Below are 115063 nucleotides of genomic sequence, written 5' to 3'. Positions count from 1 at the left end.
TAGCGGACACCGAGTAGCGGACACGCGGATATTCGGTTGGCGTCCCGCGGCCTCGTGGCGAAGATCGAGGCATGGACGAATCACGCCAACGCCAGCCCGCCGATCGGGGGTCGGGAAGCGCCGACCTGCAGATCATCCAGTGCTACAGCCACGGTCGCGTGGTGCAGATGCCGTCGTTGCGCGGCCGCAGCCAGGACCTCCGCGACCGGCTGCTCAAGCACATCGCCTCCCGGGCCTTCGAGCCGGGGCGTGCTTACAACGAGCAGGAGGTCAACGCGGCGCTGATGCCGGTCTTCGACGACTACGTCGCGCTGCGCCGGTACCTGGTCGAGAGCCGGCACCTCATACGGGATCAGGCTGGACGGGAGTATCGGCTTCCGGTCCCTGCGTAGCCGGCGTCGCGCCGTCCGGATCCCGGTCCTGCGCCGGCAGCACGACCTGCCGCACGATCACCAACAGCCCGGCGGTCAGCGGGATGAACAGCAGCGCGCCGGAGACGCCCAGGATGGTGTAGCCGGCCAGGGCCGCTATCACCGCGACCGCCGGCGGCAGGTCGACGGTGCGGGACATCACGCGCGGGTAGATCAGGTAGTTCTCGAGCTGCTGGTAGAGGACGAAGAAGATCAGGGCCGCGAGCGCCTTGAACGGGGAGTCCAGCAGCAGGATGACGGCGCAGGCCAGGAACGCGCCGAAGGTGGCCCCGATGATCGGGATCAGGTCGGTGAGGCCGACCAGCAGGGCCAGCGGCAGCGCGAAGCGCACGCCCATCACGGACATGGCGAGCCAGCTGGCCAGGGTGGCGCAGGTGGAGACCACCAGGGCGCCGGAGACGTAGCCGCCGACCCGGTTCAGCACCCGGTCGGTGAGGTCCGCGGCGCGCTCCCGGCGGGAGCGCGGGACGAGCTTGAGGCCGCCGGAGGTCATGGCCGGCAGTGAGCCGAGGAAGTACAGCGTCAGCATCAGGATCGTGAAAGCCTTGAAGACGCTGGTGAGCACCGCTTTGCCGAAGCCGAAGGCGCCGCCGGCCAGGGTCTTGGTGGTGTCGGCGGTGGTGAACCAGTTCTGTAGCTTCGTGATGATGTGGTACTTCTTGTCCAGCCGCTGGATCGTCGAGTTCTCCTGGAGCTTCTTCAGCCCGTCGGGGACGCCGTTGTGCACCAGCGACGAGGTCTGGTCCGCCAGCGGCTTGGCGATGACGACGATGAAGCCGGCGAACAGGGCCAGCGCGGCGAGGGCGACCATCGTCACGGCCCAGCGCCGGTGGAAGCCCCGGGACGTGAGCATCTCCACGAACGGGTTGAGGCCGGCGGCCAGGACCAGGGCCATGGTGATCATGACGATGATGTCGATCACGTTGGTCAGGGTCTTGCCCAGGTAGTAGGCACCCAGCACGCCGAACCCGCCGACCAGGCCGATCGCGAAGGGCGGGGTCCGCGTCAACGCGGGCCTGAACGACGATGCGCCTTGTGTCCCCTGTGTCCCCGACGCGCCCTGCGCCCCTGACGAGCCCTGTGCGCCCTGTGCGCCCGGCGTGCCTGGCGCACTGCTGGCGGACTCGGCGGGACCCTCATCGGCGGCGGTCATGGAGCGAGTTTAGAGGAGCCGCGCGCCGGGGGGCCGACGGCGGAGCGGGGGCGGCGTGCTGGGGGCTGATGTTCGGCGGGGGTTGGGGCGGTGTTGGGATTGCGCGGCCGCGGCGCGATTTTCTCCGGCGCCGGGCAACTCTTCCGGACGGGTCCCGGGTCTGCATGGTCGGAAGGAGGTGCCGATGAGGGTCGAGGACGAAGCAGAGTTCCGCGAGTACGTGGCCGGTCGCTGGACCTGGCTGGTGCAGGCCGCGGTGCTGCTCACGGGGGACGCCGGGCACGCCGAGGACCTGGCGCAGACGGCTTTGGTGCGGGTGTTCGCTTCGTGGTCGCGGGTGCGCGGCGCGGAGAACATGGACGCGTACACCATGAGGATCCTGATCAACCAGAACAAGAACCGCTTCCGGAGGCGGCGGGTTGTGGAGGATCTGACGGCCGCGCCGCCCGAGCGCGGGGGCGGCGACGCGACCTCGCGGGTCGACCAGCGGGCCGGGTTGCTGGCCGCGCTGGCGTCGCTCCCCAAGCGGCAGCGGGAAGTCGTGGTGCTGCGGTACTGGGAGGACTACAGCGAAGCGCAGACGGCGCAGATCCTCGGCTGTTCGGTCGGCACCGTGAAGAGCCAGGCCTCGAAGGCGCTGGCGAAGCTGCGGAACCACGCCTCGGTGCTGGCGTCGCGCTGACTCACACCGACCACACCCACCGAACACCGACACGGAAGACGGGACACCATGCACGAAGAATTCGACGGCTCCGCCCTGCGCGAGCTGCTCACCCCCGCGGTCGCCGACCGCGGCCGCACCTCGGCGCCGACCGACGCCATCGTCAGCGCCGGACGCCGCCGCGTCGTGGGGCGCCGCGGCGCCGTCGCCGGCGGGGCGCTGGTGATCGTCGCGGCGGTGCCGCTGGCCGCCACGGCGATCGCCGCGGGGCCCGACAAGGCGGCCGTGACGAGCGCGGCCGCGGGCTCGGGCGTCAACGGGGCCCACCCCGGCGTCGCCGCGCCGCACACCGACGCACAAACGAAGGCGGAGGCACAGACGAAGGCGGACGCACAGACGAAGGCGGAGGCACAGAACAAGGCCGCCGAAAGCGCCCCTCCGGCCAAGACGAACCCGGCCAGCTCCCTGCCGACCCACCCGACGCTCCTCGCCTCCGGCACCGTCGAGGGCGTGCCGTGGAAGGTCACGGCGGTGACCACGGCCGGCAACAACGCCCTGACCGCGGGGCAGCAGTGCCTGGGTCTGCGCATCACGGTGAACGGCCACGGCGGGCAGGTCAACACCGACCCGGCCGTCGTCTACTGCCTGCCGGTCAAGAACCCCGACCAGTACCTGTGGTCGTACCAGGACGCCCTTCAGTACGACTACCAGGGCGGCAAGGGCACCCTGCAGATGGGCCTGGTCTCCTCGGACGTGACGAAGGTCGTCGCGCACGTGGACGGCCTGGCCCCGGTCACCGAGAACACGATCCCCGCCCCGGCCTTCGACACGCAGGCGTTCTACTTCCTCCCGATCCCGAAGGACGGCCAGGGATTCCACGTCGTCATCGACGAGTACAACGCGCAGGGCGTGAAGGTCGGCACCTACGACAACTCGGAGCCGAACCCCACGCAGCACTGACCGGGCACTGACTGGGCACTGACCAAGTGCTGACCTGACACCGGCACGACAAAGCGCCCCCGGACCCACCCAGAGGGTCCGGGGGCGCGCTCGCGACGACCGGCAGGCAGGCCCCGACCGCGAACCAGCCCCGCCGATCGCTCGGCGGGGCTGCCGGTCGTGCCTCAGCGCTAGCGCTGCGCCGGGATGGACGCCTCGTCGGCGGCCTCCAGCTCGTCCTCGGCCTCGCCGAGGGCGGCCAGCGCGTTGACGTTCACCGCGCCACCGGTGAGGGTGGCCAGCATCTCGCGCACGTTGTGCAGCTGCGCGTTGATGCTGTCGCGGCGGTGGGTCAGCGCCGCCAGCTCGCGCTCGGCCTCGCTGCGGATGCGGTCGGTCTTGCTGCGGGCGTCGGCGATGATGTCGTCGGCCTGGCGCTGCGCGGTCTCGATCGTGGAGCGCGCGCGGCGCTCGGCGTCGGTGCGCATCTTCTCCGCCTCCAGGCGGAGCTGCTCGGCGCGGTTCTCGATCTCGGCGAGGCGCTTCTCGGCCTTGGCCTGGCGGGCCGCCAGGTCGCGCTCGGACTGCTCGCGGCGCTTGGCCAGCTTGGTCTCGAAGTCGGTGGCGGCCGCCGCGGCCTTGGCACGGGTCTCCTCGAAGAGCGCCTCGGCCTCCTCGCGCTTGGTCGCCGCGTCCTTGGCGGCGGTGGCGCGGACCTGGTTGGCGTCGTCCTTGGCCTTCTCGACGATCCGCACGGCCTCCTCGTCCGCCTTGGCCTTGCGGTCCTTGGCGTACTGCTCGGCGTCGGTGCGGACCTTCATCGCGGCCTGGTCGGCCAGCTCGCGGTGCGCGTCGGCGGCGCGGCGGGCCTCCTCGCGCAGGTCCTTCGCCTCTTCCTCGGCCAGGCGCAGGATCTTCTCCACGCGCGCGCCGAGACCGGCGTAGCTGGGCTCGCTGTCGGCGAGCTGCGCCTGCACCGTCTGGTTCTCCAGGTGGAGTTCCTCGATGCGCTTCTCCATGGAGGAAGAACGCGAATGCGCCGCGTCCCGCTCGGCGATCAGCTTGGTGATTCGGTCGTTGACCTGGACCGGGTCGTACCCGCGGCGCACTTGCTCGAAGCCGTGCGGCGAATGCATGTCGCTCATGAGATCCCTGTCGCGATTCACTGGCCCGCGTCGGGCCGGGGGTGAGTGAACAATCTACAAGTGGCGGTGAAGGTGTATGTACCGAAGGAGGTGGTGTAGGGGAATCCTGGCACGAAACGCGCTTCGCTTCGACCGAGTGGCGCGTAATCGAACAAACGGACCCGCCGAACCCCGCCCTATCGAGTGTCTTCACTGATCATGGTTCACGGGCCGTGGGCGAGAACCTGCGGCGAGTCATGATGCAGCGGCGGCGTCGGAACGCACACGATGTGTCTCAGTCCTCCGACGGCGGCCCGACGGGAACGGAGACCGATGTCGCCAGCGCGTCCAGCACGCCGTGCACCCGCGACATCTCGGCCTTGATCTCCTGCTTGCGCACTTCGATCTCCTCGACCTCGCGCTTGGCGTCCGCCCGCAACTGCTCGGTCTCGTCCTTGGCCTTGGCCACCAGCTGCTCGGCCAGCTCCCGCGCCTCGGCGACGGTCTCAGCGGCCTGCTTCCGGGCCGTCGCGAGCGCGGTCTCGGCCTCGGAGTTCGCCTGTTCCCGGGTCTCCAGCGCCTTCTTGTCGGCGGCTTCCAGCACGCCGTCGGCGGTCCGCCTTATGCGCTCGACGTCCGCCTTGGCCCCCGAGGTGACGCGCTCGGCGTCGTTCTCGGCGGTCGTGGTGACGCGCGCGGCCTCTTCGCGGGCGGCCGCCAGCATCCGGTCCACCTCGTTCTCGCTGTCGGCGCGCACCTTGACGGCCTCCGAGCGCGCCATCGAGACCAGCTTGTCCGCGTCCCGGCCGGAGGCCTCCAGCTTGCGGCCGGCCTCCTCGCGCGCGTCGCTGCGGATCTTGTCGGCGTCGGCCCGCGCCGCCTCGGCGCTCGCCGCCGACTCGTGGTGGATGCGCTCGGACTCCGACTTCGCGGCCTTCACCATGGTGTCCGACTTGGTGCGGGCCTCGGTCAGCGCGGCCTCGGCCTCGGCGCGCATCGCGGCGGCGTCCCGGCGTGCCTCGGCCCGGACCTGCACCGCCTCCTCGGCGGCCTCCACCCCGAGCACCGCGGCGGCCGCCTCGGCCTCGCCGTGGATCCGCTCGGCGTCGGCGATCTGCCGGTCCGCGGCGGCCTGCGCCTCTTCCACTATCCCGGCGACCTCGGCGCGCACGGCCGCGGCGTAGCGCGTGCCCTCCTCGCCGATCTTGCGCGCCTCGGCCTGCGCGGCCTCCATGGCCTCGTTCCCGGCGGCCTCGGCGGCCTGCCGGGTCTGCGCGGCGTAGGAGTCGGCCTCGGCACGCGTGACCTCCGCGGCCCGGTCGGAGTCGGCCTTGGTCTTGGCCGCGTACGCCTCGGTCTCGGCCCGCAGCGCGTTGGCGTAGTCGTCGGCGGCGACGCGGACGACCTCGCCGGCCCGCTCCGCGTCGGCCTTCGTCTTCGCCGAGTACACGTCGGCCGTCGCACGCGTGGTGTGCGAGTACTTCTCGGCCTCGGACCGCACCTCGTCGGCCGCCCGGTCGGAGTCGGCCTTGGTCTGCGCCGCGTAGGCGTCGGCTTCGCCACGCACTCCGGCCGAGTAGTTCTCGGTCTCGATCCGCAGGTTCTCCGCGACCTGCTCCGCGTCGGCCTTCGTCTTCGCGGCGTAGGCGTCGGCCTCGCCGCGCACTCCGGCCGAGTAGTTCTCGGTCTCGACGCGCAGGTTCTCCGCGGCCTGCTCGGAGTCCGCCTTCGTCTTCGCGGCGTAGGCGTCGGCCTCGGACCGCACGCCCACGGAGTAGTTCTCGGTCTCGATCCGCAGGTTCTCGGCGACCTGCTCGGAGTCCGCCTTCGTCTTCGACGCGTAGGCGTCCGCCTCGGCCCGCACGCCGACCGAGTAGTTCTCGGTCTCGACCCGCAGCCGGTCGGCCGCGTGCTCGGCGTCGGCCTTGGTCTTGGCCGCGTAGCCGTCCGCCTCGGCCCGGACCCCGGTCGCGTAGTTGTCGGTGTCGGCCTGGAGCTTCTCCGAGGCGAGCTCGGAGTCCGCCTTCGTCTTGGCCGCGTACGCGTCGGCCTCGCCCCGCATGCCCTCGGAGTACGCGTCGGCGTCGTTCCGGGTCTGCAGCGAGTACTGGTCGGCGGCCTGCTGCATCTGCTGCGCGTAGCCGTCGGCGTCCGCGCGGACCTTGCCCGCCTCGGCGTCGGTCGTCGCCCGGATCTGCGCGGCGTAGGTATCAGCGTCCTGCCGCGTGGTCCGCGAGTAGTCCTCGCTGTCCGAGCGCAGCTTGTCGGTCTCGGCGTTGACCGCGTTGCGGGTGTTGTCGGCGTAGCGGTCCGCCTCGGTCCGGGTGGTGGTCGCGTAGGTGTCCGCCTCGCCGCGGGTGTTCTGCGAGTACCGGTCCGCGCCGTCGCGCGCCTTGGCCGTCTCGGCCTCGGTCCGGGCCTGCAGCTCGTCGATGCGCGCCTGGGTCTTCTCGCGCAGCCGCTGCATCTCCTCGCGGGCCGCGTTCTGCATGGCCTCGACACCGGCCTCGGTGTCCACGCGCAGCTGCTCGGCGGCCGTGTGCGCGTCCTCGTGCGCCTGCTGCGCCGCCGAGTGCAGCTCGCTGGCCTGCGCGTGCAGCGCCTCGATCTGGCCGCGCAGCGGGGCCACGTCCTCCTCGGCGGCCACGCGCGTGGCGTCGGCGTCGCTCTGGCCCTTGGCGATCAGTTCCTCGACGGTCCTGGCGACCTGGTCCAGCCGCGTCGCCGCCTGCTCCTCGGCCTCGGCCAGGATCCGCCCGGCGTTCCCGGTGACCTGGTCGGCCTCCGAGCGGGCCTCGGCGCGCATCCGCGCGGCGTCGTTCGCCGCCTCCTGGCGGGCCTGCTGCGCGGCCGCCTCGGACTCGGCCCGCAGGTGCTGCGCCGCCGCCTCAGCCTCGCCGCGCACCCGCAGCGCCTCGGCGTTGGACTCCGCGCGCATCCGCTCGGCCTGCCCGCCGGCCTCCATCAGCATCCGCGAGGCCTCGGCGCGCGCGGCGTTCACCGACGCGTCGGCCTCGGACTTGGCGGTGGCCCGGATCTGCTGGGCGTGCTCCTGGGCCTGCGCGGCCTGGCTGCCGGCCGCGTTCAGCACCCGCTCGGCCTCGGCCTGGGCCCCCTCGCGGGTCTTCTCGGCCTCGGCGCGCGCCGCGGTCCGCATGTTCTCGGTCTCCATGCGGACGTGCTCGATGGCCTGCGCGGTCTCCATCGCTATCCGGTCGCGGCCGGCCTCGACCTCGCCGCGGGCCGCCTCGATGATCCGGCCGCGGTGCGCCTCGGTGTCCGAGCGGACCTTCTCGGCCCACGCGGCCATCTCGTTGACCTGAGCCTCGGCCTGCTGCCGCTTCTCGGTCAGCTCGCGGTCCAGCGACTGCCGCCGGTTGCCGACCTCGGTGTGCCACTCGGCTTCCAGCTCCGCGGAGCGGTGCGCGGCCTCCTCCAGCAGGCGTGCGGTCTTCGCGCGGGACTCGCGCAGCTCGCGCTCGGCGGCCGCGCGGACCTGGTCGGCCTGGATCTGGGCGTTGCGGAGCATCTGCTCCACCTGCCCGGAGATGTTGTCGAAGCGCGGCTGGGCGGCCAGGCGGCGCTGCTCGTGCAGCTTGGAGCGCAGGACCTCGATCTGGTAGCGCAGGTCCTCGGTGTCGGTGACGGCCTCGTCGCGGGCCGTGCGGAGCTTGTCGAGCTCCTTCTCCATCTCCGAGAACGTGGCCTCGACGTCGTGCTTGTCGTAGCCGCCGGGTTCGTCCTCGTAGGACTCGTACGACTCGCCGTAGGGCGCGCGTGATCGCGGCGGGTAACCGCCGGATTGCGCGGAGTTCGCGCCGCGGCGCGCGTGGGATCCGCGATCGCCGGCACGATCGCCGTAGCGATCGGTGCTGCGTTCGTCGAGCCGCCCTGGTCCCATGACAGTGAATCGTGTCAGATTTCCGGCCGGATGACACCTAGTCGGGCCGGGGAATGAATAGAGGCTTCGGATGTTACCAGGCCGAACTCGCAGGCCATCTCAAGTCGGACATCGCCCAGAGAATCAGTGCCTTGTGGAAGGCCCGCAGGCCGCAGCGGTGGGGTTGCCCTGTGTCGCGGGTTCCTCACGGTCGGTGGCGGCGAAATTCGAAAAACCGAGCGAAGGCGGGCAATGCCGCCTCCGCTCGGATGTCGGGACACGCCGTCTCGCGCCAGGGGTGGGCCGGGGCGCGGATCAGACGTTGCGGAACCGGTTGATCGCGGGCAGTAGCCGCTCGCGCTTGGCCGCGTCACGCACGCCGAGCCCTTCCTCGGGTGCCAGACAGAGCACGCCGACCTTGCCCTGGTGCAGGTTCTGGTGGACGTCGTACGCGGCCTGGCCGGTCTCCTCCAGCGCGTAGGTCTTCGACAGCGTGGGGTGGATCATCCCCTTGTCGATGAGGCGGTTCGCCTCCCAGGCCTCGCGGTAGTTGGCGAAGTGCGAGCCGATGATGCTCTTGAGGTTCATCCACAGGTAGCGGTTGTCGTAGCTGTGGTTGAAGCCGGAGGTGGACGCGCAGGTGACGATCTTGCCGCCGCGCTTGGCGACGTAGACGCTGGCGCCGAAGGTCTCCCGGCCCGGGTGCTCGAAGACGATGTCCGGGTCCTCGCCGCCGGTCAGTTCCCTGATCTTCGCGCCGAACCGCTGCCACTCCTTGGGGTCCTGGTCGGTCTCGCTCTTCCAGAACCGGTAGCCCTCGGCCTTGCGGTCGATGATGAGGTCGGCCCCCATCGCCCGGCAGATCTCCGCCTTGTCCGGCGAGGAGACCACGCACACCGGGATCGCGCCGCCGTTCAGCGCCATCTGCGTCGCGTAGCTGCCCAGGCCGCCGGAGGCGCCCCAGATCAGCACCACGTCGCCCTGCTTCATCGCCGCGCCGTTCTTGGAGACCAGCTGGCGGTAGGCGGTGGAGTTGACCAGCCCCGGGGAGGCGGCCTCCTCCCAGGTCAGGTGGTCCGGCTTGGGCATCAGCTGGTTGGCCTTGACCAGCGCCAGGTGCGCCAGGCCGCCGAAGTTGGTCTCGAAGCCCCAGATCCGCTGCTGCGGGTCGAGCATGGTGTCGTCGTGGCCCTCGGCGTCCTCCAGCTCGACGCTCAGGCAGTGCGCGACCACCTCGTCGCCCGGCTTCCACTTGTTGACGCCGGGCCCGGTGCGCAGCACGACGCCGGCCAGGTCCGAGCCGATCACGTGGTAGGGCAGGTCGTGCCGGCGGGTGAGTTCGGACACCTTGCCGTAGCGCTTGAGGAAACTGAAGGTGGAGACCGGCTCGAAGATCGAGGTCCACACCGAGTTGTAGTTGATGGCGCTGGCCATCACCGCGACGATGGCCTCGCCCGGACCCAGCTCCGGCGTCGCCACGTCCTCCACGTGGAGCGACCGCCGCGGGTCCTTGTCCCGGCTCTCCATCCCCGCGAACATCTCGGCCTCGTCGGCGTGGACGGTGACCGCGCGGTAGGTGTCGGGAAGCTTCAGGTGCGCGAAGTCCTCGGCCGGGGTGTTCCCGGTTTGGATCGCGGCGAGAATCTCTGCAATCTCATGCTGCATCGTCGGCCTCCAGGGGTCGGCGGCGTCGCGGGCCGGTGCTTGCCGTCTGTGAGGGCAGTACGGCAGTCGGCCCTGGGGGTGAGGGCGGGAGCTACTCACTGGTAACTATGGCGCTCCGCCCGCACCCTGGCTAGGTGGGCCTTGTCACAGATTCCGCCGGGTACCTATCACCCTGCAACATCTTGACGTCACAGGCGACGGCAGTGATAACGGTGCGCGGTCGTGTAACCGAGGGACGCATAGAGCGCAAGCGCGGGAGCGTTCCCCTCCTCGACTTCCAAGTAGGTGTTCTCCGCACCGTTCTCGGCAGCGAAGGCCAGAAGGTCCCGCAATACGATGCGCGCCAGTCCGCGCCGCCGTGCGGCTTCCGCCGTCGCGAGCGCGGCGATCCCCGCATAGCCGCTTCCGGTGTCAATGGCGACGCGGCCGACAGAGAGGGGCTCTCCATTGTCGTCGCGGACCACGGCGAAGGCGGTCAGCGCGGCACCGGAGGTCAGGATGTCCTTGAACTCGGGGATGCCGAGGCCGCGACGGTAGACCGTGAAGTAGTCCTCGGGGAGTTCTGGGGTGACCTTCGCTGTGCGTTGGAAGTCCGCGGAACCGCTAAGCGTTTCCAACGCAGGGGCCAATGGCGCGGTCTGGCGAAGCGCGGGGCGAAGGGTCTCGGTGAAGCCGAGAGCCGCGATGTCGTCATCCAGCGGACTGCCGTCGATGGTCTGGACAAGGCCGGGCAGAGCGCGCTCTGCGAACCATTCCCGGACCGCGTCCAGAGTCCGGGGGAGCGGCATTCCGGAATCCCCTAGAGGGATCGCAGTGTTGGCGCGCGAGGTGTGTCCGCCCGCGGCACGTACTTCCCAGTCGCCTATAGAGGCGCGCTCAGAGAAACCCCATCCTGTTGCGGCGATGGCTTGAAGATCCATGCGCGGAGGCTAATGCGGACGTGTTGCGTCACGCAGCCAGGTATCGCAATACGGCCAGCACGCGACGGTGCCCCAGGTCGTCGGGCTGGAGGTCCAGCTTCATGAAGATGTTGTTGATGTGCTTGCCCACGGCGCTCTCGCTGACCGCCAGCACCTCCGCTATAGCGGCGTTCGCGCGGCCCTCGGCCATCAGCGCCAGTACGTCTCGCTCGCGCGGAGTGAGACGGTCCAGGGGGTCTGTGGGGCGGCGAACCAGCAGCTGCGCCACGACTTCCGGGTCCAGCGCAGTGCCGCCGGCCGCGACGCGCTCCAGGGCCTCGATGAAGGAGTCGATGTCGGCGACCCGGTCCTTGAGCAGATAGCCGACCCGCGTCGTGTCGCGGGCCAGCAGGTCGGTCGCGTAGCGCTCCTCGACGAACTGGGACAGGACCAGGACGGCCGTGGCCGGGAACCGTTCGCGGATCTGCACCGCCGCGACGATGCCCTCGTCCTTGAACGTCGGGGGCATGCGGACGTCGGCCACCACCGCGTCCGGCCGGTGCTCCTCCACGGCGGCCAGCAGCGTGATCCCGTCGCCGGTCTCGGCGACCACCTCGTGGCCGGAGAGCTCCAGGACCCGGACCACCCCGGCGCGGATGAGGACGGAGTCGTCCGCGATCACCACGCGCATGGTTCCCCCTGGAATTCACACCCCGCAGGGCAGCTCGGCGGTCAGGACGGTCGGACCGCCGCTCGGTGATGTTAGCCGCAGCCGGCCGTCCACCGAAGCGACCCGTTGCGCCAGCCCGGTCAGGCCGGTGCCGCCCTGCGCGTCCGCGCCGCCGACACCGTCGTCGCTGACCCGGATCAGGAGGTGGTCCTGCTGCCGGGAGACGTCGACCGCGGCCTGCTTCGCGCGGGAGTGCTTGACCACGTTCGCCAGCGCCTCGGAGACCACGAAGTAGGCGACCGTCTCCACCGACGCGCTGAGCGGACCGGTGGCGCCGACGGTCAGCCGCACCGGGACGGCCGAGCGCGCCGCGACGCCGGACAGCGCGGCGTCCAGGCCGCGGTCGTCCAGGACCGCCGGATGCAGGCCGCGCACCAGGTTCCGGATCTCCGCCATCGCGTCCTTGACCTGCCCGTGCGCGTCGATGATGACACTCATCGCGTCGGGGGGGCACGTCGCCCCGTTCTTTGAGCGTCTTGCGGGCGATGCCCAGGTGCACGGCCAGCGACATCAGACGCTGCTGCGCGCCGTCGTGCAGATCGCGCTCGATGCGGCGGCGCTCGGCGTCGGCCGCCTCGACCGCGGCGGCGCGGCTGTCGGACAGCGTCTGCACCCGGTTCGCCAGCACGATGGTCTCGCTCGGGCCGAGCAGGCGCCGGGCGGCGGCGAGGTCGGCGTTGGCGAGCAGGCGGATCAGGCGCGGTCCGAAGTAGGTGGCGGTGCCGGCCAGCAGGATGTAAGCACACTGACCCCAGAACTTGCTGCTGACGCCGTGCCGGGGGTCGATCAGGACCAGCGCGTGCGCGGGGAGCTTGACCGCCACCACGATCGCCAGCAGGTCCATGAAGGCCAGGCCCACCACGGCCAGCCCGATCAGCGGGCCGGCTATCAGGTGGTAGAGCGTCTGGCGCCACAGCGCCTCCGAGCGCAGGGCCTGACGGAACTCGCCCCGGAACAGCCGCGGCGTCTCGACCCGGTGGATCTCCACGTTCCGGAACGTGCGGAAACGGTTGCGTTCCCAGCGCGTCAGGAAGGGCGCCGCCGTGAGCACCCCGGCCAGGACCACCACCACGGAGAGCCCGAAGCGCAGGATGCCGGGGTCGGCCGCCTTCACGAGCAGGAACACCGGCTGGCTCCAGACCAGCAGCACCACCATCGACCCGGCCCACAGCGGCAGCCCGCTCACCAGGAACAGGGCGTCCCACCCGGCCTGGCCCCAGCGGATTCGCAGGTTCTCTCGCGTCGTCGGCACGCGTTCACGGTATTCGCGCAGGTCGAGCCGGGTCCATCAGGTCTGCCTCACCCCGGGGGTGGTGCTGGCCCCACCCCCGAACCGCCAGGTCGCACTACTGATCCGGCGGCCCGCCGTGACCAGCATGGGATGAGTCCGAAACACCTTCTCCGAATGTTCTCCGGAAGGACTCACATGTCCCGCGTGGTCATCTTCTCCGCCTCGGTCGGCGCCGGTCACGACAGCGCCGCCCAGGCCCTCGCCGACCGGCTGACCGCGCGCGGCTTCGCGGTCGACCGGCACGACTTCCTGGCCCTGATGCCCGCCGGCCGCGCGGTGTGCGGCTCCTACCGGCGCATCATCACGCACGCCCCGGCGCTGTACCAGTGCATTTACTCGCGCACCGAGCGCGCGGCGCGCCCCGGCCTGGTGCAGCGGCACCTGCTGCGCGGCGCGGAGCAGGCGGTGCTGGACGCGATACCGCCGGACGCGGTCGCGGCGGTGGCGACGTACCCGCTGGCGGCGCAGGTGCTGGGCCGGCTGCGGGCCTCGGGGCGCCTGGCGGTGCCGGTGGTGGTGACGTTCACGGACTTCTCGGTGCACCCGCTGTGGATCGCGCCGGGCGTGGACCTGTACCTGGCGCCGCACGCGGTGACCGCGGCCCAGGCGGTGGCGCACGGCGTGGCGCCGTCCCGGGTCGCGGTGGCCCGGCCGCTGGTGTCGGCCCGGTTCACCGCGCGCACGGCGGCCCGGCGCCAGGCGGCGCGGGCGCGCTTCGGCCTGGACACGGCGGACAAGCCGCTGGCCCTGCTGCTCGGCGGCTCCTGGGGCGTCGGCGACATCGAGCGCACCGCACGCGACCTGGCGGCCTCGGGCGTGGTGACGCCGGTGGTGGTGTGCGGACGCAACGAGGTGCTGCGGGGGCGGCTCCGCGCGGCGGGGTTCCCGCACGTGTTCGGCTGGGTCGGGGACATGCCGACGCTGATGGCGGCCGCCGACGTGATGGTGCAGAACGCGGGGGCCTCCTCCACGCTGGAGGCCTTCGCCACCGGCCTGCCGGTCGCGACCTACCGGAGCCTGGTCGGGCACGGCCGGACGAACGCGGCGGTGCTGGACGAGGCCGGGCTCGCGGTGTGGGTGCGGTCGGAGGGGGAACTGGCGGGGGCGCTGCGGGAGCTGGCCTCGGGGGTGCGGGGGCGGCGGCAGCACAATGCCGGGCTGGCGATGGTCGGGGACGGGGCGGAGGCGGATGCGGTGATCATGGAGCTGCTGGGTGGTGGGGGTCGGGTGGCTGGTGCTGGTGCCAGTGCCGGTGTTGGCTCGGTTGGTCCGGCGGGCCTGGCTGGCTCGGTTGGTCCGGCGGGCCTGGCTGGCTCAGTTGGCTCGGCTGGTCCGGCGGGCCTGGCTGGCTCGGTTGGTCCGGCGGGCCTGGCTGGCTCAGTTGGCTCGGCTGGTCCGGCGGGCCTGGCTGGCTCAGTTGGCTCGGCTGGTCCGGCGGGCCTGGCTGGCTCGGCGGTCGGCTCGGCAGCGGCGGCGGCGGTCTGATGCGCACCTTGGCTGCTGCCGCGACTGTGCTCCTGCATCCCTTTCCGGCGACTACGACCTTTGGTCCGGTCCGCAACCGAGTGCTGCCCGGGTTGGCGGCGCGCGGTGCTGTTGATCATGTCGCCTTGACCTTCGACGATGGTCCGGACCCGAACTCGACACCGCGCTTCCTGGAACTGCTGGCGGCGCGGGGCGTGCACGCGACCTTCTTCCTGCTCGGCGCGATGGCCGAGCGCGCACCGGGCCTGGTCCGCGAGATCCAGGCGGCCGGGCACGAGATCGGCGTGCACGGCTGGCACCACCAGAGCCTGTTGTTCCGCAGCCCCCGGGCGACTGACCAGGACCTGACTCGGGCCCGCGACTTCCTCGCCGACCTCACCGGCGAGCAGCCGACACTGTTCCGGCCGCCTTATGGAGTCATGACCGCCTCGGCGCACCGCAGCGCTCGGCATCTGGGGCTGCGGCCCACGCTCTGGACCAGCTGGGGCGAGGACTGGACGGCGCGTGCCACCCCGAGCGGCGTCCACCGCCAGGTCACCAAGGACCTCACCGGCGGCGGCACGATCCTGCTCCACGACACCGACTGCACCGCCAAGCCCGGCTCCTGGCACGCCACGCTCGGCGCCGTGCCGCTGCTCCTCGACCACTGCGACGAGCGCGGGTGGGCGGTCGGCCCGCTTCGTGAACACGGCCGCGTGGGAGTGTGATGGTCGCCCGGATACGCCATCCGGGCGACTCCATCCGAGTGAGGGCCCGGTCTGCTTGTCGGTCTTATCGGTGCTCGTCCTTGTCAGTGCTCGTCGCTCTCGGCGGCCTGCACCAGCTCCACCAGCACCCCGTGCGCGTCCTTCGGGTGCAGGAAGTTGATCGAGGAGCCCATGCTCCCGCGCCGCGCCTCCGGGTACAGCGAGCGCACGCCCTTGCCGACGATGTCGGTGGTCGTGGCCGCGACGTCGGCGGTGCCGAAGGCGACGTGGTGCACGCCCTCGCCGTTCTTCGCCATCCACTTCGCGATGGCCGAGTCCTCGCGGATCGGCTCCAGCAGCTGCAGGTAGCTGGCGCCGCCGTCGCCGGTGTCGTTGATCTTCAGCATCGCCTCGCGGACGCCCTGCTCCTCGTTGACCTCGGAGTGGAAGACCTCGAAGCCGTAGGTCGCGCGGTAGAACTCGACGGTCTCGTCGAGGTCGCGGCACGCGATGCCGATGTGGTCGATGCGGGTCAGTGGTGAAGACATGGGGACATCCTCCCGGGATGGTCTTGGGCGCGCGCGGGGTTGTGTCGAAGACGACACCCTAAGCTACTGACGAGTAATTTACTGCTGACTAGGCTGGTGGCCAGCACCAAGCTCTACTTTCCCCTCACTTTCGGCAGACACTGGAGAGCATCGTCGTGAGCGCTACCAAGTCGGTGATCGTCGCAGGCGCGCGGACCCCCATGGGTCGCCTGCTCGGCTCCCTGAAGAACTTCTCCGGCGCCGACCTCGGCGGGGTCGCGATCAAGGCGGCCCTGGAGCGGGCCGGGGTCGCCCCCGAGCAGGTCGAGTACGTGATCATGGGCCAGGTGCTGCAGGCCGGCGCCGGGCAGATCCCGGCCCGCCAGGCGGCTGTTTCGGCCGGCATCCCGCTGACCGTGCCGGCGATCACCATCAACAAGGTCTGCCTGTCCGGGCTGGACGCGATCGCGCTGGCCGACCAGCTGATCCGGGCCGGCGAGTTCGACATCGTGGTGGCCGGCGGCCAGGAGTCCATGACCAACGCCCCGCACCTGCTCCCCAAGTCGCGCGAGGGCTTCAAGTACGGCGCCGTCGAGATGCTCGACGCCATGGCCTACGACGGCCTGACCGACCCCTGGGAGAACATCCCGATGGGCCAGACCACCGAGAACTACAACACCAAGCTGGGCATCGAGCGCGCGCCGCAGGACGAGTTCGCGGCCCGCTCGCACCAGCGCGCCGCCGCCGCGCAGAAGAACGGCGTCTTCGAGGCCGAGATCACCCCGGTGTCGATCCCGCAGCGCAAGGGCGACCCGATCCTGTTCGCCACCGACGAGGGCATCCGGCCCGACACCACGGTGGAGAGCCTGGCCGGCCTGCGTCCGGCGTTCACCAAGGACGGCACCATCACCGCCGGCACCTCCTCCCAGATCTCCGACGGCGCCGCCGCGGTGGTCGTGATGTCCAAGGCCAAGGCCGAGGAGCTGGGCCTGGAGTGGATCGCCGAGATCGGCGCGCACGGCAACGTCGCCGGTCCCGACACCTCGCTGCAGTCGCAGCCCTCGAACGCCATCAAGCACGCCCTGGGCAAGCAGGGCCTGACCGTGGCCGACCTGGACCTGATCGAGATCAACGAGGCCTTCGCGGCGGTCGGCGTGCAGTCCGTGAAGGACCTCGGCGTCGACGAGGAGATCGTCAACGTCAACGGCGGCGCCATCGCGCTGGGCCACCCGATCGGCATGTCCGGCGCGCGCCTGGTGCTCAGCCTGGCCCTGGAGCTCCAGCGGCGCGGCGGCGGCACCGGCGCGGCGGCGCTGTGCGGCGGCGGCGGGCAGGGCGACGCGCTGATCATCACCGTGCCGAAGCGCGGCTGACCCCGGCGCGGATAGGATCACCGGCCGTGGCTGGCAATGACGTGACGGACCTCGTCGAACGCGCCCGCAAGGGCGACCCGCGCGCGGTGGCGCGGCTGATCTCCCACGTGGAGGACGGCTCCCCGCTGCTGCGCGCGGTGATGGCCGCGCTGACGCCGTACGCCGGCAACGCGTACGTCGTCGGCCTCACCGGCTCACCCGGCGTCGGCAAGTCCACCTCCACGTCCGCGCTGGTCACGGCCTTTCGCGCGCAGGGCAAGCGGGTCGGCGTGCTGGCCGTCGACCCCTCCTCCCCGTTCTCCGGCGGCGCGCTGCTCGGCGACCGGGTCCGGATGCAGGAGCATGCCACCGACCGGGACGTCTACATCCGCTCCATGGCCTCGCGCGGGCACCTCGGCGGCCTGTCGGCGGCCACGCCGCAGGCGGTGCGGGTGCTGGACGCCGCGGGCTGCGACGTGGTGCTGATCGAGACGGTCGGCGTCGGGCAGTCCGAGGTGGAGATCGCGGCGACCGCCGACACCTCGGTGGTGCTGCTGGCCCCGGGCATGGGCGACGGCATCCAGGCGGCCAAGGCCGGGATCCTGGAGATCGGCGACCTGTTCGTGGTGAACAAGGCCGACCGCGACGGCGCCGACGCCACCGCCCGGGAACTCGGCCACATGCTGGCGCTGGGGGAGTCCCGCTCGCCCGGCGACTGGCGGCCGCCGATCGTGAAGACGGTCGCCTCCGCCGGCCAGGGCATCGAGGAGTTCGTCGAGGCGCTGGACAAGCACCGCGGCTGGCTGGAGGAGAACGGGAAGCTCGCCGAGCGGCGCCGGTACCGCGCCTCGGTCGAGATCGAGGGCATCGCGCTGGCCGCGCTGCGGGCGCGCATCGGCGACCTGCGCGGCGACCGGCGGCTGTCGGTGCTCGCCGAGCGGGTCGTGGGGCGGGAGCTGGACCCGTATTCGGCTGCTGACGAGCTGGTGGCCGGGGTCGGGGCCTGAGCGCGGTCGGAGCTTGAGGGGGAGTCGAGGTCTCATGAAGGTCGGAGTCTGATGAAGATCAAGGACATCATCATCGACTGCCGGGACCCGGAGGTGCTGGCCGCGTTCTGGGCCGAGGTGCTCGACCGGCCGGTCGCGGCCCGGATCGGGCCGTTCATCTGGCTGGTCCGCGGTGAGGGGCCGGGGCTCGGGTTCCAGCGGGTCGACGCGCCGAAGGCCGGAAAGAACCGCGTGCACTTCGACGTCGGTGCGGCGGATCCGGCGGCCGAGCGGGAACGCCTGGAGGCGCTGGGTGCGCGCTACCTGCCGGAGTACGCCGGCGGAGGCTTCCTGGTGATGGCCGATCCGGAGGGGAACGAGTTCTGCGTCATCCCCGAGGGACCGTTCGAGCTCGACGACGAAGGGCGCGCGGACTACCTCCCGTGCGCCCTGTGAGCAGTCGGCGGCCTTACTTCTTCAGCGACTTGTGCAGCCAGAACGGCCCGGTCGGGATGACCGAGGCGATCAGCACCACGAGGAAGCGCCTGGCGTCCCAGTCGTGCGCCTGCTTCACGTCGTAGGCCAGCGCCAGGTACGCCAGGAACAGCAGGCCGTGGATCATGCCGAAGACCATGGTCGGGGCCGGCATGTGCGCGGCGTACTTCAGCGGCATCGCGACGCACAGCAGGATGAGGAACGAGACACCCTCCGCCAGCGACACCACGCGGAAGCGCGCGAGCTTGGTGTCCTCGGCGGTCGTCACATCGGCAGTGGTCACGGGATTCCTCGCAGTTCAGGGTTATCACCGACAACGTGTCGGTATATCCCGGGTGAGAATACCCGACCTGGTACCACGGCTCTGCGGCTCCCCCTACTCTGGCACCATGCGTGACTGGAACAGGCGCCATTGTGCGCGTCGGGGGCATGAGACCTACGCACCGGTCGGATCCGGGGTAGAGGCGGAACTGGCCGCGAGACTTCAGGTGGGGACCGTTCACGGGCAGGCGTGGCGGTGTCTGCGGTGTGGGGACTTCGTCATCGGGGACCCCAAGGGCAGCGGGCCGGCGGATCGGGCGCCGATCGTGCCGCGGGGCAAGGCGCTGCGGGACTTGTTCATCCTGCGGCTGCTGGCGGTCGAGCGGATCGTCCGCGGCGTGGTGATCATGCTGATCGCCTGGGCGGTGTGGAAGTTCGGCAGCAGCCAGAACGCGGTGCAGCGGCTCTTCGAGTCGGACCTGTCGGCGTTCAAGCCGTTCGCGAACCACTTCGGGTGGGACGTGGAGCACGCGAGCATCGTCGAGCGGATCCGGAAGACGTTCAACTACAGCCCGAAGTCGATCCACACGGTGGCGCTGCTGCTCGGCGGCTACGCGCTGCTGGAGACGGTCGAGGGCGTCGGGCTGTGGCTGGCCAAGCGGTGGGGCGAGTACCTGACCGCGGTCGGCACGTCGATCTTCCTGCCGCTGGAGATCTGGGACGGCTACAACAAGGTGCACGAGCACAAGTCCTACATCTTCGCGATCTGCACGTTCACGATCAACGTCGCGGCCGTGGTGTACCTGCTGGTCTCCAAGCGGCTGTTCGGGATCCGGGGCGGCGGCAAGGCTTTCGAGGCGCAGAAGCACGCCGAGTCGCTGATGACGGTGGAGTTGGCCGCTTGCGGTGCGGCGGCCGGTGCGCCGGGCGGTCCGGCGGCGGCTGCGGCGGGTGCCGCGGGTGCGTTCGGCGCGCCGGGCGCGGTCGGGCCGGCGGGTGGGTTCGGCACAGCGGGTGGGTTCGGCACGGCGGGGCCGGCGGCCGGTGCGCTGCCGGGCCAGCACGCGCTGGACGAGACGGTGACGTTGAGCGGGATGCCCGCGCAGGCGTCGCCGCCCATGCCGCCCATGCCGCCCCCGCAGCCCGCGCCTCCGGTGCGGCAGACGGCCGAGACCGTGGTCCTGACCACGCTGCCGACCACCCTGCCCACCCAGCCCCCGTCCGATCCGAACAACGGCGGCGCGCAGTAACCGGCGACGCCCCCATACCGCATTCCCGCTCAGCCCGCCGCCCTCTTCACCAGGTCGGCGGGCTGAGCCCGTTTCACGTTCAACAACTGCCGTAGGCTGGAAGCATGACCGCCGAGGGCACCGCCGAACCAGCCTGGCTCGACCCGACCGAGCAGGCCGTCTGGCGTCAGTACATCTCGGTGATGCGCCTGCTCCCGGACCGCCTGAACGCCAGCCTGTCCCGAGGCCACGGCCTGACCCTGATCGACTACGAGGTCCTGGCCCGCCTCTCCGAAGCCCCGCTCCGCCGCATCCGGATGACCGAGCTCGCCGAAGGCGCCCTGCTCTCGAAGAGCCGCCTGTCCCACCAGATCAGCCGCATGGAGAAGGAAGGCCTGGTCCGCCGCGAACCCTGCGAGACCGACGGCCGCGGCTTCTTCGCCGTCCTCACCGACCAGGGCTGGGAGAAGCTGCTGGCGTCGGTGCCCACGCACGTCGCGGACGTCCGCGAGGCGTTCATCACGCCGCTGAGCCGGGAGCAGCTGCTCACGCTGGGGGAGATCCTGGACGTGATCGGCAAGGGTCTGGAGCCGGGGCGGGGCTAGGGCTCGGTCAGCGGGGGTCGTCGGAGCGGCCGACTATCAAGATTTGAATGGGGCTTGATCGGTGTCGGCGACTTCGTAGTCGAGGCTCAGCGCTTAGGGATGATCCATTAACGGCGCATTTGGCCGACTGATTGCTGCCAGCTCCTACCCGACCTCATAGCTCAGGCGGGACGCCCGTCGGGTTGGAGCCCGAATCGTGCCGCAACCTTGGCGTGAGAGATGGAAGGCCTGCCTTCGGCCTTGGCCCGGTTTGCCTCGGCGATGTCGTATTCGTTTTCAAGCTGACGGTAGTAAGCGAGCAGCTTGGGACTAATCAAGAAGGCGGCGGGCTTGCCGTGCTGCGTGATCTCGACGACTTTGCCGCCATGACGAACCTTGTTCATGACTTCGCCGAGGTGCGCGCGGGCCTCGGTTACGGTGTAGGTATCGGTCATACGCAAATGCTCCACTTTGAAGGTTTTGTCTTACACCGAAGACCAACCTTGTTCACTCTGATGAGCGACTCTCACCTCACAACCCCTCGACTTGCAGCCCACCCCGACCACTGTCACCGTGACGACTGTGACCTCCGCCACGGAAGACCCCGAACCGGACCCCGGTGCGGCGGCGGTCGCCGTCGATCCCGACGAGCTCCCCGAGGCGCATTCCAGCATTCCCGGGATCGCGGGTCTTTCCGAGCGCCACAAGTACCGGGCGCTGGCCGTCTGCCTGCTTGTCGGGTTCATGACGTTGCTCGACGTCTCCATCGTCAACGTGGCCCTGCCCTCTATGCAGAAGGGTCTGCACGCCACGCCCGCGGACCTGTCGTGGGTGGTCTCCGGGTACGCCCTGACCTTCGGCCTCATCCTTGTGCCGTCCGGGGTCTTCGGGGACATGGTCGGGCGGCGGACGGCGTTCCTGGTTGGGCTCGCTGCGTTCACTGTCGCGTCCGGGTTGTGCGGGATCGCGCCCGGGGCCGCCTTTCTTGTCGTGGCGCGGTTGGCGCAGGGGTTCGCTTCGGGCATTCTCGGGCCGCAGATCTCCGGGTTGATCCAGGAGATGTTCTCCGGGGCGGCGCGGGCTCGGGCGTTCGGGTACTTCGGGGCGACGGTGGGGTTGGCGACGGCGGTGGGGCCGCTGGTCGGCGGGCTGCTGATCGCGGCCGGGGGTGAGGATCACGGCTGGCGGTGGGTGTTCTTCGTCAACCTGCCGATCGGGGTCGTCGCGTTCGTCCTCGCGCTGCGGCTGATTCCGGGGTGCGTCGGGTGCGGGCGGATCGGGGCGAAGGGGCGCATCGACTGGGTCGGGGTGGCGCTGTTGGGCGCCTCCGTGGTCGCGATCATGCTGCCGCTGGTGCAGGAGCAGCAGTGGAAGGGCCGTGGCAAGTGGTGGCTGGTGGTGCTCGGCGTGCTGCTGGCCATCGGCTTCGCGCAGTGGGAGCGCCGGGTCGCGGCCTCCGGGCACACGCCGCTGGTCCCGCCGACGCTGGTCCGCATCCGCTCCTACACCCGCGGCAGCGTGCTCGGCCTGCTCTACTTCGCCGGGTTCACCACGATCTTCTTCATCTTCACGCTCTTCGTGCAGAACGGCCTGCAGTACAGCGCGCTGGAAGCGGGCCTGGCCACCACGCCCTTCGCGCTCGGCTCGGCGGTGAGCGCCACCCTCGGCGGACGCCTGGTCGGCAAGCACGGCCGCCCGCTGGTCATCCTCGGCATCGTCCTGGTGGCGGTGGGCACGGGAGCGGCGATCCTGGTCGTGCACTGGGTCCACGGCCGCGGCGCGGGCGTCGCGACCGCCGGCCCGCTGCTCGTCGCCGGCGTCGGCTCCGGCCTGGTCATCGCCCCCAACCTCGCGCTGTCGCTGTCCGAGGTCCCGGTGGCGCGCGCGGGCACGGCCGGCGGCGTCATGCAGACCGCACAGCGCCTGGGTTCCGCGCTCGGCATCGCCTGTGTCGGCGCCGTCTTCTTCTCCCGCGTCGGCCACGGCAAGGGCTTCGCCAACGCCTTCCAAGCCGGCGCCGTCGTCGCGATCTGCTTCGAGGTCGGCGCGTTGGTGGTCGCGGTCGCCGACTGGCGCAGCCGCCGGGCCGGCACGAGCGGTACGACCAGCGGAACCGCCGACACGAGCGGGGGCGGCGGAACGAGCGGCACGCCGGCCGACGACCCCGCCTGACAAGCTGGAGCGATGAACGAGGACGCCCTCACCCGCATCGCCGAGCTGGTCTCCGAACGCCCCGGACGCGCCCAACTGCACGTCCTGCACCACGGAGCACCGATCCTCGACGTCTGCGTGAGATGCGACCCCGACACTCAGTTCCTCCTGTGGTCCACCGGAAAACCGTTCACCGCGATGGCCGTCCACCTCCTCGCCGAACGCGGCGCCCTCGACCTCGACGCCCCGATCGCCGACCACTGGCCCGAATACGGCCGCTCCGGCAAGCACGCCGTGACGCCCCGCCACGCGCTCACCCACTCCACCGGCGCGCCCCTGTCCACGTGGCACGTCGTCGGCGACGCCCTGATCATGCACGACTGGGACCGCTCGACCCGCGCGGCCGCCGCGGCGAAGCCGAAGACGGAGCCGGGCCGCTCCTCCGCGTACCACATCCTCAGCCACGGCTTCATCCTCGGCGAACTCCTCCAACGCGTCACCGGAACGCCGCTCGCCGAGTATCTGAGGACTGAGTTATTCGCTCCGGCCGGACTGGACGACACCACCCTCGGACTCCCGCCGTCCGCATGGAACGAGCGAACCGTCCTGGAACTGTCCAAGGCCCCGAGAACCTCGTTCCCGGACCGCCTGAAAGTGGCCCGCTTCGACAAGAAGTTCGTCCGCACCGCCCCGATCCCGGCCGCGACCGTCCACTCCACAGCCCGCGACGTCGCACGGTTCCACCACCTGCTCCTGAACGGCGGCAGCCACGACGGCGTCACCCTCTTCAAGCCGGAAACCGTGCAGGAGGCGCTGAAACCCGCCTTCACCGACGCCGAGGCCATGCGCGTCGACCCGGTCATCGGCCACGCCGTCCGCTGGTCCCCGGGCTTCCAACTCGGCTGGGGCACCATGCCGATCGAGACCGTCAAGCCCTTCGGCCGCACCGCGGGCAAGGAGGTCTTCGGCCACAACGGCAGCAACTACTGCAACGCCTGGGCCGACCCCGAGCACGACCTCGTGGTCGCCTACCTGTCGAACCACATGACCCCGCGCGGCCCGGCGCTCGCCTGGCAGACCGAGCTCAGCGATCTGATTCGCGCCGCGGTCAGCCGGCCGAGCTGATCACGGCAGCCGCTTCGACCGCGTCCGCCCCTGCGTTCTGGCCTTCCTCGCCGCAGCCCGCTGTCCGGGCACATAAGGCTGCGCCGCCAACGGCGTCGCCACCCACGGCACGAACGGCCACGCCGCCGACAGCGCCAGCACCGCGACCGCGGCCACCCCGAAGCCGGCCGCCGCATAAGACGCCCGCAGCAGCGCGGCGACCGCCGTCGCCAGCACCAGCCCGACTAGCGTCCAGTCCGGGATCCGGTTGCGGTGCAGGTTGATCGCGATCCGGTTCCGCAGCAGCCGGCGGATCCGCGGCCGGCCGAACGCCGCCGCCACGGTCAGCCACACTGCGAGTTCCACCAGGTCGCCGGCCACGATGTGGTGCGGGTTCGCGTCGGAGTCGTGGGTGCGGCCGGCGAACGTGAACCGGGTGATCTGGTCGCGCCAGACCAGCACGGGCATGGTGTCGCCCTGGTTCACCGAGCCGGACAGGTCACTCGAGGAGCTCAGGTCGACCCAGTCGTCCTGGCCGCCGATCTGCGGGGCCAGGAGCGCCGAGGTGGTGTAGCCGTGGGCGTTCTTGCCGGTGTTCTTCGTGACGTCGACCAAGGCCACGCTGGCATTGGTGCGCAGCACGCAGCTCTCGGTCGCGTTCGTCACGCCCTGGCAGTACGGCGCGTGGTCGTAGGCGTTCTGGTCGCCCTGGTGCGCCGCCAGCGTCAGCGCCGCGTCCACGGTGAACACCGTGGCGAGCACCGCGACGATCCCGGCCAGCACCGTGCCGATCCACCGCACTATCCGGGTTCTGCGCTGGACCTTCACCATCCGCCCCGCCGGGTCCATCATGTCCCGAGTCCGCCCCGTTTTCGCCACGGCGGGAATCTTACGCGCAGGTCACGGGGACCGGACCTGGGGTTCTCGCGCGGCGTCCACTTCCCGGACGCGGCTGGAAGGGTAGAGTCCACAGTGCGAGAATGAACGTCTCAAGCTGAGCCCCGCGAGTCGATGGACCGCGAAAGGCTCGATGGACAGATACAGATCGGAGCCGCGCATGCCAGCCCTGCGGTCGCGTACCAGCACCCACGGACGCAACATGGCGGGGGCGCGCGCGCTTTGGCGGGCCACCGGCATGGGGGACGACGACTTCGGCAAACCGATCGTCGCCATCGCGAACTCCTTCACCCAGTTCGTCCCGGGCCACGTGCACCTGCGCAACGTCGGCGAGATCGTCGCCGACTCGGTGAAGGAAGCCGGCGGCGTCGCCAAGGAGTTCAACACCATCGCCGTCGACGACGGCATCGCGATGGGCCACGCCGGCATGCTCTACTCGCTGCCCAGCCGCGAGCTGATCGCCGACGCCGTGGAGTACATGGTGAACGCGCACTGCGCCGACGCGCTGGTGTGCATCTCCAACTGCGACAAGATCACGCCCGGCATGCTGATGGCCGCGCTGCGCCTGAACGTCCCGACCGTGTTCGTCTCCGGCGGGCCGATGGAGGCCGGCAAGACCACGGCCATCGAGGGCGTGGTGCACTCCAGGATCGACCTGATCGACGCGATGATCGCCTCGGCCAACGACACGGTCACCGACGAGCAGCTCGGCGACATCGAGCGCTCCGCCTGTCCGACCTGCGGCTCCTGTTCCGGCATGTTCACCGCGAACTCGATGAACTGCCTGGTCGAGGCCCTCGGCCTGGGCCTGCCCGGCAACGGCTCGGTGCTGGCCACCCACGAGGCCCGGCGGCAGCTGTTCGAGCGCGCCGGCAGCACCGTCGTGGAGCTGGCGCGCCGCTACTACGACGGCGACGACGAGGCGGTCCTGCCGCGCGCGATCGCCACCCCGGCCGCGTTCGGCAACGCGATGGCCCTGGACGTGGCCATGGGCGGCTCCACCAACACCGTGCTGCACCTGCTGGCCGCGGCGCAGGAGGCCGGCGTCGGCTTCGGGCTCAAGGACATCGACCACGTCTCGCGGCGGGTGCCGTGCATCGCGAAGGTCGCGCCGAGCAGCCAGTTCCACATGGAGGACGTGCACCGCGCCGGCGGCATCCCGGCGATCCTCGGCGAGCTGCACCGCGGCGGGCTGCTGGACCCGGAGGTGCACTCGGTGCACGCGCCGACCCTGCAGACCTGGCTGGACGAGTGGGACGTGCGCGGCGGCAAGGCCTCCGAGGCCGCGACCGAGCTGTACCACGCGGCGCCCGGCGGCGTGCGCACCGTCGAGCCGTTCTCCACCGCGAACCGCTGGGCCAGCCTGGACACGGACGCCGAGAACGGCTGCATCCGCGACCTGGCGCACGCCTACACCAAGGACGGCGGCCTGGCCGTCCTGTGGGGCAACCTGGCGACCGACGGCGCGATCGTGAAGACCGCCGGCGTGGACGAGAAGATCTGGGAGTTCTCCGGGCCCGCGCGGGTCTTCGAGTCCCAGGACGACGCGGTCGAGGCGATCCTGGCCAAGAAGATCGTGCCCGGCGACGTCATCGTGATCCGCTACGAGGGCCCCAAGGGCGGCCCCGGCATGCAGGAGATGCTTTACCCGACGTCCTTCCTCAAGGGTACGGGCCTGGGCGCCAAGTGCGCTTTGGTCACCGACGGCCGCTTCTCCGGCGGCTCCTCGGGGCTGTCTATCGGCCACATCTCCCCGGAGGCGGCGTCCGGCGGCGTCATCGCGCTGGTGGAGGAGGGCGACACCGTGAAGATCGACATCGCCACCCGCACCCTGCACCTGGACGTGGACCCGGAGATCGTGGAGGAGCGCCGCGCGAAGCTGCTCGCCGATCTCGGCGGCTACCGGCCGCGCGACCGCGACCGCCAGGTCTCGGTGGCGCTGCGCGCCTACGCCGCCCTGGCCTCCAGCGCCTCCACCGGCGGTGTGCGCGACCTCGGCCAAATCGGCGCCTGAGGCGTGGCAGCGGCCCAGCACCCCCTGCGGATCGGCGCGAAGCTGGTCCCGCAGGGCACCACCATCGCGGCGCTGCGCGCCTTCTGGCGCCTCGCCGACGAATCAGGGTTCGACCACCTGTGGGTCTACGACCACCTGGCCGGTGCCGGCAACCTGGCCACCGTGACCGAGCCGGACCCGGCGATCGAGCTGTACGACGGCTGGTCGCTGCTGGCCGCCATGGCCTCCGAGACCCGCCGGGCGCGCATCGGCGCCATGGTCACGGCGAACACCTTCCGCCACCCCGGAGTGCTGGCCAAGATCGCCACCACCGTCGACCACCTGTCCGACGGCCGCCTGGAGTTCGGCATCGGCGCCGGCTGGTCCGAGTACGAGCACCGGATGTTCGGCCTCGAGCTCGGTGGCGCGCGTCAGCGTATTGAGAAGCTGGACGAGGCGCTGCGGATCATCAAGGCCCTGTGGTCTCCGGAGCCCTTCACCGACTTCGCCGGCGAGCACTACACCCTCGACAAGGCGGTCCACGCGCCCAAGCCGGTGCAGACCCCGCATCCGCCGATCTGGCTCGGCGGCACCGGCGAGAAGCGGATGCTGAAGCTGGTGGCCGAGCAGGCGGACGTCTGGAACACCGTCAACCACGACGGGGTCGAGGAGGCCGCGCGGCTCTCCGGCGTCCTGGACCGCTGGTGCGCCGAGGTCGGCCGGGACCCGGGGGAGATCCGGCGCTCGGTGCAGCTGCGGCCGGACCCGCGCCGGGTGGTGGACGACGTCGCGCCGTGGCTGGACGCCGGTTTCACCGAGATCGTGCTGTTCTTCGCACCGGAACAGCCGCTCGCCGACCTGGAGAAGGTCGCCGAGCGGCTGCCCGCACTACGTGCTCTGATCTAGTTGTTCTGATCTGTATCTGATCTAAAACCTAGCCCCTGTTCAAGGACCGGGTCGTCAGTTCACGTTCAGACCGGTGTCGTCGATGACGAAGGAGGTCTGCAGCGAGGCGTCCTCGGTGCCGGTGAACTTCAGGGTGATGGTCTGGCCGATGTAGCTGGCCAGGCTGAAGGAGTGCTGGGTGTAGCCGCTGTTGTGGTTGAGGTTGCTGTAGGTGGCCAGGGTGCCGAGCACGGTGCCGGAGGCGTTGAGGACCTGCACCGACAGCTTGTCGTAGGCGGTGGTGGTCGTGGTCTCCGCGGTGTCGATGTGCAGCCAGAAGGAGAAGTTCGCCGTCTTGCAGGTGGAGGCGATGCTGACCTTCTGCGACAGGGTGTCGGTGTGGGTGGTGCCGTAGCCGTCGAGCCAGGCGTCGTAGCTGCCGGAGTGGGCGGGCTCGGAGGTGGTGTCGCTGTTGATGACGCCGGAGGTGGCGGACCAGGGGGTGGCGCTGCCGGTCTCGAAGCCGGGGTTGCCGAGCAGCTGGGCCGCGGTGCAGCCGCCGCCACCGGAGGAGGCGACGGTCCAGGTGAAGGAGGTCGAGCCCGAGGCGGTGCCCGAGGACGCCGTCACGGTCACGTTCGAGGTGCCGGCCGCGCTCGGGGTGCCGGTGATGGCGCCCGAGGAGCTGATCGACAGGCCGGCCGGGAGACCGGTGGCCGAGTAGGTCAGCGACTTGCCGGCGGAGTCGGTCGCCGAGATCTGCAGGGTGCTGATGGCAGTGCCCTGCGTCGAGCTCTGGTTACCGGGGTTGGTCACGGAGACCGTCTCGGTGCCGCCCTGGGCGTTGACCGTCCACGAGAAGGAGGTCGTGCCGGTCGCGGTGCCCGAGGAGGCGGTGACGGTCACGGACGAGGTGCCGGTGCCGGTCGGGGTGCCGGTGATGGCGCCCGAGGAGCTGATCGACAGGCCGGCCGGCAGCCCGGTGGCCGAGTAGGTCAGCGACTTGCCCGCGGAGTCAGAGCCGGAGATCTGCAGGGTGCCGATGGCGGTGCCCTGCGTCGAGGTCTGGTTGCCCGGGTTGGTCACGGAGACCGTCTCGGTCGTCCCGTGGTTGATGATCGGGTGCGACAGGGCACAGGCGTTGGTGTCGTTCGACCACGACGCCTGCTCGGGGTACGTGCCGAAGGAACCGAAGGAGACGTTGCCGCCGCCACCGGTGGTGCCGGGGGCCAGCCACGCGCACTCGTCGGAGTTCTCCTGGCCGTTGTAGGACGACCCGGTGTTGTTGGTCCAGCCGCCGGCCGGGTTCTGGTCGGACATCATCTCGTGCCACTCGTGGCCGAGGGTGATGGTGTAGCCGTCCAGGGTGCCGGGGGAGTTGACGAAGCCCACGCCGCAGCCGGCGCCGGAGTCCATGTTGTACGGCTGGTTGGAGAAGGCGATGTCGCCGTAGGGCGAGGTCACGGCGCCGCCGGTGAGGGTGGAGTCACCGTTGTAGTCGTGCCAGGCGCAGTACTGGCCCTGGTAGTTGTCCGGGTTGGTGCCGGTCGGGGACAGGATCACGTAGTACGCGTTACGGTTCGCGGCCGCGGTGGTGTTGCTGAAGTGTGCGGCGGCGTTCACCGCCTCCTGGCCCAGCTGGTGGCCGGACGCGGCGCTCGGGGAGGCGCCGGAGTTGTCGTACCAGACACCGGCGAGCACGCCGCCGGACTGGTAGTTGATGTACTGCGAAGCCGGCAGGTTGGTCGGGCAGGAGACCGCACCGGTCGCGACGCCCGCACCGTCACACCACTGCGTCAGGTCCGCCGACCACAGCTCGTTGTTGGTGCCGATGCCCTTGAACATCTGCTGCGCGACCGAGGCGCCGCCGTCCGGGTCGCCGGTGAACTTGGCGTTGCCGTTGGAGTCGGTGCTCTCAGTGCCCCACTGGCTGCCGTAGAAAACCAGGTAGACCTTGCTCTTGCCGCCGTCGTTGACGCCTATGCCGTCGATGCCGCCGCCGTAGGACAGCGTCTCCGGACCGGTGGCCGCGTTGGTGGCGTTGGTGCTGGGGTGCGCGGCGTTCCAGGCCTTCTCCTTCTGGTTCTGCTGGATCGTGGGGACGGCCCCGTGCCGGTAGGGGTGGCCGTACGTGGGGTCATACGGGTTCTGCGTGGTGGTGCCGGAGCTGCCGGCGTCGGCGCCGGAGGGCGCTGTCATCGCCGCTCCGTTCGCGGCGGAGGCGAACAGCGTGATCGCCGCTGCGGCAAGGCCTGCCGCCGCTCTCAGTGGGACCCGGTGCACGTGGTGTTCCTCTCCGAACCGGTTCACGGTCCAGTCTTGGAGGGTGGGGTGTAAGGACACGTACCGACCGGGAAATTAGGGGGCTTTCGGTTCGCCGTCAACGCACATCGCCGGTAAATATTCTGTAAACCCGGGGAAGCGCCGTCAGAATTAGCGTGCGGAGGGTCTGCCGCAAGGGGTGGGTAAGGGCGTCGCAAGAGGCTTCTGTGACGGTTAATGCCGAGGTCAACACCTGGAGACAGCATCAAGGCCCGCTGATCCCGGGGATCAGCGGGCCTTGATATTCAGAGCAAATTCAGAGGTTCGGGAGAAGGTGTCTAAAGGTCTTGTCCCGCGAGCCTCGCGAAGAGATCGAGCGGGAAAAGATCAAGCAGATCAAGCCTGTCCTTCGTCGTCCACCCGGACCGTGCCGATCCCGGCCTCGGTGAGCCCGGGAAGGATCTTCTCGGCGTCGCCCTCGATCACCACCACCGCGTGCTCGGGGAACAGCCGCTTGGCCGCGGCGGCGTCCACCTCGTCCTTGGACAGCTGCGTGTACTCGGTGTACTTGCGGGTGTAGTAGTCGTCCGGCAGCCCGAACTCCACGATCTGCGCCAGCGCGCCGCCGACCGAGCCGGGGGTCTGCAGCGCGATCGGCAGCGAGCCGGTCCGGTAGGCCTTGGTCGAGGCCAGCTCGTCGTCGGTCACGCCGCCGGTCTTGATGCGCTCGATCTCGGCCAGGGCGTCCACCGCGGCGTCGGCGGTCACCTCGGTGTGCACCGACGCGGTCGCAGAGAACACGCCGCTGTCGCGGCTCAGGTCGAAGCCGCCGCGCGCGCCGTAGGTGTAGCCCTTCACCTCGCGCAGCTGGTGGTTCAGCCGCGAGTTGAAGGTGCCGCCGAGGATCGTGGCCATGGCCTCGATCGCCGTGTAGTCCGGGGTGTCGCGGCGCGGCGCGTGGTGCGCGATCGCCAGCACGGACTGCACCGCGCCGGGCCGGTCCACCACCAGGATCTCGCGGTCCACCAGGTCGCGGGCGCCGGTCGGGGCCGGCGGCGCGACCTCCGGGGCGGCCTGGCCGAGCAGGACCTCGCCGAGCGCGGCGACGTCCACCCCCGACAGGTCGCCGGCCAGCAGCAGGGTGCCGCCGAGGGCCAGGTGCGCGCCGTGGAACGCGCGGACGTCGTCCAGTGTCAGGGCACTGACGGAGGCGACGGTCCCGGTGTCCTGCTTGCTGTAGCGGCTCTCCGGCAGGTACAGCCCGCGGTTCAGGGCCTCGTTGGCGCGGGTGCCGGGCATCGCCCAGGCGGTGGTCAGCTTGGCCACGCGGTCGCCGCGGACCCGGTCGAAGTCGTTCTCGGCCAGCCGGGGCCGGCGCAGCGCCTCGGCGAGCAGCGCCAGCGCGGCGCCGAGCCGGTCCACCGGCGCCTGGACGCCGACCCGGAGCACGTCGGCGTCGACCGAGCCGGACCAGGAGGCGCCCAGGGATTCCAGGGCCAGGGCGAAGTCGTCGCCGCTCTTGAGCTCCGTGCCCTCGCGCAGCAGGTCCGCCGTGATCTTGCCGACGCCCTCCTTGCCCGCCGGCTCCCGGACGAATCCGGCCTCCAGCAGCACCCCGGCGTAGGCCATGCGCTGGCCCGGCAGGTGCGCGGCGACGATCTGGCCGCCGGGCAGCGTGGTGCGGGTGACGGCCGGGAACTCGTACGGGCGCGGAGGACCGCCGGCCGGACGCTCGGTGACCAGGGTGTTGGTGCTCATGCGTCGGCCTCCTGGGCGTCGTCGGCGCCGGCGTCCCCGTCGGTCTCGGCCTCCGGCGTCGCGTTCGTCACGTACTCGATGACGACGCGGTTGTCGTCGGGAAGGATCAGGGCGGCGGTGCGCTGCATGTCCTCGGCGGTGACCGCCTCCAGACGCGCCAGGTACTCGCGCACGATCTTCGGGTCGCGCTCCAGGGTCGCGTACTGGCCGAGCAGGTCGGCCCGCCCCCCGAGCTCGCTGACGGCCCGCAGCCAGTCGCTGGTGAGCAGCGCCTTGGCCCGGCCGAGTTCGGCCTCCGACACCGGCTCGGTGCCGTCGGCCAGGCCGTCGAGCACGGCGGTGAACTCCCGCTCCACCTCGGGCGCCTCGACGCCGTCGCGCGGGCTGAACAGCGCGAAGAAAACCGAGGCGCCGTAAGCCAGATTCCATACCGAGGTGTAGGACTCCTCGCGCTGCGCGAGGTTCTTCTCGGTGACCAGCTTGCGGTACAGCCGCGAGCCGCGGCCCCGGCCCAGGACGGTGGCCAGCACCTCGACGGCGGTGAAGTCCGGGTGCCGGGCGTCCGGGGCGCGGAACATCATGAACGTCATCGGGCGCGGGACCGAGTCGTCCGGCTCCACCCGGCGCCTGGTCTCGCCGATCTTGATCTGCGGCAGCGTGCCGTCCGGCGCGGCCGGGATGTCCCCGTGCCGCTGGATCCCGCCGAAGTACTTCTCCGCCAGGCGCACGACTTCCTCGGCGTCGACGTCGCCGGCGACCGTGAGCACCGCGTTGTTCGGCGAGTAGTAGACCGCGTTGAAGTCCTGGAAGTCCTCCAGGGCCGCTTCCTGCAGCTCGTCCATCGAGCCGATGGTGGTGTGGTGGTACGGGTGGCCCTCGGGGAAGGTGAGCTGGAGCGCGTACTCCACCCAGCGGCCGTAGGGCGGGTTGTCGTACCGCTGGCGCCGCTCGTTCTTCACGACCTCGCGCTGGTTGTCCAGGGTGTCCTGGGTCAGGGCCAGCGAGCCCATGCGGTCGGCCTCCAGCCACAGCGCCAGCTCCAGCTGCGAGGAGGGCATGACCTGGAAGTAGTTGGTACGGTCGGGGCTGGTGGTGGCGTTGATCGCGGCGCCGCCCGCCGCCGTCACCCACTCGAAGTGCTCACCCTTGGCCACGTGCGACGACCCCTCGAACATCAAGTGCTCGAACAGGTGCGCGAAGCCGTGCTTCCCGGCCCGCTCGTGGCGCGAGCCCACGTCGTACCAGAGGTTCACGGCGGCGATCGGCGTGGTGGGATCGGCGCTGACCACGACGCGCAGTCCGTTGTCGAGCACTGCTTCGTGGATCGGCCAGGGGAATGATGCGGCGGCCTTCTCGGCCTCTGGCGTACCCGGTTCGCTCTTGACCTCTGTCACGTTTGCCAGTCAACGCGATCGGTCGCCGGTTCGTCCACTCAACGCGCAGACCGTCCCGGCGGCGCCGGGAGGCTCGGGTCGGTACGGGCCGGTACGGGCCGGTGCTGGCGCGCCCTCGCGCGGCGTTTGCTACTCACCAGTCCGCCACCCGGTCGCCCCGGCCGTTGGCCGCGCGGACCGACTAACGTAACCGCGTGCCCAAGGACCGCAATCTCGCGTTCGACCCGATCGAGCGCGCCTTCCAGTCGTGGACGGACCGCTGGGGCGAGTCCACATCGATGCTCGCCATCACCTCGGTCATGCGCGCGCAGCAGCTGCTGCTGGCCCGGGTCGACGCGATCGTCAAACCCTACGAGCTCACCTTCGCCCGCTACGAGGCGCTGGTGCTGCTGACGTTCAGCCGGGCCGGATCGCTGCCGCTGTCGAAGATCGGGCAGCGCCTGCAGGTGCATCCGACGTCGGTGACGAACATCATCGACCGGCTGGAGAAGTCGGGCCTGGTGGCCCGGCGCCCCAACCCCGACGACGGCCGCGGCACGCTGGCCGAGATCACCGCCAAGGGGCGCGAGGTCGTGGAGGACGCCACGCGCGACCTGATGGCGGCCGAGTTCGGGATGGGCGCGCTGAGCCCGGAGCAGCACCGCGAGCTGTTCGCCGTGCTGCGCGACCTGCGGGTCGCCGCCGGCGACTTCGAGGTCTAGCGATCTGACGGAACCACAGCTCAGAGCGCCTCTGCTCGCATTTAGTAGGACGTCCTAGTAAAATCTCGGGGTATGGACTCCGAGCAGATTTCCGCAGGCCGCGACCGCTGGCAGGCGCGCTACGACGCCGCGCGCAAGCGGGACGCCGATTTCACCACGATTTCCGGCTCCGACGTCGAGCCGGTCTACGGCCCGCCGGAGGGCTCCGAGATCCCCGACTTCGAGCGCATCGGGTGGCCGGGGGAATTCCCCTACACGCGCGGGATCCACCCGACCGGGTACCGCGGCAAGCCGTGGACCATCCGGCAGTTCGCCGGCTTCGGCAACGCCGAGCAGACCAACGAGCGCTACCGGATGATCCTGGCCAACGGCGGCGGCGGCCTGTCCGTGGCCTTCGACATGCCGACGCTGATGGGGTACGACTCCGACTCCGGCCGCGCCCTCGGCGAGGTCGGGCACTGCGGCGTCGCCATCGACTCCGCGGCCGACATGGAGGTGCTGTTCAGGGACATCCCGCTGGGCGACGTCACCACCTCGATGACGATCAGCGGCCCGGCGGTCCCGGTGTTCTGCATGTACCTGGTCGCCGCCGAGCGTCAGGGTGTGGACATCGGCCGGCTCAACGGCACGCTTCAGACCGACATCTTCAAGGAGTACATCGCGCAGAAGGAGTGGCTGTTCGACCCCGAGCCGCACCTGCGCCTGATCGGCGACCTGATGGAGTTCACCGCCGAGAAGGTGCCGGCGTACAAGCCGCTGTCGGTGTCCGGCTACCACATCCGCGAGGCCGGGTCGACGGCCGCGCAGGAGCTGGCGTTCACACTGGCCGACGGCTTCGGCTACGTCGAACTCGGGCTGTCGCGCGGCATGGACGTCGACGTGTTCGCCCCCGGCCTGTCGTTCTTCTTCGACGCGCACGTGGAGTTCTTCGAGGAGATCGCCAAGTTCCGTGCGGCCCGCCGCATCTGGGCCCGCTGGATGCGCGACGTCTACGGCGCCAAGACCGAGAAGGCGCAGTGGCTGCGCTTCCACACCCAGACCGCCGGCGTGTCGCTGACCGCGCAGCAGCCGGACAACAACGTGGTCCGCACCGCGATCGAGGCCCTGGCCGGCGTCCTGGGCGGCACCAACTCGCTGCACACCAACGCCCTGGACGAGGTGCTGGCCCTGCCCTCGGCGAAGGCGGCGGAGATCGCGCTGCGCACGCAGCAGGTGATCATGGAGGAGACCGGCGTCGCGAACGTCGCCGACCCGCTGGGCGGCAGCTGGTACGTCGAGGCCCTGACCGACCGCATCGAGGCCGAGGCCGAGGCGATCTTCCAGCGCATCAAGGACCTGGCACCGAACGGCGCTCAGCACCCCGTCGGCCCGATGACCGCCGGCCTGCTGCGCGGCATCGAGGACGGCTGGTTCACCTCCGAGATCGCCGAGGCCTCGTTCGCCTACCAGCGCTCGGTCGAGAAGGGCGACAAGCGCATCGTCGGCGTGAACGCCTACACCGACGCGATCGACGAGCCGCTGGAGATCCTGCGCGTCTCGCACGAGGTCGAGCGCGAGCAGGTACGTGTCCTCGGCGCGCGCAAGGAGCAGCGCGACAGCGCCGCGGTCGAGGCGGCGCTGGCGACGATGCTGGAGGCGGCGCGCAGCGGGGCGAACATGGTGCCCTCGATGCTGGACGCGGTACGCGCCGAGGCGACGCTCGGCGAGATCTGCGACGCGCTGCGCGCGGAGTGGGGCGTCTACCGGGAGCCCGCCAGGATCTGAGTTCTCTGACAGCTGCAACTGCCGGCCGGGCCCGAAAAGGGCCCGGCCGGTTTTGTCATGCGGCCGCGGCGGCAGGCGTGGCGTCATCAGCCTCCTGCGCCCGGGCCCGGGCCGCGGCGACATAGCGCCCCGTGAAGACCATCGGCACGACGAACGCCGCGACCTGAACCGTGGAGCGCAGCGCCACCGAGGAGTGCGCCAGGAACGCCAGCGCGACGGCGCCGATCACGAAGCTCGCGGTCCACACCGCCGTGATGACCACGTTCACCCGCAGGAAGGCCGGGTGGTCCCAGGCTTCGCGCGGCATCTCCTGCTTGGCGATGCCCAGGGTGAACGGTTCGCGTACGGCCAGGGACCCGAGGCCGATCAGTCCGAGCGCGCCGGAGGCCAGCGCGGGGGTGTAGGCGTGCAGGGCGGTGTGCGGGTCGGCGAACGCCAGCACGGTCAGCGCGGCGAAGTAGGCCGCCGAGCCGATGGCGATGATCTGGGCGTCCAGGGGCAGGCCGGCGCGGGTCTGGCGGACCACGCCGAACACCGAGATGGCGAGTGCGGCCAGCGCCGCCCAGGTCCACGCACTGCCCGGGACGACCGCGAAGGCGATCCAGGGTGCGAAGGCGAGGAGGTACGCCACGGGGGCTCCTTCCGAGAGCTACCGACGTTCCAAAAGTGGACGGTCCACTTGTGACAGGTCGAAGTTAGAAGGTCCTGTCCTGACGTGTCAATCGTGGAAGGTCGTGATAGACCTGGCGGAGGATGATCGATCGACGGACGGACCGTCGCACCGGAAGCGAGGCGGATCGGCGTGAGCCTGCGACACGCACTGCTCGGCCTGCTGCACGAGCAGCCGGCCAGCGGCTACGACCTCATGCAGGTCTTCAACGCCTCGCTGCAGAACATCTGGCCGGCCACCCAGAGCCAGGTCTACTCCGAGCTGACCAAGCTCGCCGCGTCCGGCCTTCTGACGGTGTCCGCCGAAGGCCCGCGCGGGCGCAAGGAGTACACGCTGACCGACGCCGGCCGCGCCGAGCTCCAGCACTGGCTGGTGGAAGTCGAGACCGACGTGCACCCGCGCAGCGAGGGGCTGCTGAAGGTGTTCCTGCTCGGCGCCGTCTCCCGGGAGCAGGCCACCGGGTTCCTGGCGTGGCTGGGGGAGACGGCCGACCACGACGTCGCGGCGCTGGAGGCACTGGACGCGTCCATCGAGTGGGAGGACGAGGACTTACATGTCTATGGACGCCTGGTGCTGGAGTTCGCCAAGCGGCTGGCGGCCATGAGCCGGGAGTGGTCGGACTGGGCTGTCGAGCAGATCAATGCTTCCGGCGGTGCGCCGGGTCAGCGGCAGCAGCCACAGCCGCAGCAAAGCCCCGACGCTAGATCCCGCCGCTCAACCGCAGCTGCGCCAGCCCGGCCAGCACCACCGACACGAACCGCGTCAGGTAGTCCTGATCCACCGGCTGCCCCTTGATCAGGATCCGGTGCACCAGCGTCCCGCAGATCATGTCGAAGATCAGGTCGATGTCGGTCTCGCCCTCGACCTCGCCGCGGGCGCACGCGCGCTCCCAGGCCTCGTACACCAGGTGCCGCTGCGGATCGATCACCTTGCCGATCACCTTCGCGCGCAGCGACGGGTCGCGGTCGGCCTCCGCCGACAGCGCCAGCAGCGCCGCCTGGGTCTCCGGCAGCTGGAGCAGGTCCACGTACTGGCCGACGGTGGCCAGCGCGTCCTGCAGCATCGAGCCGCGGTCCAGGACCTCCAGGTGCGAGAACAGCTCCGCCATCGCGTCCACGACCAGGTCGGCCTTGCCCGGCCAGCGGCGGTACAGGGTGGTCTTGGCGACGCCGGCGCGCGAGGCCACCTCGGCGATGGTCAGGTCCGGCCAGCCGCGTTCGGCGAGCAGGGCGCGGGTGGCGGTGAGGATGGCGATGTCGGCGTCGGCGTTGCGCGGGCGGCCTCGGGTGCGGGCGCCGCTCGGCAGTGCTCGATCTGCTCGCTCTGAAGGATCGCATGTGTCCTCGGACCCCGACGCCATGGCCGCCGCCTCCTTCTTCAAGTCGCTCGTCGTCGGATGCCCGGTATACCGGTGCGTACTCGCGAGCTCCTGGTGACAGCTTGTTCACCCGATCTTCACGCGGTCCGGTCTTTTGCGATACGCTTCGACGCGTATCTTAATGACGAGTCTTGCTTCCACGAGCGGGACACGCAAGTGCGCCACCCCCTCCAGGTGGGGACCCGGAGGGGAGTTGGCGTGAGGTTAGCCGGAAAGGGGAGGATGGCGCCATGAGACAGCGACCTCAGATCCCCGGGATGGCTGCCGGCGGAGGCGCCGGCCTGCCCGCCTCAGCTTTGCGAGGCGTGGTGGACCTCGGGGCCCTCGCCGCGAAGCCGCAGGCCGCAGCGCCGGCGTCGGCTCAGGCGGCCCCGGCCGACGGCGGCGCGCCGGGCTCCGGCCCGGCCGGCGACGGTACCGGCTCCATCGCCTCGCCCCTGGTCTTCGACACTTCCGACGCCACTTTCGACGCCGACGTCATCGAACGCTCGATGACGGTTCCGGTGGTCATCGACTTCTGGGCCGAGTGGTGCGGCCCGTGCAAGCAGCTCTCCCCGGTGCTGGAGCGGCTGGCCGGCGAGTACGGCGGCCGCTTCGTGCTGGCCAAGCTGGACGTGGACGCGAACCCGCTGCTGGCGCAGGAGTTCGGCATCCAGTCCATCCCGATGGTGATGGCCGTGGTCGGCGGCCGGCTGGTCCCGCTGTTCCCGGGCGCGGTCCCGGAGGCGCAGGTCCGCCGCTACCTGGACGAGCTGCTGCGGCTGGCCGCCGAGAACGGCGTCACCGGCACCGCCGACGGCCAGGCCCCGGCCGAGCTGCCCGAGCCGCCGATGGACCCGGCGCTGGCCGCCGCCTACACCGCGCTGGAGGACAACGACCTCGACGGCGCCGCGCAGGCCTTCCGCGACGTGCTGGCCGCCAACCCCGGCGACTCCGAGGCCAAGTTGGCGCTGGCGCAGGTCGAGCTGATGCTCAACACCCGCGACCTGGACGCCGGCCAGGTGCAGGCGGACGCCGAGGCCAAGCCGGACGACGCCGCGGCCCAGATCGCCGCCGCGGAGCTGGACCTGTCCACCGGCCGGGTGGAGGCCGCGATCGACCGGCTGGTGGCCTTCGTGGCCCGCAGCGCGGGCGCCGACCGGGACGCCGCACGGGTGAAGTTGCTCGACTTCTTCGAGCTGCTGGGCCCGGAGGATCCGCGCACCGCGGTGGGCCGCCGCAAGCTGACCAGCGTGCTGTTCTGAGCGTTGCTCAAACCCGGCTCAGCGGGTCGTTCCGCCTCGGCGGAACGACCCGGTTGCCTGAGGTGGGAAAACGCTCCCGCGCCTGATCAAGACCGGCGTGAGGCCTGGATTTTACCTTTTCTTTGCCAAGTGTCACACCGGCTTGACGGCTCGTCAGACCTCGGATGAGAGCGCCGTCACAGCCTGGTGATTGGCGGCTTTCGTCCGGATTTCGCAACTACACAGAGTATCCAATTGGGCGTCAGTTCTCGTTTATGAGTGCTCGAAGCCCTTCCGGGGAGCAAAGACCGTCCCGGGTTCGTGTTACCGGTCGGTAACGAACCCCTTGTGCGGCGGGCGCGAGTAGACCACGATCACATCCGCTCGGTCTGTTAATCCGACGATCCCCGAAACGATCGCGCGGCAGCAGGTCCCCACCGGGTCGGCAGAGCTTCTCGTCGCTGCCGTAGCCGAGGAGTCCGCGACGGACTCGCCTCGGCCCGCATGCCGCGGTCCGGCGCGTGCCGGACTCGTCCCATCCGCTCGTGGAGGAGTAACGCATGAAGGACGCAGTGGGCGCCCAGGTGCTGGGCGGTACCAAGTGGAAGCGCTTCGCTCTGGTGATGGTGCCGACCGTCGGCATCGCCGGCGCGCTGACCGTCTCGATGGCCCAGGGTGTGCTGGCGAGTTCCTTCGCCGTGTCGGGCCAGGCGTTCAAGGTCACGGCCAGCGAGCTGGACGGTACGAACTTCATCCAGTCCGGCGATGTCGTCCCGACCGCCGATGGCAGCGCGCACGCGGTGGCCGTGGCCGGTATCTCGAAGGCGACGATCAGCCAGATGTGCCAGTCCGTCGACGTGCCGCTCTCGTTCCCGGGGCTCGGCACCACCCACCTGACCATCGTGCTCAAGGCCGGCCAGGACAAGGGCAACCCGGTGACCGCCACCAGCCTGGTGCTCGACACCAACCAGGTGAACACCTCGGAGGCCGACTTCACCGGTGTCAACATCGGTGCCTCCGCTGCCGACGTCGACTCCAAGTACAAGATTTCCGGCTGGCAGAAGCACGGCCCCGACGGCAAGCCCACGAACTTCGCGGCCGGCGACTTCGCCCAGGTCGTCGACAACGCCGTCCTGAAGGACGTGAAGCAGACCGCGTACTCGACCACCGCCGGGACCATGACCCTGCCGGGCCTGTCGATCTCGGCGAACTTCAACGGGACCGAGTGCTACTAGCCTCTTGAGGCTCTGAAGCGTTCTGAGAAACCCTGGAGGGCGGGCGCGAGTAGGGCGCGCCCGTCCCATCCATCAGCACCACATCGGGAGTAGCTGTGAGCACCATCGACGTCGAGATGGCCGGAAGCCAGGAGCATCCTGTGGTCCGGGGATGGCGCGCGTTCCGGGTGTGGCGTCGGTCGCGGCCGTTCTGGGCCGGGCTGTGGACGCTCATCGCGGCCCTGGAGCTGTGGTCCATCCCGTTCCTCCAGCCGCTGATGACGCAGGGCAAGCTGAACGTCAAGATCGCCGGCATCGCGGGCGTGTCGACGATGGCCATCACCCCGGCGCTGATCATGATGGCCATCGCCATGTGGTTCGCGCCCGGCTACCGGGTCTTCGCCGGCGTCTTCACCCTGGTGTGCGCGCTGCTGTCCCTGGTGGTGTCGAACTTCGGCGGCTTCCTGCTGGGGATGCTGCTCGGGGTGTTCGGCGGCGGGCTGGCGTTCTCCTGGACGCCGCGGCTGACCGAGGAGCAGATCGCCGCGCAGGCCAGAGCCGAACAGGCCTACCGGGACGCGCTGGCCGGCGACATGCCGCCCTCGGCGCGCGCGCCGCTGGCCGCTTCGGCCGCCGACGGTGCCGACGGCGCTGACGGCGCTGACGGCCGTCCGACGATCCCGGGCCAGGTCACCCCCTACCAGTTCCAGGGGGCCGAGGAGGAGTACTCGGCCGCCGGACCCATTCCGGGCGTCGCGGGTTACCAGGGCACCAGGGGCGAGATGACCTCGGCCCTGCCGCAGGCTGGCGACCCGGAACCCGCCGATACTGTTCCGGCCACGCCGCCGCGGGATGTCGTCCCGCCGCTGCCGCGGGCCGAGGACACACCTGCAGGGGGCATGACGTCTTGAGTGTCACTGGCGGCAACGACAACGACAACGAGAACACCGCCGGACCGGACCCGGAGGAGCCGCGGGCTCACCGGGAGGCCGGTACGGCGGCGGGCGCGGGCCACGCGCCGGCCGGGGCCGGCACCACCGGTACTGGCACTGGCACTGGCACTGGCACCACTGGCACCGGCACCGGTGCCGCCGGCTTCGCCGACATCGCCGAGCTGCGGGCCGCGATCCTGCGGGCCGAGCGCGCCAGGCTCGCCGGTGCCGCGGGGGCGCCGGCCGGGCGCGACGCGGCGCTGGCGGCCCTGATGCGGGCCCGGCGCGCACCCCAGGCCGCCACCGCGTCCTCCGGCGTGTTCGGGCTCGACGCCGGCCCGGAGCCGGAGCCCGACACCGAGACCCCGCTGCGCTCGCGCGGCGGCGGCGTGAACAAGCCCCGCGCGGCCGTGCCGACCCCGCTGCTGGCCGCCGAGGCCGCGCGCCTGGTGGACGCCGCGCACACCAAGCGGGCCCGCATGGTCACCGCGATCGGGCTGCCGGCCGTCTTCCTGGCCGCCACCGGCGTCGCGGTGATGCCGACGGTCGCGAACGCGGCCAGCGCGTCGTCCTCGCCTTCGTCGTCCACGGCCTGCGCGCCGGGCTCGGCCGCGGTGAAGAACCCGGCTGCCCCGAAGACCGACGCGCCGTCCACGGCACCGAGCTCCGGAGCGAGCACCCCCAGCTCCTCGGCGAGCAAGCCCGGCTCCGTCGCGACCCCCGGCGCCCCGCAGCCGACCTCCGTCCCGACCTCGCCGCAGCAGTCGGCGCCGTCGAGCCGGCCCTCGAGCGCGCCCTCGGGCACGACGGCCCCGCCGGTCAAGCCGACGCCGACCAGCGCCCCGACGGGCACCACCGCGCCGCCGAGCAAGGCGCCCACCACGGCCCCGTCCTCGGCGCCGAGCACCACGCCGACCCCGAGCTCGTCGGTCACCTGGTGGAACCCGCTGAGCTGGCTGACCACCCAGGTCAACGACGTGTTCAACCCACCGGCCTCGTCCTCGACGACCAACTCCACGGTGAACAAGCTGGCCGCCGCGCCGGCCGCGGCCCCGAGCACGAATCCGACGTCCTCCCCGACGCCGCTGCTGTCGATCGGCCTGGGCTCGTCGTCGAGCTCGTCGAGTCCGTCCAGCCCGGCCACGGCGCCGAGCTCGAAGCCGAGTTCGGACCCGACCACGGTGCCGAGCACGCCGCAGCCGACGTCCTCTGACTCGGCGAAGCCGCCGACGTCGAGCACGCCGTCGAGCTCCGCACCGTCCTCGTCGGCGTCGACCAGCCCCTCGGGGGTGCCCTCGACGATCACGATCGGCGGGAAGTCGATCGCGGTGCCGCCCCCGCCGAGCACCGTGTGCGTGAACTCCGCGGACTCGGGCGCCCTGCGCGAGGCGGAGTGGCACCTGAACGCCTCGTCGCTGACCCTCTACGGGCAGAAGTTCCTCGGGTTCCAGAACATCCAGACCGGTGACGGCCAGACCGTGACGGTCATGGCCATCCACGCGGACTCGATCGACCTGGTCGACATGGTCACGTACAACGAGGACGGCAATCTGCCGGTGCTGTCCAACGGCGGTAAGGGTGCGGACGTCCACCTGACCAACGTCACCCTGCACGTCCTGCAGCAGAAGGGGACGCTGGTCTCGCCGCTGCCGCTCGGGCCGGTCACGCTGGGTCCTCCCGGTGAGGCGGGGACCGACCTGGCCAGCCAGCTCGTGATGGCGTTGCTCCCGCTGGACCTGCCGTTCCCGGAGACCTTCACGGACGTGTCCGTGGACCAGTACCTGCTGACCTCCGACACGCTCGACATCCCCGGCTTCAACGTCCTGGCGGCCCCGGCCGGCACGAACGCGAAGGCGGCGCACGCGGCACACTGAGCCGTCCGAGCCAGCCGTCCGAGCCCGGTCGCGAGAAAACGATCACCAGGCCCGTGCCCGCCCTCCCGGCGGGCACGGGCTTCTGCTTTGATGAGAACTCCGACACCGCCGTCGGATCACCAGTCCGCAACCCGGGCTCGCGAGAAAGGGTCGGCGCCGAGATGGGCGAGTTCGTACGCGTGGAATCCGAGGGAGCGGTGGGCGTGATCCGCCTGGACCGCCCGAAGATGAACGCGCTGAACGTACAGGTGCAGCGCGAGTTGCACGAGGCCGCCGACCAGCTGAGCGCCGACGACGCCGTCCGGGCCGTGGTGATCTGGGGCGGCGAGCGGGTGTTCGCGGCCGGCGCGGACATCAAGGAGATGCAGGACATGTCCTACGCGGACATGGCGCAGCACTCCGTCCGGCTCCAGAACGCCTTCAAGGCGCTGGCGGGCATCCCCAAGCCGGTCATCGCCGCCATCACCGGCTACGCCCTGGGCGGCGGCTGCGAGCTGGCCCTGACCGCCGACTTCCGGGTCGCGGCCGAGGACGCCAAGCTCGGCCAGCCGGAGATCCTGCTCGGCCTGATCCCCGGCGCCGGCGGCACGCAGCGGCTCCCGCGCCTGGTCGGCCCGGCCAAGGCCAAGGATCTCATCTTCTCCGGCCGCCAGATCGACGCCGCCGAGGCGCTGGCCATCGGCCTGGTGGACCGCGTGGTGCCGGCGGCCGAGGTGTACAAGACTGCTGTGGAGTGGGCGGGCACTTTCGCCGGGGGTCCGGCGTTGGCCCTGAAGGCGGCCAAGGAGGCCGTGGACCACGGGCTGGAGGTGGACTTGGACACCGGTCTGGAGATCGAGCGGCTGCAGTTCACCGGCACCTTCGCCACCGACGACCGGACCGAGGGCATGCGGGCTTTCGTCGCCAAGGAGAAGCCGGGCTTCACCGGACGTTGAATGAGGTAGGGGCCCCGCGGGGGTCCCGGTAAAGCCAAGGAGGCGTCACGGCCATGGAACAGCTTCCACAGGCGGCCCAGGCCCGGATGGACGAGATCCGGAGCTCCGGCACCTGGGGCTCGGCCCTGACCACCAACGAGTTCGCCGCCGTGCGCGCCGCCGGCTTCGAACCGGTGGGCCAGGTGCTCGGTTCGTGCGTGTACCACCTGGGCTACACCGGGGCCTACAACTGCCCTGGGGCGTGGATGGGCGGTGCGGGGTACACCTCGACCTCCACGGGCCGCTATTCGGCCTACGGGCCGCTGACGCAGTCCCTGTACGAGGCGCGCCGGCTGGCCCTGGACCGGATGAGCACCGAGTGCTCGATGCTCGGCGGCGACGGCGTGGTCGGCGTGCGGCTGGCGATCCGGCGCTTCCCGGCCGGCGGGCTGGAGTTCACGGCGATCGGCACCGCGGTGCGCGCCTCGGGCAGCGCCGTGAAGCTGCGACACCCGTTCACCTCCCACGTCACCGGCCAGGAGTTCGCCAAGCTGGTGATGAACGGCTGGGTCCCGGTGTCGCTGGTGCTCGGCATCGCCATCGGCACCCGGCACGACGACTGGTGGACCCGGATGTCCTCCCGCCGCTGGGCCGGCAACCAGGAGGTGGAGGGCTACACGGACCTGGTGAACCAGACCCGCCACGCCTCCCGGGAGGAGCTGGCCCGGCACGTGCGCGGCGTGCACGCCGACGGCGTAGTGGTGTCCTCCATCGAGCTGGAGATCCGGGAGCGCGAGTGCCCGGTCACCGACGGCCAGCGGGACCACATCTGCGAGGCGACCGCGATCGGCACCGCCATAGCGGCGTTCAAGACCAGCGGACAGCCGGCCCGGACCGGCTCGCTGGCGATCATGTCGCTGGACCCGGAGCGGCGCGCGGCCGCCCGGCGCGAGACTTCCGTGCGGTACCTGTGACTCCCTTCAACGAGGGCTGGAGAGGCAGAGAAAATGGCTGACAAGATCGCCCACACCGCCGCCGGCGTGCCCGAGGACGCCATGCGGCGCCTGGCCGAGCTCAAGCCCGGGGCCCCCGGCTCGATCTTCACCTCGGACCTGTCGGTGAACGAGTTCCTGCTGGTCAAGGAGGCCGGCTTCCGGCCGCTGGGACTGGTCCTGGGCTCCTCGATCTACCACGTGGGCCTGCAGGTCGCGCGCTGGGGCAAGAGCCAGGAGCTCGACGTCCTGAGCCAGGCCATGTACCACGCCCGCGAGCTGGCGATGACCCGGATGGAGGCCGAGGCGGACGCGCTCGGCGCGGACGGGATCGTGGGCGTGCGCCTGGAGGTGGAGTTCAAGGAGTTCGGCGCCGACGTCGCGGAGTTCATCGCGATCGGCACCGCGGTCAAGGACGACGGCACCGGCCAGCACGGGAACGTCACCTGGCGCAACAACAAGAACCAGCCCTTCACCTCGGACCTGTCCGGCCAGGACTTCTGGACCCTGATCCGCGCCGGCTACGCGCCGCTGGGCATGGTGATGGGCTCGTGCGTGTACCACATCGCGCACCAGCGCTTCGGCGCGGCGCTGGGCAACATCGGCAAGAACGTCGAGCTGGAGCAGTTCACCCAGGCCCTGTACGACGCCCGCGAGCTGGCCATGGCCCGCATGCAGTCCGAGGCCGAGGCACTGCACGCGGAGGGCATCGTCGGCGTCCAGCTCCGCAACCACAGCCACACCTGGGGCTCGCACACCACGGAGTTCTTCGCCCTGGGCACCGCGGTCCGCCCGCTGCGCCCGGACCACCAGATCGAGCGCCCGACGATGGTGCTGAGCCTGGACTAGAGACCCGCACACCCGCATCGAAAGAGTGGTTGAGTAGGCGGTATGACCACTGACAACCTCCCGGAGCCGGCGGCCGGAGACGACAACGACGTCTCCGCCGAGCTGATCGCGGCCTCCCTGCGCGCCGACACCGCGGACCTGGAGATCTACGCGCGCGTGCTGTCCACGAACCTGATCGACACCCTCCCGCCCGGCGCGGTGAAGCTGGAGCGCAAGCGCAGCCTCTCCGACCGCGCCGCCGGCCGCGAGGGGCGCGTGGAGTCGGTCGACGTGACGCTCGGCGAGCAGCGCATGACCCTGCGCCTGGGCAAGCACGGCCCGGTCGGCGAGGTGTGCAAGGAGGTCCGCGGCATCGTCCTGTCCCGGCAACAGGTGGCCATGGACGTGTGGATCGAAACCCTGTCCACGGCCATCGCCGAGACCGCGCGCTCGAACGCCCGAGCCCGCGAAGTGCTGCAACGCTTCGTCCTGGGCGACTAGAACCCGAACCGGCGAAGCTTCCGAGCCCGCTCGGAACCTCTGAGCGAGATCACGAGTCGGCAACGGCGCGCCCTTCGAACTGGCGCGCCAACCCGCTGATTCGGCAAAGTGGCGAACCACGTGTGCCCACCGGCGCCGTGAACCCCGCCCGCCACACGGAAGCACGGACCGCCCATGACAACGCCGCCCGACGCGGGGAACGACCCCGACCGTCCCGGCGAGCCGCGCGGCCTGGAGAGCTACCCGGAGTTCTTCGCCTACCCGATCGATCCCGACGTACACGAGACCGCGGTGATACCGCGGTATCAGAGGCCTGGAACGGCGGGAACCGCGAAAACCGGGGCGGGCGAAGGGATCCGGGCCGGGGGCGGGGCCATGTATCCGGAGACTTATATAAAGGACAAGCCCTCCGGCCACTCGCCACCGCCTCCGCACGCGCAGGCTCAGATTCCGCCGATGCGGGTGCCGGATGCGCAGCCGCCGCACGCGCAAACGCAGTCGGCGCCGACACTTCCGCCGCCATACACACAAAGTCAGCAGCCGCCGGCCTCGCGCTCATCGGCACCGGGCCAGCCGCCGTACGCGCAAACCCCCGCGCCGACGCAGCCCACGCTTCCGCCGCCGACTCCCTACGAGCCGCAGGCATCGGCCCCAACTCCGCCGCCGCATGCGCAAACTCCTGCGCTAGCGCGGCCCACGTCGGCTCCTTACGAGACGCAGGCATCGGCCGCACCTTCGGCGCTGTACGCGCAATCTCAATCGGCGCCCGCTCTTCCGGCGCCGCATGCGCAAACCCCCGCGCCCGCGCAGCCCACGCTTCCGCCGCCGGCTCCCTACGAGCCGCAGGCATCGGCCCCAACTCCGCCGCCGTACGCGCAAACTCCTGCGCTAGCGCGGCCCACGCCGGCTCCCTACGAGCCGCAGGCATCTGCCCCAACTCCGCCGTTGTATGCGCAATCTCAATCGGCGCCCGCTTTTCCGCCGCCGACTCCCTACGAGCCGCAGGCATCGGCCGCACCTCCGCCGCCATACGCGCAATCCCCATCGGCGCCAACGTTTTCGTCGGCGTTCTCGCGCACATCGGCACCGGCCCAGGCGTCATACGCGCAAACCCCCGCGCCCGCGCAGCCCACACTTCCACCGCCAGCCCCCTACGAGCCGCGGGCATCCGCCCCGCACTCGGCCCAGCCCCCACCACCCCCCAGACCACCCCGCCCCCGCACCCCGGGCCGCCGTCGTGCCAAGCGCAGCCTCCTGGCCTCGCTCTGGCCGTTCCAGGCCTTCAGCCGCCCCGCCGCGGCCTCGAACTCCGGCCACATCCGTTCTCGCTCCACCACCGCGACCGTGTGGCGGAAGCTGCGGGCTGATCGGGCGGCCGTCATCGGGGGCTGGACCATCGTGCTGCTGGTGCTGTTGGCGGTGTTCGCGCCGGTGGTCACCGGGGCGTTCGGGGTGGGGCCGAATACGCTGCATCCCGAGCTCACCGATGCCACCTTCGGGCCGCACGGCTCGTTCGGCGGCATCAGTTGGGCGCATCCGCTCGGTGTTGATCAGCGCATGGGGCGCGACATCATGGCGCGGCTGTTGTTCGGCGCTCGGGTGAGTCTGCTCATCGCCGGGGGTGCGACGCTTCTCAGCGTCGCTCTCGGCGTGGGGCTCGGGGTGGTCTCCGGGTACCTCGGCGGGCTGGTCGACCTGGTCATCATGCGGGTCGCCGACGTCTTCCTGGCTTTTCCGCTGATGCTCTTCGCCCTCGGGCTCACCGGGGCCCTGTCCGATCAGGCCTTCGGGCTGTCCGGGAACTCCCTGCGCATCGCCATCATGATCTTCGTGATGGGCTTCTTCAACTGGCCCTACATCGCCCGCATCGTGCGTGCGGAGGTGCTCTCGCTGCGCGAGCGCGAGTTCGTCGACGCCGCTCGGGCGCTGGGGGCCACGACGCGTTGGATCGTGTGGCGGGAGCTGATGCCCAACCTGCTCGCGCCGATCCTCGTCTACACCACCCTGCTCATTCCGGCGAACATCATCTTCGAAGCCGGATTGTCCGCGTTGGGTATAGGTCTGGACCCGCCCGCCGCCTCGTGGGGCCAGATGCTGACCGACGCGGTCGCCACCGTGTACACCGACCCGGAGTATCTGATCGTGCCAGGCATGGCAGTATTCATCACCGTGCTGGCGTTCAACCTGTTCGGCGACGGGTTGCGGAACGCCACCGATCCCACTGCGCAGTGACGCTCGCGGCACGACGCCGGCCCTCGCCGGCCATGAAGAAGGAAACCGCTGTGATACCTAAGTTCGCGATCCGCGCGGGGGCCCTTGCCGCGGCGCTCGCCCTGGTCCTGTCCGCCTGCGGTTCCAGCGGCGGCGGGGCCGGGACCTCGGCCATGGGACCGGGCTTCGACCTGGCGAGCAAGCAGGTGCTGAACCCGTCGACCAAGACCGGCGGCACCATCAACCTGATCTCCTCGCAGTCGTTCGACTCGATCGACCCCGGGATCACCTACTCCGCGCAGACCTGGAACCTGTTCCGGCTCTTCGCCCGGCCGATGATGGCCTACGAGCACACCCCCGGCGGCAACCAGATCGTCGGCGACCTGGCCACCGGCCCGGGCCAGCAGAGCAACGGCGGCAAGACCTGGACGTACACCCTGCGCCAGAACGCCACCTTCGAGGACGGCACGCCGATCACCTCCACCGACGTGCGCTGGGCGATCGAGCGCTCCAACTGGTCCTCGCTGGTCGGCAACGGCCCGACCTACTTCCACAACATCCTCACCCCGCCGAACGACCCGCGGTTCACGAACCTGGACGTGTACAAGTCCGGGGACAAGATGTTCGACAACATCATCGAGACGCCCAACGCGCAGACCATCACCTTCAACCTCCCGCAGGCCTTCGGCGAGTTCGACTACGTGATGACCCTGCTGCAGACCGCCCCGGTCGAACACGCCGTGGACGCCAAGGACTCCGGCGCGACCTACGGCAAGAAGCCGATCTCCACCGGCGCCTACAAGATCCTCAGCTACGACCCGGGCAAGGAGCTCAAGCTCGTCCCGAACCCGGCCTACAACCAGGTCTCCGACCCGAACAAGATGCACCAGGCCCTCGCGAGCGTGGTCGACGTCCAGCTCGGCGTGGACTCCGCCGAGCGCGACCAGCGGCTGCTGGACGGCCAGGCCGACGCCGACCTCGGCTCGGCACTGACCGTGGCCAACCACGCCAAGGTGCTGCAGGACAACGTCCTGAAGTCCCAGACCGACGACGCCGCGGACTCCTCGATCGCCTACTCCTCGATCAACACGCAGCTGATCACCGACGTCTCCTGCCGGCAGGCGATCGAGTACGCGGTGGACAAGAACACCGTGCTGAACCAGCTCGGCGGCCAGTGGGGCGGCACGATCGCCACCAACCTGCTCACCGACGGCATCCCCGGCGCGGTGGCGTTCCCGTCGTACACCTACGACCCGGGCAAGGCGAAGAGCCTGCTGGCGCAGTGCAAGGCGAGCTCGCCGGCCCTGTTCGACAGCAGCGGCGCGCTGTCCTTCAAGATCGCCGCCCAGACCAACGCCCCCGACCTGCAGAACGCCGCCACCGCGATCCAGTCCTCGCTGGCCGGCGTCGGCATCAACACCCAGGTCACGCTGTTCCCGTTCGGCCAGTACAGCCAGTACTGCGGCAACGAGGCCTACTCCAAGGCACACCGGCTGGGCATGTGCCTGGCCAACTGGGGCCCGGACTGGCTGACCGGCTACGGCATGCTCGACCAGCTGGTCACCCGCAACGGCATCTCGGCCACCGGCAGCCAGAACTACGCGTTCCTGGACGACCCGACGGTCAACGCCCTGGAGAAGGAGGCGCTGTCCAGCGTCGAGCCCAGCACCCAGCAGCAGGACTGGGTCAAGATCGACCACCGCGTGATGGACCTGGCCGCGGTCGTGCCGCTGATGGACCGGCACGTCATGCGGTTCCGCTCGGCGCGGCTGACCAACGTGATGATCAACCAGGCCGGCTCCGGCGGCTACGACCTGTCCGTCCTGGGCGTGAAGTGACCTGCGCCGTGCGCCCGGCCGCCGGCTCGGTACGCCCGGTACGCCCGGCCGCCGGCCCGGCCGGCCGGGTAAGCCCTGGCCCGAGCCGGTTCGGGCGCACGGCGAAACCACAGTGAAACGAGGGGAGCACGCGGCGGCATGACGACCTTCCTGATCCGCCGGGCCGTCACCGCCGTGATGCTCATGCTCGGCGTGGTCCTGGTGACCTTCCTGGTCTTCTACGTCGTGCCCGGGATCGGCGGCCGCAGCACCGACCAGCTGGCCGCGCAGTTCGCCAGCCGCGACCCCTCCCCGGAGCAGCTGGCGCTCATCGAGCACCGGCTGGGCCTGGACCAGCCGCTGTACGTCCAATTCTGGGACTATCTCAGAGCCCTGGTGGCCGGGGAGGACCTGCCGCCGGGCTCGGGCGCCGCGCACTGCTCGGCGCCCTGCCTGGGCTACTCCTGGCGGCTGCACGAGTCGGTGCTGGCGCTGATCCTGGACCGGCTGCCGGTGACGGTCTCCATCGCGGTCGGCGCGGCGGTGCTGTGGCTGGTGCTCGGCGTGGCCTCCGGCGCCCTCGCGGCCGTCGCCCGGGGCGGTTTCGCCGACCGCGCGATCCGGGTGGCCGCACTGCTCGGGGTCTGCATGCCGGTGGTCTTCATCGGTCCGCTGGCGCGGGCCAAACTCACCTGGCTGTTCCCCTCGGTGACCTATTACTCGTTCCTGCACAACCCTTTCGTCTGGGCCGACCACCTGGCGCTGCCCTGGGTGACGCTGGCGATGGGCTATTTCGCGCTCTACACGCGGCTCACCCGCTCGGGCATGATCGAGGCCTTGTCCGGCCAGTTCATCCGGACCGCGCATGCCAAGGGCCTGAGCCGCCGGCGGGTGGTGTGGCAGGCGCTGCGGACCACGCTCCCGACCGTGGCCACGGTCTTCGCCATGGACCTGGGCCTGCTGCTGGGCGGCGCGGTCCTGGCCGAGAAGATCTACGGCCTGCACGGCATCGGGGACCTGGCGCAGAACGGCGTGGACGGCCAGGACCTGCCGGTGGTGCTGGGCGTCACGCTGTTCTCAGGGGTCTTCATCGTTGTCGCCAACTTCGCCGTCGACGCCGCCTATGCTGTCCTGGATCCGCGCGTCCGGCTGGACTGACGCCGCCGGGCCCGCGGCTACCTTAGACGGGCGATCACTTCCCCTCTAAGGCCCCGTCTGTCAAGGGGCAAACGCCTAAGGATGCGGTCTGTCGCGGGTAACACCCCGTTAACCCAAGGAGCGGTTACCACCCACTCCTAAGGTGGCGATGGCGCCCTCTGATACCCCGAAATGGCTCGGTGACCGGCCGATCCAGGATTGATCACAGTTCGGACAAGGCTGCCTCAACCCCCTAGCCAAGCCGGGGGCCGAGGCGCCACTCTCCTGTGGAGGGCCCCGGCCCGACAGTGCAATGTGCAATACCACCGGCGTGACGTTAGCGCGGCCGCCGGGCGTGACGCGATCACGACTCCGCCCTGCCTGACTCTCCGGTGCGCTCACAAGGCCTTCCGAGTCAGACGACCACCGAGGATTCACATGACAACGCTGCCAGGGGACGCCTCCACCCTGCACGACGACTTCGGCGAACCGAGCACGCCGGAACCCGGAACTCCGGCGGCGAAGGCGATCGAGGGCCGTTCGCTCACCAAGATCGCCTGGACTCGGTTGAAGCGGGACAAGGTCGCCATGTCGGCCGGGTGCGTCGTCGTGCTGATGTGCCTGCTGGGCCTGTTCTCGGCTCTCATCTACCCGCATCTGGGCGGCGGGCCCCAACTGCCCCACTCCGCCCTCATCGACGGCGACACCACGCTCCCCACCGGCACCGCCGGCGGCATCAGCGCCCAGCACTGGCTCGGCGTGGACCCGACCTTCGGCCGGGACCTCGCCGCCCGCATCGTCGAGGGCGCCAAGTGGTCGCTGCTGATCTCCTTCGCCTCCACCATCCTGACGGTGATCCTGGGCCTGGTCGCGGGCCTGCTGGCCGGCTACTTCGGCGGCTGGGTGGACAGCGTGGTGAACTGGCTGATGGCCGTGTTCCTGGCCTTCCCGGTCGTGCTGTTCGGCATCGCGCTGGTCTCCGGCATGCCCACCACGGCCTTCGGCCTGAACAACCTGTGGCTGCACGTCGTGCTGCTGATCCTGATCATCGGCGGATTCGGCTGGGCCTACTTCGGCCGCATCGTCCGCGGCCAGGTGCTCACGCTGCGCGAGAAGGAGTTCGTGGACGCCTCCCGGAGCCTGGGCGCCGGTGAGCTGCGGATCGTCTTCAAAGAGATCATGCCGAACCTGATCGCCCCGATCCTGGTCTTCACCTCGCTGCAGATCCCGGCCAACATCCTGGCCGAGGCGGCGTTCTCCTTCCTCGGCGTCGGTATCCCGCTGCCGCACGCCTCGTGGGGCGGCATGCTCAACGACGCGCTGAACTACTACGAATACGACCCGGCATACCTGTTCATCCCAGGTATCGCGATCTTCGTCACCGTCCTGGCCTTCAACCTGTTCGGCGACGGCGTCCGCGACGCGTTCGACCCCAAGGCCGGCCGCTGAGCGACATCAAGCACGACCCAGCAACGCAAAGCAATTCATCCACGAAAGGGGATCAGCAACCGATGTCTAATCGGCGATCCAAGGTGGCCTTCGCAGCCACCAGCGTTGTGCTGACGATAGCCGTCGCCGCTTGCGGTTCGTCCAGCAGCAGCCCGTCAGCCGCGAAGACCAGCGGCGGGGTGGCTCCCACCACCGCCGGTGGCGACCAGGGCAACGTCGCGGCCGCGTTCAACGCCGCGACCAAGGGCGTCGTGAACGCCTCGACCGCCAAGGGCGGCACGCTGAACCTGCTGGCCACGGCGGACTTCGACTCGATGGACCCGACGCGTACGTACTACGCGTACTCCTGGGACTTCCAGCGGTTCTTCACCCGCAGCCTGATGGGCTTCGACGCCAAGCCCGGCGAGGACGGCACCAAGGCCGTTCCGGACCTGGCCACCGGCAAGGGCGTGGTGACCAATGGTGGCAAGACCATCACCTACACCCTCAAGGACGGCATCAAGTTCCAGGACGGGACCACGATCACGTCCAAGGACATCAAGTACGGCATCGAGCGCAACTTCGCGCAGGACGTCCTGCCCGGCGGCCCGACGTACCTGCACGACATGCTCGACGAGGGCCAGAACTACCCCGGCCCGTACAAGGACACGGACCCGAACAAGCTGGGTCTGAAGTCGGTCGTGACGCCGGACGACAAGACGATCGTCTTCAACCTGGCCGCGCCGTACTCGGACTGGGACTACATCATGACCCTCCCGTCCGCGGCGCCGGTCGAGGAGAAGTTCGACCAGGACCCGAACACCGGTGGCGCGAAGTACGCCAACCACGTGCAGTCGACCGGTCCGTACGAGATCCAGAGCTACGAGCCGAACAAGTCGGTCGTGCTGGTGCCGAACCCGAACTGGGACCCGAGCACCGACACCATCCACCACCAGCTCGTCAACAAGATCGTGCTGACCGAGGGCCTGGACAGCGACGACATGGACAAGCGCCTGCTGTCCGGTCAGGGCGACATCGAGATCGAGTCGACCGGCGTGCAGTCGGCCGCGCAGACCCAGATCCTGCGCGACCCGAACCTGAAGAAGTCCTCGGACTCCCCGCTGACCGGCTTCACCCGTATGTTCGCGCTGGACCCGAACGTCCCCGAGCTGTCGAACGTCGACTGCCGCAAGGCCATCGAGTACGCGGCGAACAAGGTCGACCTGCAGACCGCGCGTGGCGGCCCCATCGGCGGCGGCGACATCGCCACCACCGTGGCGCCCCCGACCCTGCCGGGCTACAAGTCGTTCAACGACTACCCCTCGGGCTCGGACAACACCGGTGACCTGACCCAGGCCAAGGCGGAGCTGGTGAAGTGCGGCAAGCCCAGCGGCTTCCACACCAACATCGCCACCACCAACAAGGGCAAGGGCCCGAAGGTCGCGCAGGCGCTGCAGGCCGCTCTGGCCCGCGTCGGGATCCAGGCGGACATCCAGCAGTTCGACTCGTCGACCTACTACTCGACCGTCATCGGCACCCCGAGCAACGTCCACAAGAAGGACCTGGGCATCATGGTCGCCGGCTGGGGCGCCGACTTCCCGACCGGCTTCGGCTTCTTCTCGGCCATCTCCGACGGCCGCAAGATCCTGCAGGCCGGCGGTAACAGCAACTGGCCCGAGGTCAACGACCCGGCGATCAACGCCGCGCTGGACGACATGACCGCGACGACCGACGCCACGCAGAAGGCCAAGGACGTCCAGACCATCGACCAGGCGCTGATGGCCGGTGCGTACTACCTGCCCTTCACGTACGACAAGGCACTGACCTACCACAACCCGCGCGTCACCAACGTCTACATCACGAACGCCTTCGGGATGTACGACTTCGACAGCATGGGCGTGGACGACGGTAAGTAAGCAGACCCCTTCTTCCTGGTAGAAAGCAGGTGAAGGCAAAAGAGGGCCGGCGGGTCGCACCCCGACTTGCCGGCCCTCGCCGCCGCCTCCCGTGATCGCATTTCTGATCCGCCGCATCATCCAAGCGGTGACTGTGCTGCTCGCCGTCAGCCTCATCACGTTCGGCCTGTTCTTCCTGGTTCCCAAGTTGACCGGCTCCGACCCCGCGGCGCTGTTCGCCGGCCGGCTGACCAGCCCCGAAGCGCTGGAAGGGATCCGCATCAAGCTTGGGCTGAACCACCCGCTGCTGCAGCAGTACTGGGACTATCTCGGCGGCTTCTTCCACGCTCGCCACTTCGACAACGGTCCCGACAAGACGACCTGCACCTGGCCGTGCCTGGGCTACTCGTTCAAGAACGACCTGTCGGTCGGGCACCTGATCGCCGACCGGTTCCCGGTCACCCTGTCCCTGGCCATCGGCGCCCCGATCATCTGGCTGGTCACCGGTGTGACCGTCGGCCGCATCTCGGCGCTGCGTCCCCGCTCGTGGGCCGACCGCACCTCGATGCTGTTCGCGCTGGCCGCCATCTCGCTGCCGGTGTACTTCACCGCCGCGGTGCTGCGTCTGTTCGTGGTCTACAACTGGCACTGGCTGCCGGACATCAACTACGTCGGCTTCACCCACGATCCGGTGCTGTGGGCGAAGAACCTGATCCTGCCCTGGATCTCCCTGGCGACCCTGTACGCCGCCAGCTACGCGCGGTTCACCCGGGCCTCGATGCTCGACGTGCTCAACGAGGACTACATCCGCACGGCGCGGGCCAAGGGCCTGCCCGAGCGCACGGTCATCAACAGGCACGCGATGCGCCCGGTGGGCACCCTGATCATCACCCTGTTCGGGATGGACGTCGGCGCCCTGATGGGCGGCGCGATCCTCACCGAGTCCGTGTTCGGCCTCCCGGGGCTGGGCAAGCTCGGCTACGACGCCATCAGCCAGCACGACCTCCCGATCATCATGGGCGTGACGATCCTCGCGGCCTTCTTCATCGTCACGGCGAACGTCGTCGTCGACATGCTCTACGCCGTCATCGACCCGCGGGTGAGGCTCTCGTGAGCACCTTTATCGAGACCGAAAGGACGGTGTGAGCCGTGTCCACCACTGAGGAGACGACGCCGCTCTTGGAGAGCCCGGCGCCGTCGAAGTTCCTGGAAGTCCGTGACCTGCGCGTGCACTTCCCGACCGATGACGGCGTCGTGAAGTCCGTCGACGGCCTGTCCTTCGGGCTGGAGCGGGGCCGGACTCTGGGGATCGTCGGCGAGTCCGGTTCGGGCAAGTCGGTGACCTCGCTGGCGCTGCTCGGCCTGCACCGTTCGGCGCAGAAGAAGAAGAACGCCGCGCGGATCACCGGTGAGATCTGGCTGGACGGCCAGGAGCTGGTGACCGCCAGCGATGCCGACATCCGTCGGCTGCGCGGCGAGAAGATGGCGATGATCTTCCAGGATCCGCTGTCCTCGATGCATCCGTTCTTCACTGTGGGTGCGCAGATCATCGAGGCGTACCGGGTGCACAACCACGTGTCCAAGCAGGTCGCGCGCAAGCGGGCGATCGAGATGCTGGAGCTGGTCGGGATCCCGCAGCCGAACACGCGGGTGGACGACTATCCGCACCAGTTCTCCGGCGGTATGCGGCAGCGCGCGATGATCGCGATGGCGTTGGTGTGCAACCCGTCGCTGCTGATCGCGGACGAGCCGACGACGGCGTTGGATGTGACGGTGCAGGCTCAGATCCTGGATCTGATGCGGGATCTGCAGCGTGAGTTCAACAGTGCCCTGATCATCATCACCCACGACTTGGGTGTGGTGGCGGAGTTGGCTGACGACATCATGGTGATGTACGGCGGTAAGGCTGTGGAGTACGGTCCGGCGCACGATTTGTTCAAGGCACCGGAGCATCCGTACACCTGGGGGCTGTTGGGTTCGATGCCGCGGTTGGACCGGGCTCGTGCGGATCGGTTGACGCCGATCCAGGGCAACCCGCCGTCGTTGATCAACGTGCCGTCCGGCTGTGCCTTCCATCCGCGTTGCCCGTACACGGGCGAGACCGGGGGGCGTAGCGACACGGAGATCCCGCTGCTGGCTGAGACCAGCCCTGGGCACCTTGTGCGTTGTCACATGGACCCGGCTCGGCGGCGGGAGATTTTCACCGAGCAGATTCGGGAGACCCTGTGAGCACCGAAACCACTCCCGAGAACCCGGCTGTGGCAGACCCCGAGGCGCTGCTGAGCGTCTCGGGCTTGAAGAAGCACTTCCCGATCAAGCGCGGCGCGTTGCAGCGCCAGGTCGGCGCGGTGCAGGCGGTCGACGGCATCGACTTCTCGGTCCGGCCCGGCGAGACGCTGGGTCTGGTCGGCGAGTCCGGCTGCGGCAAGACCACCACCGGCCGGCTGCTGGCCCGGCTGCTGGAGCCGACCTCGGGCTCGATCAAGTTCGAGGGCCGCGAGATCTCGCACCTGTCCAGCGGGCAGATGCGGCCGCTGCGCCGGGACATCCAGATGGTGTTCCAGGACCCGCAGTCCTCGCTGAACCCGCGGCACACGGTCGGCACCATCGTCGGCGCGCCGTTCCACATCCAGGGCATCGAGACGCCCAACGGGATCAAGCGCGCCGTGCAGGACCTGCTGGAGCTGGTCGGCCTGTCGCCGGAGCACTACAACCGCTACCCGCATGAGTTCTCCGGCGGCCAGCGCCAACGCATCGGCATCGCCCGCGCCCTGGCCCTGCGGCCGAAGCTGATCGTCGCCGACGAGCCGGTCTCGGCCCTGGACGTGTCGATCCAGGCGCAGGTGGTGAACCTGCTGGAGGACCTGCAGGCGGAGCTGAACCTGGCGTACGTGTTCATCGCCCACGACCTGTCGGTGGTCCGCCACATCTCCGACCGCGTGGCCGTGATGTACCTGGGCAAGATCGTCGAGATCGCCGACCAGGCCGACATCTACGTCCGTCCGCACCACCCCTACACCACGGCGCTGATGTCCGCCGTCCCGATCCCGGACCCGGACCGCAAGGCCGGGACCGCCGAGGGACAGGTCGACCGGATCCGGCTGACCGGCGACGTCCCCTCGCCGATCAACCCGCCGAAGGGCTGCCGCTTCAGCACCCGCTGCTGGAAGGCGCAGGACGTGTGCAAGTCGGACGAGCCGCCGCTGCTGCAGATCGGCTCGGTCTCCGAGGCCGGCGTCGCGCACCAGGTGGCGTGCCACTTCCCGGAGAACGTGTAACAACGGTCGTCCGGCCCGGGCCCGGTGGGAGCTTCCGCTCCCGCCGGGCTTTCGGCATTGTGGGGCGGGTGTTCTCCACCGATGCCGGCTCGCACGCCGATGATTCGATAGCCGACTCGACCGCCGACTCGATGGCCGACCCGATGGCCGACGGGGTCTTCGCGGAGGCCGGGGAGGCCGGCGACGGTGCGTATGGCAGCGGTTCGGCCGGCGACTCCGCGTATGCCGGCGACCCGGCCGGCGATTACGGTTCGGCCGGCGACGAATCCTTCTTCGGCATGCAGAGCGAGGCCGGGGTCGTCTCCGGCGTCGCGCTCGGTCCCGGCCTGCGGCGTGGCGCGCTGGTGTGTGTCGGCGCGTTGGTGGGTCTCGGGGTGCTGTTCTGGGCCGGGCTGGCGGTGTACTACGTCTACCGCGTGTTCTTCGACAGCGCGCAGGTGAACCCTGACATGCCGCGCCTGCCCGACGGCCGCCCCTGGACCGCGTTCTATCTGGTCGGCGCGGTGTGGGCGATCGGCGTGGGCCTGTTCGGGCTGGTGTCGCGCTGGCACCCCCGGCTCCTGGTGTGGTGCTTCGCGTGCCTCGTGACCGCCTTCTTCTGGCCGGCGGGGATGGCCGCGTCGGCGATCGCGGTGGCCTGGCGCCGCCGGGACCTGGCCGCCTCGCGCCGGCTCGCGCTGGCCGTGCTCGCCGTCCTGGTGGCGGTCGGCGGCCCGGTGTGGCGGTTCGCGGCGCCGTCGTCCGCGGCCGAACCGGCCTCCGTCGCCTCGGACAGCGCCCTGATCGGCACCTGGCATTCACGCTCCGGGATGTCCGTGGCGCTCCACGGCGACGGCACGTACACCGCCGGCGCCCTCTCCGGCGGCGGCCTCGGCGCCGGCGACGGCGTACCGGCCTCCGCGGGCATGTGGGACTCCGAGAGCCCGGGCGGCCACTCCGGCGTGCGGCTCCAGATCGACGGCGACCTGTCCCACTCGGTCTGGTTCGACGTCTACAAGGCCGGCCCGGACCTTGTTCTGTGCGCCTCGGACGATCCCGGCAACCCCTGCCAGGTGGTGCTGCGGCGGTCCTAGTCGGTCTGCTGGTCAGTCTGCTGGCCGGTCTCCTCGTCAGTCAGAGTGCTGATGGTGTCCAACGCGGCCACGTCCTCAGCGCGAGCTCGAGATCGGCGGCGGCCACGGCCCGCTCAGCCGTCAGCCGTCAGCCGTCAGAAGCCGCCGGCTCGGCCTCGCTCAGCATCCGCTCCTTCAACCGCGCCTGCACCGAGTCCACCGTCACCCCGCCGTCCGGATGCGGCTGCACCTTCCCGCGCCGCGCGAGGTCGTGCACCCCCTGCCTCGAGATCCCCAGCATCGCCGCCGCCACGGTGAACGACACCGCCTCGGCGCTCGGGTGCCCGGCGCGCAGCAGCACGGCGCGGCCGAACGGCGTGCCCCACCAGTCCGTCGGCGGGTTGAACGGCTCGTCGGACGGGAACAGGGTGCTGATCAGCCGGATGGCGGTCATCCGCGCCGCGTCGTCGTCCGGGCCCAGCAGTTCCTCGGTCCAGCCCAGCACCGATTCGAAGGCCCGCCGCCGCAGGTCCTTGTCGAGCCCGAACAACACGTCCACCGGTCCCAGGACCCGCGCCTCGATCAGCCGGTTGAGGTCCCTGGCCAGCTCTTCGTGGGCGGGACGCCATGTTTTCGCCAAGACTCGACTCCCATCCTCGCTGCCAGAACTTCGATTACTACTTGACGAGTAGCGTCCAGTACTTGCCCTCATGTGTCAAGTACTAGCTTGCTGCGTCGGGTATCAGCTCGCCTCGCCGATCCCCTCCGCTTCTCCGGAGATCGTCCTCCTAATCTGCGAACCGAGGCTCCGCGGTCCATCCGCGCCGAGCGGCAGCCCCACCACCTGCCCGAGCAGCGCGTCCGTGGCGCCTTCCAGCCTGCGGAACAGGCTGCCCGCGCCGCCCAACTCGCCGAGCGTGCCCTGCGCCTGCCGCAAGGCCCGCAGCGCGCTGAGCCCCCGCGCCGCGCCGATCGCGTCCCGTGCGGCCTTCAGCTCCGCCAGCTCGGTCGCCAGCTGCTCGACCAGCACCGCGAACTCCGCCGATATCCGTTCGGCCCGCGCGACGAACCCCGCCAGCGTCGCCGATTCGGCCAGCGCACCCCCGAGCGTGGCCAGTCCGAAGGTGAGCACGTCGGCCACCGCGGTCGCCGCGAGCTCGGCCGCCGCCCACGCCGCGGCGTCGGTGACGATGCCGGTCACGGCGTCCTGCGCCGCCCCGGCCGCCACGCCGGCCCGGTTGAGCAGGTGCGCTGTCGCCGCCATGCCGGACGCGAGCCGGTCCAGCGCCGCCACGTAGACGTCCATCGTGGTCCCGAACGCGCGCGCGGCCTCCCCGCGCCAACTTCCCGCGACCGGCACGCAGTCCTGGCGCAGCCGCGACGATATGCCCCGCACCGCGACCGCCTGCTCCAGCCACAGCGCCGCCGCCCCGTGCAGCGCCTCGGCGTCGCCGGTCACGTGGTCCAGGATGTCCAGCAGCCCCACCTCGCGCAGGACCCATTCGACCCCTGACGCCAGCGCGCCCTCGATCCCGCTCGGCGCCGCCCGATGCACCGGCGTCAGGCTCGTGTCGAGCCTCGGCGGCTCCTCGACCGCCCACGTGTAGCCCGCGCCGAAGACGTCCCCGTTCATCAGGGCGCCTCGTCATCCGAATGGGGATCCGAGGAAGCCGAATCAGAGGCCGTGGCCGGCCCGGGTATCTCGATCCCCACTCCCAGCGCCGCCTCCACCGCTCCCGCGACCCCTGCAACCACCCGATCGGCCGACGAATAGCGCCCCGCGGACTCGGCCAGCCCGCGTGTCGCCGCCGCCAGCCACACGGCCAGATCCCCGACTTCGGCGAGCACGCCGTCCTGATGCCCGCGATACCGGTCGGCCAGAAATCCTGATTGCGGCAGTTTGCCGAACCACCCGCGCTCGACTCGGACCGCCGCGACCGCCTCGCCGACGGCCGCCAGCTCCGCCGTGCGGGCGTGCAGGGACTCGGCGTACGCGGTCAGCAACGGCGGCCGCACCTCGAAGGCGAACCCCGGACCGGTCATCGCCACCACCCCCTGGTCAACGTGTTCCGATCATCCTAGCTGGCCACCATCTCTCCCAGTAGTCACTCGAACACCTTACGTATTCCCCCGTCCGGCCCATCCGAGACGTGACGTGCGTCGCTTCCTGTGGCACTACCAAGCGGTAACTTTGTCGGGATACGATCCCCTCGGACGGCACCGTCGGCTTCCGCCGGGCCGCACCGGAATATGTGGAAAGCCTCGCCGGCCTGCCCCCGTGTTCGGATGCTCTGTTTATTAAAATCAGGTCCGACCATGGCAAGCTGCGTCAGGAGAGACCGGAGAAGCCCTCAAGCAGGAGGTCGGACAGCGATCATGAAAATCGTCGTCTGTGTGAAGCAGGTGCCGGACACGGAGGCCGAGAAGCGGCTCCTCCCGGACACCCTGACCGTGGACCGGGAGAGCTCGAACCCGGTGCTCAACGAGATGGACGAGTTCGCCATCGAGGAGGCGCTCAAGCTCGTCGAGGCGCACGGCGGCGAGGTGGTCGTGCTGACCATGGGCCCCGACGGCGCCGACGCCGCGGTGCGCAAGGCGCTGTCGATGGGCGCGGACTCCGGCATCCTGCTCTCGGACCCGGCGCTGGCCGGCTCCGACGCCGTCGCCACCTCCTACGCCATCGCGCAGGCCCTGGGCACCACCGAGTACGACCTGGTGATCCTGGGCTCGGAGGCCTCCGACGCCCGCACCTCGCTGGTCCCGGCGATGCTGGCCGAGCGCCTGGGCGTGCCGCAGCTCACCTTCGCCTCGAAGGTGGAGATCGACGGCACCGACATCACCGTGAACCGGCTCACCGACTACGGGCACGACGTGGTCAAGGCCACGCTGCCGGCCGTGGTGTCGGTGGTCGAGAAGATCAACGAGCCGCGCTACCCCTCCTTCAAGGGCATCATGGCGGCCAAGAAGAAGCCGATCGCGCAGCTCGACGTGGCCTCGGCGAGCATCGACGCGGCCCAGGTCGGCGCGGCCGGTGCCTGGACGGCGGTGGCCGACGCCGCGCAGCGCCCGCCGCGCAGCGCCGGCGTGAAGGTGGCCGACGAGGGCGACGGCGGCGTGAAGCTCGCCGAGTTCCTGTCCGCGCAGAAGTTCATCTAAGGGAGCTTGGAAAATGGCTGAGATCCTGGTCCTCGTCGACCACGCCGACGGCGCGGTCAAGAAGGTCACGCTGGAGCTGCTGACCAAGGCCCGCGCGCTGGGCGAGCCGAGCGCGGTGTTCGTCGGCGCCGGCTACGACAAGGCCGCCGAGAAGCTGGCCGAGTACGGCGCGGCCAAGGTGTACGTCGCCGAGGACGCCGAGCTGGAGGGCTACGTCACCGCCCCCAAGGCCGAGCTGCTGGCCAAGCTGGTCGCCGAGCACGCCCCGGCCGCCGTCCTGGTCCCGGCCACCGCCGAGGGCAAGGAGGTCGGCGCCCGCCTGGCGGTCAAGTCCGGCTCCGGCATCCTCACCGACGCCGTCGACGTCAGCCCCGAGCTGATCGCCGAGCAGAGCATCTTCGGCGGCTCGACCGTGGCGCACTCCAAGGTCACCCAGGGCACCCCGATCATCGCGATGCGCCCGAACGCCACCGCGCCGGAGGCGGCCCCGGCCGCCGCCGAGCGCGTCGACGTGAGCGTCGACCTGTCCGACTCGGCGAAGCTGGCCAAGATCGTCGAGAAGGTCGTGCTCCCCAAGGGCGACCGCCCCGAGCTCACCGAGGCCTCGATCGTGGTCTCCGGCGGCCGCGGCGTCGGCAGCGGCGAGAACTTCGCGATCATCGAGAAGCTGGCCGACGCCCTCGGCGCGGCCGTCGGCGCCTCCCGCGCCGCCGTGGACGCCGGCTGGTACCCGCACCAGGCGCAGGTCGGCCAGACCGGCAAGACGGTCTCCCCGCAGCTGTACATCGCCGCCGGCATCTCCGGCGCGATCCAGCACCGCGCCGGCATGCAGACCTCGAAGACCATCGTCGCCATCAACAAGGACGACGAGGCGCCGATCTTCGAGCTCGCCGACTACGGCGTCATCGGCGACCTGTTCAAGGTGGTCCCGCAGGTCACCGACGAGATCCTGAAGCGGAAGTAGTCCCCGCCCGGCTCCCGAGGCCGCTTCCCCCACCCGCCGCGGTGGGCGAAGCGGCCTTCTGCGTCCCCGGCGCACCGACGGAGCTGGTGCCCACCGGCCCCTGCGACGGCCCCGGGGCACCGTGGCCGCCGCCGGGGATCAGCAGGACGCCGGCGGCCACGGCGGCGCCCAGGAGGGCTCCGAGGGCGGCGTAGACCGGAAAGCGGCGGCGGCGCGGGGCGCGGTGGTGGGTGAGGGGCTGCGCGGCGGGTTCAGGCGGGGGAGCCGGCTCGGGACTCGAGTCGAGGAGGAACGCGGCGTAGGCGGCGCCGGGGGGCGTGGCCGGCGCGCCCGGCTCGGGGGCGGGGGATGCGGTGTCGGCGAGGTCTGAGTGTGCGGTCGATGCGCGCGGGAGGCCGGGTTGGCGGATGCGGCCGGCTGGCGCACTGCCCTGTTGTGGTGCCTCAGATGCTTGGTCGGGCGGCGCTGCGGAGTCATGTGGCTGCTCGGATATCTGCTCGGGCGGCGCGACGGCTGCGGCTCCCTCAAGCACCCGCCGTCGGCCGCCGATGCGCTTCGGCAGCGGCGTCGGCGTGTTCGCCACATCGAGCGCGGTGGCGGCGACCGAGTCGAAGGCGGTCGGCTCCGGGTGCGCCATGGTGCGCGGCGGATCGGCGGCCGTGACCTCCAGCCATGCCGCGAGTTCGGCCTCGCGGCGGGCGATGTCGTCGAGCACCGCGTCGGGGAGCCAGGGGTCGGCCGGTGCGACGAGGGCTGCGATCTCGGGTGCTGTCGGGCGTTCGGCGGGGTCCTTCGCAAGGGATGCGGCCAGCACCTCCGTCAGGTCGGCGGGGAGGCCGTCGAGCTTCGGCGGCTCGTGCACCACGCGGTAGAGCAGTGCCGCTCCGTCGCCGGCGCCGAAGGGGCTTTGGCCGCGGGCCGCGTAGGCGACCACCGCGGCCAGGGCGAACACGTCCGAGCCGAACGTCGCCGGCTCGCCGACCGCCTGCTCCGGGGACAGGAAGCCCGGGGAGCCGATCAGGGCTCCGACCCTGGTCAGGCCGATGTCGTCGAGGGCGCGGGCGACGCCGAAGTCGATCAGCCGCGGTCCGTCGCGGGCCAGCAGCACGTTCGAGGGCTTCACGTCCCGGTGTACCACCCCTGCCGCGTGGACCTCGGACAGGGCCAGAGCCAGGCCGTGCGTCAGGGTACGAAGGCCCGCGTCGCCCAGCGGTCCGAACTCCATCGCCGCGTCCGTGACCGACGGTCCCGGTACGTACTCCGACGCCAGCCATGGCAGCTCCGCGTCCGCGTCCGCCGCGACCACCGGGGCGATCAGTGCCGTGCCACGGCTTCGGCCGGGCGCGCCACCGCCACTGCCGCCGCTGCCGGCCGCGCCGTCGCTGCCGCCGCCCGAACCCCCGCCACCGCCCGAACCCTCGCCCCCCACCTCCCGAGCCGTCTCCACCTCCCGCCGGAACCGGGCCCGGAACCGCGCGTCGGCCGCGAACTCCGGCCGCGCCACCTTCAGCGCCACCGCCCTCCGGTCCGGCCCCAGCGCCAGGTAGACGCGCCCCATCCCGCCCACGGCCAGCAGCGTCAGGACCCGGAAACCGCCCAGGTGGCGCGGGTCGTCCCCACTCAGCGGTGCCATACCGCACACGCTAAGAGCGATCTCGATCGCTGGGAAGACCGTGACCGTCGGTGTTCTGTTTCGTTGGGTATTGCGACCCTTCCTGACGAAAACGGCCACCCGGGACAGCCGCCTTGATCTTCCCCACCGTGCAGTTCGCGCTCTTCTTCGCCGTCGTCCTGCCGCTGTCCTGGGCCCTGATGCCCCGTCAGCGCCTGTGGCGGCCGGGCATCCTCGCCGCCTCGTACTACTTCTACGCGGCCGCGGACTGGCACTACGTGTTCCTCCTGGCGGGCTCCACCGTCGTCAACCAACTCGCGGCGACCGTCATCACCCGTCAGGCCTCGGAGAAGGTCCGCAGAACGGCGCTGATCGCCGCGATCACCCTGGACCTCGGCACCCTCGGCGTCTTCAAATACCTCGACTTCTTCAGCGACTCCGTCAGCAGTTCCCTGGGACTCTCCTTAGGGCTGCTACACCTGGTCCTGCCTGTAGGAGTGTCCTTCTATACGTTCCAGGCCATCTCCTACGTCGTCGACGTCCACCGCGGCCGCACCCCGCTGGCCAAGCCCCTCGACTACGCCATCTACGCGTCCTTCTTCCCGCACCTCGTCGCGGGCCCGATCGTCCGCGCCTCGGAGTTCGTCCCGCAGCTGTCCGGCCCGCGCGACCCGAACCGCATCCCCGCCGCGCGCGCCTTCGGCCTGATCGTCGGCGGCCTGGTGAAGAAGATGGTCGTGGCCGACATGATCGGCACGAAGCTCGTCGAGCCGGTCTTCGGCACGCCCCAGGCGCACAACGGCACCGAAACGCTTATGGCCGTCTATGGATACGCCGTCCAGATCTACTGCGACTTCTCCGCCTATACGGACATGGCGATCGGCCTGGCGCTGCTCTTGGGGTTCCGCTTCCCCGACAACTTCGATCGCCCCTACACCGCGCGTTCTCTGCAGGACTTCTGGAGACGCTGGCATATGACGCTCTCCAGATGGCTCCGCGACTACCTCTACATCCCCTTGGGAGGGAACCGCGGCGGGAGCCTTAAGACGTACCGCAACCTGATGCTCACCATGCTCCTCGGCGGCCTCTGGCACGGCGCCGCGTGGACGTTCGTCATCTGGGGCGGCATCCACGGCGTGGGCTTGGCGGTGGAACGTGCGTGGCCCGCGATGCCGTTCGCTATAAGGATTCCCCAGCCTGTGAAGACCACAGTGGCGCGCATCGTCACCTTCCACGTGGTCTGCCTGGCGTGGGTCTTCTTCCGCGCCCCGGACCTCGGCACCGCCTTCGCCGTCCTGGGACGCCTCTTCGCCGGCGGCCCGAGCACCGGCATCGTCACGCCGGCCATCGTCGTCCTCATCGCCGCCGCACTCGCTGTGCAGTGGATCCCCAGAGGCACCGGCGCACGCCTGCGCGAAGCGTTCGTCACCCTCCCGGTCTACGCGCAGGGCGTCTCCCTCGGCGTGCTCCTCCTGGTGATCGCCGCGGTAAGCGGAGGACAAGGCGTCGCGCCCTTCATCTACTTCCGGTTCTAGGAGTACGCAGTGTCCGAGGAACCCCTCACCACAGCGCGCCAAGCCGGCCGCGTCATCCGCATCGCCCTCATCACCGCGCTGCTCCTGAACACCGCCGGCGTCGTCCGCGCCGGCCTCGGCATGCAGCCCGGCCCGACCCGCGACCTCCTGCTGGCGTTCGCGCACCCCCTGGACACCGTCGCCGGCGCCCTGGACCTGAACCGCCCCCGCAGCTCCCTGGACGCGATGCTCGGCCACCCCGACAGCCTCACCGGTGACGGCCACCGCACCCACCTGGAGCAGGACGCGGACCGCCTCCAGCCGGTCGCCGAGCCGCCGCCGACCACCCCCGGCGCCCCAGCCGCCAACACCGCCGCAACGTCGGGAACCGCGTCCACCACCGACTCCGCCCCCGAGCCCCGCCTGGCCCCGGTCGGCGCCGCCGTCCGCCACGCCACCGCCGACGACCCGCTCCGCATCCTGGTCACCGGCGACTCCCTCTCCGACTTCGACGGCCAGCAGCTGGCCCGCCTGGTAGCCGCCGACCACCTCCCGGCCGAGGTCCGGGTCCAGGCCCGGAACGGCACCGGCCTCACCCAGCCGTCCGTGTTCGACTGGTCGGACGAGGCCGCGCAGGACGCCGCGGCCTTCGACCCGGACGTGGTGATCATGGTCCTCGGCGCGAACGACGGCTGGCCGCTGCACGGCGCCGACGTCGGCTCGAACGCCTGGAACGCCGAGTACGCGCGCCGCGTCGAAGCCGTCTCCCGCGACTTCATCGCCGGCGACCCGCAGCGCCGCGTCTACTGGGTCGGCCCGCCGGTCCCGCGCTCGGCGCCCTGGATCCACATCTTCGCGCGCATCAACGACGCCGTGCGCGCGGCCGTGCCGAACGTCCCCGGGCTCCGCTATGTGGACGTCGCCGGGCCGACCTCCGACCACGGCCACTACACCGACTACCTCACCGATGCCGCCGGTCACCGGGTCCTCGCGCGGCAGCACGACGGGATCCACTTCAGCTTCCCCGGCTCGGTCTTCCCGGCCCGGATCATCCTGGCCGCGCTGCGCGGGGAATACACGCTGGGCTGACCGCCTTGGCGATAGCGGCGGGCGGTAACAGCCCCCCGTTTCCGCGTGCCCTCCGGCGTCCGGGTGATCCCCGTGGACCGGGCGGCGCCGGACACGACAACCGCCACACTCAGCCAGCCCTTAGAATCGCAGCTAATCATGGCCGTATATCTGGATCACGCCGCGACGACCCCCATGCTCCCGGCCGCCGTCGACGCGATGACGGCTCGGCTGGGCCGCACCGGGAACGCCAACTCCCTGCACGCCGCCGGCCGCGCCGCCCGGCGCGTGGTGGAGGAGTCCCGGGAACAGATCGCCGAGGCCCTGGGGGCGCGTCCCTCCGAGGTGGTGTTCACCTCGGGCGGGACCGAGAGCGACAACCTGGCGGTCAAGGGCCTGTACTGGGCCCGCCGCGACGCCGACCCCCGCCGCCGGCGCGTGCTGGCCGCCAAGATCGAGCACCACGCCGTCCTGGACCCGCTGAGCTGGCTGGCAGAGCACGAGGGCGCCGAGATCGACTGGCTCCCGGTCGACTCCCTGGGCCGGGTGCACCCCGAGACGCTGCGCGCGGCGATCGAGCGCGACCCGGACTCCGTGGCCCTGGCCACGGTGATGTGGGCGAACAACGAGGTCGGGACGGTCCAACCGGTCCGCGACCTGGCCGCCGTCTGCCACGAGTACGGCATCCCGGCGCACTCGGACGCCGTGCAGGCCGTAGGCGCGCTGGACGTGGACTGGAGCGCCAGCGGCCTGTCCGCGATGACCTTCACCGCGCACAAGATCGGCGGCCCGATCGGCGTCGGCGCCCTGCTCCTGGGCCGCAAGATCCAGGCGGTCCCGGTGCTGCACGGCGGCGGCCAGGAGCGCGACGTGCGCTCCGGCACCCTGGACACCCCGGCCATCGCGGGCTTCGCGGCCGCCGTCGTGGAGGCGGTGAAGGACCGCGAGGCCAAGGCCGAGACGCTGGCGGGCCTGCGCGACGACCTGATCGCGCGGGTCTGCGCCGAGGTACCGGACGCGGTGGTGAACGGCGACCGCGGCGTCGGGACCGGCCTGCCCGGCATCGCGAACATGACCTTCCCGGGCTGCGAGGGCGACTCCCTCCTGATGCTGCTGGACGCCCGCGGCGTGGAGTGCTCGACCGGCTCGGCGTGCTCGGCCGGCGTCGCCCAGCCGAGCCACGTGCTGCTGGCGATGGGGGTCGACGGCGAGCCGGCCCGCGGGTCGCTGCGGTTCTCGCTGGGGCACACGTCGTCGAAGGCTGATGTGGACGCGCTGGCCGAGGCCATCGGACCGGTGGTCTCCCGGGCGCGCGCCGCCGGACTCAGCTAGGGCGTGGAACCGCTGTCCGTTTCAGGACACTTCATTGACAGCCGACCTCGCCCGACAGGACTCTGAATCTCCGTCGGGTCATGTCGGCGACGAATGGGGCATCATGCTTCGCAAGCGTTCCATGCTCGCGCTTCTGGCGGGTGTACTGCTGGTCTTCTCCGCGGCGCTGGCCGCCGATCCGGCGTCCGCCTCGATCGACTCCGGGCAGAAGTGGGTCCAGGACTCCATCAGTGCGCAGCTCGCCCGCAAGCCCGGGGGAGTGGTGGACGGTGACTCGATCCACTACGCCAAGGAAGGCGTCACCCTCACCTACAAGCCGCCGACGGCCCCCGGCAGCGCCGTGGCCTACGACTTCGCCGGATGCAGCACCGGCGAAGTCTGCCTCTACACCACGTCCAACGTCGTCGCCTCCGGCGTGCGCCTGAGCACCGGATCGCTGTGGTGCCCGTGGGAGAACACCAACAACCTGTTGGACCTGCGCGACTACGGCCTGTCCAACCAGATCCGCGCGGCCGACAACGAGGGCGGTTGGTGGGCCGAGGGGATCTGGTCGAACGTCGGGGTGCGCGGGGAGCAGTGGAAGATGGATCCGCACGGGATCCTCTACAACCTCAGCACCACCAACATCACGTTCCTGAACGTGTGCATCAACGAGAACGATCTCGAATTCTGAGCTCGTTCCTGCTCACCGCGCCGCGACCTCGGCCAGCGGCACCGCCGGATTCCGCAGCCGCGTCAGATCCACCGTGGCCCGCCCCAGAATCAGGTTCCGCACCTCGTCCACCACGTCCCACACGTTCGCGTTCATCCCGGCCAGCACCTTCCCGCCGGCCAGCCAGAACGCCATGTACGCCCCGGAAGCGGGGTCGCCCCGGAACACCACCTCGTCGTACCCCGAGGCCGGGATGTGCCCGACGTACTCCATGCCGAGGTCGTACTGGTCGGTGTAGAAGTACGGCAGTCGGTCGTACTTCAGGTCGGTGACCCCCATCATCGACGCCGCCGCGACCTTCGGCTGGTTCAGCGCGTTGGCCCAGTGCTCGACCCGGATCGGCTCGTCGTAGAACGGGTGCCAGGCGCTGGCGACGTCGCCGGCGGCGAACACGTCCGGGTCCGAGGTCCGCAGGGTGGCGTCGACCACGATGCCGTTCGACACCTCCAGCCCGGCGGCCTCGGCCAGCCCGGTGTTCGGCGCGGCGCCGACCGCGACCAGGATGTGGTCGGCCTCGATCTCGGTCCCGTCGGCCAGCCGGACCCGGGTCGCCTGCTCGACGCCGTCCACGTCCTGCAGCGTGAAGGAGTCCACGCCGGCGCCCAGGCGCAGGTCCACGTCGTGCGCCCGGTGCAGCGCGGCGAACTGCGCGCCGACCTCCGGCCCGAGCACCCGCAGCAGCGGCTGCTCCAGCGCCTCCAGCACCGTCACCTCGACGTCCTTCTCGCGCGCCGCCGCCGCGACCTCCAGCCCGATCCAGCCGGCGCCGACGATGGTCAGCCGGGAGCCCGGGATCAGCTCCTCTTTGGTGCGCTCGCTGTCTTGCAGCGTGCGGAAGTAGCGCAGGTTCTTCGCGTCGCCGCCAGAGACGTTCAGCCGCCGCGGCGCGGAGCCGGTGGCCAGCAGCAGCTTGCCGTAGGAGACCTCGGTGCCGTCGTCGAGGCGGACCACGTGCCGCTCCCGGTCGACCGCCACGGCGGTGCGGCCCAGCCGCAGCCCGACCTGGTTCTCCACGTACCAGGCGCCGGACTCGTGGACGAAGACCTTGTCCCGCTCCTCCTTGCTCTGCAGGAAGCCCTTCGACAGCGGTGGACGCTCGTACGGCAGGTCGTGTTCGGCGCCGACCAGCTCGATCGGCCCGTCCCAGCCGTCCTCGCGCAGGGCCTGGGCGGTTTTGGCCCCGGCCAGGCTCGCACCGACGATGACCATGCTGCTGTCCGTGCCCTCGGCGCCGCTCATGGCGTCCTCCGCTCGTGGTAGCCGTCCCCCGCCCGTTATGACCCGCCTCACAGTCAACCATTCCACGTACCCTTGCCCTATGCGTGTCTTGGCGGCGATGTCCGGTGGTGTCGATTCGGCGGTGGCTGCCGCCCGGGTCCGGGACGCGGGTCACGAGGTGACCGGCGTCCATCTCGCGTTGTCCCGCAACCGCCAAGCCCTGCGCGACGGCGCGCGCGGCTGCTGCACGATCGAGGACTCGCACGACGCCCGGCGCGCTGCCGACATGCTCGGCATCCCCTTCTACATCTGGGACATGTCCGACCGGTTCCACGAGGACGTGATCGACGACTTCGTCGCGGAGTACCAGGCCGGCCGCACCCCGAACCCGTGCCTGCGCTGCAACGAGAAGATCAAGTTCGCCGCGGTGCTGGACAAGGCGCGGGCGCTGGGCTTCGACGCGGTAGCCACCGGCCACTACGCGCGCCTGCTCGACGGCCCGCACGGCCCGGAGCTGCACCGCGCCGCGGACTCGGCCAAGGACCAGTCCTACGTCCTGGGCGTCCTGGACGCCGACCAGATCGCGCACTCCCTGTTCCCGCTCGGCGACGACACCAAGCCCGCGGTCCGCGCCGAGGCGGCCGAGCGCGGCCTGTACGTGGCCAAGAAGCCCGACAGCCACGACGTCTGCTTCATCCCGGACGGGGACACCAAGGCGTATCTGGCCAAGACGCTGGGCACCAGCAGCGGCCCGATCGTGGACAGCGCCGGCCGCCAGGTCGGCGAGCACGACGGCGCCTGGGGCTTCACCATCGGCCAGCGCCGGGGGCTGCGGATCGGCGACCCGGCCGGGGACGGCCGGCCGCGCTACGTGCTGGACATCTCGCCGGTCAGCAACACCGTGACCGTCGGGACCGCCGAGGAGCTGGACGTCACCGGCCTGTCCGGGATCAAGCTGCGGTGGTGCGGGCCGGAGTTCACCGGCCGCATCGAGTGCCACGCGCAGCTGCGCGCGCACGGCGAAGGCGTGCCGGCCACGGCCGAGCGGACCGGTCCGGACGCCATCGAAGTGGTGCTCCATGAGCCGGTTCGGGGTCTCGCGCCGGGACAGGCCGCTGTCCTTTATGACGGGACTCGGGTGATCGGTTCCGCCACCGTGGCGCAGACCTCACGTTAAAAGGCCGGCCAAAGGCCAACCAATTGGCCCTCACGTGCGTCGGTTAGGGTCGTAGGCTGAAAAACCCGATCCGACAGTATGGGGAGGGACCCCGATGGGTTCACGACGCACGCTCCTGGCTATAGCCGCGCTAGCGACCTCGCTCGCGGTCGTCACCGCGGGCTGCTCCGGCAGCTCCAAGCCGAAGCCGGCGGCGAACAGCGGGTCCCAGACGGCCACCTCCGCCGGCGCCAGCCCGACCGACACGGCCGCGGCGGCGTTCCTGGCGGCCTGGCAGTCCGGGGACTACACCAAGGCCGGCGCGCTGACCGACCTGCCGGACAAGGCGGGGCCGCGGCTGAAGGCCGTGATGGAGTCGCTGGCGCCGAAGTCCATCGTGCTCAAGCTGGGCTCGCAGATGAACGCGCCGAGCAGCGCCGGCTCGGCGACCGGTTCTGGCGCGGCGACCCCGGGCACGCCGAGCAGCCCGGCCACGCCGAACCCGCTGGACAACGCGGTCCACTACGACTTCAGCGTCACCGACACCTTCGACGACGGTCTGACGTGGGCCTACAACTCCACGCTGGCGGTGCTGCCGCCGACCGGGAACAACCCGGCGCTGGTGCACTTCGCCTCGGCGCTCATCAACCCGCAGCTGAGCGCGGCGTCGAACCTGAAGGCGGTGCCGCCGTCGGTGCCGGTCGCCGACCGCAACGGCGTGCCGCTGTCCGGCAAGGACCACCCGAGCATCGCCAGCCTGCTGACGAAGCTGGCGATCTCCAAGCCGCAGAACGGCACCCAGGCCTCGCTGCAGATCCAGTTCGTGGACAACAACACCGGCCTGCAGATCCCCGGCTCGAACACGATCCAGCTCGGCGCGCCGAACTCGACCAGCGGCCTGCAGCTCGGCTCGACGATCGACTCGAAGATCCAGACCGCCGCGGAGAACGCGCTCCAGGCGTACCCGAACTCCGGCATGGTGGTGATCAAGCCGTCCACCGGCGAGATCCTGGCCATCGCGACGAACAACAAGAACAACACGAAGATGGCCTACACGGCCACGCGCGCGCCGGGCTCGACGTTCAAGACGGTCACCGCCACGGCCCTGATGCTCGGCGGCATGCAGCTGACGGACTCGGCGGACTGCACGCCGACCGCGCAGGTGGGCACCGAGGTCTACCACAACGACGAGGGCCTGAAGAACGGCTTCTCCGGCGCCAACCTGCTCAGCGCCTACGAGATGTCCTGCAACACCTCGTTCGTGAACGCGACGATCGGGCACAACCTGGCGCTGGACAGCCTGTCCAAGACCGTCCACGACTACTACGGCATGGACCAGCCCTGGGACCTGGGCGTCGGCCAGGCCACCTACTGCACCGCCGGCAATCTGCAGGTCCCGCCGGCCGACACGCACAGCCTGCTCGCCGCCTCGGCCTTCGGCCAGGGCAAGATCACGATGTGCCCGCTGACCATGGCCTCGATCGCCGCGACGGTGGCCACCGGCCAGTTCCACCAGCCGGTCCTGATCCCCGGCTTCCAGGCCCCGGCCAAGGCCCAGCCGCTGCCCGCGAACGTGGACCAGAACCTGCAGACCATGATGCGCGGCGTGATCACGAACGGCACCGCGACCTCCCTGCAGAACATCTCGCCGACCCTGGGCGCCAAGACCGGCTCGGCCGAGCCGAACGCCACCGACCCGACCGACTCCTGGATGATCGCCATGGACCCCAAGAACGACATCGCGGTCTCCGCGCTGGTGCTCAACGGCGGATTCGGCAACTCGGCGGCCGGCCCGGCCATCGCCGCCATGATGAAGGCCGCCGGGCTGAGCTGACGCGCGGCGCCGGCCGGTCCGGCAGCGCTTTCCGGTCGGCGCTGCTTTCTGGTGCCCCGGACCTTCGCGGTCCGGGGTATTCGGCGTTTCGGGGCCGGGAATGCCCGCGTTTCCGGCGGCGTCGCTCGGCGTTTCTGGTCGGCGTTGCCTTCTGGTGCCCCGGACCTTCGTGGTCCGGGGTATTCGGCGTTTCGGGATCGCGAAGCTCGGCGCGGGGTGTCAGTCTTCTGGGTCGTGGCCGCGGCCGCGGTCCTCCAGCGGCCCCAGCACCACGTCGCCGATCTCTCCCAGCACCCTGATCTGCTCCGGCGTGAGCCGGTCCATCAAATGCCGCCGCACCGATGCCACGTGCCCCGGCGCGGCCTCCTCGATGGTGCGGCGCCCCTGCGGCGTCAGGGCCACGAACGAGCCCCGTGCGTCGCCGTCCACCTCCTCGCGGCGGACCAGGCCGCGCTGTTCCATGCGCGTGATGTGGTGCGACAGCCGGCTCTTCGACCACTGCATGCGCGCGGCCAGCTCGCTGAGCCGGCGCCGGTCGTCCGTGGTGGTCAGGTTGGACAGCACGTCGTAGTCGGCCTCCGACAGGCCGGCCTCCCGGGCCAGGTCGCGGTTGATCTCGGCGCTGAGCAGCAGGCGCATGCGGCGGTAGGCCAGCCAGGCGCGCATCTCGTCGTCGTTCAGCCAGCGGGGTTCGGGGTGGGGCTCGGGCGTGGTCACGGCCGCATTCTAGCGCTGTGGTTGACACGTCACCAACCCTGGCGCAGACTTGTTGACATGTCACCATCACCTCTGCCGCGCCGTCTGGCGCAGCTCTTCGCCGGGCTCGTGCTGTTCGGCGCCAGCACCGCGCTGATGGTCGCCTCGGGCCTGGGTCTGGCCTCCTGGGACGTGCTGCACCAGGGTCTGGCCCGGCACACCGGCCTGCCGCTGGGCCGCGTCGTGATCATCGTCGGCGCGCTGGTGCTGCTGGCCTGGATCCCGCTGCGGCAGCGGCCCGGCTTCGGCACGGCGAGCAACGTCGTCGTGGTCGGCCTGGCCGCCGACGCCACTCTCGGCGTCCTGCCGACGCCCCACGCGCTGGCACCCCGCATCGCACTGCTCCTCGGCGGCATCGCGCTGAACGGCGTCGCCACCGGGCTCTACGTCGGCGCCGGCCTCGGTCCGGGGCCGCGCGACGGCCTGATGACCGGCCTGTCGGCGCGGACCGGCAGGTCGCTACGGCTGACCCGCACCGGCATCGAGGTCGTGGTGCTCGCCGCGGGCTGGCTGCTCGGCGGCACCGTCGGCGTCGGGACGGTGCTGTTCGCCGTCGCGATCGGACCGCTGGCCCAGTTCTTCATCGCTCGTTTCGACCTGAATCCGACACCGAATCCAACTGGAGGCCACCATGCCCCGCCTGCTCATCATCACCAGCACGACCCGTCCGGGACGGATCGGCACCGCCGTCGCGGAGTGGGTTCTCACCCTGGCCCGCGAACACGGTGGCTTCGACGTCGAAGTGGCCGACCTGGCCGAGATCGCCTTGCCGTTCCTCGACGAACCGGATCATCCGTCTGAGGGCACGTACATCCACGACCACACCCGCCAGTGGAGTGCGATGGTCGACGCCGCCGACGCCTTCCTGATCCTCGCCGCCGAATACAACCGCGGGATCACCGCACCCCTGAAGAACGCCCTCGACGCGCTCTACGCGGAGTGGGCCGGCAAGCCGGTCGGCTACGTCAGCTACGGCATGTCATCGGCGGGCCTGCGCGCCGTCGAGATGATCACGCCGGTCGCGGTCGCGCTCGGAATGACGCCGCTGCCGGACATCGTGACGCTCCCGCTGCGCGAGGTACTGGACCCCGACGGCCGCCTGATCCCCGGCGAGCGCCGGGCGCACGGCGTCCACCAGCTCCTCGAAGAACTGCGGCGCTATGCCGAAGCGCTCTGCCAGCTGCGGAAACCCGCCGCGGCATAAGGGCCGAACAGTGTCGCCTCGGCGCTCAGCTGTCGAAGCGCACGAACAACTCCCGCTGATCCGCTCCCGCCAAGAGCGCCAGCAACGACAGCGACCGGATCAGCTGCCCGCACCGGTAGGCGTCCCAGCCGCCGTCCGCGGCCCCGTCGGCCGCCGCCCAGCGTTCCGCGAGCGCGTCGACGTCGTGGTCGCTCAGATAAGCCAGTCGCGAGCCCAGCGCGGCCCGCACGGGTAACAACACCGTGCCCCCGGCATCGTCAGGACCCTCATGCGCCGGGGTGAGCACCGCCTCCCGCACCTCGGCCGGATCGTTGCCGGTCACCAGCAGATCCAGGTCGATCAGCTGCGCGGGATCCAGATCGCCGGCCGGCACGGTGTCCAGCGCGGCCAGCACCGCCGAGGTGTCGGCGTGGGCCGCGGCGGCCGCCACCACCCGCAGTTCGGCGGGGCTCGCGGCGAAGAACACGGTCGACACGGGACGGGCTCCAGGAAGTCAAAACGGTCACCGGGGGGCGAGCGGGCTTGGGGAACAGGGCTGGTGGCGGGCTTTCACAAGGTCTGGTGCTGGTCACAATAGCGGCGAGCCGGGCTCTCGGCTCGTGCATTCGACACCCCATCGGGTGATGTCGGGGGCGCGCGCCGCAGCCGCGAGACCGTGGGGTCCCGCGCCTGGGTTCGCACGCAGGGGACGTCGCGGAGGCCGCGAGGGTTGCCGGACCGGCGGCATCGGTATTTTGGCTACGCTTCGTCCCATGCACCGACCCCCACGCGCCACCGGTATCGGCTCCCTGCCCGGCACCGACGCCGGAGCGGCCAACCGCCTGGTCTTCGACGAGCTTCCGGACCTGCCGCACCTGCCCGAACTCCCGGCGCGCGGCGTGGGCGCCGACATGATCGGCCGCGGCACCGCCTTCCTGGTGGAGCTCTACGCCGAGGTGCAGCCCAGCGGCTGGCGGCTGACCGAGCGGCCGGGCCGCGACGCCCGGCGCGCGGACTCGTTCCTGCGCCAGGATCTGGACCTGCTGGAGGAGCGCGCCCAGGAGTTCACACAGACGCTGAAGGTCCAGGTCGTCGGCCCGTGGTCGCTGGCCGCGACCCTGGAGCTGCGGCACGGCGACCGGATGCTGTCCGACCTCGGCGCCGTCCGCGACCTCACCGAGTCCCTGACCGAGGGGCTGAAGGTGCACATCGCCGACGTGCGCAAGCGGGCACCGCGGGCCGGGGCGCTGCTGGTGCAGCTGGACGAGCCGGCGCTGCCCGGCGTCCTGCGCGGCACCGTGCCCACCGCCAGCGGCTTCGGCCGGCTGCGCGCGGTCGACGAGACGGTGGCCCGGGAGACGCTGGCCGGCCTGATCAAGGCCGTGCACGACGCCGACGCCGACGTCGCCGTGCACTGCTGCGCCTCCGACGTACCGATCGAGATGCTGCGCAGGGCCGGTGCCGACCACATCTCCTTCGACGCCACCGCGATCGACACCACCGGGCCCGGCGGCGTCTCGCCGGAGCGCGACGAACAGCTCGGCGAGGCGATCGAGGCCGGAGTGGGCCTGATGCTCGGCGTCGTGCCGTCCGTGGACCCGGCGCGCGCCCCCGGCGTCAACCAGCTCCTCGACAAGGTGCTGTCCCTGAGCCGCCTGGGCTTCTCGGCGGCGCAGCTGGCCCAGGCCACGACGATCACCCCGACCTGCGGCCTGGCCGGCGCCACCCCGCCGTGGGCCCGCCAGGCGCTCGTGCTGGCCCACCGCACGGCCGACGCGCTGGCCGACAAAGCCTCCTGAACTGCGGGACTGTCAGTGCCTGACGGTAGATTCTTGAGTGTCGAAACGGCCCCCGACCAGTGAGGTGACGCGTTGTCCGCCACGGATGAGACCACCCCCGCTACCCCGGCGCAGCAGCACGCGGCCCTGGCCGAGGAGATCGAGGACGCGCGGTACCGCTACTACGTCCTCGACGCGCCGACGATCAGCGACGCCGAGTTCGACGTCAAGCTGCGGCAGCTGGAGGCGATCGAGGACGCGAACCCGGAGCTGCGCACCCCGGACTCGCCGACCCAGAAGGTGGCCGGCGCCTACGAGACCGAGTTCACCTCGGTCCCGCACCTGGAGCGCATGCTCTCGCTGGACAACGCGTTCACCGCCGAGGAGCTCCAGACCTGGGCCGACCGCATCGAGAAGGACCTCGGCGCGCTGCCGGACCTGCTGTGCGAGCTGAAGGTCGACGGCCTGGCGATCAACCTGCTCTACGAGAACGGCAAGCTCACCCGGGCCCTGACCCGCGGCGACGGCCGCACCGGCGAGGACATCACGCCGAACGCCAAGACCATCCAGAGCATCCCGCAGACCCTGACCGGCACCGCCGAGTTCCCGGTGCCGGAGCTGGTCGAGGTGCGCGGCGAGGTCTACTTCGCGGTCAAGGCGTTCGACGCGTGGAACGAGAAGATCCTCGCCGAGACCGGCCGCTCCTACGCCAACCCGCGCAACGCCGCGGCCGGCTCGCTGCGGCAGAAGGACCCGCGGATCACCGCGCAGCGGCCGCTGTCGATGGTGGTGCACGGCATTGGCGCGCGGAAAGGCTTCACCCCGACCTCGCAGTCCCACTCCTACGAGGCCCTCAAGGCCTGGGGCCTGCCGACCTCGGACCGGGTGAAGGTCGTCAAGACCCTGAAGGACGTCCAGAAGTACATCGACTACTACAACAAGCACCGCCACGACGTCGAGCACGAGATCGACGGCGTGGTGGTCAAGGTCGACGCCCTGGCCATCCAGGGCCGCCTGGGCAGCACCTCCCGCGCCCCGCGCTGGGCCATCGCCTTCAAGTACCCGCCGGAGGAGGTCACCACCAAGCTGCTGGACATCCGGGTCCAGGTCGGCCGCACCGGCCGGGTGACGCCGTACGCGGTGATGGAGCCGGTCACGGTCGCCGGCTCCACGGTCCAGAACGCCACGCTCCACAACCAGGAGATCGTGGTGAAGAAGGGCCTGAAGATCGGCGACACGGTGATCCTGCGCAAGGCCGGCGACGTGATCCCGGAGATCGTCGGCGCGGTGCAGGACCTGCGCGACGGCTCCGAGCGCGACTTCGTGATGCCGGAGAACTGCCCGGACTGCGGGACCAAGCTGGCTCCGCAGAAGGAGGGCGACATCGACCTGCGCTGCCCGAACTCGCAGTTCTGCCTCGGGCAGATCCGCGAGCGCATCGACTTCATGGGCAGCCGCAACGCGCTGGACATCGAGGCGCTGGGCTACGAGTCGGCGGTGGCGCTGACCCAGCCGGCCGGGGGCACCGCGCCGGTGCACGACGAGGGCGACCTGTTGAGCCTCAAGATCGAGGACCTGGCCGAGCTCAAGATGCTGCAGGCCAAGCGCGGCGCGGACGCCCAGCCCGGCGAGATGGAGCTGGTGCCGTACTTCTACACCAAGGGCACGCCGAAGAAGCCGAGCGTGCCGACCGCGACCACCGAACTGCTGCTGCAGCAGCTGGAGCTGGTGAAGACCGACCGGCCGCTGTGGCGCTTCCTGGTCTCGCTGTCGATCCGGCACGTGGGCCCGACCGCGGCGCGCGTCCTGGCCCGCGAGTTCCCGTCCTTCGACGCCCTGGCGAACGCGACCGAGGACGAGCTGAAGGCCGCCGAGGGCATCGGCCCGACCATCGCCACCGCGATCGTCGAGTGGTTCGCCGTGGACTGGCACCGCGAGATCATCGGCAAGTGGCAGGCGGCCGGCGTGGTGCCTGTTGTGGAATCCCAGCCCGAGGGCCCGAGGCCTCTTGAGGGATTGAGCGTGGTCGTAACGGGCACATTGGCCGGTTTCACACGGGATGGCGCGGCCGAGGAACTGACCAGCCGGGGTGCGAAGGTGAGCGGTTCGGTCTCCAAGAAAACCTCATTTGTCGTCGTAGGGGATAACCCCGGCAGTAAGTATGACAAGGCCCTGAGCCTGGGCGTGAAGGTGCTCGACGAGGGGGGTTTCAGGGTCCTGTTGGAGGCCGGTCCGGACGCGGCTGCCGCTACAGTGGCGGAAGCAGGGGCCTGACACCGACGCCCGGCCCGGCCGTCAAGACCGAAGGCGAAACCTTTACGGTCCGTCTCTGGTCGGCGACGTTCTGATACGGCAATATGGCCGCGTCAGCCCGTTCGCTGACGCGCGCACCGACGCTGAAGTTGTTCAGAAGAGCTCCGGTACAGGAGGGTCCGCTCCATGCACCGACCATTCGAGCCGGACTACGGCCCGAAGGCCGATCCCGGACGTCTGTACGCCTTCGTCGCCTCCGTCAGCGCGGCCGGGATCACCATCCTGGCCGCGTTGTTGGTCTTGAACTGGCACGGTTCCGGACCCACCACGCAGTCGGTGCCCGCGTTGCTGATGACCATCTGCCTGGTCTTCCTCGGGGAACTGCGGCCCCTGATGAAGTTGCAGCACACCAACCGCGAGGCCGCCACCACCACGGTTTTCACCATCGCGCTGCTGATGTTGGCGGGCTGGCCGCTGGCCGCGATGGTGCAGGCCGCGGCCTCCCTGGTGGGCGGTGCGGCCGGGCGCCGGACCTGGTGGCGGATCCTGTTCAACGTCTCGCAGTTCACGCTGTCCCTGGGCGCGGCCTGCCTGGTGCTGCGAGGCTTCGGCATCGTGCCGACCCCGGGGCGGCCGTGGGCGCCGAGCGTGACCTCGATGGCCGCGATCCTGCTGGCCGGCGTCGCGTACTTCGTGGTGAACCTGTTCTTCGTCTGGCAGGCCGTGGCGCTGTGGACCGGCGTGCGGCTGATCGGCATAGCCCGCCGCGAGTGGCGGGTCGAGCTGCAGGTGGTCGGCGCCTCGGTGGTGCTGGCGCCGCTGATCACCGTGGTGATGCGGCACGAGCCGTACCTGATCGTGCTGTTCATACCGGTGCTGCTGGTCTTCTACCGCAGCGCCCTGGCGTTCGACGAGAGCGAGTGGCAGTCGCTGCACGACCCGCTGACCGCGCTGCCCAACCGCAAGGCGCTGCGACGCCAGGCCGAGATCATGCTCGGCACCGTGCCGGCCGCCGGCGACGACGGGCCGTCCTCGCTGTACTCCTCCGGCCGCACCCCGGCCGCGGTCGCCGTCCCGCACGGCAAGATCGGCCTGTTCCTGCTGGACCTGGACCGTTTCAAGGAAGTGAACGACACCCTCGGCCACGCCGCCGGCGACGAGCTGATCCGCGAGGTCGCGCAGCGGCTGTCGGCCGCGGTCCGCGCCGAGGACATGGTGGCCCGGCTCGGCGGCGACGAGTTCGCGGTCCTGCTCCCCGGCCTGCCGGACGTCGAGGCCGCGCAGCAGCTGGCGCAGCGCCTGCTGGACGCCGTGGCCGTCCCCTACCGCCTGCACGGCTTCAACCTGGACGTCGAGGCCTCCCTGGGCATCGCCCTGCACCCCGACGACGCCAGCCACTACGACGTCCTGCTCCGGCACGCGGACGTGGCGATGTACGAGGCCAAGCGCGGCAAGACCGGCTACGTCCGCTACGACCCGGCGAAGGACCGCAACAGTCCGGACCGGCTGGCGCTCCTGAGCGACCTGCGCGAGGCCCTGGACGCCGGCCGCATCGAGGTCCACTACCAACCGCAGGCCTCGTTCAAGGACGGCCGCGTGGTCGGCGTCGAGGCGCTGGCGCGGTGGCGGCACGACGTGCGCGGCGCGATACCGCCGGAGACGTTCGTGAAGCTCGCCGAGAACAGCGGGCTGATGGCGCGCCTGACGGAGTACATCCTCGACATCTCGCTGCGGCAGGCGGCGCTGTGGTGGCGCAACGGCTACGGCGTGCCGATCGCGGTGAACGTCTCGCTGCGCGACATCGAGAGCCCGCACTTCGTGGAGATGGTCGAGCGCAAGCTGGCGCAGCACCGCGTGCGGCCCGAGGCGCTGCGGCTGGAGGTCGCGGAGCGGGTGCTGGTCGGGGACGCGCAGAGCGTCAGGGCGGCGCTGATCGGCCTGTCCAAGCTCGGCGTCCGGCTGTCGCTCGACAACTTCGGCACCGGCTACGCCTCGCTGCTGACCCTGCGCCGGCTGCCCTTCGACGAGATCAAGATAGACCGCTCCTTCGTCGGCGGCATCGGCTTCGACGCCGACGACGCGGCGATCGTCCGCTCGACCATAGACCTGGCGCACTCGCTGGGACTGCGCGTGGTCGCCGAGGGCGTCGAGGACCCCGCGACGTGGTCCACGCTGGAGGACTACGGCTGCGACGAGGCACAGGGCTGGCTGGTTGCCAAGGCGCTGCCCGCATCGGAGATCTGCGCGGTGCTGGCGCAGGGGGTGCCCTCGGCGGCGCCTGGTTCTTCCGCCAACGGGACCGCGCCGGATCAGCTTTCGGCTTAGGCCAGGTTCAGGCCGCCACCCGCAGCGCTCCGCCCCCCATAACCCCCGGATTTCCGGGTAATCGAACCCTGAGACCGCTACGGTCTGTTCGGGGGACGACACCGCCGCCGTCCTGTCGGCCACGGGAGGGGCGTCGATGCCGTCGCGGGTGCATGTGCTGTTCGTCCACGGGCTGTTCTCCGGCGCGGACACCTGGTCACACTTCCTCGGCCTGCTCAGCAGCGACCCGGACCTGGCCTTCGTCCAGACCCACACCATGCAGTACTTCACGCCGAAGGCGCGGCTGCGGCCGGATCGGCGGATCCCGGACTTCGCCGATCTGGCCGCGCAGTTGGCCACCCGGCTCAAGGCCGAGGATCTGCGCGAGGCCGGGTCGATCGTGCTCGTCGCGCACAGCCAGGGCGGCCTGGTGGTGCAGAAGTTCCTGGCCAGTGCGACGATCCGAGGGCAGGCGCGGGATCTGGTGCGCATCCGGCAGATCGTGCTCTACGCCTGTCCGACGCTGGGCTCGCCGTTCTTCGCCAAGACACGGCGGCTGGTGTTCGGCGCGCGGCATCCGCAGGAGCGGCAGCTGCGGCTGCTGGACGGCGAGGTTTTCGAGGCGCACCAGCTGGTGCTGCGCAACGTGGTCAACGCCGACGCGGTCACCGACTACACCTGCCCCATCCCGGTCGTCGCGGTGGTCGGCGGCGAGGACAACATCGTCCCGCGCATCGAGGCCACCGGCTGGTTCCCCACCACCGAGACCGTCGCCGCCGACCACTTCTCGATCCTCAAGCCCGCCGACCACAGCGCCATGGAGTACCAGATCCTCAAGCCGGCGCTGCTGGCCGCGGCCGATCCCGAGCGTCAGCGTTCCGGTCCGGCCGTCGGCACCGGCGCGGACGCCGTCGAGCAGCAGGCCATCCAGTTCTCGGTCGAGCCGCCGGCCGGCCTCGGGCGGTTGCGCGGCCGGGACGCGCTCATCAGCGCCCTGATGGCGCCGGGACGCAGCCGGGTCCACGTCCTGTCCGGCATGAGCGGCATCGGCAAGACCCACATCGCCTCCGAAGTGGCGGCCCGACGCAAGGAGGAGGGCTGGAACGTCTGGTGGGTCTCGGTTCCGCAGCTGGCGCCTCGGATGCGGGAGGTCGCGCACCTGCTCGGCCTGCCGCGTGGCGAGATCGACGAGGCGTGGCGCGGCGAGCGCAGCCAGACCGACCTGGTCTGGCGCGGCCTGGAACACCACGACCGGCCCTGGCTCCTGGTCTTCGACGGCGCGACCGATCCGCAGCAGCTCGGCCACGTCGCCTCCGACACCGGCCGCTACGACGGCACCGGCTGGGTCCGGGACGTGACGTCCGCCAAGGGCTCGGTCATCGTCACCGCCCGCGGCGGCCACAACGACGTGTGGGGCCCCTGGTGCCGCATCCATCAGGTCGAACCGCTCAGCGAGTACGACGGCGCCGATGTGCTCCTCGACATCGCCGGCCCCGACTGCGGGGGAGTGGAGCAGGCCCGGCAGCTCTCGCGCGCCCTCGGCGGGCTGCCGCTGGCGCTGCGCGCCGCCGCGAGCCGGGTCCGTTCGGTGTCCACCGGCGCGGTCTTCCTCTCCGAGCCGGGCCTGTCCGATTTCGCCGGCTACCTCGCCGAGTGGCGCACCCGCGAGCAGGCCGGCAACGGCGACCCGGCGGCCGAGTCCGGCCAGGAGGTGCTGGGCCTGAGCATCGTGCGCGAGTCGCTGCTGCTGTCGGCGCGCGGACTCACCACGGCCGCGACGCGCCTGCTGCACCTGTTCGCCTGTCTGTCCGACACCGCGGTGCCCTACCGGCTGCTGGCCCGGCCGGAGATGCTGACCGAGACCCCGCTGTTCGCCGGCGTCCCGATCGAGCAGATCCGGCTGGCCATCGGGCAGCTCGCCGAGGCGTACCTGATCCGCAAGCACGAGCGCGGCGCCGAGGACCCGGACCTGAGCGAGTTCCTGTCGCTGCACCCGATGGTCCACAACGTCTTCCGCGAGGACGACCAGGTCCAGGCGCACCGCGTCGACTACGGCCGCGCGATGCTCGACATCCTCGCCGCCGCCACCGAGAACCGCACCGCCGACGACCCCGACAACTGGGCCGTGTGGGCCGCGCTGTTCCCGCACGCGCGCGACGCCGTGCTGTCCACGGTCACCTCGCCGGCCACCAGCGGCGAGCGCTTCCTCGTCGTCTCGGCCCTGAACCTGGCCCGCACCACCGCGCGCTACCTGCTGGCCTCCGGCCTGCTGGAACCGGCCGGCACCCTTCTGGACGCGCTCATCGACGGCTGCGCCGGCTACCGCTTCGCCCCGACCGACACCAAGATCCTCGCCCTGCGCCACGAACGCGCCCGGCTCTCCATCGAGCTGGGCCGCTACGACCACGCCGAGGCAGAGCTCGCCGAGGTGATCGCCGGCCAGATCGCCGGCCACGGCCCCGACCACGCCAACACCTGGGCCAGCCGCCACCAGCTCGCCAAAGCCCTGCTCGAACAGCAGCGCTGGGTCGAGGCCGAGGCGATGCTGCGCGAGATCCTGCCCGCCGCGCGCCGGATCAACGGCTGGCGGCACCGCGACACCGTGACCGTCTGGCACACCTGGGCCCGCGCGCTGCTGCACGTGGAGGGCGCGCGCCAGGCCGAGACGATGTGCCGGGAGATCCTGGCCGCCTGCGACCAGCTGTGGACGCCGTCATACCCGGAGACGCTCTACGCCTGGCAGACACTCGGCCGCTCGCTGCTCTACCAGCAGAAGCCCGACCTGGCCGAGTGGGAGCTGCGGCGCGGCCTGAGCCGGGTCGCGGACACCGCCTCGCCCGGCGCGCTGGGCATCCGGCACTTCCTCGGCATGGCGGTGCTGCAACAGGGACTCGTCGCGGAAGCCCGCGACGAACTCAGCACCCTGCTGGTCGACGAGGAGCGCGTCCTGGGCCCGCGGCACCGCCTCACGGACAAGACCAGGCGCCTGATCGCGGAGATTGGCGACCGGCTGCGCGGGGGAGGTTAGGTGATGCACCGCAGGACGACGGAGTCTGCTTGCCCGTACCGCGGCGCCGACGTAGCGTCGGAGTCGACGCGCTGGGAGAGGGCTGATCATGAAATGGTTCAGACGCGAGGCGAAGGCCCCTGACACGCTCGCCGACGCGGGCCCGCACCGGGTCGATCCGGCGGAGCTGGCGGCGGCGCGGGACATCGTGCGGCGGGCGCTGGACGCCGACGGCGCGGACGACGAGTCGGCGGGGCGGGATCTGTTCCGGCTCGGGACGGCCTGAGGCTCGGTTCGGAATGCCCTGAGGCTTGGTTCGGAAGGCTCTGAGGTTCGGGTCCACCTCCCCCGAAGTGGATCTGCCGCCCCGCCGCACCGACCGGCTACGGTTCAGGCGTGGACATCCTTCGCTACACCGCCTTCAGCTCCGACCCGGCCGGCGGCAACCCGGCCGGCGTGGTCCTCGACGCCCGCGGCGCGGACGACGCCGCGATGCTCGCCGTAGCCGCGGAGGTCGGCTACTCCGAGACCGCGTTCCTGCTGCCGACCGACCGCGACCGGGTCATGGACGTGCGCTACTTCAGCCCGCTGGCCGAGGTCCCGTTCTGCGGCCACGCGACCATCGCCACCGCCGTCGCCTACGCCGAGCAGCACGGCCCCGGCGACCTCACGCTGAACACCCGCGCCGGGACCGTCCCGGTCCGCACCGTCGCCGCGCCCGACGGCACGCTCACCGCCACCCTGGTCAGCGTCCCGCCGAAGTCCGAGGACCTGCGCGGCCCGGTCCTGGCCGAACTCCTCGCCATCCTCGGCTGGACCGCGAGCGACCTGCACGACGCGTTCCCGCCCCGCATCGCCTTCGGCGGCGCCTGGCACCCGATCCTGGCCACCCCGAGCCGGGCCCGCCTCACCGAGCTCGACTACGACATGGACGCGCTGCGCGCCCTGATGCTGCGGCACGACTGGACCACCATCGACCTGGTCTGGCGCGAGTCGCCCGAGGTCTTCCAGGTCCGCAACCCGTTCCCGGTCGGCGGCGTCTTCGAGGACCCGGCCACCGGCGCGGCGGCCGCGGCCTTCGGCGGCTACCTGCGCGAGCTGGGCCTGGTGTCGGTGCCCGCGACGGTGATTCTGCATCAGGGTGTGGACATGGGACGGCCCAGCCTGCTGACCGTCGGCATCCCGGCCGGCGAGGGCGGGATCTCGGTGTCCGGGACGGCTGTCGCGCTGGCGTAGGTTCCGTCACGGGCCGATCCGGCGCGCCGTCCCCGGCCCGTGACGGAAAGTCACCTGACACCCCCGAAGTAGGATGGCTACGTTGTCCGAAACCGCCTTCTTCAATCCTGGCAGAGTCCACACCGTAGGGATCCGCGCATATGCCCGCTATCACCCGTGAAGAGGTCGCCCACCTGGCGCTCCTGTCACGGCTCGACCTGTCCGAAGACGAGCTCGCGCACTACGCCGAGCAGCTCGACGTCATCCTCGGCTCGGTGGCCCGTGTCAGCGAGGCCGTGCAGAAGCTCGGTCAGGGCCAGGACATCCCGCCGACCTCGCACGCGCTTCCGCTGGTCAACGTCACCCGGCCGGACGTGGAGCAGCCGTGCCTGGACCCGGCCGACGTGCTGAGCCAGGCGCCGGCCGCGCAGGACCAGCGTTTCCGGGTACCGCGCATCCTCGGGGAGGACTGAGATGACCTTCGACGGCGAACTGTATCTGACCAAAGATCTCACGAAGAGCACGGCGGCCGCGCTCGCCGGCGCCATCAAGAACGGCGACGTCACCTCCACCGAGGTCACCCAGGCGCACCTGGACCGCATCGCGAAGGTCGACGAGAAGGTCCACGCCTTCCTGCACGTCGACGCCGAGGGCGCGCTGGCCAAGGCCGCCGAGGTGGACGCCAAGCGGGCCCGCGGCGAGGAGCTCGGCCCGCTGGCCGGCGTGCCGCTGGCGCTCAAGGACGTCTTCACCACCAAGGGCGTGCCGACGACCTGCGGCTCCAAGATCCTGCAGGGCTGGCTGCCGCCCTACGACGCGACCGTCACCCGGCGGCTGCGCGAGGCCGACATCGTCATCCTCGGCAAGACCAACATGGACGAGTTCGCGATGGGCTCCTCCACCGAGAACTCCGCCTACGGCGTCACCCACAACCCGTGGGACCTGACCCGCATCCCCGGCGGCTCCGGCGGCGGCTCCTCGGCCTCGCTGGCCGCCTTCGAGGCGCCGCTGGCCATCGGCACCGACACCGGCGGCTCGATCCGCCAGCCGGCCTCGGTCACCGGCACCGTCGGCGTGAAGCCGACCTACGGCGGCGTCTCCCGCTACGGCCTGGTCGCCTTCTCCTCCTCCCTGGACCAGGGAGGCCCCTGCGCGCGCACCGTCATGGACGCCGCGCTCCTGCACGCCGTGATCGCCGGCCACGACCCGATGGACTCCACCTCCATCGACCTGCCGGTCCCGGACGTCGTCGGCGCCGCGCAGCTGGCGAACGTCGAGGGCATGCGCATCGGCGTGGTGAAGCAGTTCGACGGCGAGGGCTACCAGGAAGGCGTCCGCCAGCGCTTCCACGAGGCCGTGCAGACGCTGCGCGACCTCGGCGCGACGGTCGTCGAGGTGGACTGCCCGTCCTTCGACTACGCGCTGCCGGCGTACTACCTCATCGCGCCCTCGGAGTGCTCCTCGAACCTGGCGCGCTTCGACGCCATGCGCTACGGCCTGCGCGTCGGCGACGACGGCGTGAACGGCGTCGAGGAAGTCATGGCCCTGACCCGCGAGGCCGGCTTCGGCCCCGAGGTCAAGCGGCGCATCATGCTCGGCACCTACGCGCTGTCCTCCGGCTACTACGACGCCTACTACGGCTCGGCGCAGCAGGTCCGCACGCTGATCATGCGCGACTTCGACCGCGCCTTCGCCGACGTGGACGTGCTGGTCTCCCCGACCACCCCGACCACCGCCTTCAAGATCGGCGAGCGCGCCGACGACCCGATGGCGATGTACCTGGCCGACCTGTGCACGATCCCCACCAACATGGCGGGCAACGCCGGCATGTCGGTCCCGGTCGGCCTGGCCCCCGAGGACGGCCTGCCGGTCGGCCTGCAGATCATCGCCCCGGCCATGGCCGACGACCGCCTCTACCGGGTCGGCGCCGCGGTCGAGGCCGCGATGAACACCAAGTGGGGCCGTCCGCTGATCGAGGAGGTGCCGTCCCTGTGAGCAAGAAGAAGAACAAGCCGCTCGGCACGTTCGGCACCCTGTTCGCCATCGGCAGCTCCGTGACGCTGGCGCCGGTCCTGCTGCGCCGCTTCAAGGAGGCGCGCGCCGACGGCGACAAGCTGGCGCTCGCCGACGCCGCGGTGTCCGGCGCGGCCCTGGCCGTCGGTGTGCTGCAGGTCCTGCGGGCCCGTAAGTCCTCCCGAAAGGCGGAATCCTGAGATGAACGCCGCGATGATCCGCGGTGAGGGGGCTCCGTGATCACCAGAATTGAGATCGACGGCTTCAAGTCGTTCGTCGATTTCAGCCTGGACCTGGCTACCTTCACTGCGGTCATCGGGACGAACGCCGGTGGGAAGTCGAACCTGATCGACGCATTCCGCTTCCTGGCGGCGTCGGTCAAGGGCGACCTCTTCGACGCGGTCGAGGCGGTCCGTGGCGATGCTGAGAGTCTGTTTCATCAGTACGCGGACGGATCTCGGGTCGACACCATGCGGTTCGCCGTGGAGTTCGCAGACGGCTCGAACCGGCGTCCGATGCGGTACGAGACGCAGGTCTTGTGGGGTGAGACCGGTGGGCAGCGCGCCCTCATCCACCAAGTCGAGCTCTTCAAGCCGATGTCGGGGCCAACAGACTTCGCCCAGACACTGCGGCGCAGCAATGGCCGGATCGTGCCGGCCGAGGTGGCGCGAAGCCCTGATGCGCGCTCCTCGGCTGCCGCAGGTCTGGGATCGTGGACCGAACTGCTCTCGGAGCTCGCCGGGCTCCGGGCGTGTCAATTCGAGTCCTCGGCGCTGCGTCGCCTTTCGACGATCGGGCAACGCTACGACCTGGCTCCGGACGGTTCCGGCCTGCCTGGCTACCTCTTTCAGATCCAGAACCACACGCAGACGGAAGATGACCCGGACGGTGCGCTCCGTGAGATCCGGCAGGTGCTGCACGGAATCATCCCGGACGTCACCGACTTCACTGTGATCGAGGATCGGCTCCGTCGGGACATCCGGATCGAGTTCACCGCCGAGGACGAGCCTGCCTACGAGGCAGCCATCGCTTCCGACGGCACGCTGCGGACGCTCGCGATCCTTGCGACACTCGCTGATCCGTTCCAGATCGGTCCGCTGCTCATCGACGAACCCGAGAACGGTGTCTATCCCGAGCGGCTCCGCAAGCTGCTTCGGGCCATCGCCTCGGTCACCGGGCCGTCGGTAGGCGACTCGTCCGTGCCCCCCATGCAAGTGCTGCTCGCCAGCCACTCGCCCGTCGTGCTCGACGTGCTGCCCGCCGAGAATGTGGTGTTCCTCGACGCCGTGCCACAGGTGGGACTCGGAAAGCGGCGCCGCGTGACGCGGGCTCGTCGCGCCGGTGAATCGGTGGCGAAGGACAGCACCGCGCACTGGGGGCCGTTGCGTCCGGCGAGCGTCGAGCTCTTCCGGTCCGGCGGGGAGCTGCGTGACTGATGCCGATCCGCCCACTGCTCGCCGTACTCGTCTGTGAAGGCGCCTCAGACGAGTGGTTCTTGCCTGTTCTCCTGCGGCGGGCGATCCAGCGGCTCTGCGACGGTGGACGCGTCGAGGTACAGGTTGAGGTCGAGGTGGCGGCGGCGGACCACCAGCGCCCCGACACGATCATCGACGCGCTCGATGAGCTGCCCCGCTTCGACGTCGTGCTCTACCACCACGACGGGACGCCGGCCGCGTCCGCTGAGGCGAAGATCGAAGAAGTCCGTCGCGACGTCACGACGGTACGCCGCGAGCCGTTCGTCGCCGTCGTCCCGGTGCGGGAAACCGAGGCATGGCTGCTCGCCGACGTCGCCACCCTCGCACGTGCGGTCGGAGTGCCTTCGGCCGTGGTGATCGAGGCGGCGGCCGCGCGGGCCAAGGACGTCGAAGGCGTCGCCGACCCCAAGAAAGCACTGAACTCGCTGGCCGCGGCCGCAGCCGGACGGCGCAGGTCCGGGAGCAGGCTCCAAGCCGAGCGTCCCGACTTGTACGCGGCCGTCGCCGCCGACCTCGACCTCGACCGGCTCCGTCAAGTCCCCTCCTTCCAGCGCTGGTGGGACGAGATGGCACAGGCGCTTGAGATGATGGGATACCAGAAATGACCACGACGACAACGACAGGTGCGCGCACCGTGACCGCTCTCCCCTCCTACGAGGACGCCCTCGCCACCTACGACCCGGTCATGGGTCTGGAGGTGCACGTCGAGCTGGGCACCGTCACCAAGATGTTCTGCGGCTGCCCGACCGCCTTCGGCGCCGACCCGAACACCCAGACCTGCCCGACCTGCCTCGGCCTGCCCGGCTCGCTGCCGGTGGTGAACGCCAAGGCGATCGAGTCCGCGATCCGCATCGGCCTGGCGCTGAACTGCGAGATCGCCGAGTGGTGCCGCTTCGCCCGGAAGAACTACTTCTACCCGGACATGCCGAAGAACTTCCAGACCTCGCAGTACGACGAGCCGATCGCCTTCGGCGGCTACCTCGACGTCGAGGCCGCCGGCAAGACCTGGCGCATCGAGATCGAGCGCGCGCACATGGAGGAGGACACCGGCAAGTCCACGCACGTCGGCGGCGCCACCGGCCGCATCCACGGCGCGGACTACTCGCTGGTCGACTACAACCGGGCCGGCATCCCGCTGATCGAGATCGTCACCAAGCCGATCACCGGCACCGGTGAGCACGCCCCGGAGGTCGCCAAGGCCTACGTCGCCGAGCTGCGCGAGCTGATCAAGGCGCTCGGCGTCTCCGAGGCCCGCATGGAGCTCGGCCAGATGCGCTGCGACGCCAACGTCTCGCTGCGCCCGATCGGCCGCGAGAAGTTCGGCACCCGCTCGGAGACGAAGAACGTCAACTCCCTGCGGTCGGTCGAGCGGGCCGTGCACTTCGAGATCCGCCGGCACGCCGCCGTCCTGAACGCCGGCGACACGGTGATCCAGGAGACCCGCCACTTCCACGAGAACGACGGCACCACCTCCCCGGGCCGCGTGAAGGAGGAGGCGGAGGACTACCGCTACTTCCCGGAGCCGGACCTGGTCCCGGTGGCCCCGGCCCGCACCTGGGTCGACGAGCTGCGCGGCACCCTGCCGGAGCTGCCGAGCGTGCGCCGCAACCGGCTGCAGGCCGAGTGGGGCGTCACCGACCACGACATGCAGTCGATCCTGAACGCCGGCGCGGTGGACCTGATCGTCGAGACGGTGTCCCTGGGCGCCGCCCCCGACCAGGCCCGCAAGTGGTGGATGGGCGAGCTGGCACGGCACGCCAACGAGACCGAGGTCGACCTCGGCGCCCTGGCCATCACCCCGGCCCAGGTCGCGGAGCTGGTCACGCTGACCACCGCCGGAACCCTGAACGACAAGCTGGCCCGCCAGGTGATCGAGGGCGTCCTGGCCGGCGAGGGCTCCCCGTCGGAAGTCGTCGCCAAGCGCGGCCTGGCGGTCGTCAGCGACGACGGCGCCCTGCTCGCGGCGATCGACGAGGCCGTCGCCAAGTTCCCGGACGCCGCCGAGAAGGTGCGCGGCGGCAACCAGGGCCCGGCCGGCCAGCTGATCGGCGCCGTGATGAAGGCGACGCGCGGCCAGGCCGACGCGGCGCGGGTGCGGGAGCTGCTGTTGGAGCGGCTTTCGGGCTGAGGACTTTCAATGTCCTGACATGATTGAGCACGACGGGCCGTCTCCCATTTGGCCGGGAGACGGCCCGCTGTGTTTGTGCTGCTTTAACGCATGGCCTTGGCGCACGGCTTTGCGCACGGCTTTAGCCGCATGCCTCAGCGCAGCATCTCCGCCTGGAGCATCGCGACCTGCTCGGTCGTCAGGTCCGAGACCCCGGCCGGCGCGGTGGTCGTGACGACCGCGACGACATCCCCACTGGCGAACACGACCCGCCGCTCCACCTGCCCGGGCAGCCCGTCGACCAGATCGAACGTATGTACCGTGACGCTCTGCGCGAGGTCGCCGAACGGCCGCACCGTCACCTTGGGCACAGCACCCTCCGGCTTGCTCGCCTTCGCCAACGAGGCGTTGTCCACCATGGCCTCGACGTCGGACGCCGCCTCGTCATCAGGGAACTGAAGCAGCTCAATGACGGTGTGCTGCCCATCCGCCGCACTCCACCCGCGCCACGCGACATGCCGCAGCGCCGCGTCGTAAAGATGGTTGGAGACATCGGACCCGGAGATCGAGGACTCGAAGCCCGCGACGGGCTCCCAACCATCCTCCTTCGGCACCGCACCGGTCGGCGCGGGCAGCAGGTACTGACGCAGATCCCCATAGTGGATCTGCCCGAAATTGTTGCCGTTATTGGGAACCGGCTTGCCGGACGGCGGCGCAGGCCGCACCGCCGCGGGAAACGTATAGCGGCCGTCGCCGGGCGTGGCGAGGAACGGCACGTCGGTGCGCCGGGGGAGGCTCACGGCGAACGCGGTACCCACGCCGACCGCACCGGCCAACGCGAGCGCCGAGGCATAGCGAAGCAGGAGCCGCCGCCGACGGCCGGGCTTCGGCGGCGGCGCGGACTCGGCGTGCAGCTCGGCGAAGAAGGCCGCGGGGTCGAGGTAGGGCTGGCTGGGAGCCACAAAGCCCGCACCAGCTTCCGCATGTGTGAGCCCTGATGCTGGCTCATTCTCTGCCGCGCCACCTGTGGCCACATCGGCCGTGCTTACTCCGGCCTCCGCGCTGATCTCGGCCTGCTCGCCACCGACCTGTCCCGCTTGCGCTGTGCTGCCGGTGGCCGCATTGGCTATGCCTGCCTCAGCTTCCGCGCCTGCCTTGGCCTGATCGCCGCCGATCTGCTTCTCGGCTCCCGAGGTATGTGCGAGTGCTGATACCTGCTCGCTCGCAGCCGCGCCCGCCCCAGTCTGCGCGCCGGTCTCACCCTGCTCGCCATCGGCCTGCTCCGCCGGCGCGGTGCTGCCGGTAACCGCATGGGCCGTACCTGCCCCGGTTTCCGCGCCGGTCTCACCCTGCTCGCCATCGGCCTGCCTCGCCGGCGCGGTGCTGCCGGTAACCGCATCGGCCGCACCTGCCCCGGTCTTCGTGCCTGCCTGCTGCCCGGATTTCCAGGCATGCTCGAGCTCTGATGCCAGCTCGCTCTCTGCCGCGCCGGCCCCGGTTTCCGCGCCAGCCCCGGCCTGCCCCGCCGGCGCCCGCTCGCCGTCCCCGGCCCCAGCCGTCTTCCGCGGCAGCTCCCCGAAAGCCGCCAGCACATCGTCCTGCGCGCTCACGTCCCCAGCCCGCCCTTCAGCGTGTCCAACTGCTGCCCGAACAGCTCGGTCACGGCGTTCGTGTCCAGCGGCACCGTGCCTTCGGCGCGCACGATCGCGAAGGTGTCCTCCACCGTCGCCAGGCACGTCATGCTGTCCAGCCGGTCGCCGACGTGCGTCACCGGCAGTACGCACAGCGCCTCCGGGTGGCCGGGTACCTGCGGGCCGGTGCGGAAGGCGTGCGACTGCTTCACCACGTGCTCGAACTGGCCCGCGCTCTCCGCCGCCTGCGCCGGGTTCAGGCGCAGCACGGTCATCGCGATGTCCAGCGTCCCGGAGTCGTTCGCGTACGTGCGCACCGCGCCGTCGTTCATGCCGCCGGTGGCGATCGCGCCCTTCGCGCTGCTCATGTCGGACGCCGGAAGCGTGCCGAACAGCAGCGCGACCGTCGGGTCGGCCTGGTCCGGGGCGATCGTCGAGTCGTTGCCGAGGCCGCCTTCGTCCGGGCCCGGGCGGTAGCCGGCCGGCATCGGGAGCAGGAAGTCCTTCACGCTGCCGTAGTGCGTGCCGTCCGGCCGCACGCCGGAGGTGACGCTCGGCTGCGGCGACGTCGGCGTGGCGGGCGACGTCGTCGGCGTCACCGGCCCACGGGCCGTCGTAGAGTCCTTCGACGTGCCGGTCACGGCCAGAATCCCGAACCCCGCGCCCGCCCCGACCGCCAGCGCCGACACCAGCCAGCCGGCCACGAACCACCCGGGCCGCCGCACCGGCCGCTGCTGCTCCGGCAAATGCTCCGACGCCAGCGCCAGCACCGGCTCCGTTACCTGCCCAAGCTCTGGCGCTTGCACGAGTTCCGGCACCAGCGCCGGCTCCAAAACCGGCCCTGGCGCCGGCTCCGAAACCGGCCCTGGCCCCGGCTCCATCACCGAAACCGGTCCCGGGTCCGTCACCGAAACCGCCTCCGTCACCGAAACCGCCTCCGCCACCGGCTCCAAAACCCCCTCCCCGGACTCGCTCACAGCAGCCCCGCCTGGTCCCGCGTGACCGCCGCGACCTCGTCCGTCGAGGGCGCACTCTTCGCCCGGCTCACGAACACCTGCTCCACCAACTCCCCGTGCCGCACCAGCCCGTAAGCCGTGTACATCCCGCCGGAGTCCTTCTGCCCCGGGCTGCTCACGGCCCCGGTCGCCGTCCCCGCGATCGCGGGCGCGTTCGGGTCCACCGGCGTGTACGTCGACGCGCTGTACGACTTGGCCCCCGTCACCGACCGGAACTGCACCAGATCGATCTCGACGTACGTCCCGTCCGCCAGCGTCCACGCGGTCCGCACCGCGCGCCGGAATCCCTCCGCGTTCAGCAGCGTCAGCGTGTCGTACGGATCCCCGTAGTACTCCGCCAGATCCGCGATCGTGAACCACTCCCGCGGCGCGAAGTCCGTCGTGTCCTTCGCTCCCGCCGGCGTCGCCAGCAGTACCGCGCGCAGGTCGCCGTCGAGCTTCGCGCCGTCGTCCGTCGCCGCGTCGCGCGGGTCCGCGGTCCCGGGCGCGACCGCCGCCGCCAGTGTCTGCTGGAACGGCGGCAGCGGCGTGGCCGGCCGCGCGCGCTGGATCAGGAAGCCGCCGACGGCGCCGCCGACCAGCCCGAGCACGACCGCCGAGGAGAACAGCAGTCCGGTCCGTCGCTTCACGCCCTCACCTCCCCGAGTCCAGGCGGTCGATCTGCTTGCGCACCCGGTCGATCAGCACCGTGTGGTCCACCGGCGGCTGGCCGAAGACGTCGACCTCGAAGAACACGTCGCCCCGGAACCCGACCGCGCGCAGCCGCGCCTCGCCCAACGACGCGTCGAGCGGGATGTCGTACGCCTTCTCGTCCGGATAGCCGGGGATGCTGAACGACGACCAGCCCGGCATCTCCTTGTCGGCGTCGGCCCAGGCCCGTGCGACGCCCGCCGAGCCGAAGTGCAGCAGGCGCACGGTGACGTGGTACTTCGCGTCCCCGGTCTGGTACGTGCGCGTCGCGCCGCCCATGAAGCCCACCTGCCCGAGCAGCTTCAGGACGTCGGAACTGTTCGCGTAGGGCGCTGCCGCACTGGCCGCGGTCAGCGTGTCGCCGTCCGCCGTGCCGATCGCCGCCGCGTCGGCTGGGACCGGCAGAAGGAAGTACCGGATGTCGCCGCTGTGCACACCGTTCGAGACATGCCCGGTCACCGTCGAGGACGGCGAGGGCGGCGCCGACGACGAGGAGGAGGACGAGGACAACGAAGCGACCGGCGATGAAGAAGGCGAACTCGAAGAAAGACTCGGCGAAGGACTCGGCGAAGCCTCAGAGCTCGAAGGCGACGTCGCAGCAGCCTGCGAAACCCCGTCCGTCCCCGACGCATGGCCCCGCCCCACGGCCACCACGGCCCCGGCGGTCCCACCCGCGATCAAAACCCATCCGACAGAGAACGCCGCGATGGTCGCACGTCTGCGACCGGCGCCCGGACCACGCACTCCTGGCAACGCCCACCCCTGAAACCGACGAGAGAACGCCGAGACATCGGCGAGACGAGGATCTTCCCAGTCGCGAAGATGTTCGGAAAACCTCATTTGAGATCACGGTTGGGCCACGATTTCCCCCCGCAGGTCGGACGTCCGGCGGCGGGCACAGCGGCCGGCGCGGATTCCACCGATCGGCGGCCCGGACCCCGCGATGGACCGCGAACGATTGCGGCCCGAGCAGCGGCGGGTCAAGGTGGTGAAGGTGGTCTCCGGCGTCGGTCCGCGACCCGGACCGCCGCTGAGGCGTGCCTTGAGAAACGCCCGACGAGAAGCGCCCGCCCAAGGAAAACGCCCGAGGAAAACGCCCAAGGAGAAACGCCCCACCAGCCCGGCCCGGAAGGCGGTCCCCCGATGAAGGCCCTCCAGTACCCCGCGGTCGGCGCCGCCCCGGTGGTCGTCGACGTCCCCGACCCCGAACCGGGCCCCGGCCAGGTGCTGCTGAAGGTCACCGCCGCCGGCGTGTGCCACTCCGACATCGCGGTGATGAGCATGCCCGCCGCCGCGCTCCGCTTCCCGCTGCCGCTCACCCTCGGCCACGAGGGCGCCGGCACCGTCGCGGCGCTCGGCGAGGGCGCGACCGGCTTCGCTGTCGGCGACAGCGTGGCCGTCTACGGGCCCTGGGGCTGCGGGCTGTGCCACATGTGCGCGCAGGGCAAGGAGAACTACTGCCTGCGCGCCGCCGAGCTCCAGATCTTCCCGCCCGGGCTCGGCGCGCCCGGAGCGATCGCGCAGTACCTGCTCGTCGACTCCGCGCGGCACCTCGTCCCGCTCGGCGACCTGGACCCGGTGCGCAACGTCCCGCTCACCGACGCCGGCCTGACGCCGTACCACGCGATCAAGACGGCGCTGCCCAAGCTGGTCGGCGGCAGCACGGCCGTGGTCATCGGCACCGGCGGCCTCGGACACGTCGCGATCCAGCTGTTGCGGGCCCTGAGCCCGGCCCGGGTCGTGGCGCTGGACGTGGCGCCGGAGAAGCTGGACCTGGCCCGGGAAGTCGGCGCGCACGAGGCGCTGATGTCGGACGAGAGGGCCCCGGCGGCGGTGAAGGAGCTGACCGGCGGCCGCGGCGCCGAGGCGGTGTTCGACTTCGTCGGCGCGCCGCCGACCGTGGCGCTCGCCTCGGCCTGCGCCGGCGTGGAGTCCGACGTGACGATCGTCGGGATCGGCGGCGGCAGCGCGCAGGTCGGGTTCGGGGTGACGCCGTACGACGCGGCGTTCCGGGCGCCCTACTGGGGAACGCGGGCCGAGCTGATCGAAGTGCTCGACCTGGCGCGCGACGGATCGGTGTCGGTCCACGTCGAGACGTACAGCCTGGACGAGGCCCCGAAAGCCTACGAGCGGCTGCACGCCGGGCAGGTCCGGGGGCGGGCCGTCATCGTGCCCAACGGCTGACGCATATTCTGCTGGGGTGACTGGCTCGATCATGGATTCCGGCGACCCCTTCTCGGCGCCGACCGCCGCTGCCGCCGCGCCCGCTGCTGCCGGTGCCGGTGCCTCGCCCGCTGCTGCCGCTGCCGCTGCCGTACCCGTTGCGCCTCCCGCGCCCTCCGTCGCCTCGGCGACCGAGGCCGAAGCAGCGGCGCGCGACGCGAACCCGCAGTACGTCCTGCCGCTGGTCGTCCGCATCGAGCGCGCGACGCCTCCGCAGCGCACTGACGCGCTGGAGACGTCGGCGCGAGCCGTCCTCACCTTCCTGTCCGACCCCCGCTCCACCGAGCCCGACGGGGAGTGGACGCCGCTGGTCCACGCCTGGACCGACGGCCGCATCCGCAAGGTCGTGCGCCGCGCCCGCGGTGCGGAGTGGACCCGCGCCGAAGCGCTGCCCGGCATCACGGTCGTCGGCACCGCGGAGAACGACCCGGCGCAGGTCCGCGTCTACCCGCCGGTCCCGCTCGACGCGTGGCCCAAGGACCTCGCGCGCCTTCAGGTCTCCGGCACCGATCTGGCGGACGCCGAACCGCCCGCGCCGGTCGAGCCGGGCTCGCAGCCGGTGCTGTGGCTGAACCCCGAGCTGGAGATGACCGCGGGCAAGGCGATGGCCCAGGTCGGGCATGCCGCGCAGATCGCGTGGTGGCGGCTGACCGACGCGCAGCGCAAGGAGTGGGCCGACGCGGGCTTCCCACTCGCCGTGCGGGTCGCTCCGAAGGACGCGTGGCCGGCGCTCGCCGACTCCGGACGGCCGCTGGTGCGCGACGCCGGCTTCACGGAGATCGCGCCGGGGTCGTGCACGGTGGTCGCCGATCTGCCGGTGCTCGGCGACAGCTGATCCGGCCGTCGGCTGATCCGGCCGTCGGGTGACCGCTGTCGGCCGATCCGCCGCCGGTAACTCAGAATTCGAAGACCGGTTCGACCCGATCGGTCGGCATTCGCCGCTCCATAAAGCTCATCAGGGGTTTACAGCGGACACACGGCTGGGAAAGGCTCCAGCGTCCTGACCAACCTCTCAGGGAGCTGAAACATGCGGATATCCCGCCTCTCCAGCCGGTCCGGCCGCTTCGTCGCGGCGGCGGCCCTGCTGCTCGGCGTCAGCGTTGCCGCCGCGTCGGGCGCCGGAGCCACCGGTGGTGCCGCCCCGGTCCGACCGGGCCATGCCACCGTGGTCGCCGCTGACGCCGCCGCTCCGGCCGCCGTGGCGCACGCCGCCACCACGACCGCCGCCAACCCCTGCGGCTTCGTCCCGTCCGTGCCCGCCGACGACTTCAAGGGCATCCCGCAGTTCGACGCGAAGAAGGCGGCGCAGCCGTACTCGGTGGTGTTCCACACCAGCGAGGGCGACATCACCGTCAAGGCCTTGACCTCGGCCGCGCCCTGCACCACCTTCTCCTTCCGCTTCCTGATCGACCACGGCTACTACAACGGCACCCACTGCCACCGCCTCACGACCCAGCGCCTGTGGGTGCTGCAGTGCGGCGACCCGACCGGCACCGGCAGCGGCGGCCCGGGGTACTCGTTCAACGACGAGAACCTCGCCGGCGCCACCTACCCGGCCGGCACCGTCGCCATGGCGAACGCCGGCCCGAACACCAACGGCAGCCAGTTCTTCTTCACCTGGAAGGACACCAAGCTGCAGCCGGACTACACGCCGTTCGGCGTCGTGACCAGCGGCATGGACGTGCTGCAGAAGATCGCCGCGGCCGGCGAGGACGACCAGAACTCCGCCGGCGACGGGTACCCGAACGACTACGTGTTGTTCCACCACGTGCGGATCCGCACGGACCACTAGCGGTTCGCGGCGCTTCGCCGCGTGCGGGCCGGTCGACGACTCCGGTGAGGAGTCGGCCGGCCCGTTTCCGTGGGCGCGCCCGCGCACCGGTGTCGGCCGACCAAGCAGTCAGTCAGCCAGCCACTCGACCAGCCACCGACCAGCCACCGACCAGCCACCGACCAGGCACCCGACCAGCCACCCGACCGCCCCGCCCCACCCCGCCGCTCCTGTTGCCGGACCTCCGGCCGCCCCGCAGCATCGAACCATGGACAGTGATCTGAGTCCGCCGCAAGACCTGGCCGACGGCGAGGCGTCGACCATCGACCCGGGCTCCGGGGTCGGCGACGACACCGCGGCGGCCATCGCGACCATCGACCTGGAACCGGCCGGCATCGAGTTCGCCGACCTGACCGCCCTGGTCACCGGCGCGGCGTCGGGCATCGGTCTGGCGACCGCCCGCCGCCTGGCCGCCGGCGGCGCCGCGGTCGCACTGGCCGACCACGACCTGGACGGCGCCGAGCGCGCCGCCACCGAACTCGCCGAGTCCGGCGTCCCCGCGCTGGCCATCCGCCTGGACGTGACCGACCCCGCCTCGGTGGAATCCGCCGTCGCGGCGGCCGTGGCGGGCCTGGGCCCGCTGCGCCTGGCGGTCAACAACGCGGGCATCGCCGGCCCCACCGTCCCCACCGGCGACTACCCGATCGACGACTGGCGCCGCGTCCTGGCCACCAATCTCGACGGCGTCTTCTACTCCATGCGCTACGAGATCCCGGCGATGCTCGCAGCAGGCGGCGGCAGCATCGTCAACATGGCCTCCATCCTCGGCACCAACGGCTTCGCCGGCGCCCCGGCCTACAGCGCGGCCAAGCACGGCGTCGTCGGCCTGACCAAGACCGCGGCCCTGGAGTACGCCGAGCACGGCATTCGGGTGAATTCCGTCGGTCCCGGCTTCATCGAGACCCCGCTGCTGTCGAACACCGACGCCGCGGGGCACGAGCTGTTGGTGTCGTTGCACCCGATGGGGCGGCTGGGACTCGCCGACGAGGTCGCCGAACTCGTCGCGTTCCTGCTGTCGGACCGGGCGACGTTCATCACCGGGAGCTACCACCTCGTGGACGGCGGGTACGCGGCTCGGTGAGCGGTGGCAGAAGACGCACGAGGCCGACCGCTGGATCGCGGTCGGCCTCCTGGCGTGCGGTAGAAGGGTTGCGGTTTACGGGAAGTTCGTCAGATAGCTGACATTGTGGCTGGGAGTCACCTGCCCACCGGTCTCATCGACCTGATGGTTGATCGTCCCGTCCCCGCCGAGCACCGTCGTGACCATGTCGTGGAACTTGACCCCGCCGGTGTTCGGCGTCTCGATCGCGTGATCGAGCACCACCGACGGATTGTCACGGAAGTACGCGTAGATCCCCAGCCCCCACGCCTCGTGCGAGGTCACCGAAGGATCGACCAGGTACGACGCGTACCCCTGGGCCCCGTTCGGCGGCACCCAGCTGCCCTGGTCCGGCACGTCGTACGGAGCCTCGCTCTGGTAGAAGTACGTCCGTCCTCCGTTCCCGAACCACTCGGTCTGGTACTGCTCGAAGTGCTCCACCGCGAGCCCGTACATGGTCACGTTGTTCCCGTGGACCACGAGCCCGTTGTTCGCCGGGTTGACCGTCCAGCCGACCCCGTTGGTGTGGTCGGCGCGCCACAGCCACAGGTCGTCGCCGATCACGTTGTTGCTGTTCACCACCAGCGCCTGCGAGGCCCGCGCCGCCTGGTCGCCTCCGATCCGGAAGAAGACGTCCTGCAGTTCGGTCGGGTTCGCCGCGTGGTTCGCCGACGAACCGTTCGGGCCGATCTGCATCAGCACCGCGGAGTTGGTGGAGTTGGCGCTGATCAGCAGGCCGGCGATGTCGACGCCGTCCACGTCGGCCGTGGTGATCGCGGCGTTGCCGTTGTCCGGCACCAGCGTCGCCATGCCCAGCCCCAGCACCACGGTGTTCGGGCTGGTGATGTTCAGCGCCGAGGACAGGTGGTAGACGCCCGGCGTCACGATCAGGCTCTTGCCCGCCGACAGAGCGGCGTTGATCGTGGCGGAGGTGTCGCCCGGCTTGACGATGTAGAACTGGCTGACCGGGACGGACGTGCCGGCCGGCGTGCCGTTCGTCCAGTCCGGGCCCTGCGCGTTCGTCCGCAGCGCCGGCTCGAACACCTGCCAGGTGCCGCTGCCGTCGACGTAGATGAACGGCTTCTCACGGTTCGTCGGGGACTGCGCGACCGTGGTGTACGGCGGGTTCGGGAACGTGGTCGACGGGGCGTTGGTGTCGCCGACGAAGACCATGTTCCAGTTCGAGCCGGTCCAGCCGCCGTTCATCGCGGTGTCCTGCGTCAGGAACTGCTGCTGGGTCCCGGAGTTGATCTGTCCGGAGATCCGCGAGTCCCCGACGTAGCCGCCGCTGGACCAGTTGCCGCCGCTGCCGTGGACGTTGTCGTACAGCAGCATGCCGCCGTTGACGTCCATGCGGCGGAAGGGGTCGGCCTGGGAGACCGCCCACATCGTGCTGCCGGACGGCGGGCTGACTTCCATGTTCTCGGCGTCGCGCCAGAAGTTCTGGGTGGCGTTGCCGTCGGCGGTGTGGCCGAACACGTGCACCGTGCCGCCGGTGATGTTCACCTGGTCGGGGTTCAGTCCGAGCCCCGCGACCTCGGTGTTGTAGCCGACGGGGACGTCGACGTTGTACGAGCCCGGCGCGAACAGCAGCGCGTTGCGCTGCGTGCCGAACTCGTTGTTGACCTGGGCGTTGTAGACGTTGTTGATGTCGGCCTGGATGGTCGAGGTCGACATCGAGGGGTCGAAGACGGTGACGTTCGGCCCGAAGTCCGGATGCGGGATCCCGCCTCCGCCTCCGCCGCCGGTGGGCAGCGTCCACTGCTGGTTCGACGAGCCGGCGCAGTCCCAGATCTGGACCTGCGTCCCGGAGCCGCCGAAGCCGGTGTCGTCCAGGCAGCGGCCGGACTGCGGGTTCTTCAGCGCGCCGTTGGACTGCGGGACCCAGACCTGAGCGCCGGACCCGTTGCAGTCGTAGAGGTCGACCTTGGTGCCGTTGGCGGTGCCGCCGGCGTTGATGTCCAGGCACTTGCCGAGGTCCTGCAGCGTGTTCGTCGCGCTGTCGACGGTCCAGTTCTGGGCGTTGGTGCCGTTGCAGGTGTAGACCTGCACCGGGTTGAAGTTGGCGGTCGACGCCGAGCGGTCGTCCAGGCACAGGCCCTGATATCCGGTGACCGGACCGACCGGGTCGGCGGCGTGCGCCTGGGGCGCGGTCGCCAGTTGGCCGAACGTCAGCAGGCCCGCCGTGAGGACGAGCGCGCCGAATCCGGCGGCGGGGAGGCGCATTCTCACGGCAGGTTCCACTTCTGGTTGGCCGAGGCGGCGCAGGACCAGATCTGGACCTGGGTCCCGGAGCCGCCGAAGCCGGTGTCGTCCAGGCACTTGCCGGAGTTCGGGTTCAGGAGCTCGCCGTTGGACTGCGGGACCCACGTCTGCGCGCCGGTGCCGTTGCAGTCGTAGAGGTCGACCTTCGTGCCGTTGGCGGTGCCGGCGGCGTTGACGTCCAGGCACTTGCCGAGCACCTGGAGGGTGTTGGCGGACGTGACGGTCCAGCTCTGCGCGTTGCTGCCGTTGCAGGTGAAGACCTGGACGGGGTTGAAGTTGGCGTTCGAGGCCGAGCGGTCGTCCAGGCACAGGCCCTGGTAGCCGGTGATCGGCCCGGTGCCGGTCGGCGGGGGCGGGTTGCCGCCGTTCCCGGTGATGCCGTTGAAGATCCGGGAGTAGGCGTAGCCGGTGGCCTTGTCGTAGCTGTCGACCTCCCAGAAGGAGAGCTCAGCGACGCCGTTGCTCGCCGCGAAGTTCTCCAGGGTCTGCGCGTCGGACTGGGAGAACATCGCACCGTCGTCGTTCTTGCCGGCGATCGGCGTCAGGCCCTCCTTGCCGTAGGCCGCAGAGGTCGATATTCCGTACAGGCTAGCGATCTGGCCGGCCGCACCCCGCGCGGAGCCAAGGGCGTCGTTGATGACCGGCTGGCCGTCGTAGTAGTCCATCGTCATCAGGTTGACGACGCTGACGTTCACGCCCTGGTTCTTGGCGTCCTGCAGCAGGTTGATCTGGTCGCCGGGCAGCCCGGTGGGGTCGACCGCGAGCGTGAAGTCGACCTGCACGCCCGGCTCCTCCCGCTGGAGCGCGGCCAGCGCCTGGTCCCGGCGCGACGTCGCGCCGGTGTCGCTGAGCACGCCGCCCTCGATGTCGAAGTCGAGCCGGGTGACGCCGTAGGTGTCGACGATGTTCTTGTACGCCGCGGTCAGCGACGACACGTTGGTGCAGGTCTGCGCCAGCTCGCCGCCGGAGGCCCCGCCGAAGGAGATGATGACGTCCCCGCCGGCGGACTTCAGCGAGTTGATCTCCGACGTGAACGAGCCGACCGGGTAGTTGCCGGCCTCCCACATCGGAGTACAGCCGGACTGCGGGATGAAGAACGCCAGCGTGTAGCGCGACACGCCCGACGAGCTCATGTCGGCCGCCATGTCGCCCGCGGAACTCCCGCTGAGCTCCAGGTACGGCGCGGCGTAGTGCGCGGGGATGGCGAGCGCGGCGCGTGGGGTCGCGGCGTTCGCCGGTGCGCTGAGTGCTGCGGCGCCTGCGACGATGCCCAGAACGCAGGTTCCTGCGAGGGCGGTGCGCAGAGGTCTGAGCCGCTTGAGAGGTGGGATCACTGTGCTGCTCCTTTGTGGGGGGGTGGAGATGGCATGCAGCTGAACCGACCCAAGTTGTTACGGAAACAGTTCCGTAACACAGTTGGCCGATGAGGAGTGAAGCACTCCCACCTACTTTCGTCAAGACGCGAATAAAGAGGGTTTACCTGGTCTTTGCCGAGGTGAAGGCGCTATCCTGCCCCGATGAAACAAAGCGATGTTTCGGAACCGGGCGCGGCACACGGTCGGATCACGGTCCGAGCCATCGCCGCGCACACCGGCCTGTCGATCGCGACCGTCTCAAGGGTCATCAACGCCCAAGGCCAGGTCTCCGAGGACACGCGCCGCCGCGTGCAGGAGGCGATCGACGGCCTCGGAGGCCACGCCCCGGCGACCCGCCCCCGCCTGCCGAAGACCGGCCTGCCGGTCCTGGTGCGCTGCCCCTACAAGCTCAGCGACTACTTCGGCGCCCTCGTCACCGCCGTCGCCGAAGCCCTGCACACCACCGGCCGCCAGGTCCTGCTCGACGTCGGCGACTCCCGCGTCGACGTCCCGGTACTCCGCGACCTCCCCACCGCCCGCGCCACCTCCGGCGCGATCCTGATCCTCCCGCCAGAGCCCGCCGAAGACCTCCACTTCCTCCAGGCACGCCGCCACCCCCTGGTCGTCGTGGACCCCCGCACCCCCGTCCCGCGCGGCGTGGTCTCAATCGCCTCGGCCCACACCGCCGGCGCCCGAGCCGTCACCGGCCACCTCCTGGACCTGGGCCACCGCCGCATCGGCTTCGTATCAGGCTTCGAAGACTGGCTCTCAAGCTCCGACCGCCAAGCAGGACACCTGGCAGCCCTCTCCGAAGCCGGCCTCCTGAGCGACCCCACCCTGCACCACTACGGCGAACCCGCGATCCACACGGGCCTCCGAGCCGGCCGCACCCTCCTGGACCTCCCCGACCGCCCGACAGCCATCGCCTGCTTCAACGACAAGATCGCCGTCGGCGTCATCCAAGCCGCCACCGAACGCGGCCTGAACGTCCCCACCGACCTGTCCGTGACCGGCTTCGACGACAGCGAGATCAGCCGCGCCACCACCCCCCTCCTGACCACCGTCCGCCAACCCCTCGACGAGATGGGCCGCATCGCCGTGACGATGCTCGTCCGCCTCATGGAGCGCCAGGCACTGGAGGCCCTGCACCTGGAGCTGGCGACGGAGCTGATCGTGCGGGGGAGTACCGGTGCGGTGCCGGTGCGGGCATGAAAAAAGGCCCGTAGCGAGTACGGACCTTTGCGTGTGGCTTAAGCCAGAACGCCCTCGCTGATCGAATTCTGCTCACGACCTGCACCAGCGATGGACTTTATCGCTCATCATCGAACTCGAATCCACGCCGGGCCCGTCCCAATCGCGATATTTCTTCCTTGTCGCGACCGAGGCGAGAGCGGACTTTCGGAGGACTTTGACAATTCAAGCGCGACAGCGGCCCGGCTTATGGTTTCCTACACCCGGGCCGCACGACGCCGGAATGATTTCGGTGCCCAACGCGATGACGTGCGACTTCGGTGAAGAACTGCACCTCAGGCACTGGAAGGATCCGCCGGAAGTGATACGCAACCGCCTATCCGGGCGTCGTGTCAGGAGAACGCTCGCCATCAGGCCGAATGTGGTGCCGAGTGCTGCTCCTGCGAAGTTTGACCTCCGACAGAGGATGAAGGCTGTCGGATACAAGATCTGCGTACTGGGGTTGGCTGCGTTGGCGGCCGCGTATCGCTCCACGCAGTTGAAAGGTACGTGGCACACGGGCACGGTCGGGATGTCGTGTACCTTTTTCGCCGGAGTTGTCGCGGTTATCTCGGATCATCCGCATCTTCTCGTCCACCCCGTTCAGTGGCTTCGGCGCTGGCGACTCCGCGTCATCCCAGGTGGCTCGCCGCAGCACTCGAACTTTCCTACATCTCAGTTCCTTGTTTCGCTGCGCAAGGCGCGCGAGGTCGTGATCGTCGACACGCTCGTCTTCTTCTTGGCGGATCCCGGATATCGGCAAGAATTCCTGAGCGCGCTGTCGGAAGCGTTGGACCGCGGTGCCAAGGTCAGCATCACCGTGCTCTGCCCCTGTTCGCGGGCGTTGGCCACTCGTGCTCGGCAGCTCGACGCGGACCTGCGGGTCATGCGGGAGCAGGCCGAGGCGGCCCTGGTCGAGCTGGAGCTGTTGAGGCTGGGCCTCGACGCCGCCGCTGGCAATGGCGTGCTTGACGTCTGGCTGACCACCTTCCTGCCGGTCCAGTCGCACTACCGGTGCGACGACGCGATCCTGATGTCCATCCTCGCGCTCGGATCGCCCTCGCAGGATGGCCCCCAGTTCCAGTACTCGATCGACTCGCCCCACGGCCGGCTGGAAGCCGATACTCTCGCCGGCCTTCGGAGCAAGGGTGCTGCGCTGAAAGACCACATGCGTGGCGAGTTGAGTATCAGCGTGGGGGGAAGGCCGGCCAAACTCATCCAACGGCGATACGTCCTGGACGAGAAGACGGTCTACCTGGCCCTGACCGAGGCGAACGACGTGGCGCTCGCGAGCGCATTCCTGTCCGGTACCTGGCGCCACGGAAGCGAACGTGCCAGGCAGGTCAAACGGCTGGAATTCATCGACCCGGCAAACGATAAGCACCTTCACTACACATTACAGAGGCGTACCGAGGACAAGTATCGAGATGGTGCCATCCCTGTGTTCTTTCGGGTGATCCTATAGGCGGCGTCAGCACCTCCGGTCTATTGAATAAGTTGGCGATTCCATTGCAGCGGTGTGTCTGGCGGACTACGCTCCGCCTCATAGGCAAGGCCGGTCGCCCACTCGCTCAGGATGCGTAATATGCCCTCTCGAACAGGTTGTCGTCTTGTCGTGCAGATCGTCTCTACTCGCTGTTCACCGGCGCTTGCCGCCGCTTATCTCGGGATCAGTGCAGGCGCGCTGTCTTGCTTCGTCTTGCTGGTAGCCGCGGCGCGCGGGAACGTGACTGGTCTGTCTCTGTTTTTTCTGGCCGCAGAGATTGCGTTGGTGCCGGTCGCGGCGAACGTGGTCGTGAACGCCGCCCGCGACGGCAAACGTTCGGCCGTGCCGGCAAGGCATCTGGTGGCGCCTTCGCGCGCGGGATTCCGTAGATTCCCTGCCGACTTCGTGCTTGACCGCCTGAAAATGGTCACCGCCGAGGTGCGCATCCTGGACACCTACAGCGCGCTGCTCGCCGATCAGACCCGTCGTTCTGCTGTCATCGCCGGCCTCCAGCACATCGTGCGATCGGGTGGAGACGTTCAGATCATCTTGCTTGACGCGGAGTCGTGGGTGGTGGATCAAAGGTCTGAGGTGCTCATGCTCCGGGATCACCTCAGCGTTCAGCTCTACCGCCAGCGTCTCCAGGACAACCTTCGTGAGCTGTATCTGCTGCAGCGGAGCCTTAGCCCGGACCAGCGCGGACGCTTCAAGGTGAGGCTGATCGACTCTGTCCCCGGTGTTACCTGCTACCAGCTCGACAACAGGATCTTGACGACGTTCACTCCGCTGGCACTGTGCGCGGATGATGCGCCGCAGTCTTGGGTGACGACGGGGTCCGCGGTGGGAAGGTTCGTCAAGGAAGCCTTCAACGACCTGTGGGAGCATGGCGCTGACCTGCAAGAAATGCTGTTCTGCAACTGGAGTCCCAGCGCTGATCGCAACTCGCCCTGTTGGCGTGCCCCATACGTGCGGCTTGACGGCAGCGGCGCGCAGTACATGGCTATAAGGGATCCGGACACTGCGCAGCTCGTCTCCAGCCGCGACGTCATCGTCGCCGACCTCCCCATGGACGACGGGACACGGGCTCTCCAGTGGTACCGTCCACGTCCGATCCACGAAGATCCGCTGCTTTTCGCTGAGATCGAGCTCGCGTTCCAGCTCAAATACGGATTCGTGGATGAAGGAGAGGTCTTCGAAGTCGTCCGAGCTCATGCTCTTGCTTGAGTTGAACTGCTTGGAGCGCAAAAAGGGCCAGGACAGAAAGTGTCTGCCCTGGCCTTTTAACTTGTAGCCCCGACGGGATTCGAACCCGCGCTACTGCCTTGAGAGGGCAGCGTGCTAGGCCGCTACACAACGGGGCCCTAGCGGCCGCGTCAGCGCTCCGGGGCGCCTTGCGACCCCGAAAGCATAGCGCACTTCGGGCGGCGCTCATCCCGCATTTACCGGCCGGTGGCCGGGCCGTGACCAGGGTCACTCGGGTGCGTTCGGGGTCCTGAGCTTTGCGCGCGGAGGCCATCTGTGAGTCGCACGGTGCCGCCGCCGCCCTCAGTGCAGCGGCACCGTCAGGTACGGGCTGGCCGGATCCTGCATCAGCGCGCGGTGCATCTGCAGCGACTCGCGGTACGAGTCCTCCGGATTCCCCTGGCGCCCCATCTTGATCACGCGTCCGAGGACGTACGCCGCCGAGATCTGCCCCCAGTCCGCGTACGTCCGCGCGCAGAGGTTGCCGGCGTGGCGCACGATCTGCTCGGCGGTCGTGCGGTCGCAGAAGCCGCAGGACAAGCCCCAGCGGGCCATGTTCACGCAGCGGCCCCAGTCCCAGCTGTCCTGCGTGGCGACGATCGCGTCGGGGGCGATGACGCCGTCGCGCCGCATCCACGTCTCGCAGCGCACCACCCACTGCGCGATGTCGGCCATCTCCTGCGCCAGCCGCTCCGGGGCCCCGCGGTCGCGGCACCAGGCGTCGATCGCCTGCGTCAGCAGCTCCGTGTCCTGCGCCGGGTCGCCGCTGGGGCGTACGCCGGCGCCGCGCTCGGTGCGGATGCCGAGCACGAGGTCGACCGGCTGCGGGTTCTCGTTGTCGAGCAGTGCGTCGACCTGGTTCTGCCACTGCACCGGGCCATCGATGCCCCACCACTGGCTCAGCAGCTCGCGCTCGCTGTGGTAGTCGAGCCAGGCGTGGCCGAGCGTGTTCCACGGCACGGCATTGGTCACCGACAGGTGCGCACCGCAGGCCAGGGCACGCGCCAGATCCCCCTGCGTCGGCTCGTTGTAGACGGTCCGCACGGTGCCGCGCAGGTAGCTCCAGCCGCCGACCCGCTGTGGATTCTTCCGCATCCACTGCGCAGCCTTGCCGACGTTCACCTCGTACTCCTCCGGCGTGCCCGGATTGACGACCAGCTGCATCGTCTGGCGCTGCTTGGCCAAATCCTGAACCCACGCCGGGAAAAGATTGCGCTGGAAGTACACCCCCTCGGGACGCTCAGCGGGCAGCAGCGCACGGGTGTAGACCGGCAGAACCAGCCGGGCGCCACGCCGAGTGGTGTCGTACTCCTGACTGACCGTCAGCGCCGACTTCGACGTCCCACGAATGGCATTGTTCAACTGCCCGTACACGGTGAGCTGGTTCAACTTGACCACAGACCGACGCAGACTGAACTTCGACCCCTGATCCGGCTCCCGCCGCGGCACGAACACATCCAGCCGCGCCAACACGCCCAAGTACGCATCCACGTCATCCGCCACCCGGGCCGCGAGCAGCCCCTGATCGTCGATCGAAGGCGCGGTCCAACTATCGGTCGTCACGCTGAGTCCCCCCTGGGCTCCGTCGTTCGCGGTAGGTCCCCAATATGCCCCATGACGAGGATGGCGGAGTCGTAACGAGCGGCGATGTATGGGCGAGTGCGGACGATGTCCCACATACAAAAAGGCCGATTGCACAAAGCAAACGGCCTTTCGCAAAGGTAGCCCCGACGGGATTCGAACCCGCGCTACTGCCTTGAGAGGGCAGCGTGCTAGGCCGCTACACAACGGGGCCCCTAGCAGTGCCGCCGCGCCTGAGGCGCTGGCAGCGGGACTTATCTTAGGCGATCGGCGGGGTTCGCCCAAATCGCGGGACCGGCGGCGCGGCGGGGTGGCCGCGGGGGTGGCCGCGCGGGGTGCCGTTCTCCTCGCGCTCTACTCGCCGGCGGTGGCTGCGTCGGCGCGGACCAGGCGGACGAAGGCTCGGATGCCGCTGACCAGCTCCCGCTGCTCGGTGAGGCCGTCGACGGCCTGGTCGAAGTGGCGGGTGACTGCCGCGACGCGCCGTTCGGCCTCCTCGACGCGGCTGCGGAGGCCGGCTCGGTCGGCTTCCACCGCCTCGCGGGAGAGGCGGATGTCCTCGCGGAGTCGCAGGTCGGTCGCCCGCAGGTCGTTCCGGACGTCGTCCAGCTCGCGGGAGGTGCGCTCTTGGGCCTCGTGCATGGTGTCGTGCAGGGCCTCCACTGTGGCGGTCAGGGTCGTCAGGCGGGTGGTCAGGTCCAGGACGTCGTCGCGGGGGTGCGTGGTCTCCTTCAGCAGGCTCGTGATCCGGGCCTTCACGTACGACAGGTACGCCGCGACCGGTCGGATCGCGCAGCTGAGCAGGTAGAACGCCGCGAAGTAGTAGCCCAGGACGTGCCCGGAGGCGTAGGTCAGGCCCGCCACGATGGCCGCCGTCGCCACGTGTCCGGCCAGTGCCAGCCACAGCAGCCGGCGTTCCCAGCGCCGTACCTCGGTCTCGCGGCCCTCGGGGACCGTGATGCCGCGTTCGCGCGAGACGCCGATCTCGTGCCGGACGCGCCGGGCCTTGAAGTACAGGTTCCACGGCACCGTGGTGATGATCAGGAGCCAGTACAGGCTCACCGTGCCGAGTCCGACGTTCAGCACCGTGCGGCCGGGGATGTGGACGAAGTTCGCCACCAGCGCAGCCAGGCCTCCCAAGAACACCAGGCCGATGAGCATGTCCCATTGCTTCTTCATGCCTCAAGCGTGCCGCCGGGAGGGGCATCGGCAGGAGAGTGCGGGTACTCAATTACCCGTGAGTAGCAAAGGGTTGCGAGGCGGGTATGTGTGCGGCGAACAGGTATGCCCGGCGAACGGCCATGCCCGGCAAGCAAAAAAGCGGATCCCGAAGGATCCGCTCGCAAGCTGGGGTACCAGGACTCGAACCTAGAACAACTGAACCAGAATCAGCCGTGTTGCCAATTACACCATACCCCAACGACCACCCGACCTGATCTTGTCGCGCGGCGTTGCGTCGATAACTATACGGGAGGCCCGCCCCACAGCCAAAACGGCTTTCGAACGGGCCTCCCGCCGCGCGTGTCAGACCGCGCGGGCTCTGCGCAGCGTCACGCCGCGATGCCCGCGATCGCCGCCTCCAGCCGCCGCAGCGTCCGCTCCCGCCCCAGCAGCTCGATCGACTCGAACAGCGGCGGCGACACCCGGCGCCCGGTCACCGCGACCCGGACCGGCGTGAACGCGTTCTTCGGCTTCAGCCCGAGTCCCTCGATCAGCGACTCGCGCAGCGCGGCGTCGATGGCTCCGGTCGTGAACGCCGGCAGCGACTCCAGCGCCTTGGCCGCGGCCTCCAGCACTGGCTTGGCGTCCTCGCCGAGCGCCTTGGCGGCGTCCGCCGGGTCCACGGCGAAGGCGTGCTCGGGCACGAACAGGAACCCGATCATGTCCACCGACTCGCGCAGCACCACCATCCGCTCCTGGATCAGCGGCACCGCGGCGGCCAGCGTCGCCTCCTGCTCCGGCAGCGGCGGGTCGGAGACCAGGCCCTGCTCGGCCAGGAACGGCACGATGCGCCGGGCCAGGTCGGCCGGCTCCAGGGCGCGCACGTGGTCGCCGTTGATCGCCTGGCACTTCTTCAGGTCGAAGCGCGCCGCGTTGGCGTTGATGCGCGTGCCGTCGAACGCCGCGTACATCTCGTGCGGGGAGAAGAACTCCTTGTCCCCGCCCGGCGACCAGCCCAGCAGCGCCAGGTAGTTCAGCAGGCCCTCGGGCAGGTAGCCCTCCTTCACGTAGAAGGAGAACGAGGCCTCCGGGTCCCGCTTCGACAGCTTCTTGTTGCCCTCGCCCATGACGTACGGCAGGTGCCCGAACACCGGCACCGTGTCCGACAGCCCCAGCTCGATCAGCGCGGCGTGCAGTGGGAGCTGGCGCGGGGTGCTGGAGAGCAGGTCCTCGCCGCGCAGCACGTGCGTGATCCGCATCAGGGCGTCGTCGACCGGGTTCACCAGCGTGTACAGCGGCGAGCCGTCGGCGCGGACCAGGACGTAGTCCGGGACGTTCGCGGTGTCGAAGGAGATCTCGCCGCGGACCAGGTCGTTCCAGGTCAGCGTGCCCTCCGGCATGCGGAAGCGGAGGACGCTGGTGCGGCCGGCGGCCTCGTGCGCGGCGATCTGCTCGGGCGTGAGGGTGCGGCAGGTGCCGGCGTAGCCCGGGGCACGCTTCTCGGCCTTGGCCTTCTCGTTGACCGCGTCCAGTTCCTCCTGCGTGCAGTAGCAGCGGTAGGCGTGGCCGCCGGCCAGGAGCTTCGCGGCGATATCGGCGTAGATGTCCATGCGCTCGGACTGCCGGTAGGGGCCGTACGCGCCGCCGACCTCCGGGCCCTCGTCCCACTCGAAGCCCATCCAGCGCATCGTCGCCAGGAGCGCGTTGTAGGACTCCTCGGTGTTGCGCGCGGCGTCGGTGTCCTCGATGCGGAAGACGAAGGTGCCGCCGTAGTGGCGCGCGAAGGCGTAGTTGAACAGCGCCGAGCGGACCATGCCGACGTGCGGGTCGCCGGTCGGCGACGGGGGGAAGCGGACGCGGACGGGCTTGTCCGTGTTGGGCACCCGGTGCGTAGGAACGGTTGTTGCGATATCAGTCACGAGCCACCACCCGGTTCGTCAAGTTGCCAATGCCTTCGATGCCGACCGACACCTGCTGCCCCACCACGATCGGCCCGACCCCGGCCGGGGTCCCGGTGAGGATCACGTCGCCGGGCAGCAGGGTCATCGCCTCGGAGACGTAGGAGACCAGGTCGGCGACCGGCCGGGTCATCTGCGTGGTGCGCCCGGCCTGCTTCAGCTCACCGTCCACCGTGCAGGTGATCGCCAGGTCGGAGGGGTCCAGCTCGGTCTCGATCCAGGGGCCCAGCGGGCAGAAGGTGTCGAAGCCCTTCGCCCGGCCCCACTGCTTCTCCGCGCGCTGCAGGTCGCGCGCGGTGACGTCGTTGCCGCAGGTGTAGCCCAGCACCACCTCGGGCACCCGGGCCGCCGGCACCTGCCGGCACATCCGCCCGATGACCACCGCGAGCTCCGCCTCGTGCTGCACGTCGAAGGACACGCCGAGCGGGTACTGGATGGCGTCGGACGGGCCGATCACGGAGGTGGACGGCTTCAGGAACACCACGGCCGGGTCGTCCGCGCCGGGGGCCTCGTTGCCGAGCTCCAGGGCGTGCTCGGCGTAGTTGCGCCCGATGCCGATCACCTTCGACGGCAGCACCGGGGCCAGCAGCCGCACCCGCGGCAGCGGCCAGCGCCGTTGGGTGACCTGGACCGGGCCGAACGGGTGGCCCAGGATCTCGGCCACCTCCAGGGACTCGGGCTGGTCGCCCTCGCCCTCGACGAGCCCGAACTTCACCTCGTCGTCGATGGAGAATCTCGCGATGCGCATCCTGCGATTTTAATGGTCAGGAAGTGAGCCGGACTCCGATATAGGCCGCTGAGGCGATCAGGGCCCACGAAGCCAGGCCGAGCGCGAGCGGTTTCGCGCCGGTGCGCGCCAGTTCCCGAAGGCGGACGCCGGTGCCCAGGCCGAACATGCCGCCGGCGAGGAGGAGGTCCTGGAGCTGTTTGGCGGCGCCGAGGGCGGAGGCGGGGAGGACGCCGGCGGTGCGGACGGCGATCATCGCGAGGAAGCCGAGGACGAAGAGGGGGACGATCGGGGGGTGTTCGGCGCCCTCCGTCCGCACCGACGGTGCGTCGTTCGGCTTGACTGCCCTGATGGTGGCATCGGCATAAGGGCCGGCGCCGACCCCGACAGCCACACGTACCGGTGCCGGCGCCGCGACAGTCTCGGCCACCGGCGCCGCCGCCCCCGCCGCCCGCCGCCAAGCCACCGCCGTCCCGGCCACCATCGGCGCCAGCATCGCCACCCGCATCAGCTTCACCACCACCGCGCCGTTCACCGCCGCCGCCCCGCCGGAGCCCGCCGTCGCGACCACCTGCCCCACGTCGTGCACCGACGCCCCCACCCAGTGCCCGAACGCCGCCGGGTCGTGCAGCCCCAGCGGTCCGCGCAGCAGCGGCAGGACCAGGATCGCCAGCGATCCGCACAGCGTCACCAGCGCGACCGCCACCACCGGGTCGGGGTCGTCCTCGGACTCGCCGGGCCGCCGGGTCACGCCTTCCATCGCCGCCACCGCGCTGGCCCCGCAGATGGCGAAGCCGGTGGCGATCAGTAGCGGCTGGCGTCCCGGCAGGCCCATCCGGTGGCCCAGCCACTGCGTGCCGAAGAACGTCGCGAACACCACCGCGACCACCAGCGCCAGCGTCTGCCAGCCCAGCTTCAGCACGTCCCCGAGCGCCAGCTGCAGCCCCAGCAGTGCGATCCCGAGCCGCATCACCGGCTTCGCGGCGACCCGCAGCCCCGGACGCGCCGCGCTCATCGCCGCGGCCGGCAGCAGGTTCGCCGCCAGAACCCCCAGCACCACCGCGGCGGTCAGCGGCGACAGCGTCGGCCACATCCGGTTCGCGAACCAGGCCGCCGCGACCGCCCCGGCCGTCAGCGCCAGGCCCGGCAGCACCGCGCGTAAGCGCGCCCCGGCCGTGAGCGCCAGGCCCGGAATCCGAGTCTTCTCCACGTCCGACAAGCCTCGCGGCCCGCGACAGACGCAGGTAGCCGGAGATCGCCGAAGACCTCATAGGCTGTCTCTATGACCCGTCTCCCGGATCTGGACGCGCTCCAGCTGCTGGTCGCCGTCGCCGACACCGGATCGCTCGGCAAGGCCGCCGCGCGCACCGGCATCAGCCAGCCCTCGGCCTCGGCGCGCATGGCCACGCTGGAGCGCCGGCTCGGGCTCAAACTGCTGGTGCGCACCACCTCCGGCTCCCGTCTGACCAGCGACGGAGCGGTGATCACGGACTGGGCCCGGCGGGTCCTGGAGCAGGCCGAGGCGCTGGTCGAGGGTGCCGCCGCCCTGCGCACCCACGCCGACGAGCGGCTGCCCGTCGCCGCGAGCCTGACCATCGCCGAGCACCTGATGCCGAAATGGCTCATAGAGCTGCGCCAGCTGCGGCCGGCCATGCGCGTCGGGCTGATCGTGGAGAACTCCCACCAAGTGGTCGCGGCGCTGCGGGCCGGCCAGGTGGACCTGGGATTCGTCGAGGGGCCGTGGGTGCCGCGCGACCTGCACTCGGCCGTCGTCGGACGCGACCGCCTGGCCGTCGTGGTGGCGCCGGGGCATCCGTGGGCACGGCGCAGGGAACCGTTGACGGCGGCCGAGCTCGCCGCCGAACCGCTCCTGCTGCGCGAACCGGGATCGGGCACCCGCGAGGTGCTGGAAGCGGCGCTCGCCGCCCACGACGGCCCGGCCGTGCCGCTGATCGAGCTGGGGGCGACGGCGCCGCTGCGCTCGGCCGCGCTGTCCGGGAGCGGCCCGGCGGTGCTGAGCGTCCTGGCGGTCGCCGAGGACATCGCCGCCGGCCGCCTCGTCGAGGTGCCGGTCGCCGAGGACGTCGCGCTGCGTCGCACGCTGCGAGCGGTGTGGCCGCGCGGCCGGGAGCTGAGCGACGCGGCCGGGTGGATGGTGCAGGTGGCGCGGGGCCGGGCCTGAGGCGGCGGGCGCGGCACGCCACCCGCGGCAGCGTCCCGGGCCGGGCGCGGGCCTCGAACTCCAGGCCGACGTAGGCCGCCGGGGAGTTCGGCATGAGC

At 70.5% G+C, this 115063-nt stretch carries 100 protein-coding genes, 3 tRNA genes and 2 pseudogenes (1 of these 105 cut by a window edge); 66 read left to right on the top strand and 39 right to left on the bottom strand.

Going from position 1 to position 115063, the window contains the following annotated elements; genetic code table 11:
• On the top strand, nucleotides 1–3 hold the final stretch of the coding sequence (locus tag ABH920_RS26375; protein WP_370351807.1) for an alpha/beta hydrolase. The gene continues 738 nt to the left of window position 1, outside the view; 3 of the gene's 741 nt are visible here — the last part of the coding sequence; its start codon lies beyond the left edge, outside the window; it ends in the stop codon at nucleotides 1–3.
• Nucleotides 4–71: 68 nt separating this feature from the next.
• Nucleotides 72–392 carry a DUF2087 domain-containing protein gene (locus tag ABH920_RS26370; protein WP_370351806.1) on the top strand — a complete coding sequence of 107 codons (321 nt, stop codon included), beginning with the start codon at nucleotides 72–74 and terminating at the stop codon, nucleotides 390–392.
• Here ABH920_RS26370 and ABH920_RS26365 read toward each other — a convergent pair.
• Nucleotides 343–1584, bottom strand: a complete 1242-nt coding sequence (locus ABH920_RS26365; RefSeq protein WP_370351805.1) for an AI-2E family transporter — start codon at nucleotides 1582–1584, stop codon at nucleotides 343–345. The genes ABH920_RS26370 and ABH920_RS26365 overlap by 50 nt on opposite strands.
• A 184-nt stretch (nucleotides 1585–1768) precedes the next feature.
• Here ABH920_RS26365 and ABH920_RS26360 point away from each other — a divergent pair, with 184 nt between their 5' ends.
• The gene (locus tag ABH920_RS26360) at nucleotides 1769–2266 is read left to right on the top strand and encodes a SigE family RNA polymerase sigma factor (protein WP_370351804.1); all 498 of its coding nucleotides are present in this window, start codon (nucleotides 1769–1771) and stop codon (nucleotides 2264–2266) included.
• 48 nt (nucleotides 2267–2314) lie between these two features.
• A complete protein-coding gene (locus ABH920_RS26355; RefSeq protein WP_370351803.1) occupies nucleotides 2315–3205 on the top strand; it encodes a hypothetical protein in 891 nt (296 codons plus the stop codon).
• A 170-nt stretch (nucleotides 3206–3375) separates the two neighbouring features.
• On the opposite strand, the gene ABH920_RS26350 is transcribed toward ABH920_RS26355, so the two are convergent.
• The 7 genes and pseudogenes from ABH920_RS26350 to ABH920_RS26320 form a co-directional block, all read right to left on the bottom strand.
• Nucleotides 3376–4329, bottom strand: a complete 954-nt coding sequence (locus ABH920_RS26350) for a cellulose-binding protein (RefSeq protein WP_370351802.1) — start codon at nucleotides 4327–4329, stop codon at nucleotides 3376–3378.
• A 274-nt stretch (nucleotides 4330–4603) separates the two neighbouring features.
• Nucleotides 4604–8209, bottom strand: coding sequence for a hypothetical protein (locus tag ABH920_RS26345; protein ID WP_370351801.1), 3606 nt, complete (start codon nucleotides 8207–8209; stop codon nucleotides 4604–4606).
• A 294-nt stretch (nucleotides 8210–8503) separates the two neighbouring features.
• Nucleotides 8504–9841 (bottom strand): crotonyl-CoA carboxylase/reductase, encoded by a 1338-nt coding sequence (gene ccrA / locus ABH920_RS26340; protein WP_370351973.1) that lies wholly within the window; start codon nucleotides 9839–9841, stop codon nucleotides 8504–8506.
• A gap of 200 nt (nucleotides 9842–10041) precedes the next feature.
• Complete coding sequence (locus tag ABH920_RS26335) at nucleotides 10042–10773, bottom strand: GNAT family N-acetyltransferase (protein WP_370351800.1); 732 nt, start codon at nucleotides 10771–10773, stop codon at nucleotides 10042–10044.
• Between the two features lie 28 nt (nucleotides 10774–10801).
• Nucleotides 10802–11443, bottom strand: a complete 642-nt coding sequence (locus tag ABH920_RS26330; RefSeq protein ID WP_370351799.1) for a response regulator — start codon at nucleotides 11441–11443, stop codon at nucleotides 10802–10804.
• A gap of 15 nt (nucleotides 11444–11458) precedes the next feature.
• On the bottom strand, nucleotides 11459–11920 hold the full coding sequence (locus ABH920_RS26325; protein ID WP_370351798.1) for a sensor histidine kinase: 462 nt from the start codon (nucleotides 11918–11920) through the stop codon (nucleotides 11459–11461).
• 70 nt (nucleotides 11921–11990) lie between these two features.
• Nucleotides 11991–12638, bottom strand: a pseudogene (locus ABH920_RS26320) (sensor domain-containing protein); the annotation flags it as partial.
• Here ABH920_RS26320 and ABH920_RS26315 point away from each other — a divergent pair.
• The 3 genes from ABH920_RS26315 to ABH920_RS26305 are packed head-to-tail and all read left to right on the top strand — an operon-like array spanning nucleotide 12526 to nucleotide 14965.
• Complete coding sequence (locus ABH920_RS26315) at nucleotides 12526–12867, top strand: hypothetical protein (RefSeq protein ID WP_370351797.1); 342 nt, start codon at nucleotides 12526–12528, stop codon at nucleotides 12865–12867. The pseudogene ABH920_RS26320 and the gene ABH920_RS26315 overlap by 113 nt on opposite strands.
• 41 nt (nucleotides 12868–12908) lie before the next feature.
• Nucleotides 12909–14258 carry a UDP-N-acetylglucosamine--N-acetylglucosamine transferase gene (locus ABH920_RS26310; RefSeq protein ID WP_370351796.1) on the top strand — a complete coding sequence of 450 codons (1350 nt, stop codon included), beginning with the start codon at nucleotides 12909–12911 and terminating at the stop codon, nucleotides 14256–14258.
• Nucleotides 14258–14965, top strand: a complete 708-nt coding sequence (locus ABH920_RS26305; protein ID WP_370351795.1) for a polysaccharide deacetylase family protein — start codon at nucleotides 14258–14260, stop codon at nucleotides 14963–14965. The genes ABH920_RS26310 and ABH920_RS26305 overlap by 1 nt, the downstream gene beginning before the upstream one ends.
• 83 nt (nucleotides 14966–15048) lie before the next feature.
• On the opposite strand, the gene mce is transcribed toward ABH920_RS26305, so the two are convergent.
• Complete coding sequence (gene mce, locus ABH920_RS26300; protein WP_370351794.1) at nucleotides 15049–15492, bottom strand: methylmalonyl-CoA epimerase; 444 nt, start codon at nucleotides 15490–15492, stop codon at nucleotides 15049–15051.
• Nucleotides 15493–15692: 200 nt separating this feature from the next.
• On the opposite strand from mce, the gene ABH920_RS26295 reads away from it, so the two are divergent.
• The 3 genes from ABH920_RS26295 to ABH920_RS26285 are packed head-to-tail and all read left to right on the top strand — an operon-like array spanning nucleotide 15693 to nucleotide 18265.
• Nucleotides 15693–16844: an acetyl-CoA C-acetyltransferase gene (locus tag ABH920_RS26295; RefSeq protein WP_370351972.1), complete on the top strand. Its 1152-nt coding sequence runs from the start codon at nucleotides 15693–15695 to the stop codon at nucleotides 16842–16844.
• Nucleotides 16845–16870: 26 nt separating this feature from the next.
• Nucleotides 16871–17830: a methylmalonyl Co-A mutase-associated GTPase MeaB gene (gene meaB, locus ABH920_RS26290; protein WP_370351793.1), complete on the top strand. Its 960-nt coding sequence runs from the start codon at nucleotides 16871–16873 to the stop codon at nucleotides 17828–17830.
• A 51-nt stretch (nucleotides 17831–17881) separates the two neighbouring features.
• Complete coding sequence (locus ABH920_RS26285; protein ID WP_370351792.1) at nucleotides 17882–18265, top strand: VOC family protein; 384 nt, start codon at nucleotides 17882–17884, stop codon at nucleotides 18263–18265.
• Between the two features lie 13 nt (nucleotides 18266–18278).
• Here ABH920_RS26285 and ABH920_RS26280 read toward each other — a convergent pair whose 3' ends face one another.
• Nucleotides 18279–18587, bottom strand: a complete 309-nt coding sequence (locus tag ABH920_RS26280) for a DUF3817 domain-containing protein (RefSeq protein WP_370351791.1) — start codon at nucleotides 18585–18587, stop codon at nucleotides 18279–18281.
• 205 nt (nucleotides 18588–18792) lie between these two features.
• Here ABH920_RS26280 and ABH920_RS26275 point away from each other — a divergent pair, with 205 nt between their 5' ends.
• Both ABH920_RS26275 and ABH920_RS26270 read left to right on the top strand, forming a co-directional pair.
• Complete coding sequence (locus ABH920_RS26275) at nucleotides 18793–19815, top strand: DUF2127 domain-containing protein (RefSeq protein ID WP_370351790.1); 1023 nt, start codon at nucleotides 18793–18795, stop codon at nucleotides 19813–19815.
• 104 nt (nucleotides 19816–19919) lie between these two features.
• Nucleotides 19920–20399, top strand: a complete 480-nt coding sequence (locus tag ABH920_RS26270) for a MarR family winged helix-turn-helix transcriptional regulator (RefSeq protein ID WP_370351789.1) — start codon at nucleotides 19920–19922, stop codon at nucleotides 20397–20399.
• Between the two features lie 161 nt (nucleotides 20400–20560).
• On the opposite strand, the gene ABH920_RS26265 is transcribed toward ABH920_RS26270, so the two are convergent.
• Nucleotides 20561–20833 (bottom strand): type II toxin-antitoxin system Phd/YefM family antitoxin, encoded by a 273-nt coding sequence (locus ABH920_RS26265; RefSeq protein ID WP_370351788.1) that lies wholly within the window; start codon nucleotides 20831–20833, stop codon nucleotides 20561–20563.
• 289 nt (nucleotides 20834–21122) lie between these two features.
• Between ABH920_RS26265 and ABH920_RS26260 the strand changes: the two genes are divergently transcribed.
• Nucleotides 21123–22550: an MFS transporter gene (locus tag ABH920_RS26260; protein WP_370351971.1), complete on the top strand. Its 1428-nt coding sequence runs from the start codon at nucleotides 21123–21125 to the stop codon at nucleotides 22548–22550.
• Between the two features lie 12 nt (nucleotides 22551–22562).
• Complete coding sequence (locus tag ABH920_RS26255) at nucleotides 22563–23654, top strand: serine hydrolase domain-containing protein (protein WP_370351787.1); 1092 nt, start codon at nucleotides 22563–22565, stop codon at nucleotides 23652–23654.
• Here ABH920_RS26255 and ABH920_RS26250 read toward each other — a convergent pair whose 3' ends face one another.
• Nucleotides 23655–24512, bottom strand: coding sequence for a hypothetical protein (locus ABH920_RS26250; RefSeq protein ID WP_370351786.1), 858 nt, complete (start codon nucleotides 24510–24512; stop codon nucleotides 23655–23657).
• A 178-nt stretch (nucleotides 24513–24690) separates the two neighbouring features.
• On the opposite strand from ABH920_RS26250, the gene ilvD reads away from it, so the two are divergent.
• Both ilvD and ABH920_RS26240 read left to right on the top strand, forming a co-directional pair.
• Nucleotides 24691–26544, top strand: a complete 1854-nt coding sequence (gene ilvD / locus ABH920_RS26245) for a dihydroxy-acid dehydratase (RefSeq protein WP_370351785.1) — start codon at nucleotides 24691–24693, stop codon at nucleotides 26542–26544.
• 3 nt (nucleotides 26545–26547) lie between these two features.
• Nucleotides 26548–27429, top strand: coding sequence for a TIGR03560 family F420-dependent LLM class oxidoreductase (locus ABH920_RS26240; protein WP_370351784.1), 882 nt, complete (start codon nucleotides 26548–26550; stop codon nucleotides 27427–27429).
• Between the two features lie 54 nt (nucleotides 27430–27483).
• Here the strand turns inward: ABH920_RS26240 and ABH920_RS26235 are convergent, their stop codons facing one another.
• From ABH920_RS26235 to ABH920_RS26225, 3 genes are all read right to left on the bottom strand, one after another.
• Nucleotides 27484–29607 (bottom strand): putative Ig domain-containing protein, encoded by a 2124-nt coding sequence (locus ABH920_RS26235; RefSeq protein WP_370351783.1) that lies wholly within the window; start codon nucleotides 29605–29607, stop codon nucleotides 27484–27486.
• A 459-nt stretch (nucleotides 29608–30066) separates the two neighbouring features.
• A complete protein-coding gene (locus ABH920_RS26230; RefSeq protein WP_370351782.1) occupies nucleotides 30067–31428 on the bottom strand; it encodes a M16 family metallopeptidase in 1362 nt (453 codons plus the stop codon).
• On the bottom strand, nucleotides 31425–32822 hold the full coding sequence (locus ABH920_RS26225) for a M16 family metallopeptidase (protein WP_370351781.1): 1398 nt from the start codon (nucleotides 32820–32822) through the stop codon (nucleotides 31425–31427). The genes ABH920_RS26230 and ABH920_RS26225 overlap by 4 nt, the downstream gene beginning before the upstream one ends.
• Before the next feature lie 194 nt (nucleotides 32823–33016).
• Between ABH920_RS26225 and ABH920_RS26220 the strand changes: the two genes are divergently transcribed.
• Both ABH920_RS26220 and ABH920_RS26215 read left to right on the top strand, forming a co-directional pair.
• The gene (locus tag ABH920_RS26220) at nucleotides 33017–33523 is read left to right on the top strand and encodes a MarR family winged helix-turn-helix transcriptional regulator (protein ID WP_370351780.1); all 507 of its coding nucleotides are present in this window, start codon (nucleotides 33017–33019) and stop codon (nucleotides 33521–33523) included.
• Between the two features lie 72 nt (nucleotides 33524–33595).
• Nucleotides 33596–35287, top strand: coding sequence for a methylmalonyl-CoA mutase (locus ABH920_RS26215; RefSeq protein WP_370351779.1), 1692 nt, complete (start codon nucleotides 33596–33598; stop codon nucleotides 35285–35287).
• A 55-nt stretch (nucleotides 35288–35342) separates the two neighbouring features.
• Here the strand turns inward: ABH920_RS26215 and ABH920_RS26210 are convergent, their stop codons facing one another.
• Nucleotides 35343–35918 (bottom strand): hypothetical protein, encoded by a 576-nt coding sequence (locus ABH920_RS26210; protein ID WP_370351778.1) that lies wholly within the window; start codon nucleotides 35916–35918, stop codon nucleotides 35343–35345.
• A gap of 171 nt (nucleotides 35919–36089) precedes the next feature.
• Here ABH920_RS26210 and ABH920_RS26205 point away from each other — a divergent pair, with 171 nt between their 5' ends.
• Entirely contained in the window at nucleotides 36090–36752 is a 663-nt protein-coding gene (locus tag ABH920_RS26205; RefSeq protein WP_370351777.1) for a PadR family transcriptional regulator, read from the top strand.
• Here ABH920_RS26205 and ABH920_RS26200 read toward each other — a convergent pair.
• A complete protein-coding gene (locus tag ABH920_RS26200; RefSeq protein WP_370351776.1) occupies nucleotides 36658–37317 on the bottom strand; it encodes a TetR/AcrR family transcriptional regulator in 660 nt (219 codons plus the stop codon). The genes ABH920_RS26205 and ABH920_RS26200 overlap by 95 nt on opposite strands.
• Nucleotides 37318–37565: 248 nt before the next feature.
• Between ABH920_RS26200 and ABH920_RS26195 the strand changes: the two genes are divergently transcribed.
• From ABH920_RS26195 to ABH920_RS26185, 3 genes are all read left to right on the top strand, one after another.
• Nucleotides 37566–38579 (top strand): tetratricopeptide repeat protein, encoded by a 1014-nt coding sequence (locus ABH920_RS26195; protein WP_370351775.1) that lies wholly within the window; start codon nucleotides 37566–37568, stop codon nucleotides 38577–38579.
• A 539-nt stretch (nucleotides 38580–39118) separates the two neighbouring features.
• Nucleotides 39119–39793: a DUF6230 family protein gene (locus tag ABH920_RS26190; protein ID WP_370351774.1), complete on the top strand. Its 675-nt coding sequence runs from the start codon at nucleotides 39119–39121 to the stop codon at nucleotides 39791–39793.
• Between the two features lie 95 nt (nucleotides 39794–39888).
• Nucleotides 39889–40683, top strand: a complete 795-nt coding sequence (locus ABH920_RS26185) for a DUF6114 domain-containing protein (RefSeq protein WP_370351773.1) — start codon at nucleotides 39889–39891, stop codon at nucleotides 40681–40683.
• Between the two features lie 67 nt (nucleotides 40684–40750).
• On the opposite strand, the gene ABH920_RS26180 is transcribed toward ABH920_RS26185, so the two are convergent.
• Complete coding sequence (locus ABH920_RS26180) at nucleotides 40751–42052, bottom strand: hypothetical protein (RefSeq protein ID WP_370351772.1); 1302 nt, start codon at nucleotides 42050–42052, stop codon at nucleotides 40751–40753.
• Nucleotides 42053–42059: 7 nt separating this feature from the next.
• Here ABH920_RS26180 and ABH920_RS26175 point away from each other — a divergent pair, with 7 nt between their 5' ends.
• From ABH920_RS26175 to ABH920_RS26110, 14 genes are all read left to right on the top strand, one after another.
• Nucleotides 42060–42578, top strand: coding sequence for a hypothetical protein (locus tag ABH920_RS26175; RefSeq protein WP_370351771.1), 519 nt, complete (start codon nucleotides 42060–42062; stop codon nucleotides 42576–42578).
• A gap of 161 nt (nucleotides 42579–42739) precedes the next feature.
• Entirely contained in the window at nucleotides 42740–43513 is a 774-nt protein-coding gene (locus tag ABH920_RS26170) for an enoyl-CoA hydratase/isomerase family protein (RefSeq protein WP_370351770.1), read from the top strand.
• A 53-nt stretch (nucleotides 43514–43566) separates the two neighbouring features.
• The gene (locus tag ABH920_RS26165) at nucleotides 43567–44466 is read left to right on the top strand and encodes a heavy metal-binding domain-containing protein (protein WP_370351769.1); all 900 of its coding nucleotides are present in this window, start codon (nucleotides 43567–43569) and stop codon (nucleotides 44464–44466) included.
• A 33-nt stretch (nucleotides 44467–44499) separates the two neighbouring features.
• Nucleotides 44500–45333 carry a heavy metal-binding domain-containing protein gene (locus tag ABH920_RS26160; protein WP_228563138.1) on the top strand — a complete coding sequence of 278 codons (834 nt, stop codon included), beginning with the start codon at nucleotides 44500–44502 and terminating at the stop codon, nucleotides 45331–45333.
• 42 nt (nucleotides 45334–45375) lie between these two features.
• Nucleotides 45376–45813 (top strand): hypothetical protein, encoded by a 438-nt coding sequence (locus tag ABH920_RS26155; protein ID WP_370351768.1) that lies wholly within the window; start codon nucleotides 45376–45378, stop codon nucleotides 45811–45813.
• Nucleotides 45814–47157: 1344 nt separating this feature from the next.
• Entirely contained in the window at nucleotides 47158–48045 is an 888-nt protein-coding gene (locus ABH920_RS26150; protein ID WP_370351767.1) for an ABC transporter permease, read from the top strand.
• 50 nt (nucleotides 48046–48095) lie between these two features.
• On the top strand, nucleotides 48096–49862 hold the full coding sequence (locus tag ABH920_RS26145) for an ABC transporter substrate-binding protein (protein WP_370351766.1): 1767 nt from the start codon (nucleotides 48096–48098) through the stop codon (nucleotides 49860–49862).
• A 138-nt stretch (nucleotides 49863–50000) separates the two neighbouring features.
• Complete coding sequence (locus ABH920_RS26140; RefSeq protein WP_370351765.1) at nucleotides 50001–50999, top strand: ABC transporter permease; 999 nt, start codon at nucleotides 50001–50003, stop codon at nucleotides 50997–50999.
• A gap of 417 nt (nucleotides 51000–51416) precedes the next feature.
• Complete coding sequence (locus ABH920_RS26135; RefSeq protein WP_370351764.1) at nucleotides 51417–52427, top strand: ABC transporter permease; 1011 nt, start codon at nucleotides 51417–51419, stop codon at nucleotides 52425–52427.
• 62 nt (nucleotides 52428–52489) lie between these two features.
• Entirely contained in the window at nucleotides 52490–54322 is a 1833-nt protein-coding gene (locus tag ABH920_RS26130) for an ABC transporter substrate-binding protein (RefSeq protein ID WP_370351763.1), read from the top strand.
• A 91-nt stretch (nucleotides 54323–54413) separates the two neighbouring features.
• Nucleotides 54414–55415 carry an ABC transporter permease gene (locus ABH920_RS26125; RefSeq protein WP_370351762.1) on the top strand — a complete coding sequence of 334 codons (1002 nt, stop codon included), beginning with the start codon at nucleotides 54414–54416 and terminating at the stop codon, nucleotides 55413–55415.
• A gap of 35 nt (nucleotides 55416–55450) precedes the next feature.
• Nucleotides 55451–56530 (top strand): ABC transporter ATP-binding protein, encoded by a 1080-nt coding sequence (locus ABH920_RS26120; protein WP_370351761.1) that lies wholly within the window; start codon nucleotides 55451–55453, stop codon nucleotides 56528–56530.
• Entirely contained in the window at nucleotides 56527–57579 is a 1053-nt protein-coding gene (locus ABH920_RS26115; RefSeq protein WP_370351760.1) for an ABC transporter ATP-binding protein, read from the top strand. Before ABH920_RS26120 ends, ABH920_RS26115 begins: the two co-directional genes overlap by 4 nt.
• A 68-nt stretch (nucleotides 57580–57647) precedes the next feature.
• Nucleotides 57648–58652 (top strand): hypothetical protein, encoded by a 1005-nt coding sequence (locus tag ABH920_RS26110; protein WP_370351759.1) that lies wholly within the window; start codon nucleotides 57648–57650, stop codon nucleotides 58650–58652.
• Between the two features lie 127 nt (nucleotides 58653–58779).
• Here the strand turns inward: ABH920_RS26110 and ABH920_RS26105 are convergent, their stop codons facing one another.
• The 3 genes from ABH920_RS26105 to ABH920_RS26095 form a co-directional block, all read right to left on the bottom strand.
• Complete coding sequence (locus tag ABH920_RS26105) at nucleotides 58780–59271, bottom strand: hypothetical protein (protein ID WP_370351758.1); 492 nt, start codon at nucleotides 59269–59271, stop codon at nucleotides 58780–58782.
• 102 nt (nucleotides 59272–59373) lie between these two features.
• Complete coding sequence (locus ABH920_RS26100; RefSeq protein WP_370351757.1) at nucleotides 59374–60264, bottom strand: WXG100 family type VII secretion target; 891 nt, start codon at nucleotides 60262–60264, stop codon at nucleotides 59374–59376.
• Nucleotides 60264–60674 (bottom strand): hypothetical protein, encoded by a 411-nt coding sequence (locus ABH920_RS26095; RefSeq protein ID WP_370351756.1) that lies wholly within the window; start codon nucleotides 60672–60674, stop codon nucleotides 60264–60266. The genes ABH920_RS26100 and ABH920_RS26095 overlap by 1 nt, the downstream gene beginning before the upstream one ends.
• Before the next feature lie 333 nt (nucleotides 60675–61007).
• Between ABH920_RS26095 and ABH920_RS26090 the strand changes: the two genes are divergently transcribed.
• Both ABH920_RS26090 and ABH920_RS26085 read left to right on the top strand, forming a co-directional pair.
• Entirely contained in the window at nucleotides 61008–61787 is a 780-nt protein-coding gene (locus ABH920_RS26090; protein WP_370351755.1) for an electron transfer flavoprotein subunit beta, read from the top strand.
• Between the two features lie 13 nt (nucleotides 61788–61800).
• Nucleotides 61801–62751, top strand: coding sequence for an electron transfer flavoprotein subunit alpha/FixB family protein (locus ABH920_RS26085; protein WP_370351754.1), 951 nt, complete (start codon nucleotides 61801–61803; stop codon nucleotides 62749–62751).
• On the opposite strand, the gene ABH920_RS26080 is transcribed toward ABH920_RS26085, so the two are convergent.
• A complete protein-coding gene (locus tag ABH920_RS26080; RefSeq protein WP_370351753.1) occupies nucleotides 62723–64384 on the bottom strand; it encodes a protein kinase in 1662 nt (553 codons plus the stop codon). The two genes, ABH920_RS26085 and ABH920_RS26080, sit on opposite strands and share 29 nt — an antisense overlap.
• A gap of 113 nt (nucleotides 64385–64497) precedes the next feature.
• On the opposite strand from ABH920_RS26080, the gene ABH920_RS26075 reads away from it, so the two are divergent.
• The 4 genes from ABH920_RS26075 to ABH920_RS26060 all read left to right on the top strand — a co-directional run bounded on the left by ABH920_RS26075 (nucleotide 64498) and on the right by ABH920_RS26060 (nucleotide 68950).
• Nucleotides 64498–65898, top strand: a complete 1401-nt coding sequence (locus ABH920_RS26075; RefSeq protein ID WP_370351752.1) for an MBOAT family protein — start codon at nucleotides 64498–64500, stop codon at nucleotides 65896–65898.
• A 9-nt stretch (nucleotides 65899–65907) separates the two neighbouring features.
• Complete coding sequence (locus ABH920_RS26070; RefSeq protein WP_370351751.1) at nucleotides 65908–66966, top strand: GDSL-type esterase/lipase family protein; 1059 nt, start codon at nucleotides 65908–65910, stop codon at nucleotides 66964–66966.
• Between the two features lie 138 nt (nucleotides 66967–67104).
• A complete protein-coding gene (locus ABH920_RS26065) occupies nucleotides 67105–68277 on the top strand; it encodes a cysteine desulfurase family protein (protein WP_370351750.1) in 1173 nt (390 codons plus the stop codon).
• Nucleotides 68278–68380: 103 nt separating this feature from the next.
• Nucleotides 68381–68950 (top strand): hypothetical protein, encoded by a 570-nt coding sequence (locus ABH920_RS26060; RefSeq protein ID WP_370351749.1) that lies wholly within the window; start codon nucleotides 68381–68383, stop codon nucleotides 68948–68950.
• A gap of 12 nt (nucleotides 68951–68962) precedes the next feature.
• Here the strand turns inward: ABH920_RS26060 and ABH920_RS26055 are convergent, their stop codons facing one another.
• Nucleotides 68963–70228 (bottom strand): NAD(P)/FAD-dependent oxidoreductase, encoded by a 1266-nt coding sequence (locus ABH920_RS26055; RefSeq protein ID WP_370351748.1) that lies wholly within the window; start codon nucleotides 70226–70228, stop codon nucleotides 68963–68965.
• A gap of 79 nt (nucleotides 70229–70307) precedes the next feature.
• On the opposite strand from ABH920_RS26055, the gene mnmA reads away from it, so the two are divergent.
• Together mnmA and ABH920_RS26045 are read left to right on the top strand one after the other, a co-directional pair.
• Nucleotides 70308–71384, top strand: a complete 1077-nt coding sequence (gene mnmA, locus ABH920_RS26050; protein WP_370351747.1) for a tRNA 2-thiouridine(34) synthase MnmA — start codon at nucleotides 70308–70310, stop codon at nucleotides 71382–71384.
• Nucleotides 71385–71478: 94 nt separating this feature from the next.
• Nucleotides 71479–73197 (top strand): penicillin-binding transpeptidase domain-containing protein, encoded by a 1719-nt coding sequence (locus tag ABH920_RS26045; protein WP_370351746.1) that lies wholly within the window; start codon nucleotides 71479–71481, stop codon nucleotides 73195–73197.
• 219 nt (nucleotides 73198–73416) lie between these two features.
• Here ABH920_RS26045 and ABH920_RS26040 read toward each other — a convergent pair whose 3' ends face one another.
• Nucleotides 73417–73863: a MarR family winged helix-turn-helix transcriptional regulator gene (locus ABH920_RS26040; protein WP_370351970.1), complete on the bottom strand. Its 447-nt coding sequence runs from the start codon at nucleotides 73861–73863 to the stop codon at nucleotides 73417–73419.
• Nucleotides 73864–73971: 108 nt separating this feature from the next.
• On the opposite strand from ABH920_RS26040, the pseudogene ABH920_RS26035 reads away from it, so the two are divergent.
• A pseudogene (locus ABH920_RS26035) lies at nucleotides 73972–74559 on the top strand (YitT family protein); the annotation flags it as partial.
• Between the two features lie 25 nt (nucleotides 74560–74584).
• Nucleotides 74585–75157: an NADPH-dependent FMN reductase gene (locus ABH920_RS26030; protein WP_370351745.1), complete on the top strand. Its 573-nt coding sequence runs from the start codon at nucleotides 74585–74587 to the stop codon at nucleotides 75155–75157.
• A gap of 25 nt (nucleotides 75158–75182) precedes the next feature.
• On the opposite strand, the gene ABH920_RS26025 is transcribed toward ABH920_RS26030, so the two are convergent.
• Nucleotides 75183–75632: a hypothetical protein gene (locus ABH920_RS26025; RefSeq protein ID WP_370351744.1), complete on the bottom strand. Its 450-nt coding sequence runs from the start codon at nucleotides 75630–75632 to the stop codon at nucleotides 75183–75185.
• A gap of 277 nt (nucleotides 75633–75909) precedes the next feature.
• Between ABH920_RS26025 and ABH920_RS26020 the strand changes: the two genes are divergently transcribed.
• The 12 genes from ABH920_RS26020 (at nucleotide 75910) to gatB (ending at nucleotide 91309) form a co-directional block, all read left to right on the top strand.
• Nucleotides 75910–76935, top strand: a complete 1026-nt coding sequence (locus ABH920_RS26020) for a methionine synthase (RefSeq protein ID WP_370351743.1) — start codon at nucleotides 75910–75912, stop codon at nucleotides 76933–76935.
• Nucleotides 76936–77007: 72 nt separating this feature from the next.
• The gene (gene ligA, locus ABH920_RS26015) at nucleotides 77008–79188 is read left to right on the top strand and encodes an NAD-dependent DNA ligase LigA (RefSeq protein WP_370351742.1); all 2181 of its coding nucleotides are present in this window, start codon (nucleotides 77008–77010) and stop codon (nucleotides 79186–79188) included.
• Between the two features lie 165 nt (nucleotides 79189–79353).
• A complete protein-coding gene (locus ABH920_RS26010) occupies nucleotides 79354–81492 on the top strand; it encodes a putative bifunctional diguanylate cyclase/phosphodiesterase (protein WP_370351741.1) in 2139 nt (712 codons plus the stop codon).
• Between the two features lie 136 nt (nucleotides 81493–81628).
• The gene (locus ABH920_RS26005) at nucleotides 81629–84499 is read left to right on the top strand and encodes an alpha/beta fold hydrolase (protein WP_370351740.1); all 2871 of its coding nucleotides are present in this window, start codon (nucleotides 81629–81631) and stop codon (nucleotides 84497–84499) included.
• Nucleotides 84500–84587: 88 nt separating this feature from the next.
• Complete coding sequence (locus ABH920_RS26000) at nucleotides 84588–84764, top strand: hypothetical protein (RefSeq protein ID WP_370351739.1); 177 nt, start codon at nucleotides 84588–84590, stop codon at nucleotides 84762–84764.
• Nucleotides 84765–84874: 110 nt separating this feature from the next.
• On the top strand, nucleotides 84875–85714 hold the full coding sequence (locus ABH920_RS25995; protein ID WP_370351738.1) for a PhzF family phenazine biosynthesis protein: 840 nt from the start codon (nucleotides 84875–84877) through the stop codon (nucleotides 85712–85714).
• 140 nt (nucleotides 85715–85854) lie between these two features.
• Nucleotides 85855–86166 (top strand): Asp-tRNA(Asn)/Glu-tRNA(Gln) amidotransferase subunit GatC, encoded by a 312-nt coding sequence (gatC, locus tag ABH920_RS25990; protein ID WP_370351737.1) that lies wholly within the window; start codon nucleotides 85855–85857, stop codon nucleotides 86164–86166.
• A gap of 1 nt (nucleotide 86167) precedes the next feature.
• Nucleotides 86168–87688, top strand: coding sequence for an Asp-tRNA(Asn)/Glu-tRNA(Gln) amidotransferase subunit GatA (gene gatA, locus ABH920_RS25985; protein WP_370351736.1), 1521 nt, complete (start codon nucleotides 86168–86170; stop codon nucleotides 87686–87688).
• Nucleotides 87685–87906 (top strand): hypothetical protein, encoded by a 222-nt coding sequence (locus ABH920_RS25980; RefSeq protein ID WP_370351735.1) that lies wholly within the window; start codon nucleotides 87685–87687, stop codon nucleotides 87904–87906. Before gatA ends, ABH920_RS25980 begins: the two co-directional genes overlap by 4 nt.
• A 36-nt stretch (nucleotides 87907–87942) precedes the next feature.
• Nucleotides 87943–89142, top strand: coding sequence for an AAA family ATPase (locus ABH920_RS25975; protein ID WP_370351734.1), 1200 nt, complete (start codon nucleotides 87943–87945; stop codon nucleotides 89140–89142).
• The gene (locus ABH920_RS25970) at nucleotides 89142–89786 is read left to right on the top strand and encodes a DUF4276 family protein (RefSeq protein WP_370351733.1); all 645 of its coding nucleotides are present in this window, start codon (nucleotides 89142–89144) and stop codon (nucleotides 89784–89786) included. The genes ABH920_RS25975 and ABH920_RS25970 overlap by 1 nt, the downstream gene beginning before the upstream one ends.
• Complete coding sequence (gene gatB, locus ABH920_RS25965; RefSeq protein ID WP_370351732.1) at nucleotides 89783–91309, top strand: Asp-tRNA(Asn)/Glu-tRNA(Gln) amidotransferase subunit GatB; 1527 nt, start codon at nucleotides 89783–89785, stop codon at nucleotides 91307–91309. Before ABH920_RS25970 ends, gatB begins: the two co-directional genes overlap by 4 nt.
• A 134-nt stretch (nucleotides 91310–91443) precedes the next feature.
• Here gatB and ABH920_RS25960 read toward each other — a convergent pair whose 3' ends face one another.
• The 4 genes from ABH920_RS25960 to ABH920_RS25945 form a co-directional block, all read right to left on the bottom strand.
• Nucleotides 91444–92898: a hypothetical protein gene (locus ABH920_RS25960; protein ID WP_370351731.1), complete on the bottom strand. Its 1455-nt coding sequence runs from the start codon at nucleotides 92896–92898 to the stop codon at nucleotides 91444–91446.
• Entirely contained in the window at nucleotides 92895–93737 is an 843-nt protein-coding gene (locus tag ABH920_RS25955) for a hypothetical protein (RefSeq protein WP_370351730.1), read from the bottom strand. The genes ABH920_RS25960 and ABH920_RS25955 overlap by 4 nt, the downstream gene beginning before the upstream one ends.
• A 155-nt stretch (nucleotides 93738–93892) precedes the next feature.
• Complete coding sequence (locus ABH920_RS25950; RefSeq protein WP_370351729.1) at nucleotides 93893–94564, bottom strand: hypothetical protein; 672 nt, start codon at nucleotides 94562–94564, stop codon at nucleotides 93893–93895.
• A gap of 4 nt (nucleotides 94565–94568) precedes the next feature.
• Complete coding sequence (locus ABH920_RS25945; protein WP_370351728.1) at nucleotides 94569–95135, bottom strand: hypothetical protein; 567 nt, start codon at nucleotides 95133–95135, stop codon at nucleotides 94569–94571.
• A 633-nt stretch (nucleotides 95136–95768) separates the two neighbouring features.
• Between ABH920_RS25945 and ABH920_RS25940 the strand changes: the two genes are divergently transcribed.
• The 4 genes from ABH920_RS25940 (at nucleotide 95769) to ABH920_RS25925 (ending at nucleotide 99760) form a co-directional block, all read left to right on the top strand.
• Nucleotides 95769–96809, top strand: coding sequence for an NAD(P)-dependent alcohol dehydrogenase (locus ABH920_RS25940; RefSeq protein WP_370351727.1), 1041 nt, complete (start codon nucleotides 95769–95771; stop codon nucleotides 96807–96809).
• Between the two features lie 31 nt (nucleotides 96810–96840).
• A complete protein-coding gene (locus ABH920_RS25935; protein WP_370351969.1) occupies nucleotides 96841–97683 on the top strand; it encodes a peptidyl-tRNA hydrolase in 843 nt (280 codons plus the stop codon).
• 192 nt (nucleotides 97684–97875) lie between these two features.
• Entirely contained in the window at nucleotides 97876–98640 is a 765-nt protein-coding gene (locus tag ABH920_RS25930; protein ID WP_370351726.1) for a peptidylprolyl isomerase, read from the top strand.
• A gap of 247 nt (nucleotides 98641–98887) precedes the next feature.
• Entirely contained in the window at nucleotides 98888–99760 is an 873-nt protein-coding gene (locus tag ABH920_RS25925) for an SDR family NAD(P)-dependent oxidoreductase (RefSeq protein WP_370351725.1), read from the top strand.
• Nucleotides 99761–99835: 75 nt separating this feature from the next.
• Here ABH920_RS25925 and ABH920_RS25920 read toward each other — a convergent pair whose 3' ends face one another.
• Both ABH920_RS25920 and ABH920_RS25915 read right to left on the bottom strand, forming a co-directional pair.
• The gene (locus ABH920_RS25920; protein ID WP_370351968.1) at nucleotides 99836–102004 is read right to left on the bottom strand and encodes a ricin-type beta-trefoil lectin domain protein; all 2169 of its coding nucleotides are present in this window, start codon (nucleotides 102002–102004) and stop codon (nucleotides 99836–99838) included.
• A gap of 2 nt (nucleotides 102005–102006) precedes the next feature.
• A complete protein-coding gene (locus ABH920_RS25915; RefSeq protein WP_370351724.1) occupies nucleotides 102007–103377 on the bottom strand; it encodes a ricin-type beta-trefoil lectin domain protein in 1371 nt (456 codons plus the stop codon).
• Nucleotides 103378–103560: 183 nt separating this feature from the next.
• On the opposite strand from ABH920_RS25915, the gene ABH920_RS25910 reads away from it, so the two are divergent.
• The 3 genes from ABH920_RS25910 to ABH920_RS25900 all read left to right on the top strand — a co-directional run bounded on the left by ABH920_RS25910 (nucleotide 103561) and on the right by ABH920_RS25900 (nucleotide 107338).
• Nucleotides 103561–104610 (top strand): LacI family DNA-binding transcriptional regulator, encoded by a 1050-nt coding sequence (locus ABH920_RS25910; protein WP_370351723.1) that lies wholly within the window; start codon nucleotides 103561–103563, stop codon nucleotides 104608–104610.
• 262 nt (nucleotides 104611–104872) lie between these two features.
• Nucleotides 104873–106093, top strand: a complete 1221-nt coding sequence (locus ABH920_RS25905; RefSeq protein ID WP_370351722.1) for a hypothetical protein — start codon at nucleotides 104873–104875, stop codon at nucleotides 106091–106093.
• A 150-nt stretch (nucleotides 106094–106243) separates the two neighbouring features.
• Nucleotides 106244–107338, top strand: coding sequence for a hypothetical protein (locus ABH920_RS25900; RefSeq protein WP_370351721.1), 1095 nt, complete (start codon nucleotides 106244–106246; stop codon nucleotides 107336–107338).
• A 64-nt stretch (nucleotides 107339–107402) separates the two neighbouring features.
• On the opposite strand, the gene ABH920_RS25895 is transcribed toward ABH920_RS25900, so the two are convergent.
• From ABH920_RS25895 to ABH920_RS25860, 8 genes are all read right to left on the bottom strand, one after another.
• Nucleotides 107403–107475, bottom strand: a tRNA-Glu gene (locus ABH920_RS25895).
• A 184-nt stretch (nucleotides 107476–107659) separates the two neighbouring features.
• On the bottom strand, nucleotides 107660–108919 hold the full coding sequence (locus ABH920_RS25890; RefSeq protein WP_370351720.1) for a DUF1266 domain-containing protein: 1260 nt from the start codon (nucleotides 108917–108919) through the stop codon (nucleotides 107660–107662).
• A gap of 159 nt (nucleotides 108920–109078) precedes the next feature.
• A tRNA-Glu gene (locus tag ABH920_RS25885) sits at nucleotides 109079–109151 on the bottom strand.
• 140 nt (nucleotides 109152–109291) lie between these two features.
• Entirely contained in the window at nucleotides 109292–110116 is an 825-nt protein-coding gene (locus tag ABH920_RS25880; RefSeq protein ID WP_370351719.1) for a hypothetical protein, read from the bottom strand.
• Between the two features lie 168 nt (nucleotides 110117–110284).
• Nucleotides 110285–110356: transfer RNA gene (locus tag ABH920_RS25875), tRNA-Gln, on the bottom strand.
• A gap of 131 nt (nucleotides 110357–110487) precedes the next feature.
• Nucleotides 110488–111981, bottom strand: coding sequence for a glutamate--tRNA ligase (gene gltX / locus ABH920_RS25870; RefSeq protein WP_370351967.1), 1494 nt, complete (start codon nucleotides 111979–111981; stop codon nucleotides 110488–110490).
• Between the two features lie 28 nt (nucleotides 111982–112009).
• Nucleotides 112010–112804 carry a fumarylacetoacetate hydrolase family protein gene (locus ABH920_RS25865; protein ID WP_370351718.1) on the bottom strand — a complete coding sequence of 265 codons (795 nt, stop codon included), beginning with the start codon at nucleotides 112802–112804 and terminating at the stop codon, nucleotides 112010–112012.
• A gap of 16 nt (nucleotides 112805–112820) precedes the next feature.
• A complete protein-coding gene (locus ABH920_RS25860) occupies nucleotides 112821–113993 on the bottom strand; it encodes a YeiH family protein (protein ID WP_370351717.1) in 1173 nt (390 codons plus the stop codon).
• A 72-nt stretch (nucleotides 113994–114065) separates the two neighbouring features.
• Here ABH920_RS25860 and ABH920_RS25855 point away from each other — a divergent pair, with 72 nt between their 5' ends.
• Nucleotides 114066–114965, top strand: a complete 900-nt coding sequence (locus tag ABH920_RS25855; RefSeq protein ID WP_370351716.1) for a LysR family transcriptional regulator — start codon at nucleotides 114066–114068, stop codon at nucleotides 114963–114965.
• Nucleotides 114966–115063: the final 98 nt, after the last annotated feature.

Source organism: Catenulispora sp. EB89, from assembly GCF_041261445.1.
Lineage (GTDB): Bacteria > Actinomycetota > Actinomycetes > Streptomycetales > Catenulisporaceae > Catenulispora.
This window is presented reverse-complemented; position numbering and strand designations above follow the sequence as displayed.

What these genes read in the sequence shown, in the direction of transcription:
- ABH920_RS26095 (WP_370351756.1), bottom strand. Translation starts at nt 60,674, where the DNA reads ATGACCGGTCCGGGGTTCGCCTTCGAGGTGCGGCCGCCGTTGCTGACC.
- ABH920_RS25910 (WP_370351723.1), top strand. Translation starts at nt 103,561, where the DNA reads ATGAAACAAAGCGATGTTTCGGAACCGGGCGCGGCACACGGTCGGATC.
- ABH920_RS26080 (WP_370351753.1), bottom strand. Translation starts at nt 64,384, where the DNA reads ATGGCACCGCTGAGTGGGGACGACCCGCGCCACCTGGGCGGTTTCCGG.
- ABH920_RS26030 (WP_370351745.1), top strand. Translation starts at nt 74,585, where the DNA reads ATGCCCCGCCTGCTCATCATCACCAGCACGACCCGTCCGGGACGGATC.
- ABH920_RS26295 (WP_370351972.1), top strand. Translation starts at nt 15,693, where the DNA reads ATGGGTCGCCTGCTCGGCTCCCTGAAGAACTTCTCCGGCGCCGACCTC.
- ABH920_RS26055 (WP_370351748.1), bottom strand. Translation starts at nt 70,228, where the DNA reads ATGAGCGGCGCCGAGGGCACGGACAGCAGCATGGTCATCGTCGGTGCG.
- ABH920_RS26370 (WP_370351806.1), top strand. Translation starts at nt 72, where the DNA reads ATGGACGAATCACGCCAACGCCAGCCCGCCGATCGGGGGTCGGGAAGC.
- ABH920_RS26090 (WP_370351755.1), top strand. Translation starts at nt 61,008, where the DNA reads ATGAAAATCGTCGTCTGTGTGAAGCAGGTGCCGGACACGGAGGCCGAG.
- gatC (WP_370351737.1), top strand. Translation starts at nt 85,855, where the DNA reads ATGCCCGCTATCACCCGTGAAGAGGTCGCCCACCTGGCGCTCCTGTCA.
- ABH920_RS26130 (WP_370351763.1), top strand. Translation starts at nt 52,490, where the DNA reads ATGTCTAATCGGCGATCCAAGGTGGCCTTCGCAGCCACCAGCGTTGTG.
- ABH920_RS25970 (WP_370351733.1), top strand. Translation starts at nt 89,142, where the DNA reads ATGCCGATCCGCCCACTGCTCGCCGTACTCGTCTGTGAAGGCGCCTCA.
- ABH920_RS26230 (WP_370351782.1), bottom strand. Translation starts at nt 31,428, where the DNA reads ATGAGCACCAACACCCTGGTCACCGAGCGTCCGGCCGGCGGTCCTCCG.
- ABH920_RS26000 (WP_370351739.1), top strand. Translation starts at nt 84,588, where the DNA reads ATGAAATGGTTCAGACGCGAGGCGAAGGCCCCTGACACGCTCGCCGAC.
- ABH920_RS26350 (WP_370351802.1), bottom strand. Translation starts at nt 4,329, where the DNA reads ATGAGCGACATGCATTCGCCGCACGGCTTCGAGCAAGTGCGCCGCGGG.
- ABH920_RS26010 (WP_370351741.1), top strand. Translation starts at nt 79,354, where the DNA reads ATGCACCGACCATTCGAGCCGGACTACGGCCCGAAGGCCGATCCCGGA.
- ABH920_RS26195 (WP_370351775.1), top strand. Translation starts at nt 37,566, where the DNA reads ATGAGACAGCGACCTCAGATCCCCGGGATGGCTGCCGGCGGAGGCGCC.
- ABH920_RS26325 (WP_370351798.1), bottom strand. Translation starts at nt 11,920, where the DNA reads ATGAGTGTCATCATCGACGCGCACGGGCAGGTCAAGGACGCGATGGCG.
- ABH920_RS26135 (WP_370351764.1), top strand. Translation starts at nt 51,417, where the DNA reads ATGACAACGCTGCCAGGGGACGCCTCCACCCTGCACGACGACTTCGGC.
- ABH920_RS26060 (WP_370351749.1), top strand. Translation starts at nt 68,381, where the DNA reads ATGCTTCGCAAGCGTTCCATGCTCGCGCTTCTGGCGGGTGTACTGCTG.
- ABH920_RS26270 (WP_370351789.1), top strand. Translation starts at nt 19,920, where the DNA reads ATGACCGCCGAGGGCACCGCCGAACCAGCCTGGCTCGACCCGACCGAG.
- ABH920_RS26170 (WP_370351770.1), top strand. Translation starts at nt 42,740, where the DNA reads ATGGGCGAGTTCGTACGCGTGGAATCCGAGGGAGCGGTGGGCGTGATC.
- ABH920_RS26355 (WP_370351803.1), top strand. Translation starts at nt 2,315, where the DNA reads ATGCACGAAGAATTCGACGGCTCCGCCCTGCGCGAGCTGCTCACCCCC.
- ABH920_RS26100 (WP_370351757.1), bottom strand. Translation starts at nt 60,264, where the DNA reads ATGAACGGGGACGTCTTCGGCGCGGGCTACACGTGGGCGGTCGAGGAG.
- ABH920_RS26260 (WP_370351971.1), top strand. Translation starts at nt 21,123, where the DNA reads ATGACGTTGCTCGACGTCTCCATCGTCAACGTGGCCCTGCCCTCTATG.
- ABH920_RS26085 (WP_370351754.1), top strand. Translation starts at nt 61,801, where the DNA reads ATGGCTGAGATCCTGGTCCTCGTCGACCACGCCGACGGCGCGGTCAAG.
- ABH920_RS26310 (WP_370351796.1), top strand. Translation starts at nt 12,909, where the DNA reads ATGTCCCGCGTGGTCATCTTCTCCGCCTCGGTCGGCGCCGGTCACGAC.
- ABH920_RS26330 (WP_370351799.1), bottom strand. Translation starts at nt 11,443, where the DNA reads ATGCGCGTGGTGATCGCGGACGACTCCGTCCTCATCCGCGCCGGGGTG.
- ABH920_RS25905 (WP_370351722.1), top strand. Translation starts at nt 104,873, where the DNA reads ATGATTTCGGTGCCCAACGCGATGACGTGCGACTTCGGTGAAGAACTG.
- ABH920_RS26255 (WP_370351787.1), top strand. Translation starts at nt 22,563, where the DNA reads ATGAACGAGGACGCCCTCACCCGCATCGCCGAGCTGGTCTCCGAACGC.
- ABH920_RS26165 (WP_370351769.1), top strand. Translation starts at nt 43,567, where the DNA reads ATGGAACAGCTTCCACAGGCGGCCCAGGCCCGGATGGACGAGATCCGG.
- ABH920_RS26345 (WP_370351801.1), bottom strand. Translation starts at nt 8,209, where the DNA reads ATGGGACCAGGGCGGCTCGACGAACGCAGCACCGATCGCTACGGCGAT.
- ABH920_RS26360 (WP_370351804.1), top strand. Translation starts at nt 1,769, where the DNA reads ATGAGGGTCGAGGACGAAGCAGAGTTCCGCGAGTACGTGGCCGGTCGC.
- ABH920_RS26305 (WP_370351795.1), top strand. Translation starts at nt 14,258, where the DNA reads ATGCGCACCTTGGCTGCTGCCGCGACTGTGCTCCTGCATCCCTTTCCG.
- mnmA (WP_370351747.1), top strand. Translation starts at nt 70,308, where the DNA reads ATGCGTGTCTTGGCGGCGATGTCCGGTGGTGTCGATTCGGCGGTGGCT.
- ABH920_RS26160 (WP_228563138.1), top strand. Translation starts at nt 44,500, where the DNA reads ATGGCTGACAAGATCGCCCACACCGCCGCCGGCGTGCCCGAGGACGCC.
- ABH920_RS26215 (WP_370351779.1), top strand. Translation starts at nt 33,596, where the DNA reads ATGGACTCCGAGCAGATTTCCGCAGGCCGCGACCGCTGGCAGGCGCGC.
- ABH920_RS26065 (WP_370351750.1), top strand. Translation starts at nt 67,105, where the DNA reads ATGGCCGTATATCTGGATCACGCCGCGACGACCCCCATGCTCCCGGCC.
- ABH920_RS26020 (WP_370351743.1), top strand. Translation starts at nt 75,910, where the DNA reads ATGCACCGACCCCCACGCGCCACCGGTATCGGCTCCCTGCCCGGCACC.
- ABH920_RS26235 (WP_370351783.1), bottom strand. Translation starts at nt 29,607, where the DNA reads ATGACAGCGCCCTCCGGCGCCGACGCCGGCAGCTCCGGCACCACCACG.
- ABH920_RS26335 (WP_370351800.1), bottom strand. Translation starts at nt 10,773, where the DNA reads ATGGATCTTCAAGCCATCGCCGCAACAGGATGGGGTTTCTCTGAGCGC.
- ABH920_RS26045 (WP_370351746.1), top strand. Translation starts at nt 71,479, where the DNA reads ATGGGTTCACGACGCACGCTCCTGGCTATAGCCGCGCTAGCGACCTCG.
- ilvD (WP_370351785.1), top strand. Translation starts at nt 24,691, where the DNA reads ATGCCAGCCCTGCGGTCGCGTACCAGCACCCACGGACGCAACATGGCG.
- ABH920_RS26140 (WP_370351765.1), top strand. Translation starts at nt 50,001, where the DNA reads ATGACGACCTTCCTGATCCGCCGGGCCGTCACCGCCGTGATGCTCATG.
- ABH920_RS25940 (WP_370351727.1), top strand. Translation starts at nt 95,769, where the DNA reads ATGAAGGCCCTCCAGTACCCCGCGGTCGGCGCCGCCCCGGTGGTCGTC.
- ABH920_RS26285 (WP_370351792.1), top strand. Translation starts at nt 17,882, where the DNA reads ATGAAGATCAAGGACATCATCATCGACTGCCGGGACCCGGAGGTGCTG.
- ABH920_RS25925 (WP_370351725.1), top strand. Translation starts at nt 98,888, where the DNA reads ATGGACAGTGATCTGAGTCCGCCGCAAGACCTGGCCGACGGCGAGGCG.
- mce (WP_370351794.1), bottom strand. Translation starts at nt 15,492, where the DNA reads ATGTCTTCACCACTGACCCGCATCGACCACATCGGCATCGCGTGCCGC.
- ABH920_RS26200 (WP_370351776.1), bottom strand. Translation starts at nt 37,317, where the DNA reads ATGGCGTCGGGGTCCGAGGACACATGCGATCCTTCAGAGCGAGCAGAT.
- ABH920_RS26040 (WP_370351970.1), bottom strand. Translation starts at nt 73,863, where the DNA reads ATGCGCGCCTGGCTGGCCTACCGCCGCATGCGCCTGCTGCTCAGCGCC.
- ABH920_RS26005 (WP_370351740.1), top strand. Translation starts at nt 81,629, where the DNA reads ATGCCGTCGCGGGTGCATGTGCTGTTCGTCCACGGGCTGTTCTCCGGC.
- ABH920_RS26190 (WP_370351774.1), top strand. Translation starts at nt 39,119, where the DNA reads ATGAAGGACGCAGTGGGCGCCCAGGTGCTGGGCGGTACCAAGTGGAAG.
- ABH920_RS26265 (WP_370351788.1), bottom strand. Translation starts at nt 20,833, where the DNA reads ATGACCGATACCTACACCGTAACCGAGGCCCGCGCGCACCTCGGCGAA.
- gatB (WP_370351732.1), top strand. Translation starts at nt 89,783, where the DNA reads ATGACCACGACGACAACGACAGGTGCGCGCACCGTGACCGCTCTCCCC.
- ABH920_RS25855 (WP_370351716.1), top strand. Translation starts at nt 114,066, where the DNA reads ATGACCCGTCTCCCGGATCTGGACGCGCTCCAGCTGCTGGTCGCCGTC.
- ABH920_RS26365 (WP_370351805.1), bottom strand. Translation starts at nt 1,584, where the DNA reads ATGACCGCCGCCGATGAGGGTCCCGCCGAGTCCGCCAGCAGTGCGCCA.
- ABH920_RS25865 (WP_370351718.1), bottom strand. Translation starts at nt 112,804, where the DNA reads ATGCGCATCGCGAGATTCTCCATCGACGACGAGGTGAAGTTCGGGCTC.
- ABH920_RS25930 (WP_370351726.1), top strand. Translation starts at nt 97,876, where the DNA reads ATGCGGATATCCCGCCTCTCCAGCCGGTCCGGCCGCTTCGTCGCGGCG.
- ABH920_RS25880 (WP_370351719.1), bottom strand. Translation starts at nt 110,116, where the DNA reads ATGAAGAAGCAATGGGACATGCTCATCGGCCTGGTGTTCTTGGGAGGC.
- ABH920_RS26155 (WP_370351768.1), top strand. Translation starts at nt 45,376, where the DNA reads ATGACCACTGACAACCTCCCGGAGCCGGCGGCCGGAGACGACAACGAC.
- ABH920_RS25920 (WP_370351968.1), bottom strand. Translation starts at nt 102,004, where the DNA reads ATGCGCCTCCCCGCCGCCGGATTCGGCGCGCTCGTCCTCACGGCGGGC.
- ABH920_RS25935 (WP_370351969.1), top strand. Translation starts at nt 96,841, where the DNA reads ATGGATTCCGGCGACCCCTTCTCGGCGCCGACCGCCGCTGCCGCCGCG.
- gatA (WP_370351736.1), top strand. Translation starts at nt 86,168, where the DNA reads ATGACCTTCGACGGCGAACTGTATCTGACCAAAGATCTCACGAAGAGC.